At 61.9% G+C, this 88,379-nt stretch carries 87 protein-coding genes (1 of these 87 cut by a window edge); 31 read left to right on the plus strand and 56 right to left on the minus strand.

Translation table 11 applies throughout. The features are described from left to right. The 17 genes from AA309_RS13610 to AA309_RS13690 form a co-directional block, all read right to left on the minus strand. Window positions 1-1,512 carry the 5' portion of a bifunctional [glutamine synthetase] adenylyltransferase/[glutamine synthetase]-adenylyl-L-tyrosine phosphorylase gene (locus tag AA309_RS13610; RefSeq protein ID WP_047189637.1) on the minus strand. Its footprint begins 1,473 nt before the window's first position, so the window shows 1,512 of its 2,985 coding nt (coding positions 1-1,512); the start codon lies at window positions 1,510-1,512; the stop codon falls past the left edge of the window. Between the two features lie 91 nt (window positions 1,513-1,603). Further along, on the minus strand, window positions 1,604-3,025 hold the full coding sequence (locus AA309_RS13615) for a HAMP domain-containing sensor histidine kinase (RefSeq protein WP_047189520.1): 1,422 nt from the start codon (window positions 3,023-3,025) through the stop codon (window positions 1,604-1,606). 10 nt (window positions 3,026-3,035) lie between these two features. Next, window positions 3,036-3,737: a winged helix-turn-helix domain-containing protein gene (locus AA309_RS13620; RefSeq protein WP_047189521.1), complete on the minus strand. Its 702-nt coding sequence runs from the start codon at window positions 3,735-3,737 to the stop codon at window positions 3,036-3,038. 139 nt (window positions 3,738-3,876) lie between these two features. Beyond that, window positions 3,877-5,094, minus strand: a complete 1,218-nt coding sequence (locus AA309_RS13625; protein WP_047189522.1) for a S1C family serine protease — start codon at window positions 5,092-5,094, stop codon at window positions 3,877-3,879. A 108-nt stretch (window positions 5,095-5,202) separates the two neighbouring features. Beyond that, window positions 5,203-5,664 carry a cytochrome c-type biogenesis protein gene (locus AA309_RS13630; RefSeq protein WP_047189523.1) on the minus strand — a complete coding sequence of 154 codons (462 nt, stop codon included), beginning with the start codon at window positions 5,662-5,664 and terminating at the stop codon, window positions 5,203-5,205. 3 nt (window positions 5,665-5,667) lie between these two features. Continuing rightward, a complete protein-coding gene (locus AA309_RS13635; protein ID WP_047189524.1) occupies window positions 5,668-7,650 on the minus strand; it encodes a heme lyase CcmF/NrfE family subunit in 1,983 nt (660 codons plus the stop codon). A gap of 20 nt (window positions 7,651-7,670) precedes the next feature. Then, window positions 7,671-8,129, minus strand: a complete 459-nt coding sequence (ccmE, locus tag AA309_RS13640; RefSeq protein ID WP_047189525.1) for a cytochrome c maturation protein CcmE — start codon at window positions 8,127-8,129, stop codon at window positions 7,671-7,673. After that, complete coding sequence (gene ccmI, locus AA309_RS13645) at window positions 8,126-9,232, minus strand: c-type cytochrome biogenesis protein CcmI (RefSeq protein WP_047189526.1); 1,107 nt, start codon at window positions 9,230-9,232, stop codon at window positions 8,126-8,128. Before ccmI ends, ccmE begins: the two co-directional genes overlap by 4 nt. 71 nt (window positions 9,233-9,303) lie before the next feature. Further along, window positions 9,304-10,701 carry an ATP-binding protein gene (locus AA309_RS13650; RefSeq protein ID WP_200901986.1) on the minus strand — a complete coding sequence of 466 codons (1,398 nt, stop codon included), beginning with the start codon at window positions 10,699-10,701 and terminating at the stop codon, window positions 9,304-9,306. Beyond that, the gene (locus AA309_RS13655; protein ID WP_047189527.1) at window positions 10,698-11,375 is read right to left on the minus strand and encodes a response regulator transcription factor; all 678 of its coding nucleotides are present in this window, start codon (window positions 11,373-11,375) and stop codon (window positions 10,698-10,700) included. The genes AA309_RS13650 and AA309_RS13655 overlap by 4 nt, the downstream gene beginning before the upstream one ends. A 16-nt stretch (window positions 11,376-11,391) precedes the next feature. Continuing rightward, window positions 11,392-11,706, minus strand: coding sequence for a PepSY domain-containing protein (locus tag AA309_RS13660; protein ID WP_047189528.1), 315 nt, complete (start codon window positions 11,704-11,706; stop codon window positions 11,392-11,394). 47 nt (window positions 11,707-11,753) lie between these two features. After that, window positions 11,754-12,512, minus strand: coding sequence for a glycoside hydrolase family 108 protein (locus tag AA309_RS13665; protein WP_084731219.1), 759 nt, complete (start codon window positions 12,510-12,512; stop codon window positions 11,754-11,756). Between the two features lie 8 nt (window positions 12,513-12,520). Continuing rightward, window positions 12,521-14,059 (minus strand): DUF2793 domain-containing protein, encoded by a 1,539-nt coding sequence (locus tag AA309_RS32015; protein ID WP_052954707.1) that lies wholly within the window; start codon window positions 14,057-14,059, stop codon window positions 12,521-12,523. A 39-nt stretch (window positions 14,060-14,098) separates the two neighbouring features. Next, a complete protein-coding gene (locus AA309_RS13675; RefSeq protein ID WP_047189529.1) occupies window positions 14,099-17,959 on the minus strand; it encodes a baseplate multidomain protein megatron in 3,861 nt (1,286 codons plus the stop codon). Between the two features lie 2 nt (window positions 17,960-17,961). Further along, window positions 17,962-18,393 carry an NlpC/P60 family protein gene (locus AA309_RS13680; RefSeq protein WP_047189530.1) on the minus strand — a complete coding sequence of 144 codons (432 nt, stop codon included), beginning with the start codon at window positions 18,391-18,393 and terminating at the stop codon, window positions 17,962-17,964. Continuing rightward, window positions 18,390-19,280: a DUF2163 domain-containing protein gene (locus AA309_RS13685; RefSeq protein WP_047189531.1), complete on the minus strand. Its 891-nt coding sequence runs from the start codon at window positions 19,278-19,280 to the stop codon at window positions 18,390-18,392. The genes AA309_RS13680 and AA309_RS13685 overlap by 4 nt, the downstream gene beginning before the upstream one ends. Window positions 19,281-19,292: 12 nt before the next feature. Continuing rightward, entirely contained in the window at window positions 19,293-19,931 is a 639-nt protein-coding gene (locus AA309_RS13690) for a DUF2460 domain-containing protein (RefSeq protein WP_047189532.1), read from the minus strand. A gap of 85 nt (window positions 19,932-20,016) precedes the next feature. On the opposite strand from AA309_RS13690, the gene AA309_RS13695 reads away from it, so the two are divergent. Beyond that, complete coding sequence (locus AA309_RS13695; protein WP_047189533.1) at window positions 20,017-20,262, plus strand: HP1242/YdcH family protein; 246 nt, start codon at window positions 20,017-20,019, stop codon at window positions 20,260-20,262. A 13-nt stretch (window positions 20,263-20,275) separates the two neighbouring features. On the opposite strand, the gene AA309_RS13700 is transcribed toward AA309_RS13695, so the two are convergent. The 7 genes from AA309_RS13700 to AA309_RS13725 form a co-directional block, all read right to left on the minus strand. Continuing rightward, on the minus strand, window positions 20,276-21,028 hold the full coding sequence (locus AA309_RS13700) for a phage tail tape measure protein (RefSeq protein WP_425286875.1): 753 nt from the start codon (window positions 21,026-21,028) through the stop codon (window positions 20,276-20,278). Window positions 21,029-21,542: 514 nt separating this feature from the next. Continuing rightward, complete coding sequence (locus tag AA309_RS33090; protein ID WP_280136902.1) at window positions 21,543-21,749, minus strand: phage tail assembly chaperone; 207 nt, start codon at window positions 21,747-21,749, stop codon at window positions 21,543-21,545. After that, a complete protein-coding gene (locus tag AA309_RS13705) occupies window positions 21,746-22,093 on the minus strand; it encodes a gene transfer agent family protein (RefSeq protein WP_047189534.1) in 348 nt (115 codons plus the stop codon). The genes AA309_RS33090 and AA309_RS13705 overlap by 4 nt, the downstream gene beginning before the upstream one ends. Window positions 22,094-22,104: 11 nt before the next feature. Continuing rightward, entirely contained in the window at window positions 22,105-22,515 is a 411-nt protein-coding gene (locus AA309_RS13710) for a phage major tail protein, TP901-1 family (protein ID WP_047189535.1), read from the minus strand. Window positions 22,516-22,741: 226 nt separating this feature from the next. Continuing rightward, the gene (locus AA309_RS13715) at window positions 22,742-23,152 is read right to left on the minus strand and encodes a DUF3168 domain-containing protein (protein ID WP_047189536.1); all 411 of its coding nucleotides are present in this window, start codon (window positions 23,150-23,152) and stop codon (window positions 22,742-22,744) included. Then, window positions 23,149-23,484, minus strand: coding sequence for a phage head closure protein (locus AA309_RS13720; protein WP_047189537.1), 336 nt, complete (start codon window positions 23,482-23,484; stop codon window positions 23,149-23,151). The genes AA309_RS13715 and AA309_RS13720 overlap by 4 nt, the downstream gene beginning before the upstream one ends. Window positions 23,485-23,504: 20 nt before the next feature. Next, window positions 23,505-24,065, minus strand: coding sequence for a head-tail connector protein (locus AA309_RS13725; RefSeq protein WP_047189538.1), 561 nt, complete (start codon window positions 24,063-24,065; stop codon window positions 23,505-23,507). Window positions 24,066-24,083: 18 nt separating this feature from the next. Here AA309_RS13725 and AA309_RS13730 point away from each other — a divergent pair, with 18 nt between their 5' ends. Further along, window positions 24,084-24,827 carry a S1 family peptidase gene (locus tag AA309_RS13730; RefSeq protein ID WP_425286876.1) on the plus strand — a complete coding sequence of 248 codons (744 nt, stop codon included), beginning with the start codon at window positions 24,084-24,086 and terminating at the stop codon, window positions 24,825-24,827. Between the two features lie 86 nt (window positions 24,828-24,913). After that, window positions 24,914-25,711, plus strand: coding sequence for a S1 family peptidase (locus AA309_RS13735; protein WP_047189539.1), 798 nt, complete (start codon window positions 24,914-24,916; stop codon window positions 25,709-25,711). Window positions 25,712-25,863: 152 nt separating this feature from the next. On the opposite strand, the gene AA309_RS13740 is transcribed toward AA309_RS13735, so the two are convergent. From AA309_RS13740 to AA309_RS13780, 10 genes are all read right to left on the minus strand, one after another. Then, window positions 25,864-27,102, minus strand: coding sequence for a phage major capsid protein (locus tag AA309_RS13740; RefSeq protein ID WP_047189540.1), 1,239 nt, complete (start codon window positions 27,100-27,102; stop codon window positions 25,864-25,866). A gap of 87 nt (window positions 27,103-27,189) precedes the next feature. Then, window positions 27,190-27,393 (minus strand): hypothetical protein, encoded by a 204-nt coding sequence (locus AA309_RS13745; RefSeq protein ID WP_047189541.1) that lies wholly within the window; start codon window positions 27,391-27,393, stop codon window positions 27,190-27,192. A gap of 96 nt (window positions 27,394-27,489) precedes the next feature. Further along, on the minus strand, window positions 27,490-28,029 hold the full coding sequence (locus tag AA309_RS13750) for an HK97 family phage prohead protease (protein WP_084731222.1): 540 nt from the start codon (window positions 28,027-28,029) through the stop codon (window positions 27,490-27,492). Continuing rightward, window positions 28,026-28,175: a hypothetical protein gene (locus AA309_RS35205; protein ID WP_160310463.1), complete on the minus strand. Its 150-nt coding sequence runs from the start codon at window positions 28,173-28,175 to the stop codon at window positions 28,026-28,028. Before AA309_RS35205 ends, AA309_RS13750 begins: the two co-directional genes overlap by 4 nt. Beyond that, window positions 28,172-28,375: a hypothetical protein gene (locus AA309_RS13755; protein WP_425286877.1), complete on the minus strand. Its 204-nt coding sequence runs from the start codon at window positions 28,373-28,375 to the stop codon at window positions 28,172-28,174. Before AA309_RS13755 ends, AA309_RS35205 begins: the two co-directional genes overlap by 4 nt. Before the next feature lie 102 nt (window positions 28,376-28,477). Further along, the gene (locus AA309_RS13760) at window positions 28,478-29,668 is read right to left on the minus strand and encodes a phage portal protein (RefSeq protein WP_047189542.1); all 1,191 of its coding nucleotides are present in this window, start codon (window positions 29,666-29,668) and stop codon (window positions 28,478-28,480) included. Between the two features lie 311 nt (window positions 29,669-29,979). Further along, window positions 29,980-30,294 (minus strand): putative quinol monooxygenase, encoded by a 315-nt coding sequence (locus tag AA309_RS13765; protein WP_047189543.1) that lies wholly within the window; start codon window positions 30,292-30,294, stop codon window positions 29,980-29,982. A gap of 145 nt (window positions 30,295-30,439) precedes the next feature. Continuing rightward, window positions 30,440-31,786: a DNA-packaging protein gene (locus AA309_RS13770; protein ID WP_425286878.1), complete on the minus strand. Its 1,347-nt coding sequence runs from the start codon at window positions 31,784-31,786 to the stop codon at window positions 30,440-30,442. Beyond that, window positions 31,701-32,249 carry a hypothetical protein gene (locus AA309_RS13775; RefSeq protein ID WP_047189544.1) on the minus strand — a complete coding sequence of 183 codons (549 nt, stop codon included), beginning with the start codon at window positions 32,247-32,249 and terminating at the stop codon, window positions 31,701-31,703. The genes AA309_RS13770 and AA309_RS13775 overlap by 86 nt, the downstream gene beginning before the upstream one ends. A 254-nt stretch (window positions 32,250-32,503) precedes the next feature. After that, complete coding sequence (locus tag AA309_RS13780; protein ID WP_150117548.1) at window positions 32,504-33,343, minus strand: endonuclease/exonuclease/phosphatase family protein; 840 nt, start codon at window positions 33,341-33,343, stop codon at window positions 32,504-32,506. A 450-nt stretch (window positions 33,344-33,793) separates the two neighbouring features. Between AA309_RS13780 and AA309_RS35210 the strand changes: the two genes are divergently transcribed. The 4 genes from AA309_RS35210 (at window position 33,794) to AA309_RS13795 (ending at window position 37,601) form a co-directional block, all read left to right on the plus strand. Then, window positions 33,794-33,952: a hypothetical protein gene (locus AA309_RS35210; protein WP_160310464.1), complete on the plus strand. Its 159-nt coding sequence runs from the start codon at window positions 33,794-33,796 to the stop codon at window positions 33,950-33,952. Between the two features lie 357 nt (window positions 33,953-34,309). Continuing rightward, entirely contained in the window at window positions 34,310-35,398 is a 1,089-nt protein-coding gene (locus tag AA309_RS13785) for a TRAP transporter substrate-binding protein (protein WP_047189546.1), read from the plus strand. Between the two features lie 154 nt (window positions 35,399-35,552). Then, the gene (locus AA309_RS13790; RefSeq protein ID WP_047189547.1) at window positions 35,553-36,137 is read left to right on the plus strand and encodes a DUF2939 domain-containing protein; all 585 of its coding nucleotides are present in this window, start codon (window positions 35,553-35,555) and stop codon (window positions 36,135-36,137) included. 387 nt (window positions 36,138-36,524) lie between these two features. Next, window positions 36,525-37,601: an AI-2E family transporter gene (locus AA309_RS13795; RefSeq protein ID WP_052954709.1), complete on the plus strand. Its 1,077-nt coding sequence runs from the start codon at window positions 36,525-36,527 to the stop codon at window positions 37,599-37,601. A 105-nt stretch (window positions 37,602-37,706) separates the two neighbouring features. Here AA309_RS13795 and AA309_RS13800 read toward each other — a convergent pair whose 3' ends face one another. After that, window positions 37,707-38,240, minus strand: coding sequence for a YcgN family cysteine cluster protein (locus tag AA309_RS13800; RefSeq protein ID WP_047189548.1), 534 nt, complete (start codon window positions 38,238-38,240; stop codon window positions 37,707-37,709). A 217-nt stretch (window positions 38,241-38,457) separates the two neighbouring features. Here AA309_RS13800 and AA309_RS13805 point away from each other — a divergent pair, with 217 nt between their 5' ends. The 4 genes from AA309_RS13805 to AA309_RS13820 are packed head-to-tail and all read left to right on the plus strand — an operon-like array spanning window position 38,458 to window position 42,415. Further along, a complete protein-coding gene (locus AA309_RS13805; RefSeq protein ID WP_047189549.1) occupies window positions 38,458-40,668 on the plus strand; it encodes a transglycosylase domain-containing protein in 2,211 nt (736 codons plus the stop codon). Between the two features lie 47 nt (window positions 40,669-40,715). Next, window positions 40,716-41,339: a DUF1214 domain-containing protein gene (locus AA309_RS13810; RefSeq protein WP_047189647.1), complete on the plus strand. Its 624-nt coding sequence runs from the start codon at window positions 40,716-40,718 to the stop codon at window positions 41,337-41,339. Further along, entirely contained in the window at window positions 41,336-41,899 is a 564-nt protein-coding gene (locus AA309_RS13815) for a DUF1254 domain-containing protein (RefSeq protein WP_047189550.1), read from the plus strand. Before AA309_RS13810 ends, AA309_RS13815 begins: the two co-directional genes overlap by 4 nt. Before the next feature lie 12 nt (window positions 41,900-41,911). Continuing rightward, window positions 41,912-42,415 carry a GNAT family N-acetyltransferase gene (locus tag AA309_RS13820; RefSeq protein WP_047189551.1) on the plus strand — a complete coding sequence of 168 codons (504 nt, stop codon included), beginning with the start codon at window positions 41,912-41,914 and terminating at the stop codon, window positions 42,413-42,415. Window positions 42,416-42,454: 39 nt separating this feature from the next. Here the strand turns inward: AA309_RS13820 and AA309_RS13825 are convergent, their stop codons facing one another. Further along, the gene (locus AA309_RS13825) at window positions 42,455-42,658 is read right to left on the minus strand and encodes a hypothetical protein (RefSeq protein ID WP_047189552.1); all 204 of its coding nucleotides are present in this window, start codon (window positions 42,656-42,658) and stop codon (window positions 42,455-42,457) included. 408 nt (window positions 42,659-43,066) lie between these two features. Between AA309_RS13825 and AA309_RS13835 the strand changes: the two genes are divergently transcribed. Further along, entirely contained in the window at window positions 43,067-44,071 is a 1,005-nt protein-coding gene (locus AA309_RS13835) for a hypothetical protein (RefSeq protein ID WP_150117549.1), read from the plus strand. Here AA309_RS13835 and AA309_RS13840 read toward each other — a convergent pair. Continuing rightward, on the minus strand, window positions 44,068-44,409 hold the full coding sequence (locus AA309_RS13840) for a DUF1491 family protein (protein WP_047189555.1): 342 nt from the start codon (window positions 44,407-44,409) through the stop codon (window positions 44,068-44,070). The genes AA309_RS13835 and AA309_RS13840 overlap by 4 nt on opposite strands. Beyond that, window positions 44,409-45,266 carry a peptidoglycan-binding domain-containing protein gene (locus AA309_RS13845; protein ID WP_160310465.1) on the minus strand — a complete coding sequence of 286 codons (858 nt, stop codon included), beginning with the start codon at window positions 45,264-45,266 and terminating at the stop codon, window positions 44,409-44,411. Before AA309_RS13845 ends, AA309_RS13840 begins: the two co-directional genes overlap by 1 nt. A 412-nt stretch (window positions 45,267-45,678) precedes the next feature. Here AA309_RS13845 and AA309_RS13850 point away from each other — a divergent pair, with 412 nt between their 5' ends. Both AA309_RS13850 and AA309_RS13855 read left to right on the plus strand, forming a co-directional pair. Further along, the gene (locus tag AA309_RS13850; protein WP_047189556.1) at window positions 45,679-46,008 is read left to right on the plus strand and encodes a hypothetical protein; all 330 of its coding nucleotides are present in this window, start codon (window positions 45,679-45,681) and stop codon (window positions 46,006-46,008) included. Between the two features lie 68 nt (window positions 46,009-46,076). Next, window positions 46,077-46,505 (plus strand): SufE family protein, encoded by a 429-nt coding sequence (locus AA309_RS13855; RefSeq protein WP_047189557.1) that lies wholly within the window; start codon window positions 46,077-46,079, stop codon window positions 46,503-46,505. A 9-nt stretch (window positions 46,506-46,514) separates the two neighbouring features. Here AA309_RS13855 and AA309_RS13860 read toward each other — a convergent pair whose 3' ends face one another. Next, window positions 46,515-47,360, minus strand: a complete 846-nt coding sequence (locus AA309_RS13860) for a DUF6456 domain-containing protein (protein WP_047189558.1) — start codon at window positions 47,358-47,360, stop codon at window positions 46,515-46,517. 352 nt (window positions 47,361-47,712) lie between these two features. Next, entirely contained in the window at window positions 47,713-48,141 is a 429-nt protein-coding gene (locus tag AA309_RS13865; protein ID WP_047189559.1) for a Ros/MucR family transcriptional regulator, read from the minus strand. Between the two features lie 430 nt (window positions 48,142-48,571). Here AA309_RS13865 and AA309_RS13870 point away from each other — a divergent pair, with 430 nt between their 5' ends. The 3 genes from AA309_RS13870 to AA309_RS13880 all read left to right on the plus strand — a co-directional run bounded on the left by AA309_RS13870 (window position 48,572) and on the right by AA309_RS13880 (window position 53,863). After that, window positions 48,572-50,683, plus strand: a complete 2,112-nt coding sequence (locus AA309_RS13870; protein WP_047189560.1) for a S9 family peptidase — start codon at window positions 48,572-48,574, stop codon at window positions 50,681-50,683. 49 nt (window positions 50,684-50,732) lie between these two features. Further along, entirely contained in the window at window positions 50,733-53,123 is a 2,391-nt protein-coding gene (locus AA309_RS32020; protein WP_052954712.1) for a PAS domain-containing protein, read from the plus strand. Between the two features lie 185 nt (window positions 53,124-53,308). Continuing rightward, window positions 53,309-53,863 (plus strand): hydrolase, encoded by a 555-nt coding sequence (locus AA309_RS13880; RefSeq protein WP_047189561.1) that lies wholly within the window; start codon window positions 53,309-53,311, stop codon window positions 53,861-53,863. Here the strand turns inward: AA309_RS13880 and AA309_RS13885 are convergent. Next, window positions 53,856-54,818: a hypothetical protein gene (locus AA309_RS13885; protein WP_047189562.1), complete on the minus strand. Its 963-nt coding sequence runs from the start codon at window positions 54,816-54,818 to the stop codon at window positions 53,856-53,858. The two genes, AA309_RS13880 and AA309_RS13885, sit on opposite strands and share 8 nt — an antisense overlap. 175 nt (window positions 54,819-54,993) lie before the next feature. On the opposite strand from AA309_RS13885, the gene AA309_RS13890 reads away from it, so the two are divergent. Then, entirely contained in the window at window positions 54,994-55,593 is a 600-nt protein-coding gene (locus tag AA309_RS13890; RefSeq protein WP_047189563.1) for a superoxide dismutase, read from the plus strand. A 55-nt stretch (window positions 55,594-55,648) separates the two neighbouring features. On the opposite strand, the gene AA309_RS32025 is transcribed toward AA309_RS13890, so the two are convergent. Together AA309_RS32025 and AA309_RS13900 are read right to left on the minus strand one after the other, a co-directional pair. Continuing rightward, a complete protein-coding gene (locus AA309_RS32025) occupies window positions 55,649-56,914 on the minus strand; it encodes an adenylate/guanylate cyclase domain-containing protein (protein ID WP_052954713.1) in 1,266 nt (421 codons plus the stop codon). Window positions 56,915-57,021: 107 nt separating this feature from the next. Beyond that, window positions 57,022-57,867: a ChbG/HpnK family deacetylase gene (locus AA309_RS13900; protein WP_047189564.1), complete on the minus strand. Its 846-nt coding sequence runs from the start codon at window positions 57,865-57,867 to the stop codon at window positions 57,022-57,024. A gap of 214 nt (window positions 57,868-58,081) precedes the next feature. Between AA309_RS13900 and AA309_RS13905 the strand changes: the two genes are divergently transcribed. Both AA309_RS13905 and murJ read left to right on the plus strand, forming a co-directional pair. Beyond that, window positions 58,082-59,068 carry a glycosyltransferase family 2 protein gene (locus tag AA309_RS13905; protein WP_047189565.1) on the plus strand — a complete coding sequence of 329 codons (987 nt, stop codon included), beginning with the start codon at window positions 58,082-58,084 and terminating at the stop codon, window positions 59,066-59,068. Between the two features lie 3 nt (window positions 59,069-59,071). Next, on the plus strand, window positions 59,072-60,598 hold the full coding sequence (murJ, locus tag AA309_RS13910; RefSeq protein ID WP_047189566.1) for a murein biosynthesis integral membrane protein MurJ: 1,527 nt from the start codon (window positions 59,072-59,074) through the stop codon (window positions 60,596-60,598). Here murJ and AA309_RS13915 read toward each other — a convergent pair. The 3 genes from AA309_RS13915 to AA309_RS13925 all read right to left on the minus strand — a co-directional run bounded on the left by AA309_RS13915 (window position 60,570) and on the right by AA309_RS13925 (window position 63,603). Further along, window positions 60,570-61,754 (minus strand): adenylate/guanylate cyclase domain-containing protein, encoded by a 1,185-nt coding sequence (locus tag AA309_RS13915; protein ID WP_052954714.1) that lies wholly within the window; start codon window positions 61,752-61,754, stop codon window positions 60,570-60,572. The two genes, murJ and AA309_RS13915, sit on opposite strands and share 29 nt — an antisense overlap. A 54-nt stretch (window positions 61,755-61,808) precedes the next feature. Continuing rightward, window positions 61,809-62,528: a DUF1194 domain-containing protein gene (locus AA309_RS13920; protein WP_047189567.1), complete on the minus strand. Its 720-nt coding sequence runs from the start codon at window positions 62,526-62,528 to the stop codon at window positions 61,809-61,811. Window positions 62,529-62,727: 199 nt separating this feature from the next. Then, on the minus strand, window positions 62,728-63,603 hold the full coding sequence (locus tag AA309_RS13925) for a branched-chain amino acid aminotransferase (RefSeq protein WP_047189568.1): 876 nt from the start codon (window positions 63,601-63,603) through the stop codon (window positions 62,728-62,730). A 164-nt stretch (window positions 63,604-63,767) separates the two neighbouring features. Here AA309_RS13925 and AA309_RS13930 point away from each other — a divergent pair, with 164 nt between their 5' ends. Continuing rightward, window positions 63,768-64,445 carry a haloacid dehalogenase type II gene (locus AA309_RS13930; protein WP_047189569.1) on the plus strand — a complete coding sequence of 226 codons (678 nt, stop codon included), beginning with the start codon at window positions 63,768-63,770 and terminating at the stop codon, window positions 64,443-64,445. Between the two features lie 128 nt (window positions 64,446-64,573). Here the strand turns inward: AA309_RS13930 and AA309_RS13935 are convergent, their stop codons facing one another. Together AA309_RS13935 and AA309_RS13940 are read right to left on the minus strand one after the other, a co-directional pair. After that, window positions 64,574-65,956: a M20/M25/M40 family metallo-hydrolase gene (locus AA309_RS13935; protein WP_047189570.1), complete on the minus strand. Its 1,383-nt coding sequence runs from the start codon at window positions 65,954-65,956 to the stop codon at window positions 64,574-64,576. Between the two features lie 236 nt (window positions 65,957-66,192). Continuing rightward, on the minus strand, window positions 66,193-67,734 hold the full coding sequence (locus AA309_RS13940) for a helicase HerA-like domain-containing protein (protein ID WP_047189571.1): 1,542 nt from the start codon (window positions 67,732-67,734) through the stop codon (window positions 66,193-66,195). Between the two features lie 136 nt (window positions 67,735-67,870). On the opposite strand from AA309_RS13940, the gene AA309_RS13945 reads away from it, so the two are divergent. Then, the gene (locus AA309_RS13945; RefSeq protein ID WP_047189572.1) at window positions 67,871-68,251 is read left to right on the plus strand and encodes a DUF2267 domain-containing protein; all 381 of its coding nucleotides are present in this window, start codon (window positions 67,871-67,873) and stop codon (window positions 68,249-68,251) included. Between the two features lie 114 nt (window positions 68,252-68,365). On the opposite strand, the gene AA309_RS13950 is transcribed toward AA309_RS13945, so the two are convergent. Beyond that, window positions 68,366-68,959, minus strand: a complete 594-nt coding sequence (locus tag AA309_RS13950) for a dioxygenase family protein (protein ID WP_047189652.1) — start codon at window positions 68,957-68,959, stop codon at window positions 68,366-68,368. A gap of 187 nt (window positions 68,960-69,146) precedes the next feature. On the opposite strand from AA309_RS13950, the gene AA309_RS13955 reads away from it, so the two are divergent. The 4 genes from AA309_RS13955 to scpA all read left to right on the plus strand — a co-directional run bounded on the left by AA309_RS13955 (window position 69,147) and on the right by scpA (window position 74,216). Beyond that, window positions 69,147-71,006 carry a methylmalonyl-CoA mutase family protein gene (locus AA309_RS13955; protein WP_047189573.1) on the plus strand — a complete coding sequence of 620 codons (1,860 nt, stop codon included), beginning with the start codon at window positions 69,147-69,149 and terminating at the stop codon, window positions 71,004-71,006. Between the two features lie 46 nt (window positions 71,007-71,052). Continuing rightward, complete coding sequence (locus AA309_RS13960; RefSeq protein WP_052954715.1) at window positions 71,053-71,436, plus strand: hypothetical protein; 384 nt, start codon at window positions 71,053-71,055, stop codon at window positions 71,434-71,436. Window positions 71,437-71,580: 144 nt separating this feature from the next. Then, window positions 71,581-71,949, plus strand: coding sequence for a hypothetical protein (locus tag AA309_RS13965; RefSeq protein WP_047189654.1), 369 nt, complete (start codon window positions 71,581-71,583; stop codon window positions 71,947-71,949). 98 nt (window positions 71,950-72,047) lie between these two features. Further along, window positions 72,048-74,216 (plus strand): methylmalonyl-CoA mutase, encoded by a 2,169-nt coding sequence (gene scpA, locus AA309_RS13970; protein WP_047189574.1) that lies wholly within the window; start codon window positions 72,048-72,050, stop codon window positions 74,214-74,216. 6 nt (window positions 74,217-74,222) lie between these two features. On the opposite strand, the gene AA309_RS13975 is transcribed toward scpA, so the two are convergent. The 3 genes from AA309_RS13975 to AA309_RS13985 form a co-directional block, all read right to left on the minus strand. Beyond that, window positions 74,223-75,812, minus strand: a complete 1,590-nt coding sequence (locus tag AA309_RS13975; protein WP_150117550.1) for an adenylate/guanylate cyclase domain-containing protein — start codon at window positions 75,810-75,812, stop codon at window positions 74,223-74,225. 135 nt (window positions 75,813-75,947) lie between these two features. Continuing rightward, window positions 75,948-76,934 carry a Bug family tripartite tricarboxylate transporter substrate binding protein gene (locus AA309_RS13980; protein ID WP_047189575.1) on the minus strand — a complete coding sequence of 329 codons (987 nt, stop codon included), beginning with the start codon at window positions 76,932-76,934 and terminating at the stop codon, window positions 75,948-75,950. A gap of 103 nt (window positions 76,935-77,037) precedes the next feature. Next, window positions 77,038-78,015, minus strand: coding sequence for an alpha/beta hydrolase (locus AA309_RS13985; protein WP_047189576.1), 978 nt, complete (start codon window positions 78,013-78,015; stop codon window positions 77,038-77,040). A gap of 141 nt (window positions 78,016-78,156) precedes the next feature. On the opposite strand from AA309_RS13985, the gene AA309_RS13990 reads away from it, so the two are divergent. Beyond that, entirely contained in the window at window positions 78,157-78,945 is a 789-nt protein-coding gene (locus tag AA309_RS13990; protein ID WP_244470349.1) for a DUF3750 domain-containing protein, read from the plus strand. Between the two features lie 32 nt (window positions 78,946-78,977). Beyond that, a complete protein-coding gene (gene meaB, locus AA309_RS13995) occupies window positions 78,978-79,964 on the plus strand; it encodes a methylmalonyl Co-A mutase-associated GTPase MeaB (RefSeq protein ID WP_047189577.1) in 987 nt (328 codons plus the stop codon). 157 nt (window positions 79,965-80,121) lie between these two features. Here meaB and AA309_RS14000 read toward each other — a convergent pair whose 3' ends face one another. After that, complete coding sequence (locus tag AA309_RS14000) at window positions 80,122-81,129, minus strand: asparaginase (protein WP_047189578.1); 1,008 nt, start codon at window positions 81,127-81,129, stop codon at window positions 80,122-80,124. Between the two features lie 159 nt (window positions 81,130-81,288). On the opposite strand from AA309_RS14000, the gene AA309_RS14005 reads away from it, so the two are divergent. Together AA309_RS14005 and AA309_RS14010 are read left to right on the plus strand one after the other, a co-directional pair. Beyond that, window positions 81,289-82,593 carry a UDP-glucose dehydrogenase family protein gene (locus AA309_RS14005; protein ID WP_047189579.1) on the plus strand — a complete coding sequence of 435 codons (1,305 nt, stop codon included), beginning with the start codon at window positions 81,289-81,291 and terminating at the stop codon, window positions 82,591-82,593. A gap of 95 nt (window positions 82,594-82,688) precedes the next feature. Then, window positions 82,689-82,925 (plus strand): Lrp/AsnC ligand binding domain-containing protein, encoded by a 237-nt coding sequence (locus AA309_RS14010; protein ID WP_047189580.1) that lies wholly within the window; start codon window positions 82,689-82,691, stop codon window positions 82,923-82,925. Here the strand turns inward: AA309_RS14010 and AA309_RS32030 are convergent, their stop codons facing one another. The 3 genes from AA309_RS32030 to AA309_RS14025 all read right to left on the minus strand — a co-directional run bounded on the left by AA309_RS32030 (window position 82,926) and on the right by AA309_RS14025 (window position 87,213). Next, the gene (locus tag AA309_RS32030; RefSeq protein ID WP_150117551.1) at window positions 82,926-84,002 is read right to left on the minus strand and encodes a transglycosylase SLT domain-containing protein; all 1,077 of its coding nucleotides are present in this window, start codon (window positions 84,000-84,002) and stop codon (window positions 82,926-82,928) included. It lies immediately after the preceding gene. A gap of 173 nt (window positions 84,003-84,175) precedes the next feature. Beyond that, window positions 84,176-84,622, minus strand: a complete 447-nt coding sequence (locus AA309_RS14020; protein ID WP_047189581.1) for a Crp/Fnr family transcriptional regulator — start codon at window positions 84,620-84,622, stop codon at window positions 84,176-84,178. Continuing rightward, the gene (locus tag AA309_RS14025) at window positions 84,619-87,213 is read right to left on the minus strand and encodes an ABC transporter ATP-binding protein (protein WP_244470350.1); all 2,595 of its coding nucleotides are present in this window, start codon (window positions 87,211-87,213) and stop codon (window positions 84,619-84,621) included. The genes AA309_RS14020 and AA309_RS14025 overlap by 4 nt, the downstream gene beginning before the upstream one ends. Before the next feature lie 268 nt (window positions 87,214-87,481). On the opposite strand from AA309_RS14025, the gene AA309_RS14030 reads away from it, so the two are divergent. Continuing rightward, window positions 87,482-88,379: glycosyltransferase family protein (locus AA309_RS14030; RefSeq protein WP_047189583.1), on the plus strand; the 898-nt coding region annotated here is incomplete at its 3' end.

Below are 88,379 nucleotides of genomic sequence, written 5' to 3' on the forward strand. Positions count from 1 at the left end.
CTCGGGCTCACGGAAGCCCATGCGTTGTAGCGTGGCAAGCGTCTCGGGATCGTCGGCCGTACCCGTAAAGACGAGGCTTCCCACTTCGGAGGCGAGCTCAGGTCCTTCCTCGAAGAGCAGTGCATAATGGCCCTGCACGATCTTCGCCTGATCCGTCAGGGCTTTTGAGAAGGCTTTGAGATTGGGATAGCCGCAGAATTTCGCAAAGCGCTTGAGCTCTTCTTCATCCGAGGGCAAACGCTGCGTCTGCTCATCCGCCACCATCTGCAGCCGGTGCTCGATGGTGCGCAGGAAACGATAGGCATGGGAAAGTTCATCGCGCGCCTGCGCCGTGATCCAGCCTTCATTGTGCAACTCGAGGAGCATGTCGAGAGTCCGTCGTCCACGAAGAGCGGGACGCCTGCCTCCGAAGACGAGTTGCTGTGTCTGAACGAAGAACTCGATTTCGCGAATTCCGCCGCGCCCGAGCTTGATGTCGTGACCGGCCACCGCGATCTCATCGTGCCCGCGCACGGCGTGGATCTGCCGCTTCATGGCATGCACGTCAGCGATGGAGGCGAAGTCGAAATACTTGCGCCAGATGAAGGGACGCAGCTCCTTGAGGAAAGTCTCGCCAAGTGTCAGATCGCCCGCCACAGGGCGCGCCTTGATGAAGGCCGCACGCTCCCAGTTCTGACCGAGAGTCTCGTAATAGACATAGGCCGACGACAGCGACATGGCGGTGGGCGTGGAGCCGGGATCAGGACGCAGGCGATAATCGACGCGATGCACATAACCGTCAGGCGTGCGCTCCTGCAGAAGGCGGGAAAGCTGCTGGGCGATGCGGGTATAGATGGTGGTGGCCTCGGCGCCTTCCTTCAGCGCCGGCGTCTCGGGATCGAAGAAGATGACAAGGTCGATATCGCTGGAGTAGTTGAGCTCGCCTGCCCCATGCTTGCCGAGCGCCAGCACCGTAACGCCCGAGCCCTCGCCCGGCGTATCGGGATCGGGGAGTGTGATGCGACCCAGATCGGCTGTTTCGGTAAGGATCAGGTTCAGACCGCCGGCGACGGAAGCATCTGCGAAATCGGACAGAGCCTGCGTGATTTGCTCCGTACTCCAAAGCCCGCCGATATCGGCCAAGGCCACGAGAAGTGCATGGGAGTTCCGATTCCGGCGGAAGGCGCTCACAGCCTCATCGCGGGTCATCCCGCCCGAGCGCACGCGGCGGAACAGATTGGCCTGATCATGGATGATGGAGGGATGGACCACCTCCGGCTCCTCCAGCGCAAGCCGTGCCATACGCACGGGATCATTCGCCACGAGCTGCCAGAGGAAGGGAGAGTAGTCGGCAAGCGCCAGAAGGAGGTCGCGGAACAGCCCCTCCTCAAGGTGCGGCAGAAGCGCGGCGGCTTCCGGCTCCTCACGGACGCGCTCGATCAACTCCGCCAGTTGTACCTTCGCCCTCTTGAGGTCGGAAACGGGTGGAGCCTGCGTCAGGCGGCTGATGAGAGAGCGGTTCTGGTTCGGCACGGCCAATCACCCATGGTCTAGATGAGGTGAGTGTTCATGCCACGGAGCAAGAGGCAACCGAAAATTGCCCCTCCTACCTTCGACTTCTGGCTCAGGCCGCAGATGGCAGAGCGGTCTGCGGAACCGGAACGTCCTTCAAGGGCAGGATCAACACGACGCGCAGGCCTGGTGCATTGTCTTCCAGCATGAGGCTTCCCCCATGGAGCCGGGCCACGGCGGCAGCAAGGCTCAATCCCAGCCCGAAGCCCGGGCGCGAGCGCGCCGTTTCCAGCCGCACGAAGCGCTCCAGGACATGATGGCGCTCCTCTTCCGGGATGCCGGGGCCATGGTCCGCCACGACAATCCTCACCTCCTGGCCGATGCGCTGGGCCGACACGAAAATTGTCTGTCGACTTCCATCAGGAGCTGCGCCGTATTTCAGGGCATTGTCGAGGAGGTTGGCCATGGCTTGGCCCAGCAATTCACGATTGCCGTGGATCGGCAACCCATTCTCAATGGAAACGTCGAGAGAAACACCGGCTTCCTCGGCTAAAGCCTCATAAAGCTCCGCTACATCCCGGACGGCTTCTGCGGCGTCGAAGTCGGACAGAGCCTCACGGGCATTGCCGGCCTCAAGCCGCGCGATCATGAGAAGCGCATTGAAGATGCGAATGAGATTGTCGCTCTCCTCGATCGTGGCTTCGAGCGCTGCTTTCAGCTCGTCGGGCGTCTTGGCCGTCCGCAGCGCTTCATCAGCCTTGTTGCGCAGGCGCGTCAAAGGCGTCTTCAGGTCATGGGCGATATTGTCGGAGACCTCGCGCATGCCGCGCATCAGCTCGCCGATGCGGTCGAGCATGTCGTTGAGGTTCTGCGCGAGACGGTCGAGCTCATCTCCCGTTCCGGCAACCTTCAAGCGTCCGTCGAGATCGCCCGCCATGATATCGCGCGTAATATCCGTCATATCGTCGACCCGCTTGAGGACGCGCCGTGCGATGAACCAGCTGCCCAGGCAGCCCAGAACCCCGATGAACAACAACGAGTAGCCGAAGGCCCGGTGGATGATGTCGCGCAAGCGGATGCGCTCTTCGATGTCGCGGCCGACCAGCAGGCGGAAATCGCCTGGCAGGAGATAGACGCGAACAAGAGCAACGTTCGGCTTCGTATCCGTCTCGTCGGTGCGATTGTAGAGCGTCTCGAACTGTCCGACGCGGTCAATCACACCGGGAGGCAGGGCTCCGACATTGCCGGCGATCCGCTCACCGACACTGGTGGTGACGAGATAAAGAGAAGCGCCAGGCGCGCGAGAGCGCCGATCAACAGAGTTCACAAGACGACGAAGGCCGCCGATCCTGTATTGCTCGGACAAACCATTGATCTCTGCTTCGATAGCAGCAACGAACTGATCGGTCAGCAGTCTCTGCGCGCTCCAGGCCACATAGCCGAGCGTCACGAAGGCAAAAAGCGTGAAGACGAGAAGATAAGCGAAGGACAGCTTGAACGCGGTGGTCCGGAAGAGCTTGCCGAGGGCCGTCATGAGAATACACTCATTCCTCGCCCTCCTCCGCCGAGCCTACACGGACCATGTAGCCTGCGCCTCGGATGGTATGGATGAGCGGCTTGTCGAAGCCCTTGTCGATCTTGGAGCGCAGGCGTGACACGTGAACGTCGATCACGTTGGTCTGCGGATCGAAGTGATAATCCCACACATGCTCGAGCAGCATGGTGCGCGTGACCACCTGGTTGGCGTTCTTCATAAGATACTCGAGCAACCTGAACTCGCGCGGTTGCAGCATGATCTCCTGACCGGAGCGCGTGACACGGTGGGACAGGCGGTCGAGTTCGAGATCGGCGATGCGATAGGCCGTCGGCTCGCCGCTGGGGGCAGATGTTCTGCGGCGCGCGAGAACCTCAACGCGGGCGAGCAACTCGGAGAAGGCATAAGGCTTGGGAAGATAATCGTCGCCACCGGCCCGCAGGCCCTTCACGCGATCGTCGACTTGGCCAAGGGCGGAGAGAATGAGAACCGGCGTCTCGACCTTCTGCTCGCGCAAGGAGCGGATGAGGGAGAGGCCGTCGAGTTTCGGCAACATGCGATCGACCACGAGTACGTCGTAATCTCCCGCCTCGGCCATGGCGTAGCCATCGAGGCCGTCGGCAGCATGGTCCGCCACATGGCCCGATTCCCGAAATGCCTTCACAAGGTAGGAGGCCGCCTCTTTGTCGTCCTCGATGATGAGAATCCGCATAGCCTATCTGTAACGCGATGTGAGCCCAGCGGCAGGCCGGCCCTGGAGGGAGAAGGCCAACCTGCCGCGGGCAGAAGACACCAGGTGTCGGGGGCAATCAACACCTAAGGTCCTGGTGTCCCTACTCATGTCCCAAGGATCAGACGCCCTTCGGCTGGCTTGCGACCTCCAGGGTCACCGTCCGTTCCTTGCCCTCACGCCAGAGGGTGAGAGACAAGGTCTTGCCGGGCGCGACCTGGGCGACTTTGCGGGAGAGGTCCTTCGCCTCGTTGATCGGCTGACCGTCCACAGCGATGATGGTATCGCCCGTGCGGACACCAGCCTTTGCGGCAGGACCGTCCTTGATCGCCTCGGCCACGAGGGCGCCCTTAGGCTCCTTGAGGCCGATCGCTTCCGCGATTTCCTTGGTCACCGGCTGCATCTGCACGCCGATGAAGCCGCGGGTCACGGAGCCCTTCTCCTTGAGCGCCGTAACGACCTGGTCGACCGTGCTCGCGGGGATCGCGAAGGCAATGCCGACATTGCCGCCGGACGGCGAGAAGATCGCCGTGTTCACGCCCACAACCTCGCCCGAGAGGTTGAAGGTCGGGCCGCCGGAATTGCCCTTGTTCACCGAGGCGTCGATCTGGATGAAGTCATCGTAAGGGCCGGCGCCAATGTCACGATGCTGGGCCGAGACAATACCCGCCGTCACCGTGCCGCCGAGGCCGAACGGGTTGCCGATGGCGACCACCCAATCGCCGATGCGGGCTTTCTGGCCAGCGAGACGCACATAGGGGAAGTCATTGCCCTCGACCTTAAGCAGGGCAAGGTCGGTCTTGGAGTCGGTTCCGATGACCTTGGCATCGAGTGTCCTGCCGTCATCCATGGTCACCTGCACCTCGGAGGCATTGTCGACGACGTGGTTGTTGGTCACGACATAGCCGTCAGCCGAGATGAAGAAGCCTGAACCCAGAGCCTGGCCGAACTGACGGGGACGCTCCTGACGGGGACCACGGCCACCACGCTCACCGGGGAACTGATCGCGAAACTGGCGGAAGAAGCGCTCCATCGGATGGCCGGGCGGCAGATCGGGCGGCGAGAATTGCGGCCCATCCTCGTCGTCATTGTCCCTGTCGGCCACGTTCTGCACCTTGACCTTCACGGCGACGACGGCAGGCTTCACTTGCTCGATCACGTCAGCGAAGGACGGCACGTTCTGGATCGGCTGCGACATGGAGCGCAGCTCGGCATGGGCTGGATTGGGGACAACGAGGCCGCTCTCAACCGCGCCACCGGCAATCAAGGCTGCAACGGCCGCGGCACCGAGCCACTTCGCGCTACGTTTACGAAAGGAAGTGGAAACCTTGTCCAACATGTCTTCTCTCTCCTGAAAGAACCTTTTTCGGTTCGTATTGAGAGGAAGATGGGGGTTGGCGCCTTACGGTACCCTCACCCCAAGATGAAATGTTGGTAAGGTTCTCGATCAGGAGGCGGATTGGTCCCGTCTGAGCAGCGCCTCAAGGGCTTTCCGTTCCTCCTCGTTGAGTGTTTCAGGAGCCTGCGGACGCCGGCGGAGAACCGCATAGGCTCCGATCCCTCCTAGAACCAGCACGAGCACCGGGGTCAGCCACAGCAGCATATTGTGGCGGCTGAAAGTGGGCTTGAGCAGCACGAACTCGCCGTAGCGCTGCACCAGAAAGTCGCGGACCTGCTGGTCCGTATCGCCCGCCATGAGCCGTTCGCGGACGAGAAGGCGCAGATCCTTGGCGAGCTGCGCATCGGAATCGTCGATGGACTGGTTCTGGCAGACCAGACAGCGCAGGCCTGCGGAGATCTCGCGAGCCCGCTTCTCCAGAGCGGAATCGTTTAGCACCTCGTCCGGCTGAACGGCGAAAGCCGAGACGCTGAGAACGAGGGAAGCCAAGAGAGCAAGAACAAACCGCATGGCTCACTCCGCGGGTACAGGCGCGGCCGGGCTCACCTTGGCCCGCGCCGGAGCGCCGATGCGCAGGCGCCGGTCCGTCAGAGAGACGCCGCCGCCCAAAGCCATGACGAGCGCGCCGATCCAGATCAACAGCACGAGAGGCTTGTGATAGAGCCGCACCCCCACAGAACCATCAGCCTCAACCTCGCCAAGGCTGACATAGACTTGGCCGAGGCCGACGGTCATGATGCCAGCCTCAGTCGTCGGCATGCCACGGGTGACGTAAAGACGCTTCATGCTCTCCAGCGTCCCGAGCACCTGGCCCTGCCGGAGGATTGTGAACACCGCCACGTCCTCACGGTAATTGGCTTCCACACGAGGAATGACGCGCTCGAGTCTGGCTTCGTAATCGCCAGCCTTGAGGCGCTCGCCGAGTTTGAGTGTTGCCAGTCCTTCAACACCCCAAGCCGTGGCAGCGATGCCGATGACTGTCAGACCTACGCCTGCATGGGCCAGCACCGTGCCCCAGGTAGAGCGCGGCAGATTGGCGGCTTTACGCCACGCGACAGCCAGAGGCGTGCCCCTCGACCAGGAACGTGTCACGATCTCGTTCAGAGAGCCGAGAACCAGATAGACGCCAAGACCGATACCGAGAGGCGCAGCAGCAGGCCCACCGTATTCGAACGCGAACATCGCCATAGCAGCGAGAAGCGACAGACCGAACACGGCGTAAAGACGCTGAGCTGTGCCCAGGAAGTTACCGCGCTTCCAGGCGAGGGTCTGGCCGAGCGGCAACAGCAGCAGGAGCGGAACGATCAGCGGCAGGAAGGTGAAGTTGAAGAACGGCGCGCCGACGGAAATCTTCTCGCCCGTCAGAACCTCCAACGCCAGCGGATAGAGCGTCCCGATCAGAACCGTCGCGCAGGCGGTGGCCAGGAACAGGTTGTTCAGCACGAGAGCGCCTTCGCGTGAGACAGGCGCGAACAGCCCACCCTGCTTGAGCATGGGCGCGCGCCAGGCGAACAGCGCGAGAGAGCCGCCGATGAAGAAGATGAGAATGCCGAGGATGAAGCTGCCGCGCTCCGGATCGACAGCGAAGGAGTGCACCGACGTCAGCACGCCCGAGCGCACAAGGAACGTGCCGAGCAAAGAGAGCGAGAACGTGAGAATGGCGAGAAGGACCGTCCAGACTTTCAGCGCATCGCGCTTTTCCATGACGACCGTGGAATGCAGCAGCGCCGTACCGGCAAGCCAAGGCATGAGCGAGGCGTTCTCGACCGGATCCCAGAACCACCAGCCGCCCCAGCCGAGTTCGTAATAGGCCCAGTAAGAGCCCATCGCGATGCCGAGCGTGAGGAAAGCCCAGGCGCCGAGCGTCCAGGGACGAACGATGCGCGCCCAAACAGCATCGATGCGACCATCGATCAGCGCAGCGATGGCAAAGGCGAACGAGATCGAGAAGCCGACATAGCCGATGTAGAGAAGCGGCGGATGGATCGCGAGGCCCGGATCCTGCAGCAGTGGGTTCAAATCCTGTCCCTCGGCGGGAGCCGGAATGACGCGCGTGAAAGGATTCGACGTGATCAGGATGAACAGCAGAAAGGCGATGGTAATCGCTGCCTGCACTGCCAGCGTATTGGCCTGCAGCCGCTGTGGAATGCTGTTCTTCGCAAGTGCCACCACAGCTCCGAAGAGGGCCAGGATGAGGATCCACAGGAGCATGGAGCCCTCATGGTTACCCCACACACCGGAGAGCTTGTAGATGAGAGGCTTTGCCGAGTGCGAGTTCTCGACCACGTTCATGACCGAGAAATCGGACGTCACATAGGCTATGGTCAACGCCAGAAAGGCGAAGCTGATACAGGTGAAAACGGCCATGCCCGTGACAGGCCCGACCGACATCAGCACGGGATCGTTGGCGCGCGCACCCCAGAGCGGCACGACGAACTGGATCAGGGACAACCCAAGCGCCAGGGTCAGCGCAAAATGTCCGGCCTCGACCAACACGAGGGCTCTCCTTACTTAACTTACTGCGTCTTCGGCGCGGCGTTCGCCTCGCCCTGCCAATGCCCCTGCTTCTTCAGGGTATCGGCGACTTCACGCGGCATATAGTTTTCATCGTGCTTGGCGAGAACGGAATCTGCGCGGAACACCGTCGCGCTTTCAAGGACGCCCTCAGCCACGACGCCCTGCCCTTCGCGGAACAGGTCGGGCAACAGGCCCCTGTAGCGCACCTGGATTGCGCCATGAGCATCCATTACCTCGAAGGTGATCTGCTGGTCGGTGCCGCGCTGCACCGTCCCCTCCTTCACGAGTCCGCCAAGACGAAGACGCGTGCCGGGCCGCACGTTCTTGGCCTGAATATCCGCCGGCGAGTTGAAGAACACGATCGTGTCGTTCATGGCGTAAAGCACAAGACCAAGCGCAATCGCGAGGATGCCTCCTGCAATACCGATCAAGGTCAGGCGTCTTTGTTTTCTGGTCATGGTGCGGCGTCAGTCAGTTTCAGTTCGCGTGCCATCGCATCGATGGTTTTCAACCCAGCGTCGTTCTGCGCCAGGGCTTGCCGGGCACGCTCGGCAGCAGCCACGGCTTTGTCGCGCTGCCCGAGAACCGCATAGGACCGGATCAGGCGCGCCCATTCTTCAGGAGATCCGCCCTGGGTCTCAAGGCGCTCGGCCAAGCCGGACACCATGCGGGCAATGTCTGCAGCCCCAATCTGGGGAGCATCCTCCTGCCCTGCAACGGGCTGCTCGCCCCCAAGGCTTGCTAGGCGCTGCCTGACGACGTCGCCCCACGGAGCCCCTTCCGGCGACGAGGAGAGAAGCTCGCCGTAGGCCTGCTTGGCCTTCTCGATCTGCCCATCCTGCTCGGCGGCGACGGCAAGATAGTAGCGAGCCTTCGGCGAGGCCTTGTTCAACTGCACCGCTTGCTCGAAAACCTTTTGAGCTTCCGAGGAAACGAGGCCGTCCTTGGCAAGGACCATGACCTCACCGTAATTCGCTAACCGGTCCGCGCTGGCACCGAGATAACGCACGGCAGACTCGTAGGCCTTCACCGCATCGTCGATGCGGCCCATGCGGATATACACCGGAGCCACCACCTCCCAGCCGCGACCATCCTGCGGGTTCTGGGCCAAATGCGCCTCGATCTGCGAGACGGCGGCCATCAGATCCATCTTGTCACCCGATGCCTGAGCCTGCTGCTCCGGCGGATGGGTCAGGAGATGCGGCGAGCCGTAAGCTCCGTAGAGTGCGAGAGCAATAATCGGGATCACGGACAGAGCCAGTGTCGAAGCGGCTCTGCGGCGGCGCAGGGCCGGCTCTCCCACAGCAGCGAAAGCATCGGCCGCTGTCGCGCCGGTGGCACGCAGAAGGCGGCGCCCGGCCTCGGCCTTGGCCGCCTCGGCCTCGCTCGGGAGCAGCACTCCGCGCTCACGGTCACGCTCGATCTCAGAGATTTGTTCGCGATAGAACTGGGTATCGGGGTCCACCTGCTGCGCTGCGAGCGCACGGTGGCGCGACAGCGGCCAAAGCACCGCCATCACGGCTGCCGCCGTCATCAGCAAGAGTATGATCCAGATCACCATAAAATCCTAATTACCCCGAGTCCCCGTCAAGCACGACGGTGGCACGGTGTCACGCGTAAAAATACATAGGATTAGCCTCTATCCCCCGGCAGCTCGAGCACGGCGCGCAAACCGCCGAGAGGAGCGGCTTCGAGCCTGAGCGATCCACGATAGAGGGTTGCAAGATCGCTGACGATGGAAAGCCCCAGGCCCGAGCCAGGCTTGGTCTCGTCGAGACGGCGGCCACGCTTGAGAACCTCGGCTCTCGCCGCTTCCGGGAGACCTGGACCGTCATCGTCGATGAGCAGGCGGAACCGGGGGCGATCATCATCCTCGCGAATGACCTCGACGGAGATCTCGACCTTGCCCGTAGCCCATTTGGCTGCGTTGTCGATCAGATTGCCCGCCATCTCCTCCAGGTCCTGCTTTTCGCCCCTGAAACGCAGGTCCCGCGGAATTGCGAGCTCAACCGCAAGATCCTTGTCGCGGTAAATCTTGGCGAACGTGCGGGCGAGGCCCGCAATCACCGGCTCCACATCCGTCAGTGTCCCCAGCGTTCCGGCGAGAGCCGCCGCGCGGGCACGGTCGAGATAATAGTTCACTTGATCCCGCATAAGAGTTGCCTGCTCACGCACCCGAACCGCCACCTCGTCGGGAGCATTCTCTGCTTCATTCATGATGATGCTGAGAGGTGTCTTCAGGGCATGGGCCAGATTGCCGACCTGCGTGCGAGCGCGCTCCAGAATCTCCCGGTTCGTATCGAGCAGAAGGTTCAACTCGCTCGCGAGCGGGGAAATGTCGCGCGGGTATTCTCCGACGATCCTCTCCGCCTCTCCGCGCCGGATCGCGCTAAGGGCACTGCGAAGATTGGCCAGGGGTCGCAAACCAAAGCGGATTTGGAGAAGAGTGGAAAAGCCGAGCGCGAGCCCAAGCAGCGCGAAGGTGATGGTCAGGGCGAAGAGAAAGTCGCGCACGCCCACGTCGATTTCATCGGCTGGACCCGCCACGCGAATGACGTAACGGCCGTCTTCGCCGAGATCGATGTCGCGCTCGATGATGCGAAGATTCCGCTCGTCCGGCGCCTTGCCGTAGCCACGGCGAATTTGCCCGAACCGGTTATCGCTGGACACCGCAAGGCTTGGCACCTGTCCACCGAAGAGGGATTTGGAGGAGCGGATTTCGTCCGGCTTGGCATTGGGCCGCGCCACCTGCCAGTACCAGCCGGACAGAGGCAACTCGAACCGGGGATCGCCAATGGGACCGAGATCGCGATCCGGATCGCCTGGGGCTACAAGGTTCGAGGCCAGGGTGTTGGCATAGACGAGAAGGCGCTGGTCGAAGGCCCTCTCCGTATTGTCGCGATAGAGCGTCAGCAGGATCAACCCGGCAACGAGCAGAATCGCGAAGCTCCAGAAGACGGAGGAGACCGCAAGCCGGACGGCAATGGGCCGGCCGGCGAGACTCTTCAGGATCGGACGGAAGCCGCTCACGACTTCGTTTGAGTCTGGCTCGCGTCGAGGAGGTAACCCAGGCCGCGAACGGTCTGGATGATGTCCACGCCGAGTTTCTTGCGCAGGCGGCCAATGAAGACCTCGATCGTATTCGAGTCACGGTCGAAGTCCTGGTCGTAGAGGTGCTCCGTCAGTTCGCCTCGGGAAACGATGCGGCCCGTATGGTGCATGAGGTAGGAGAGGAGCCGGTACTCATGGGAGGTGAGCTTGACCGGGTTTCCGTCCACCGCCACACGGCCCGAACGGGTGTCGAGCTTCACGGGACCGCAGGCGATCTCGCTCGTGGCATGGCCCGTGGCCCGGCGCAGCAAGGCGCGGACGCGGGCCAGAAGCTCCTCCATATGGAAGGGCTTGGTCACATAGTCGTCGGCCCCGGCATCGAAGCCCTGGACCTTGTCGCTCCAGCGGTCGCGAGCGGTCAGGATGATCACGGGCGTCTTCCTGCCCTCGCGGCGCCAGGCGGTGAGGACGGACACGCCGTCCACCTTCGGCAGGCCGAGATCGAGGATGATGGCGTCATAGGGCTCAGTATCCCCGAGGAACTGCCCCTCCTCGCCATCGAAAGCCGTATCAACCGCGTAGCCCGCCTGCTCAAGGGCGGTCACGATCTGCTTATTGAGGGTCTTGTCATCCTCGACAACGAGAAGGCGCACGTTTCGAGCTTTCTTTTCAGTGAACCGATTTCACACGTCCGGTAGAGCCGTCGATCATCACTTGCACGATACGACCATCCTTTTGCAAGGCCATGATGACATAAACCAGCGTATCGCTGCTGCGGCAAAGATTGGCCCGCACCACATCCGCATTGGGAACCTGGCGACGGGCCGTCATAACGGCCATGGCCGGCGCGACGACGCCCTTGGAGGCCACCGCCTCCTGCATTTCCCGGGGCGGCAGGCAATTCTGGAGAGCCGCCGTCGCGCTTTGCGCGGACGCAGCCCCCATCATTCCCCACATCGCTATGACCAGCCAAACCAGACGCATGCCCGCCTTATGCCTTTGCAGCACTGAACGAAGCCTGAATGTCCAATCTAGGTCGCAATCTGCTTGGTGGCCAGGATCCGGAAAACGGTGGAGGCGATGAAGCTGGCCGCCGCAATAAACTGAACCAGGGCCTCCTGCAAGGCTCCGGCATTCAGAGCCGAGGCCTCGAAGCCGAACAGGCCAAGGATCAGGGCGGCAAAGCCGATCAGGTTGGCCCAGACGGTCCGGCTGGCAAGAAGGGTTTTGGTGTCTATCATGATATGTCCTCCTTGGAAGGGTTGAGATGAAGATGCGAGCAGGATCGCCTCCCGCTCAATGTCGAGAACCCGCCTGCGCCACCCCCGCCCGAAGACGGGCCAGTTGGCGAGACGGGACAGAAAGCCGAGACGCTCGCGCGTCAGGCGGTGAATAGCTTCGATGACATCGGTGTTTTGGGCAGCCTCGAGCGTGGCGGGGCCGATCAGCCCATCCACCGCCACACCGAGAACCTTCTGCAGCAGCATGACCGCGCGGTCCGGACCCGAGTTGACGGCAAGATCGAAGAGCGCGAGATCAAGTCCGCGGGGGACTTCATCGGCGCGGACAGCATCCCAATACAAACGACGGTAAATCGCGGCCGCCTCCTCGAGCGTGAGATGACGGACTTCATCGATGGAAGCTGCATATCCTCTCACCCGGGACAGTGTTTGGACAGTGATCCCGAAATTCGTCGCACCTCCCGGATCCCGAGGGTGCTGGATGAAACCGCCTTCATGCCGCAGGACAAGCACCAGGGCTTGCTCGAAAGGTGATGAAGAAGCTGCCACGGCCTTGCTCAGAGTTCTGCATCCAGGGCTATGAAGGCGGAGCTTCCGAAATAGAGGCTGCCGACGCCGCCCGGTGATCCGGTGAACATCGAGCTGGACTGAAATCTCAAGACCAATGAGGAGGGGTTGGCAGGCAGCGCTGTCGTCACAGTGAACGTGCCGGCGAGTGTCACCCACGCCGTATTGGTGTTGCTGTAGAAACCGATCTGATTCCCGACAGGTGAGGTGTTCACCCACACGGCGCCGCTCGTCACCAAGGTCGGAGCGCCCCGCATCGGTGTGGGCAGGCTCAATGGGATATCGATGAGATTGCCTGCAACCCTTTGCCCAAGGGCTCCCAGGATCTTCGGGGAAGCGCCACTGACGGGCAGAGGCTGGTAATAGCGACGGCAGAGAAACTCTTCTATGTCGCGCGCCTCGCCGACCCAAGGCGTCGCGTAAGATCCAATTTCCAGCTTCACGTGCCTGAAGGAACACGCGCTCGGGGGATTCAATCTGACAACAACGTGCCCGGCTTCCGTTTCATCGAGCGTGACCGACACGGCACGGCGTCCAGAGCCGGCCGGGATCGTTGCCGTTTTCGTTCCGATCACCACCGGCAACGGCTCGGATGGTTCTTCCACCGAGAGAGTCAGGGTCGATCCGCCGAGTGTCGCACGTCCACTTAATGCAAAGACATGCTCTATGTCGATCACCTGATCGAGAGCTCCAATCAGCGTGATGGTTCCGTCATCTGCGCGGCTGACTGAGCACCCTCCGGGGCCTCCCTTCCAGCGGTCGAAGCCGTAGACTCCTTCACCTAATGCACCACCGACAAATCCTCTCTGATTGACGTAGAAAGGGGAGTTGATGAGCAGATTGGCGCGCGGCAGGTTCGACAATCCTTGCGGGAAAACGCCGACCCCTGTCGCTCCGTCGAGGAAGAGCGCGTCGATCCATTGTGCACCATCAGGCGAGACGCGGATGCTGAAATGATCGTTGCCGATGAGTCCCGTTTCCGCCCGTCCGCTGAAACCACGCTGATACAGCTGTGAGAGACTATTATCGACCCCTGCCTTGTTGAGAATGAAGCGAAGGTCTCCGGTTCCTCCCTCCTCCGCGCTCAAGGCTGCGAACAGGGCTGCATTGAGCTTCGCCGAGAAACGGTTCAGTTCATCGGGAGCCGTTCCGAGGCCAAAGCGATCCAAGTTGTCAATGACGCTGCAGAAGTGACCGATGTCATGCCACTCCGCACCGTCGAAAACGACGATGGCGCTCTCCGCCTCGATATAAATCCTCCAGCCGGCACGAGGTGAGAAGAAGCGCCACATGCCGAGATCGAAGAGAGCGATCTTCGCCTCCTGACCGGAGAATGCGCCGGTCGCACCCGTTCCGACGAGGTAACGATCTCCTTCGTCAGGAGCGGCAGGAGGGGCAGCGCGTCCGCGCTCCTTCACGGCCAGATGAACGAGAGCATCCAAGGATGTGAGCGCTTCGTTATGCGTGACATGCTTTTGTGCCTGCGCAGCAGCGAGCAGCGGCAGAGCCAGATGAGGCGTTGAGGTCATTGAAGATTTGCCGTGAAATGAAGGGGTGAAAAGTTTTTCTCAAGAAACGGAAAGGACGACGCTTCTCTCAAAACCTCTTCCTGCGACAGCGCTGACTTGCGCGATGCGAAGGCGAAGCATGGTTTGAGGAGCGCCGAAATCGAAGACTTCTTGAGAAGCGGGATACAGAATGGAGGTTTGGCTGCTCGTCAGCGTGCGAACAACGCTTCCTGCCTTCAGGATATCGATCTCATACCGCTCGGCATCCTCTGCCAGCGGCACATCGACAGCCTCCCACCCATCTCCACCGCGCCGCGTCCTTCGGACCCACGCGATGCGCACTCCGTCTGCATCACGCCGAAGGCTCACGTGAACCGGGCTCAGAGGCTTGAAGGCTTCACGCTCCACAATCGCCACGATTTCAGTCATGGCCGGATCGGCATGATCGCGCCCTGCAGGACCGACCCGGTAGCGCCAGGTCAGGCCGAGATCGGCCAAGTCGCTCGAGAGAGGAGCAATCGCTTCGTCGAGGCGAACGATGAAAGCCCCCTCCGGTACGGAGCGACTGGCCTCCGGCTCCGTTCCCGCCAGCCCACGCACGAAACGCGACAGACGGTAGGTGCGCTCACCGACCATCTCGGCCCGGGCAGCAGAAAGGATCTCCCAGCGCCCATCCGTGCCCTTTACCGCAAACAGATTGCCGCCGGCCAGCGTCGTCTCGTCATCGAGGGAACTGATCGCGCCGGAGGAAATCTCGATATCGAGAACAGCCTGCGAATCCCATCGCCAGAGGGGACCTGGAGGCAACGCCATCTTCGTTCGCCCGATCATGGCTGGAAGGTCGATGATCCGATGCGGCTTGAAACTGGTACCGCCCCCCGAGCGCCAGACGGTCACTGCGCCCGGCCAGGGGTCTGCCGCAACCGCGATGTATTGCAAAGGAGTAGGATCGTTGAGAGCGGCAGGCAAATCGAGAATGACAACATCCGGCTTGCCAGGAACAGGCGGCGGTCGGCGAACAGGCTTCGAAATCGAGGACCCGGGCCTTTCAAAAACGGCAGGCTCTACGGCCCGCGTGCTGACCTTGCGCGCGGGGCCATCCGTGATCCGCACCACGCGGTGAAGTTTAAGGCCCGCATCGGTGGGAAGTGAGATGACGTCTCCGGGTTCAAGATCAACGCGTCGGGAGGGTAGCTCGAACTCCGCTCCTTCCCGTCCCGCCCAGAGATCCTGCAGCCAGGCATCGGCCAGGCGCTGCGCTTCGGCACGGCGGGTAATCATGGCGCAATCGGTCCGGGTTTCTCGCCGGCTCGACCCTGACAGGCGACGAGAGGCCACGGCGGCGCGGCGATAATCCAGCTCGCTTTCCGTGTAGCCGATCTCCACCTGCTGAGGCAGTTCGGTTTCCTGAGAGCGCGTGAGCTTGAGTGAGGGTTCACCCGCGTTCATCACCAGGTCGTCCTTCGTCAAAGCGATGACTGCTCGGCCGCCTCGACCTTTCCAGGTGATCCTGCCGCCACTGGCAACCGCCTCGACACCAAACAACCCCATGAGAGGCTCAAGCGCTCCACGAAGAGACATGGGCCTGTCGATGACATAGCCATCCATGAAGCCGTCGACAGGGAGCGCTCCCGGATCGCTCAAACCGAAATCCCTGAGAATGGCCGTGATCAGCCGGTCAAGCGGTGCGCCTTCGATCCGCCCCGTGATCCAATGGCCGGTTTCCCAATTGGGCCCATCGCTCCAGACCGTATCGAAATCGGGGAAAGCGGGAAACGGCCGCGCGTCCCAAGCCCAGACGAAGATACCGGCAGGATCGACCATGCGTCCATCATAGACGGACGAGACCGGATTGTAGGCCGAGGAGAATCCTCGTTGCGCGGGATCGAACCGGGACAGAATCGCTTCCAAGGCACGCGCCTGCACAAGATCGTCACGCACGCCGCGAGAGAAAGGTGGATAAGCGGATTCTGATGATTTCGGATCGGGAAACACATTTGGCCCATTGGGGCCCTTGTCCACGGCCGGGATGCCGATTTCGGTCAGCCAGATGGGCTTCGATTGAGGCTTCCAAGCCGTCACACTGGTCTCAATGCCACCAACACGCTCCACGTGCCGGTTCGTCCACCAGGAGACGAGATCCTTCGCACGAAACACCCATGGCTTGTCATAGGCATCGTCGGCAATCGGCCGACGGTTCTGCGCCGCGCGATCGGAAGCGTTGGCATAATACCAATCGAAGGCTTCTCCGCTGCCTAACCTGCTGCGCAGATAATTCACGTCGTAGATGCTGCGCGCATCGGCCAGATCCGCATGATCGGAGCTGTCGCGCCAGTCGGAAACCGGCGGGTAGTAATCGATGCCTACAGCATCGATCTCCGCATGGCTGAAGAGCGGATCAAGCGGAAAGCGGATCTCGCCGCCCCCACTCAGAACATGGGCGCCGTATTCGGTCCAATCTGCAGCGTAGATGATTTTCGTGTTGCTCCCCAGGATGGGGCGGATCTGCCCGAGCAGCGAAATCAGATTGCTGACAGCAGGGTAGATTCCGGGGGCTTGGCGCACCCGTGTGAGCCCCACGAGCTCGCTGCCGATGATGAAGCCGTGAACGCCGCCTGCATCCTGGGCGAGCTGCGCGTAATGGCGGATGAACCTGTTGTATCCGTCAGCACGGGTGAACCATTGATTGACCTGGGCCGCCGCAGCACTCGTCCCATCGGGCGTGCCTGATCGTCCCGGTGCGGGATGGCACGTGATGCGCCCACGCCAGGGATAGGGCGGCTGGCCAGTGCCGCCATAGGGATCGGGCAAGGCGTTTCCGGATGGAATGTCCATCATGACGAAGGGATAAAGAACGACTTCGTATCCCCTCTCCTTCAAATTTCGGATGAGACGAATGACGGTTTCATCCGAAGGCGTGCCGCCATAGGCAGGCGATCCATCGAACAGGGAAACGGCTTTGGCCTCACCGCGCGTGAAGCCGGCCACCGACCAAGTCGCACCATCCGTTGTCTTGGTTTTGGTATCGACCCTCGGCTCGATCAGGCATGAGCCTGTTCTGAGATCGTTGCCGAACCAGCTGACCACGAGAGAGACGCGCTTGATATTGGGACAAAGCGCCTCCAGCGCATCGAGGGAGGCCATCGCATCGCTGGTGTTGCGCAATTGATGGCGGTTCTCAGGCTTGGTCTTTCCGAGATCGAGAACCTGCATCACGGGCTGCGTGTCATACCCGAACTCGCTCGCGCCGGGGATCAGGCAGACGGCGCGGATCATCTTGTTGAGGCCGTCCACCGGCCGCACCACCTCGAAGGAAAACTGAGGAATGCGATTTCCGTAATCCTCCAGCGGCAATCGCTCGAACACCACGTAGGCCAATCCGCGATAGGCAGGCGCATGCCCGACACCCTCCTTCGCCACGATGAGAGGATCGGCAGCTTGCGTTTCCGATCCACGGTGAACGCGCATGGTGATGCCGGCGAGGTCGATCTCGCGTCCATCCGCCCAGACGCGGCGAATGAAGGCGATCGGCCCTTCACAGAGGCCGACGGCGAGATTGGCAAAATACGAGTAGGTGGTGGCGACCGTCTTCGGTCCGCTCATGCCCTTGCCGCCCTGGGTGCCAGACCGCTCCACCTTGGTGTTCACCACCTCCTCCAGGCGCGTTGCCCAGATGAGCTGCCCACCGATCCGCGCACGCCCATAGACCCGCGGGATGGCAGCGCCTTCCGTCGAGGTGAGACCGTCGATCTCCTTGAGGCGGGGCCCTTCGACATACTTCGTATCGCCGCCGCCGAAGAGCGCATTGTCGATGGCAGCGCCCGCAAGACCACCCAGAGCACGGCCTGCCATCGCGCCCAGAGGTCCCGCGACCATGCCGCCCACGACGGAGCCGACGGTTTGAAGAACGAGTGTGGCCATGGTCAGTGTTCCGGAAAGCGAAAGGCATAAGCGAGATGACGCCGCCACCAGGGCGCGAAGGCGACCTCGGCGACCGAGGCTCCGTCATGGGCATGGATCATGGTGTCGGCCAAGGTTGCGATGGCGCAGTGCTTGGCCGGAAGAGTGTCGCGCCAGCGAAAGAGCAGAACGTCTCCCGGCTCGAACGCCGCCACATCGATCCCGATGAGATGACGGCGTGCGGCAGCAACGAGCGTATCGGCGCCGGCCTCCGCCCAATCGGGCGAGTAAGGCGGCGGCCGCTCCGGCTCCGTGCCCAGAACGCCTCGCCAGACGCCGCGTAAAAGGCCCAGGCAATCGCAGCCCATCCCTTTCAGGGACGCTTGGTGGCGGTAAGGTGTCCCGATCCACGAGCGCGCCTCGGCAACGACCCGCGAAGAGAGAGCTTCGCTCATTTGAACAGGCTCCCACCATCGAGCCCCGGTTCGCCCTGCTGCGGCATGCGAATGATGAAATCGTTGCCGGGCATATGGGGAAAGCCGCGGAAGTTCGCGACGTTGCCAAACTTCCTGCGGCAGGTGGCATGGGTCTTGTCGCAACCTGCCGTCACGCGGAATGTATCGCCGACCTTGATCGCCTGCGGTGCGCGCTGCCAAAGATCGAATTCATCAGCCCCGCTGATGGCCCGATGCACCTTGATCTCGACGGACAGGCCTGCATTGGCGCCGCTTGTCCAGGTGAACTTACCTCCCGTGCACCATCCGTCCGCGAAGCCGATGCCGGAGGCGGCGACGCCGAGAAAGCCATCCGTACGCGTGACGGTGCCCGTGTCGGAATAGGTGGATGACGAGAGATTCACGCCGCACCTGGCATCGCCCATATCGGCCGAACAGGTGGCGCGGAACAGGCGTCCCCGCTCCTCGTCATAGCGGTGCATGAGCCCACGCACCTCCGCGACGAAGCTGCCGTCGGCGCGGCGGATCTCGCCGATGGAGCCGACATCGAGAAGCAGACGCTGCGCGACATCGCTCCAGTTCACGAGCCAGGTTTCCACGCTCGCATCGTCGTACAGGCCGGAAGAGATGTCGTCTTCGTTAAGCCCCGCGGACATGAGCGCGCCGGAGACCTCGCCGCCACCGACGACGAATCCGAGTTCGGCCGTGGCCTCTGCCGCTTCCAGGCCGGACCGCGCGGCAAAGACGGTTCCGCCGAAGGTGAGATCACGGTCATGGTCGGTGAAGCCGAAGCTCCTGCCGTCGCGCCGGATGAGCTTCCAGCAATGACAAAGGTTCGTAGCCCCGTCCGCCATATGAGCGGCGAGGTTCGAAGGAATGGTGCGCATGTTTGTGAGGCCTTAAGGCACGATCTCGATCAGCGGGATCTGCGGAATGCCGCCCGCCTCAAAGGTCGAGAGATCGATGTCGAGTTCATCCGTGTCGAAGCGCACGGGCACGTCGAAGGCAAAGCCCGCCGTGATCGCAGCTCCAGCGGGCGGAGTCTCGGTGAAGGTCACGAGCCCGGTGGTCGGATCGCAGTTGTAGGCGGCGCCCACCTCCTGCTCGACACCATCGATGGCCACCGCCACCGAGCCTCCCACGGGCTTCGTGATGGTGCGGACATAGGGCGCGAAGGACGAGCCATAGGTCTTGACGAGTCGGAAACTCTTCGTCGTGCCATCTCCGGTGCCGATCCGCTGGTCGACGGGCGTCGGCTCCTTCGAGGGCTGGCCCGAGCGCCAGTCTGTCCGGTCGCGGAAGCGGAAACCGTAGAGCTTGCCGCGCCGCTCCTCGAAGAAGACGATCACGGCGTGGAGCGCATCGATGGTTCTCACCCCCAGGCCCGCATCGTAGCGGCGGCGGGAGGAGGCCCAGCGGCTGTTGCGTTGCTCGCGGCCGGAGGCCAGCGTGACGATATCGGTCCGCCGCACGGGCCCTCCCCGGCTGCCCAAGCTGACATCGAGGGGAAAGCGAACCTCATGGAAATCGGATGCCATGATCCATCCTTCGTGAACATGAAACGAAAAAAGCCGGGGTGGCGTTGATGTCCCGGCAGGACATTCAGCAAGGAGACGCCAAGCGATGAGCAACGCTCCCAACGACCTCACCGAGGACTTCCCGGACAAGGCCGATCGGATTCATCAGTTGAAGACGAGCAACAATCGTTTCGCGCGGCTCTATGACGAGTACAACGAGCTGAACCGCACCATTCATCGCGTCGAGACCCGGGTGGAACCCAAGCCCGAAGAGGTCGAGGAAGAGCTCAAGCGCCGCCGCCTGCAGATCAAGGACGAGATCAGGGCGATGCTCGACAACGAGAACGCCTGATTCGTCTTGAAACTTACATCCCCCGCTGCCCGCGGGCGACGGCCCGGGCCAGCGCGGCGGACACCTGCGCCTCGGACCGCCGGAAGCTCTCCGCGTCGGGTGTCGAGATATTGACCGTGATGGAGGTGGAGCGCCCTCCTCCGCCGGCACGCACGCCGAGCTTGCCGTCAGGCCCCCGAGCAAGCGGCATCACGGCCTCGGCTCCCCTCTCGCCCATGACGCCAAGCCCGCGACCTAACGGAAAGTAGGTCGGCGCCCCCACCACGCCGCCCTGTGCAAACGGCATCACCATCCCGCGCGAAAACACGCCGCCTTTGGCAAAGGGGGCGGCGGGGGCAGCGCCTCCGCCACCGAAGAGAGAGCTGAAGATCGAGCCTATTCCCTTGAAGAGACCGCCAAACAGGTCTCCACCATTCATGGGGAGGGAACCTTGCAGGGGCTCGGCGGTCAAACTTTTCAGGCTCTGGCTCAAAGCGATCTGCAGGGGCCCCAGCGCAAGACGTAACCCTGTTTCCACAAGAGACTCGCGCACCTTCTTCAAAACATCATCAAATTTCTTGCCCTCGGCGATATTCTTCGCGAAAGCATTGGACAAAGAGTCACCGAATTTTTCGGAGAGGCTGATGAGTGTACCGAGCTGGCGCTTGCGATCTTCAGTGACAGCATCGGTACCGATGCTGTCAGGAGCCTTTCCTCCATCTGCCATAAAACTCTCCTTTTTTGTTATATACTCGATATGCAGCACAGTTTTTTTAAGTGCCTGCATGCCACGGAAGGCCTCCGTCGATATCTTTGAGAGGCCGGGCATAAGCGATTCTCAATTCGAGCGTATGCGGCTTGAATGTAACTACGAAGCCCGCAAAGCAGTCGCCTCTCAAGAGCCTGGGCCGGTTCGTCACCTTGAATGGCGGGAAATCTATTTAAGCTGCCTCGAACTCAAGGGAGCAAAATACATCAGAACAGAAGAGAAGGCCTCCTAATCAAGGCTAATTGGATCAGGCATGCGCATCTCTCCTTCAAAATTATTTCCAGTCCTATTACTATTTCTTACGGCATGTGTGTCAGAGCCGCCGTAGCACGTTTTCGACACCGGCAATCTTTCTGAGAAAGAGTGGGCTCGCATGCGCCAGGAATGCGATTACGAAGCAGAGAAAGCGACTGCCTCTGCGCCGGTCAATATTGCTTATTACAGATGGGAGAGTCTCTACATCAGCTGCATCGAACTCAGAGGCGTCAAGTTTCGCGGCATGAGCAACCAGCTCTCTCGCAAGAGCTGATGATCACTCCGGAGAATCCGGAAACGCCTCCATCATCCGTCTCAGATCACGGCTCACCGCAGGCTCCATCCGTCGCCCACCGCTCAACCCCTCCCAAGCGGCAAACAATTCGAGCGGCGTTGCACGCCAGAACTGGTCGGGGCTCCACCGCAGAACGCTTAAAGCCAGCATCATCGCGTCTTCCCATGGAAAGACCTGCGGCTCACTCAAGCGCCCTGCGGATGCGGAGGGTTTAAGGAGCGCGTCTCTGCGCCGAAGGTAACGACGAGAAGATCCGCGATGGCCGATGCCACGGGTTCGATGCCGCCGGAGAGCGGCAGATTCGCAACCTCCGCATCGCTCACCTCATGACCGCCGCCGCGCAGGGCGACGCCCAGCAGCCTCAGGAGATCCCGGCTCGACAGGCGGCCCGTGCCGAAGCGTTCGGCAAGAGCCATGAGATCCTCGACGCCGAACGCTTCCTCCAGTTCGGCGAGGGCTCCAAGCGTGAGGCACAAGGTGTAGCGCTTGTCGCCGAATTGCAGCGCGACTTCGCCGCGTCTTTTGTTGGCCATGGCGCCATTCCTCACAGGGCTACGAAGGTCAGGGCACCGGCGGATTCGAAAGCCATTTCGAACGTGACCTCGCCCGCATGATCGCCGCGATACTCGAGGCTCGTAATCTGGAACGGCCCCTCGATGCGCCCGAAATCAGGAACGATGATCTGATAGGTCAGAATATCGCCGTCGAAAAACACCTGGCGCATGCGCGCATCCGAGGCTTCATCCTTGAACACGCCGGAACCGGTGATGCCGGCGCGGCGCACGCCGACGCCTGCCAGCAATTCTCGCCAGCGCCCGGCGGATTCCGCGCTGGTGACATCGACGGTCTCGGCATTGAAAGAGATCTGGCGGGTGCGAAGACCGGCCACGGTCACGAAGCCCGTACCGCCATCGCTGATCTTGATGAGCAGGTCCTTGCCCTTCTGAGCAGGCATGAAGAAGTCCTTTCGAAAACAGAAGAAAACTTATGGTGCCGCGCCAGATCTCCGCACGTCATCACCGGCCTTGTGCCGGTGATCCCGACTGCGGGAGAACGGTGCTTTTCCGTATCGGGATGGCCGGGACGAGCCCGGCCCTGACGAAGGGGGCAGCGCCTTCATTTGAATGTCTCATCCGGTCGTCCCCACCCCTTCTCGCGGGGGAGAGAATGCACAGATCAAGTCACCCACGTTCGGTGACGGCGCGAAGATGAAGGGTGACGCGGGCAAGCTGCGTATCCTTGTCCCGCGCGGAGGCGATCTCTGCCACGCGCAGATTCACGAGCCGATGACCGACGAGGATGAGCGGCGCATCGTCGAGGAGGGCGGCAAAGCGCTCGGCTGCCGAGAGACCCGTGCAGGCGCTGCCGCGCACCGACCACACCACGATGGTGAGATCCTGCTCGTGGCCGCGATCCGTATCGGTGGACCAATCCTGGGCCGTCACATCGCCAAACAGGGCATAGACGGGCTCCGCATTCCGAGGCGGTTCGTCGTACAGACGCAGGGTTCCGCCCATGAGGGCTATCAGCTCCGCGTCCCCAGCGGCCGCCTCCAGAATGGCGCGGCGGAGCGCGAGAATGGGGCTCGTCATGCCTTGATCTCCTCGACCAGACAGACGAGATCACGCCTCGAGCCGTCCGGATCGGAGGCTGTGCGAATGGCGAAGCGGCGAAGGCCCGAGGTCAGGCGCATGGCGCCCGTCACGCCCTCGCGATAGCGCAGGGTGATCTTGTGGGTGAGGCTCTGCTCGGGCCGATCCGCGCGCGCGCGCTCGGAACCGGATAGCAACTCCATCGCGCCCCAGACCTGGGGGCCTGGCCTGTAGGAGCGGATCATGCCGCCGAACCCATCGGGGCTTTCGAGAGGCACTTCGAGAACGAACCGGCGCGCCCGCGCGCCGACGGGCAATGACTTGGATTTCATCGGGAAACTCAGGGAAAGAATTAGAGGCGTGCGCGCTGGAACGGAGCCACGAGCGCTATCGCTTCCGGCGGCAGGATCTGCTCACCCACCACATCGCCCTGGTTCTCGTACCAATGGGCGACGAGAATCCTGATTGCGAGCTTCAAGGTGGTGGGCACCGCATCGGGCGAAGCGCCGTAGCCGGCGCGCAGCGCGATCTCGATGCCGTTTCTCAGCCTCCCGGGCACCGGCGCATTCGTGATCAGGATGCAGGGAGGATCGCTTGCTGGATCGGCCTCGATGGAACCGGCCGGGACTTCCGTGGCAATGCCTGCAGCGTCAATGACCTTGATGCCGTCAACCGTGAGCAGAGGCGAAATCGGCAGCAACACCTTCCCGTCCTGCGGCCAGCGATCCATCACCAGGCGCCAGCGCTGTTCGATCAGGATGCGTCGGGAGGCGGATTCCACCATGAGGCGCGCGGCCCTGATGAGCCCGGAGATCAGATCGTCCTCCGCCTCGCCATCGACGCGCAGATAGGCCTTCATCTCAAGTAGCGTTACGGGCTCGACGGCGGGGCCATCAACGAATATCGGGATCATCGCAACAGGAATCCTTCCATGATGAATCGTCTGATCACGCTCTCCCTCGCCCTGTCGCTTGCTGCGACCGGAGCAGAAGCCATCGTCGGCGGTGCGGAGGACCAAGGTCCCCTCGCCCGTCAGAGCGTGATGGTGTTGAGTTCGAATGGCGGCGTCTGCAGCGCCGTCGTGGTGGCGCGCGACGTGGTCCTCACCGCAGCCCATTGCGTGACGGGCGCGGACGAGCACCGGGTGCATTTTCGGGACGAGACGGGCGAGCCGGTACTGATCAAGCCCTCCGCGAAGGCGGTTCATCCCGGCTACAACGCGAAAGCCATCCAGACCCGTCAGCGCTCCATCGATCTGGCGCTCGTGCGCATCCCCGAGGCGCTGCCGGAGCGTTTCGAGCGGGCGACGCTCACCGGCATCAAGCCGGCTAAGGATGAATCCATCATCGTCGGCGGCTATGGACTGGCACGCGAAGGGGATGCCAAGACGACGGGAACCTTCCGCACCGCGTCTCTGACGGTGACGGAGCCCTATGGCCCGAGCAAGATCCTGCTCTGGTCACAAGGTTCCGGGGCCGCGGGAGCCTGCCAGGGCGATTCCGGAGGGCCGATGACCTCGGGAACAGCCATTGCCGCCATCACATCCTGGTCATCCCCATCACGCGGGCAGAGCTGCGGGGGAGCAACACAAGGCATTCTCCTTGGCCCGCAAAGGGAATGGATCGACCGTACTCTCGAAGCCTGGAACCGTGCGGCGTTGTGGAACGGCAACTAAAGCTGGAAAAATCAAGCGGGGCGGAACTATCCTACCTTGATAACCCTTGCTCTACGTAACGATTCTTTCCTCACCTCATAGTTCCGATGCGCGCCCTTTCATTGATTGCTTTTCTCGCACTCACCCTTTTTTCGGGTTCCGCGCAGGCCGTTCTGCTGGGCGCGACGTCGCGGGATCCCGACGGATTGCGACGATCGGTCGTTTCCATCGAAAATTCCGCAGGCGAGCTTTGCTCCGGTGCTCTCATCGGCGCGGACCTGGTGCTGACCGCAGCCCATTGCGTGACCGATGCGGCCGCTTATCGCGTCGTCGCCGTCAACCGGGCCTTCAAGCCGCAGCGGATCAGGGTCCTTGCTCTGGCCGTGCATCCCTCCTTCGTGACGGGTACGACTCCTCGCACGCAGCCCGGTGTCGATCTCGCGATCCTGCGCCTTGAACGTCCGCTTGGTCCGGAGTTCCGGCCGCTCGATCCAACGCTCGCCGGCGCGATCGATGTCGGCGACGAGGTGACCATTGCAGGTTTCGGCGTGTTGGCCGAGCGGCGCAAGCAGACCGCGCGCATTCTGCGCCAGGCCAATCTCGTTTCGCTCGGCCCCATTCAGGTGGCCAACCGCGTGCTGATCGTGGTCGATCGCCAGCGTTTGGCGGAAACGAGCGGCGCCGGCGCCTGCCGGGGCGATTCCGGCGGGCCGATCCTCGCCGCAACCCAGGGCAGCTATCTGCTCTCTGGCATCGTCAGCTGGTCGAGCGGCGCCATGCGCACGCGCGAGCCCAGCGCCTGCGGAGGCCTGACCGCCGTGACACCCATCGTCGAGCATCTCGGCTGGATCAGGCAGGCCCTCCGCAGCCTCGCCACCTCCGAAGGTTCGTGGGCGAGACGCTAAAGCATCGGACGTGAAAAGTGGAATCCGCTTTTGGGATCCATCCGATGCTTCTCTTTAACTCGCGCATCCATGGTCGCGGAAAACCGGATCCACTTTTCGCTGACGCGGACCTCCGGTTCCGCACGATGCGCCAGGCTCACCCATTGTTTCACTTAAGCGGCAAACTTCAGCAGCTTGATTGCCGCATAATCCTGCACGCCACCACCCACGCGCTTGGTGGTGTAGAACAGCACGTAGGGCTTTGCGGAATAAGGATCGCGCAGCACGCGCATGCCGGCCCGGTCGACGATCAGATAACCGCGCTTGAAATCGCCAAAGGCAAGGGCGCAGGAACCGGCCGCAAAGTCAGGCATGTCCTCGGCCTCCACCACGGGGAAACCCATGAGGGTCGCGGACTGGCCGAGGCTCGCGGGCGGAGCCCAGAGGTACTGGCCGTTCGAGTCCTTGAACTTACGGATCGCGCTCTGCGTCTTGCGGTTCATGACGAAGGAGGCGTTCTGGCGATAGCCCGCCTTGAGGGCATAGACCAGCTCCACCAGCACATCCGACGGGTTGGTGGACGGGAATGCCGCGCCGCCCGTATGGATGGCACCGAGCTTGCCCCAGCTCCAGGTCTCGTCCTTGACGATGTCCGACGCGAGGAAGCCTTTCGGCTTGCTGACGCCGTCGCCATTCACGAAGGCCGCGCTCTCCTGCTCGGCGAAGGCTGCTTCGACCTCTTCCGCGATCCAGCGGTCGATATCGACCACCGCATCGTCGAGAAGGGTCTGGGTGGCCGCCGGCATGGCATAGAGTTCCATGGCAGGGAAGCTGAGTTCCGAGAGCGTCGGACCAGCGGTCTGAGGACGCGCCGCCGTCTCGCCGACCGAGCCGGTGGCCGGGCCCGTGGTGGAGAAGGCGCGCTTGTATTGGCCGCCGGAGATCACGCGCACCGACGAGATCGCACGGATCGGCGAAATGGCGGTGAGACGGCGCAACACTTCGGTTTCGATCGTATCGGGCACGAGATAGCCGCCATCCGGACCGGAACCGGAGGAAAGCGCCTTTTCCTCCAGGCGTTTCAGTCCTGTGGCCTCGCCGGAGCGCATATAGGCGTGGAAGGCCGTCTTGTGCTCGGCCTGCACCGGGTCGCGCGGATGCTCCGCGCCGCGGCCCAGCGGCGGGCGGGAACGGTCGAGAGCCAGGCGATCGAGACGGCGCTTGGCATCGTCGAGCGCGGCGTCGATGCGGGTGAGCTTTTCTTCCATGACAACGTCGCTCGTCAGGCGCGTCTCGATCTCGGACAGGCGCGTATCGTTCGTGTCCTTGAAGGCCTCGAAGGTGCGGGCGAAATCCTCGAAAGCCGACGCGACGTCGTCGGACACCGATTTGGTTTCAACAACAGGAATCATATCAATCCAAAGGTTTTGAAAAGGGGTAAGGCTTCAACAAAAAGGCCCGCCGGAGGCGGGCCCATGACTTCCCGGTCAGGGGAATGCTTAGTAGCGGCGGGCTGCGCGGCGGGTTGTCCTTGCGACGGTCGGTCCGGTCGCAGCACCGACGGCTCCGCCGACGAGCGCACCAGGCGGTCCTGCAATAGCGCCGACGCCGGCACCGACAGCTGCGCCGCCGACACGCTCTTCCGTAGTGGTGCAGGCTGCGGCCGCGAGGCCGAGAAGGGCGACAAGAGCGAGCTTCTTCATAGAAAACCTCCCGAGAAAGCGGACGGCATCACGGGCAGCGCCCGCAGCGTCCGCAACTCTGCGGGCTTGCGGGTAACGCGCCTGCTCAGCCAAGGTTCAGGAAAATAATCGAGCAGTGGTGGCGCGAATGGAGGAGGCGAGTTTCGGCGGAGCGTGTTTGACGGTTTCCACGCGCGCGCCCGGCAGCATCGGGAAGGTCACGACGGAAATCTCCCACAGATCGAGCTTTTCGAGGCGGCGCAGGCCGGTGGGCCGCTCGGCCCTCGCCCGCTCCACCCGAAAGCCGATGGAGAGTCCATCGACGGCACCCTCGCGCATCAGCGCATGAATATCCCGCGCCCGCTCGACGGCGAGGTTGAGCTTGCCGCGAACGCGAAGCCCGCGCCGGTCCTCCTCGATGGAGAGCCAGCGGCCGATGGGCGTGGCGGGATCGTGCTGCCAGAGCAGCCGAACCGCACTCGCCTCGCGTTTCCTCAAACTGTCCGTGAAGGCTCCCGGCATGACCACGTCCTTGCCGAGATCGGCGACGCCGAACAGGCTGGCATAGCCCTCGAAGACGCCGCCACCATCGACGGCGTTCAGAGGCTGGCTAAGAAACTTCATCTCCTGCGTGGTGGGAATGACAGCCTGCTTCATGCACGCGCTCCACGCTGAGGCTTTTCCGGCTTCGCATCGAGCTTCTCAAGCTGGCGCACGAAGTCGCGGAACACGAGCGAGGCGCGGCTCTGCCCATTCCGCACGGCTTTCGGCTTCCGGGCAGGACGGGGCAAGGTTCGGTTCATGAAGGATCTCCCGTGTGACGGCGGTTGAAGAGGGACAGCTCGCGCACGAACTCGTCGAACCGGCGGTTGGCCGCGAACAGATCGCGCAGAGTCATGGCAAGCAAAGCGGAGGCCCCACTCGCCCAAACGAAGAGGGCGAGATGGGCAAGATCGCCGCGGCTGATGACGGTTTCGGCGACCTTTTCGGCAATGTTCATCATTTGTTCTCACAAAAAACCTCTGCGGTCACTCGCATGGCGGCGCGTCGGACCACGCAAGAGGAGGAAACACCCCCATCAGGTTCGAGAGATCATCCGCAGGTCTCAGGCCTGCTTTCGATTTGTCTTGAGCGAGCCTGCTGCAGGTTTGCGTCCATAGCCCACGGCTTCTCGCTTCTCGTCGTCGGAGAGGAACGAAGCAGAGGATACGCGGCGCCAGAGGCTTTCACGCTCGTCCGCCAGCGCCTCGATGGCATCGAGGTCGGGTTCGAGCTGCAGCACCTCGCCAAAGCCGGGCGAGAGCCATTGCGCGAAAGCCTCCATCGTGCGCTTCACGAGGGGAATCACGGTCTGACGATAGAAGGCGCGATTGGCTTCTGCGTAATTGGCGTGCGTGTTGTCACCCGGAAGACCCAGCAACAATGGCGGAACGCCGAAAGCGAGTGCGATCTCTCGCGCGGCAGCAGCTTTCGCTTCGACAAAGTCCATATCCTTCGGCGACAACGACAGAGGTTTCCAATCGAGGCCGCCTTCGAGAAGCAGGGGGCGCCCTGCGTTCGAGGCGCCCTGGTAATTTGCCTCGAGTTCGTTCTTCAACCGCTCGAACTGCGCATCGGTCAGCGTCGCTCCGCCAACGACGAGCGCGCCGGAGGGGCGCGCCGCGTTGTCGAGGAGCGCCTTGTTCCAGGCGCCCGCAGCGTTGTGAATATCGAGGGCAGTCGCCGCTGCTTCCATCGGTGAGAGGCCATAATGATCGTCCGCCGGATGGAAGAGCGTCAGGTGCAGGATCGGCGGAATCGCCTCCCCCTGCCCCATCGAGAAGCGCACCGTCTCCGTTCCGACCGTGTATTCATAGGCGGCAGGCCATCCGTCGGAGCCTGGCACCACACGCATGCGATCCGGCCGCAGGGCGTAGAGTTCCGCAGGCACTCCATCGACGCCGACAGCCTCCACATAGGCATTGCCCGACACCATGAGGTGTCCATAGACGCTTTCCAGAAAGCGCTGCCCGCCCTCACGTGCGTTCGGGCGTGCGAACAGAGTCAACAGCGGATGGGCCGCGAGGTCGCGCCCCTCCTGCTTCAGCGTCAGAGGCAGTGACGCCGCCGCCTCGGCCACGAGCCGCACCGCACGGTGGACGATGGCGTTCTTCTGGAAGCCCTCGCGAGCGAGCGCTGTGTAGTCGCGCGGCGTCCACACGGCGCGTCCATCGAAGTAGAACGCCACAGCCGAATGCGCGCGCGAAGCCTTGGCTTCAGGCGGAGCCTGAAACCACCGGGTCAATTTGGTCAGCATGAAAAGCTCCTGCCCTTAGGCATGAGGACAATGGCTGGAGCATCGGACGAGAAAAGTGGACTTGCACTTTTGGGATCCATCCGATGCTCAGTCTCTAGAGGAGCGCATCGTTGAAGCGGAACCGGAGGTTCGCGTCAGCGAAAACCGGGTCCACTTTTCGCTAGCGCGGCCCTTCGGCTCCGCACGATGCGCTAGTGCGCGCGACGTCCATGGAGGTCGCACGTCCGGTTGCAGAACGGCCGAGCGGGTTTGCGCCGGAACAGGCTTCGAAGACAGCTTGGCCTTCCCCTGCCCGGAGAACTCCGGAAAGGTCAGATCATGGGGGCTCCCGGCGTAGTCGCGAAGTTTTTCGTGGCCATAACGTCGAGAAATCTTGCCGTCGGCGTACCTTGGAGCATGGACGCCATCTGCTCCCACAGAGCCCAGACATGCTGCATGGAATCAAGGGCAGCCTGCTCATTGTCGAAGACGGAAAGAACGAAGACTTCCCCCTCCTCATCCATGAGCCCGATCCATTGCCGGAGGCCCGGTTGGGCATAGATCGCCGCCTCGTTCTCCTCACGCCAGCGGAGCAGGTCTTCCATCTTATCGGGCTTTACGCGAAACGTCGTTAGTCGTGCATACATGGTGACCTCCTCAGGGAGGTTGATGTGACTGGCATCAGGCCAGCACTGCACTGAACGGGACGCAGCGAGTCTAAACCCTCTCGGAGAGCTTGGAAAATGGAAAGCATCCCGTGCAAGGCTCTGACGGCGGCATTGCGACCGCAAGCTACAGCATCCGCACCCGCGGCTCCTTCCTGTCTCGCAGCATCAATTCGGTGAGCGCCCAGACGAGCGCGTCCATGCGGTCGGGCGAGCGGCCTGACGTGAGTCCACCGGGCCCGAAATCGCAGAGTTCATCCTCAAGCTCCGGAAATGCTCGGACATGGCGCACCCGGCCTTGCGCGTAGAGAACCGAAACGGGCTCTGCGCGCAGATACTTTCCACGCGTGGCGCGAACGCTCATCACCGGCACGGACGGATCGACCTCGCGGATCACGCTGGTCGCCATCTCGCCGCCCTGGTTCGTCTCGACGATCAGGGCGTCGGCCTGGAGACGACGATAGAGCGCCACGGCCTTGGTCGCCCATTCCGGCGGTTTGAGGCCGGATGCGGTAGCGTCCTCCAGCACATAGGCCGTGCCACCTTCATCGAGCCCCGCCGCCACGATACCGCAGGCATCGGCGCGCTTCGATGAAGACGCAGGCGGATCGACGGCAACGACGATGCGCATGAGCGGTGGCACGCCATCGACCCGGCTCGCCTCGATCATGTCGCGGGTCCAGAGCGCATCGGGGCGATCCTCGATGATGTCGCCATCAAGCTCCTGCCGCCCGAGCCGCGTGCCGGCATAACGCCCGACAACCGCCTCAAGAAAGGCGGGCGCGAGGTTGGCCGCATTGTCCGATGTCCGGGCGCGGGAGACCGCCACTGAAGGATCGGCGAGAAAGCGCTTCAGCAATGGAATGGGCCTTGGCGTGGTCGTCACCATCTGGCGAGGATGCGCGCCGAGGCGCAATCCGAATTGCAGCATGTCCCAGACTTCCTCCACGTGCTTCCACTTGGCGAGTTCGTCCGCCCAAGCGGCCTCGAATTGAGGACCGCGGAGAGAGTCCGGATCCTCGGCTGAGAACACATGGGCCACAGCGCCATTGGGCCATTCGAGCTTGCGCAGGGACGGCGACCAAGTCGGCCGTTCGCGACGGGCATGGACGGCAAGAATGCCAGCCGGTCCCTCCACCATCACGTTGCGAACATCCGAAAATGTTTCTCCGATCAGTGCGATGCGCCGCATCGGAGCGTCGGTGAAATCCGGCTCCCCAAGAGCGATCCCACGTATCCATTCGGAGCCGGTTCGGGTCTTTCCCGCCCCTCGCCCGCCCAGCATGAGCCAGAGCGTCCAGGGATCATGATGGCGGCTCAAGCCCGGCAGACGCTGCTCGGGACGGCAGCGGACCGGCCAGTAGCGAAGAAGCTGTTCGAGTTCGGTTTCAGATAAGGAGGCCGTCGCTTCCGCGAGCCTCCTCCTCCGCGATAACCCGCTCAAGATGGCGAGCAAGCTCGTCGCGGAGTTCATGGAGGCTGCGGGGTGTCTCGTCTTGATGCTCGGTTTCATCGAGCCTTGAACCTTCCTGCTCCAGGAGCGCCCGCGCTGTCGTCAACGTCTTCGCATAGGAGGCCAGCGTCCGGGCGGTCCGGTCGTGATCCTCGACGCACCCGCTGCGTTGCTGCTCCATCAGAGCGTTGATCTGCGACCGGGTGGCCCGCGCCAGGGATTGCGCCGCTTTGCGAAGTGACGTTGCCGCTGCCGTTCTCCCGGCAGGAACATCGGTCGGATCCTTCGCGGCCTTGCTCAACTCGTTCTGAGCGAGCGCCGCATGACGCGGCGGCCAGGCCCAACGCTGTCTCAGGCGAACGAAGGTGCTCATGCTCACGCCCAGATAGGCTGCGATGTCGTTCAGAGTGAGCTTCGGATGACCGGCGTAATAGAGATAGGCCTGCTGCCGCTTCTCGTCGGCAACCTCGATTCTGGGATACATGGCGCATCATGCGAAAAGGAGGCCCGGCTTTTCAATGACGCGGACCTTCGATGTGCGACGGACGATGCGCCGCTGGAACAGGGAGCATCGGGCCCAACAAAAAACCGCCCAAGCGGCGCTTGGACGGCGGAGGTCTTGTTTCACTCAAATGAAGCCGGGCGGGGTTTCATTCACACTTCGTCAGTGTTCATGTTTTGTACCCTATCAGCGTTGCGCTGTCAAGCGGGATTCTGAGGGATGGTTCGAACGGGTCTTCAGAACACGAGATCCACGGCGATCATTTCGTGATCGGAAATCGCTTTTCCTTGGGAATCCAGGGCGGGAACGATCTGCGGGTTTTCTGCCGCGATACCCCGCACGAAGAACCAATCGAGTTTGCCGAAAGGCCGCGGATGCTTCTTCGACGGCCCGTCGCGCTGAGTCGGGAGTGCGAGATTCGCATCGGTCCAGGAGAATCCTGCCTCGCGAAGATCCGCGAAGAGCGGCTCGTGACGCTCCGGTTTTTCAAGAAGCAGGGGCCGCTCCCGCTCGCCCCTCGGAAGCGCCTTCGTGTTGAAATCGCCGCCTATGATGCAAGCCTCGTCCGGCGCCAGCTGCTCAAGAGCGGACAAGAGGTTCCGGATCTGCATCCGGCGATCCGCAGGATCCGTCTTGCTTTCGAGATGCAGGCTCACGATCCACAAGGGACGCGGTGCATCGGCCAGGCGTGCGGCGAGCGCGATTCGTCCCCCAATCCGCCTTTGAGCGCCGTCAAACCCGGCGAACCAGCGGCCATTCTCCTCGAGCGGAATCACGTGCGGGCGCTCAAAGCCCAAACCGCTGACAATGGCATTGCCATGGAGGCCGCAAGCATTGTGCTCGCCCGCATGGCGGCGCATTTCCTCGGCGTCGCCGAGATCGAGTTCCACGAATTCGACACCATAGAGATAGCCCCACCCGGGGGAGCCGGTGAGTTCGCGAATCGTGTGGCTATTGCCGGAGCGCGCCATTCCCACATCCACTTCGCTCAAGAGCGAGATGTGAGCGCCTGTCTTCCCGATCAGGTGCCTGACCGCTTCGGGGCGTGTCAGTCGCTCGGCATTCAAGGCAGTCACGCACAATCGCCTTGGGGTTGCCTGCTCTTGTCTCTGAGGCTGGACTTCGATGACGTGAAAGGCTTCGATACGATCGATGAATTCGTGGTGAGCCGTCCTGTCCTGCGTCAACTGCCTCGCCTGCTGCAGAAGAGGCTCTTCCGGACAGGGAAGTTTTTGCACGCTCCGGTCGATCAAGGGACGCAAGGCTCCTGCCCTCCGCTATTGCCTCCGACACCTAGCGCATCGTTGATGCGGAAAAGTGGATCCGATTTTTCCGCATCAACGATGCGCTGATGAAAGGAATGGAGCATCAGATTGATCCCAAAAGTGGTTTCCACTTCTGGGTCCGATGCTCTAACGCAATCGGGTCCACCATGGGTCATGAGGGAAAAATTTTCGAGGCAATCAGGAACTTCTTTGTCTATTTCGAGTTAGTGGAGCGCACAAGAATATGCCGGGAGAAGGCCCATGCTCGCTTGGGCTACTATCATCGCGCTCGCAACGGGCGTGCTTTTTTATGTCCTCGATCCATCAGCCGTCATCGTGAACGTCGCGGAATTGGCAGGCGTGATTGCCCTATTCACCCTGGTGTGCGCGGCGGAGGCTTTCAGTGAACCCAGAAGCTGAAGCCGCTCGATCCGGTTCCGCAACCCCTTCGGGAAAGGGTTGCGGACGATCCTCCTCATTTTCTTGGAACTTGGGGTCGGTTCAAGGATTGCACCCGATAGTAACGCAATCACACTGCATTCAGGATGGGCTGGCTCGGGAGTTGAATGGCGTCGTCCCCCTTCACTACGAGCCGACAGGAGTCATCTGCGTGATGGACGTGCCTCTTCCTTAAGCATTTTCAACGATCTATTCACAATTCATCTAGACCATTGGTCGATAGTGCGACGAAACCTTCTTGCGATCTCCGCTCGATTTGGTGTCAATTGGGCGCAAGTGACGAAGTCACGGTCACGATCCAGGGAGGAGATAAAAGACATGAAGCGTCGTCAGTTTCTTCAGGCCGCCACGGTCGGTGCCGCCTCGACGGCGGTTGCCGCTCCCGCCATCGCTCAGTCGATGCCGGAGCTGAAGTGGCGCCTGCAATCCGGTTTCCCGAAGTCCCTCGACACGATCTACGGCGCAGCCGAAGTGATCGCGAAGTACGTTTCGGAAGCAACCGACGGCAAGTTCCAGATCCAGCCCTTCGCGGCTGGTGAAATCGTCGGCACGCCGCAGGTGGCCGATGCCGTGGGCAACGGCACCATCGAGATGGGCCATACCTGCTCCTACTACTATTTCGGCAAGGATCCGACCTTCGCCATCGGTACGGCCCTGCCCTTCGGCCTCAACGCCCGCCAGCAGAACGCCTGGCTCTATCACGGCGGCGGCAACGACCTGCTGAACGAATTCTACGCCAAGCACAATATGTACGGCATGCCTGCCGGCAACACCGGCGTCCAGATGGGCGGCTGGTTCCGCAAGGAGATCAAGACCGTTCAGGACATGCAGGGCCTGAAGATGCGCATCGCAGGCCTCGCCGGTCAGGTCATGGCCAAGCTCGGCGCCGTGCCGCAGCAGATCCCGGGCGGCGACATCTATCCGTCGCTCGAGCGCGGCACCATCGATGCCGCCGAATGGGTCGGCCCCTACGATGACGAGAAGCTCGGCTTCTCGAAAGTCGCCCCTTACTACTATTATCCGGGCTTCTGGGAAGGCGGCCCCTCCATCCACCTCTTCATCAACAATGCGAAGTGGAAAGAGCTGCCGAAGGCCTATCAGGCGATCCTGACCACGGCTGCGAGCTACGCCAACAACGACATGCTGGCGAAGTACGACGCCCGCAACCCGGCCGCCCTGCGCCGTCTGCTCGGCGCCGGCACGCAGCTGCGTCCGTTTGCTCCGGAGATCCTGGAAGCGGCTTACAAGGCCGCCAACGAGGTCTATGACGAAGTTTCGGCCAAGAACGCCGACTTCAAGAAGATTTACGAGAGTGTCCGCGGCTTCCGCAACGAAGAGTACCTCTGGTTCCAAGTGGCCGAGTACGCTTACGACACCTTCATGATCCGCGCCCGCGCTCGCGGCTAAGCGGATCTTTCATCCGATCCTGAAAAGGGCGGCCATTGGGTCGCCCTTTTTTACGGCTCCAGTGCTCCCCACATCGGGTCCTTCCCCGACCGCCTCTCTGATCAATGCTTACGGCAGTAGCGGTCGGCTGTGCAGTGAAGGAATTACAGAGCATATGCGCTGGACAATACGGATCAGCTTTCTCCTGTTTCTGGCCTGGGCGATCTTCATGGTCTCGCCCTTCGTGGCCCTCTACGATCTCGGCAAGGCGGTCGAGGCCAAGGACATCGACCGGATTACGGAGCGCGTGAATTTCAATGCCGTGAGAAACTCCCTCTCCCGCCAAATTCTTGGCGAGTACATGAAGGACCAAGATCTCGAAGGAGCCGAGCGAGATCTTGCGACCGAGGCGGGAACCGCGATTCTCAATCCGGTCGTGGAGCAGCTCGTGACACCCCAGGCCCTCATCGACTTGCTTGAGGACGGATTGCCTGAGGAGGCCACGGGAGGCATGGCCGGAACGGCCGTTCCCTTGCGCTTCGCCATGGGTTCGCTCAAGCAGGCTTGGAGTACTTTCATTTTTTCGGAGTCCCAGGGCTTTCGAAGCGTGACCATTCCCGTTCCGGTGGATGAAGCCAAGGAGAAACAGTTCAGGATCACCATGCGCCTGAAGGGCACCACGTGGCGGTTGAGCGGGATTGAGCTGCCGGTAGCGTTGCGTGAAGAACTGATCAAGCGGGCGGCCGTCGCCTCGCGGTAGATTCTGATGGCGCTCACGGCACTAAAAAACCCGCCATGAAATGAGGCGGGTTTTTTAGTGCCCTGGCGCAGAGAAATGCTTCATTCGCCGCTCTCACCTTCAAGAGGATATTTTCGGCGTTAATGAGAAATCATCCATCCGACGGTCGCCAGAGGAAACACCGTGCCAAGCAAAAAGCAGATGATATTCGAGGTCATTACATGAACCCTCCTTCTGCCACGTCAACTGTTTTTGCAGTTTTACGTTCCTGAAAGCCAACAGGGCCACGAATACAAAATAACAACAGCCAAGCATGAACAAAATCCTCTCTCAGGATATGTGTAAGTCTTTCGAGGGAACCGAGCTTCGCCGTTTCGATTGTCCCGGTGACGAGGCAAGGACGGATCGATGGACGATAATGGCTATTCCTTTCGCAGGATCATGGGTGACGCCGAATTCGTGCGCAAAACCCTGATCATTCTTGGGCTGGTTCTGCTCGCGCTCCTGCTCTGGAAGCTCACGGACGTCCTTCTCCTCGCCTTCGGCGCTATTCTCGTCGCTCTCATCCTCCACGCTTCGGCTGATGTGCTGGTCCGCTACCTTCATGTGCCTGAGCGCTGGGCTCTGTGGGTTGCAAGCATCATCATCTTCGGTATTGTCCTGGGTTTGATCACTCTTTTTGGTACGCAGATGCGGGCGCAGTTCTCCAACGTGGTGGAGCGCCTTCCTTTCGTCATCGATAATTTCAGCAAGAATCTCGGCTTCGGTGCCGTGTCCGACGATCTGTCCGAGATAATGAACAACATGCCCGGCGGCGGCCTCGCGACGCGTATCGCCGGCATCGGCGGAGCGGTTCTCAGTGGGTTAGGGGATTTCCTTCTAGTGGTGATCGCCGGCCTTTACATCGCGGCCTCACCGGAGCTCTACAAGCAGGGTTTCATCAAGCTCTTCCCCATGCGCCACCACGAGCGCGTCGAGAGCTCACTCGATGCTTCGGGCCAAGCTCTGAGGCTTTGGCTCATGTCGCAGCTGATCGCCATGGCCTGCGTCGCAGTCCTGTCCTCTCTGGCCTTCTGGCTCATCGGACTCCCGTCGCCCTATGCACTGGGCATGATCGCTGGCCTGGCCGACTTCATCCCCTTCCTCGGCCCCATCCTCGGCGCGCTTCCGGCAGTCCTTTTTGCTTTCAGCATCAGCGGCGAGACCGCACTCTGGACAGTACTCGCAGTCGTGGCGATCCAGCAGATCGAAGGCAACGTGATCTTCCCTCTCGTGGCGAGAAGCGTGGTCAGCATCCCGCCCGCTCTCGCCCTCTTCGCGATCCTGGTCGGAAGCATACTCTTCGGCAGTTTGGGCTTGATCTTCGGCTTTCCGCTTGCCGTGGTGGCTTATGTGCTGGTGAAAAAACTCTATGTCCGTGAGACGCTCGGCGAGCAGACGACTGTTCCCGGAGAAGCCGAAGCCAAAGAGAGAGGCGGCGTTTAAGCCGGCTCGTTAGCGCATCGTGCGGACCCGAAGGGCCGCGTCAGCGAAAAGCGGATCCGGTTTTCTGCTCTAGACGATGCGCTACTCTTGAGAATGAGCATCGGATCAAATCCCGAAAATGGACTCCACTTTTGGGTCCGATGCTTTAGCCTCCACGTCTTCCATCGGCCAATCGGTGATGCGCTCCAGAAGCTCGGCGAGGCTGAACTCCTCCTCGGGACCGGCAACCCGGTCGCGCACGGAAACACCGGCGGCATGCACCGTCTCCGGATCGCCGGAGACCAGTGGATGCCACCAGGGGAGATCCCGCCCCTCGGATACGAGCCGATAGGCGCATGTCTGCGGCAGCCAGGAGAGGCTGCGCACGGCCTCGGGCGTCAGACGCACGCAATCGGAGACCTTGGCTTGGCGGTTCGGGTAGTCCCGGCAACGGCAGGTTTCTTCATCGAGAAGGGTGCAGCCCACATCCGTGTAGAGAACCTCGGCCGTATCCTCGTCCTCAAGCTTGACCAAGCAACAGCGCCCGCAGCCATCGCACAGGCTCTCCCATTCGTCGAGGCTCAAAGCCTCGAGCGTCTTCACGCGCCAGAAGGGCTGCTCCTCCGGCCTGGGGCGAATGCTGGGTGCTCTTTGGGACATGCGGGCTCTGTGAACTCTCTTTGCGGCGGTTTGAAGGAAGGTGCGATGCCGCACATCTACAAACCTTTCTCCCGGACGGGGTAGACCTATTTGAACCGGGACAGCTGTTTGTGAGTTGTTGATAACACATGTCGCAGCGTGCAAGCGTTGCCGTTAGGGAAATCAACGATCATAAACAGGGCATATCAGGCCTCCTGACCTGCTCCGAAGGACCACCGTGCGCCAGCATCCCTCCACCCCCCTCTCGACACGGATCAAGCGTGCCGCGCTCTGGCTGGACGCATGGCTCAACTCGTTTCTGTTTCAGAGCGGGCGCGGGCTGGCTTCAGCATACGAGTCCTACTCCGAGAAGATGAAATGCCTGCGGTTTCGGGGCCCTTTACGCGCTCTTCTCGACCTGACCAGCGAGGCCACGACCCTGGGCGCTGCCGGTGGCATCGTGATGCTCGCCCTGGCGCTCCCGGCCTTCCGCGAGACGGAGGATGACTGGCTGAAGACCCAGGACCTCGCCGTCACCTTCCTCGACCGCTACGGGCAGGAGGTTGGTCGCCGCGGCCTGCATCTCGACGATTCCTACAAGCTCGAGGACTTCCCGGATTACATGATCAAGGCAGCGCTGGCGACAGAAGACCGGCGCTTCTACGATCACTGGGGCATCGACCCTATCGGCACCTTCCGCGCGCTCCTGGTCAATGCCCAGGGCGGCGGCGTAGTGCAGGGCGGCTCCTCCATCACCCAGCAGCTGGCGAAAAACCTCTTTCTCACGAATGAGCGCTCGCTCGAGCGCAAGATCAAGGAAGCATTCCTGGCGATCTGGCTCGAATTCCACCTGACCAAGGACGAGATCCTCAAGCTCTATCTCGACCGCGCCTATATGGGCGGCGGCGCTCACGGCGTCGTGGCGGCTGCCGATTACTACTTCGGCAAACCTGCCAAGGATCTGACGCTCGCTGAAGCCGCCATGCTGGCAGGCCTCTTCAAGGCTCCGACGAAATATGCCCCCCACGTGAATCTGCCGGCGGCCCGCGCCCGCGCCAACGAGGTGTTGCGCAACATGGTCGAGGCGGGCTTCCTCACCGAAGGTCAGATCCAGACTGCCCGCCGCAATCCGGCAACCCCGGTGAACCGTGAGCGCGAGACCACCCCCGATTTCTATCTCGATTGGGCCTTTGAGCAGGTTCAGGCTCTGGCTGCCGAGAAGAAGTTAGGCAGCGAACGCGTTCTCATCATCAAGACGCCCCTCGACACCGCTCTTCAGCGCCATGCGGAAGAGGTTCTGGAAAACGAGCTGCGCCAGAACGGCCGCCAGTACAAGGCTGGCCAGGGCGCAATCGTCGTCATGGACGTGGACGGGGCCGTGAGAGCCATCGTCGGCGGCCGCGATTACGGTCAGAGCCAGTTCAACCGCGCCACCAACGGCCTGCGGCAGCCGGGTTCTTCCTTCAAGCCCTTCGTCTACGCCGCCGCACTCACCACCAACCCGAAGCTGAATCCCAATTCGAAGGTGGTGGACGCCCCCATCTGCCTCGGCAATTGGTGCCCGCAGAACTATGGCCGCTCCTTCTCCGGTGCGATGCCCTTGGCGTCGGCCTTGGCGCGTTCGATCAACTCCATCCCGGTGCGCATGTCCCTGGAGATCGGCAAGGGCAATGCGAAGGCGGGTCGCGCCATCATCATCGACACCGCCAAGCGCATGGGCCTGACTCATCCCCTGGCGAACGAGAGCCCGCTGCCCATCGGAGCCGCCGAGGTGACAGTCATCGACATGGCTTCGTCCTATGCGGTCTTCGCCAATGGCGGTAAGCGGGCTGCGCCCTATGCGGCCTGGGAAGTACGCAACTCGTCCGGCGAGGTGATCTATCGCCACGACCGGGACACGCCTCCCAAGCAGGTGCTTGAGCCGCGGGTCGTCACCGACATGAACTTCATGCTGAACAAGGTGGTGACCGAAGGCACCGGCAAGCGCGCGGCGCTCGAGGGCATCCCGGTTGCGGGCAAGACCGGCACCACCAACGGCTACAAGGATGCCTGGTTCGTGGGCTACACGGGCAATCTCGTCGCTGCCGTCTGGTACGGCAACGACGATTCCAAGCCCATGAACAACATGACCGGCGGCACCCTTCCGGCCATCACCTGGCATGAGGTGATGAACTACGCGCACCAGAACCTCGAGATCCGCCCGATCCCGGGCGTCGACTCGGCGGCTTTCGCCCGGGTTGCAACTTCGGGCCGCCCGGCAGCGGACCAGGCACAGGGACCCTCGCAGGCCTTCCTGGCGGGTACCCTCTCCCGCAAGTCCTATGAGGTTCTGGGCAATATCGGCTCCCTGTTCCAGGCAGCGGAACGCGCAGTGACGACCGTGAAAGAGAGCACCGCCCCGCGCGTGACAGGGTCCGTGGAAGCCTCCCGCCAAGTGGCCATGCCGTAACAATGAGTAGCCAAGCCATATTGACGAATGCCGCTGGGGCCGCTTCGATGCACGCCCTTATGCCTGTATCGAAGCCCGTGACCACCCGCATTGTCCCCACTGCTGTCCTGATCGTCTATGCGCTCCTCCTCGCGCTGGGGCTGGGATTGGGCTCGACCTACTTGATCCTCAACGGCGATCCCCCCTTCGGCAGACTGCGTATCGGTCCCTGGACAGCATGGCCCGCCCTCGGCTCGGCCGATGCCGACCCGTACATGCGCGCCATTCTCGCCCAGCGCGGCGCAGTGCCCCTAGCCATCGGCGAAGGTCTCGGTTTCACGGCCGTCACCGACAGCGAAGGCAGGCCGCTCGATTCCGCCTGCACCTACCGCGTCGGCTCCGTCGCCCCGACGGCGCGCTTGTGGACGTTCTCCATCTACGACCAAAACGGCCAACTCCCGAAAACCGAACTGGGGCGCAGCAGCTTCACCTCGGCCGAGATTTTGCGGGACCAGCAGGATCAATTCACCATTGCCCTCTCGCGAAGCCTGCAGGACGGCAACTGGCTTCAACTCCCAGGCTCGGGCAATTTCAGCATCGTGCTCAGGCTCTACGATACTCCTGGAGCCGCAGGCACCGGTCTGAACGAAAGCGTCTTCCCCGCCATCCGGCGTGTGGAGTGCGGGGCATGAGAGAGTTCGGCCGTTTTTTGATCGCCACGCTCTGTGGCCTCGTGCTGGCCGTGGGCGTTCACATCGCTTCCATTCTCGCCACGCCGCATCTCGCCGAGCATGACGCCTTCGCGAAGATTGCGCCGACGCTGACGGCCGAAAAGGCGCAGATCATCAGCGCACCGGGTGGGGAGGACACCTGGATGCCGTTGCCCGATCCAGCCATCGCTGTTGCTGCCTGCGCCTATGATCTGCGCGATGGACCCATGCGCGTCTCGACGAGAACGGGGTCGAACCTGCTGTCATTTGCCTTTCACAAGCAATCGGGCGGTGTCTTCTTCGCCGTGACGGATCGCGCCGCCGTGCGCGGCGAACTTGAAATCGTCGCCATGACGGCGCGCCAGCTCGACGAGGCGCGGGCGGCGGAGGACGAGAACGAACCCTCCCGCGACGTAAGGATCGTCGCCCCCGAGCAGCAGGGCTTCGTCATCGTGCGGGTGGCCGCGCCCACCGTCAGTCAACGCTTTCAGGCGGAAGAGGCGGCCAAGGCCGTCTCCTGCATCACCGAGCAGGAAGATTAAGGCTTCAAGACCATGCCCTGGCGTCCCATGACTGCGCAGGATCTCGCGCAGGCGCAGATCCTGGCCGACACGATTCATGTCGATCACCCGGAGGAGGCAGAGGTCTTTGCCGAGCGCCTGCGCCTTTATCCGCAAGGCTGTCTGGCGCTCGAAGGCGACGGACGCCTGATCGGCTACGCCCTCACCCATCCCTGGCACTTCGGCAAGCCGCCCGCACTGAATTCGCTGCTTGGCGAAATTCCGCACGACGCGACGACCTACTACGTGCACGACGTGGCGCTGCTGCCGGAGGCACGCGGCAGGGGCTATGCCGCGCAGATAGCCGAAAAGCTGGCTTGCCACGCGAAGGCAACGGGCTTCGGAAATCTGTCCCTGGTGGCCGTCAACAACTCCCAGGGATATTGGGAGCGGCTGGGTTTTCATACGAGAAGTGTTCCCGGTCTGGAAGAAAAACTCCTCTCATATGGACCGGATGCGGTATTGATGGTGCGCGAACTCGCACAGGCACTCAGCTGACGCAAAAAGCGTCTCGAATAAAAATAAACTCAAAAAGACTTACGAGCGGCGACGGCCAGGGCGGCTATTGGCATAGGGACGGGAGGGACCAGGGCTCGGCTCGGGACGCTCGTAGCGCACACCCGTGAACAGAAGGATCTCGCCTCTCGGCTCTCCAACATTGATGTGCGGACGTTGCGGCCGGTCCGCGGCATCGGGAAAAGCGATCACCACTCCAGGCGATCTCGCCCACGCATCCTGCATTGCAGCCTCCTCTATGGCTTCAAAATCAACAATTGTAACTCGCTCACCCAAAAAGCCTTATGGTTAACAGACCGTTTTCAGCACGCCGAGCTTGCTCGAAAATTGCGGAGCCTGGCATGAAAACAACATTCCCCGCCGCGCTTCAGTTCCGGAATGCTCACGTTGATTTGTGCCATACCGCACAGCTGGAGGGCGCAGCTTTCTTGCGGGTTAAAGATGCGCTAACCCACCGTCTCTAGGGTTCGAGCGGGGCTGCGCTAAAGCACCGGACCCAAAAGTGGGATCCACTTTTGGGGCCAATCCGATGCTCTCCTATTAACGAGCGCATCGTTGATGCGGAACCGGAGGTCCGCGTCAGCAAAAACCGGGGCTACTTTTCCGCACGATGCGCTGGAGAATGAGTTGAGTATGGCATCCTCTGCGAACCCAGACCTCTGGTCTGACTTGTCCGACTTAAGCGGCGCGGACGCATGCGCCGCGCTGTTGAAGGTCAATGCGGACATGTTCGTGGCCGCTCCCGCGCGCGACCGCGAAAGCATCGAGACTTTCGAAGCCCTGGCGCTGGGGTTTCTGCCGAAGGCGGACCGCACAACCCTTCTCGAGATCGCACGCATTCTCGCCCCCTGCCCGGACACGCCGCCTTCCGTTCTCGATTATCTGCTCCAGCATACCCCCGAGGCACGCAGCATCATTCCGCGCCACCAACCACCGCCGGCGTCCTTACCTGATGCAATGTATCTCGCAACACCGGCCGGCCGGGTTCATCTTGCCTCGCAGCCTCATCTCGACATCGTGACCATCGAGCGGATTCTCGTGCTTCGGGAAGAAGCGAGCGAGGACATTCTTGCCGCCAATCCTGCCTTCCCATCGTCCAGACCGGCTTTCCGCCAACTGGTGAGGAGCGCCATCGAGCGCCCTGCCCTCGCGCGTATCCTGCTTCAGCGCACCGATCTCACCGCGACACACGAGGCATGCCTCTACCTCGCAGCAGATCGCAAGCGGCGCAGGCTCATCCGAGAGCGTGTCGCGCAGACCGTCGCACAGGGAGCATCTCTCTCCTTCCGCCTGACTGAGCACGATATGGCGGCATTCCTTGCCGCCGCGAAGGATGGCGATATCGCACGCTTCGAGCGCTTGCTGTCGGAAGCCTTCGGCTTTCCCGTCTCGGCGGAGTGGCGCATTCTGCAGATCGGACGCCACCTGCTTCTCGCGCTGGCTTTGAAAGCGCTCGGCTTTTCAGACAAGGACGCGGCACGCATTTTCCTGACCCTTCATCCGGCCCTGTCCTATCCGCTTTCCGCAATCCGCGAGTTGGTGCGTGAGACGCGGGGGAGTTCCGGCGCCGTTGCACTCGTCATCATCGAAATGATCCTGGGCGTGAAGGCGTTCTCGGGAGAGAGCAGAGCGATTTAAGTGTCAGGCGCGAGATCGAGGAAGTGGCGGCCCTCACGATCGTCCACTTCCACGAGCCAGAGATCGGAATCGAAGCGAAGCTCGCGCGCCATTCTCTCCTCCACATCGAGAGGCGTGACGCCCTGAAGGATCGGAGCGAAGAGGCGCTCGTCGCTGTCTTCGAGGAAGAGCTGCGGAGCAGGTCCATAGAGGCTCGCCGTGCCGTCGAGATGATCGACCTTTATGAAAATCGCCCCGGCCTCGGCAGCACCGCGCTTGCGCAACACGGCATCCACGCCTTCCACACCGCAGCGGCGAAAGTAGGCGGAAACCCAGAAATCGGAGCGAAGGCGAGCCATTACTGGACGGCAATGCCCGACAGCGCGGAGAGTTCACGCACTGTGCGCGGGCTGAACGTTCCGGTCACCGGCAGGCGCCTGTCCTGCTCGAAGCGCTGGATCGCCTGGCGCGTTCCAGGCCCCATCTCGCCATCGACCTTCACGCCGTATCCTAAGCGCGCGAGCGCGCGTTGGCCGAAGAGCACGGTCTCACCGCCATCGGACCGCCCCACGTTGGCAGGAGGAGTGGGCACCGGACCACCAAGGCGGATCATTTCCGCGATCGGATCGCGCACCGTCGATGCCCGCGCGGGAGCCGGAGCAGGAGCCTGAACTGCAGCCTGCTGCGTGCGTGCGGGTTGCTGCTGAGGCGCGGCACTGGGCACGCCGTTGTTGCGGATCAGATCGGAGATGGCACTGCGCGATACCGCTCGAGGCGGAGGAGCTGCTTGAGCCGGAGCAGCTTCAACAGCGGCCGGAGCCTGTACGGCAGGCTCCTCGTCGGCAGCCATGTCTTTCGCCTCGGGAACCTCGGCGCCTGGCCGCGCCGGAGGCAAGGGCTGTGCGGACGCAGGCAGCGGCGCAGGAGCGACGGCAACCGCCGGATCGCGATGGGTGAAAAGCGGCGCAGGATGCCGGACATTCTGCAGCAGCAGCGCGTTCCACGCGATCGCGCCGGCACAGCCCGTGAGGAAAACGGCAGCCACCACGCGACCGGGATGGTTCAGTGCCTGCGTGACCAGGCGCTCGCCCAAGCCGATCTTGCGCGGTGGCTGCTTCGCTGCGCGCTTTTGCTGCGAACGCGGCGGAGCCTTCCGCCGCACAACGGCGGGCAGATCGAAATCGTCATCGGACTCGGCAGCGAAAGCGTCACGCACAAGCATCATCCTGTTGTCGAAGGAGCAGCATGATGGTTGGGCGCATCCTCTCCGTGACAAGCCCCGGGCCAATGCCGGAAGTCACGGACGAGAGCATCCAAGGCCGCTCCTCCCTCTTCTTGTCGAAAGCGTGGCAGACGCCCCTTAAGCGAACACTAAAACCATGGTCCCTTCCTTCTCTAAACCATGGCTGCTGACGGGCAAATGAACGTGACCGCAGCCTCAAGCAGAACACGCACCTGATCTTTTCTCTTGAAATTCAAAGACCTTAACAACCTCGTCGCCGGCCGCCGGGTCTTTAACGGTTGATTCATCCTGTTCGCAGGTTGTCAGGCCTTCACCTACGCGCGGCCAGTCCGGCACGTTATGATGCATCACTCTTCGACCCGTTCAGGCAACCAGCAGCCGCCATATGTTTTCGATTCTGCGTTTCGTCGTCATCGTTGGTGTCATTTTTTACTACTCGCCCGTTCGCCAGCGTGGCGAGCGACCGGATCCGCTGCAGGAGTTCTTCGCCCCGAAGACGGTCGCGCAGGCGACCCAAACAACGACGACCTCGCCTGCAGCCGAGGGAACGCCGGGACATTTGGAAACCGTGTGGCAGGCCCTGCCCGGCGGCGCCAAGCAGGCTGTGGTCGACAAGATCCTGACCTCCTCTGGCCTCACGCCCGCCTCCTCGAAGCCCTCCGACACGCTGCAGCCGGGAGACCGTGCGCCCCCGGGACAAAAACCCCGCGGCTGATTCTCAGCCGGCCCGTCGCCAAACGCTTCGACAATGATTATATGAGCGGCAGACAAAGCAGGGATGCCATGCTGCCGACCATTGACGAGATCGTCTCCAATTTCGAGCTGCTCGACGACTGGGAAGAGCGCTATCGCTATGTGATCGAGCTGGGGCGGATGATGGAGCCGCTGCCGGAGGAGGCCCATACCGAGGCGAACAAGGTGAAGGGCTGCGCGAGCCAGGTCTGGCTCGAGACGCGCCTCGACCAATCCAATGGTAGGCCTGTGCTTAACCTCATCGGGGACAGCGACGCCCATATCGTACGCGGCCTCGTGGCGCTCATGATCGCGCTCTACAATGGCAAGACGCCCGAGGAAGCCCTCTCCACCGATGCGCTTGGCCTGTTCAAGGAGCTTGGCCTTGCAGAACATCTGACGCCGCAGCGGTCGAACGGCGTCAGATCCATGGTCGAGCGCATCCGCCGCGATGCGCAGGTCGCCCAAGCGGCTCTCTAAGCTCCGCCTTTAGGCGCGCCCGCCCTCGATCACGACGGCCCGCCAGCTCTTGATCCCGCGCGAAGCCGCAGGTCCCCGTGCGGCGGCTTCGATGCCGTAATGCTCGGCGAGCCTTGCCAAGGCGAGGCGCACCACGATCTTGGCGGAGCGCTGCGGCCATCCCCGCTCGCGTTCGATCTGCTCCAAGCCCTTCAGGAAGCCGCACAGGTCCATGAGCAGATCGCTGAAGTCGGAACCGACTGCATCGAAAGCATGCCGGATGCGCTGGCGCGCAGCGATCATGCGATCGGTCGCCTCCGACGGGGAGACGAAGCCACCTCCTGTGGGCATGGCGTCCCACCGCGCCGTCACCCCCGGCAAGAGGCCAGCCAACGTGATGTCCGTGCGCAGCCGCTCGCCGGCCTGATAGGCGGCCTCGTCGATCATCGGCACCCCATTGCGATCCCTGCGGCGGCGCAGCCAATCGAGAGGGCTCTCTTCCGCATCCATCCGCACCCGTGTCAAACCGACCTTGGTCTGGATCGTGGCGGTAACGGTTTCCCGGTGCTGGTGCAGAAAGGCTGCCTCCGGCACATCCGCGGACGCGCGGCGCAGATAAGAGCGGCCCGCCTCGCTCAGAACCAGCGTCCTTTGTGCCGCTTCGCCATGCTGCCAGCGGGCAAGATCCTGCCGAACGAGCATTTCCGCATCGGCGATTCCGAAACGCCCGGCGCCGACCGATATGCCTGCGCGCTTCCTATGGACGATGACGCTCCCATCATCGGTGGGATCGACCATGACGCGAGTTCCGGCGACGTCGAGCACAGCCAGAAGTCGTCCCGCTTCTCGCCGAAGGGATTCGGACCGTGCCGCCATGGGAACAGGACCGCCTGTTCCCCTTACCCGGTTGACACGACTGTGCTTTTTCGCCTTCCGGCGCGCGGGAACACCTGCAGGAGCAATTGTTTGTTGAACTCGCTCGTTCTCATTTTTGTTCATGTTTTGTTCCTATAAATAAAGAAAGAAAGGACTCGCCCTCCACCACTGATACTGGGCGCTTATTCCTAGCTGTCAATGAGATTCAAATCTGTTGATAAGAGTGAGGATAAGTCAGGCAACACCCCTCTTAGGCCAAGAAACGCCATGAAGACCGCGGTATCCCCGTCGTATCCGAGAACAAAAAAGCCGCCCCGAAGGGCGGCTTCAAAAGGCGTATATCTTACCCGGCTCAGCCGCGCGAGGAGCGGCGCTTCCGGCGCTGCTGGCCGAGACCCATTTCCTTGGCGAGCTCGGAACGAGCCTTGGCGTAGTTCGGGGCGACCATCGGATAATCCACCGGCAGAGCCCACTTCTCGCGGTACTGCTCGGGGGTCATGTTGTACTGAGTGCGCAGGTGGCGCTTCAGCGACTTGAACTTCTTACCGTCCTCGAGGCAGACGATGTAGTCGGGAGTGACGGACTTCTTCACGGGGATGGCAGGCTTCGGAGCCTCGGCCGGGGCTTCGACGGTGCCGCCACCGACTCGCATGAGAGCCGAGTGGACATCGTTGATCAGCGCAGGCAGCTCGCCCGACGGAACAGAATTGTTGCTCACATAGGCCGAGACGATATCCGCAGCCAGCTCAATGTAGTTCGATGCAGCGATATTGTCGCTCATTTTGATTTTCTTCCTTTCCGGCCCACAAGAACAGCTCAAATGCCTTCCGGCCTGATTTTTGAGCAGTCATCGCGCAAGCAATGCTTGCTTCATTCTTGAACCGCACTGTACACGCACAGAAATCGTGCCTGCCCGTTCAGGTATGGCAAATTCGCTCTGAAAACAAGATCATTAAAAGGAAAACTTTGGAAAACTTGGGGTCAACTTTCAAATTGAAATAAACTCAGGTTTAACTAATGCGAAAAGCGGAATCGGCCTTAAGTGGCAGAATATTGAATTCGCGCCCTTTCAGCCAGAAGAAGTAGCTAAAAAGACGGTTACCAAATGGGGTGATCGAATGTCCCAGCGTAACCGGCGGCGGACCCTGCATGGGAAATTCGAGTTATGTATGCATAATCGATCCCGCCTTAGACCCGATCCGGATAGTTTCATGAAACGCGAGCGCCTTCCGTCCCGCCCCCTGCCCCCTGCGCCGATTATCCCCGCAAAACCTTACAGTTCCGAGGTGCATGGGGTCAGGATCCACGACGATTACGCGTGGCTGAAGGCCGAGAATTGGAAGGAGGTGCTCAAGAACCCTGCCGCTCTCGATTCGTCCATCCGTCATAGCCTCGAGCAGGAGAACGCCTATACGGCCGCCGCCTTTGCCGGCACGGAGGATTTCCAGGCTCAGCTCGTGGCCGAAATGCGCGCGCGCATCAAAGAGGACGATTCCTCTGTTCCCGAGCCTGACGGCCCCTTTGCCTATTTCACCCGCTATCGGGAGGGAGGCCAGCACCCCCTCGTCTGCCGACAACCTCGGGACGGCGGCGATGAGACGATCATGCTCGATGGCGATAGCGAGGCCGAGGGTCATGCCTTCTTCGACTTGGGCGGTGCAGACCATTCCCCAAACCATCGGCTTCTGGCCTGGGGCTCGGACGTGAAGGGCTCCGAATACTTCACGATCCGCATCCGGGATCTCGAAAACGGCAAGGACCTTTCCGACGAGGTGCCTCATACCTCGGGCGGCGTCGTGTGGCTCAACGACAGTTCTGGCTTCTATTATGTGGAGCTCGACGAGAATCACAGGCCCGTCAGAGTCAGGCGTCACCTGATCGGCACCGATCCGGCTCGGGATGAGGCGATCTATGAGGAAAAGGACCCGGGCTTCTTCGTGAAGCTCGGAGTGACCCAATCTGATGCTTTCGTGCTGATCGAGGCGAGCGACCATGAAACCTCGGAGGTTTGGCTCCTCGACCGGTCCGATGCCGCCGCCACGCCGCGCCTCGTCGAGGCCCGTACACCCCAGCTGCAATATGACGTGGAGCACCACGGGGATAGCCTGATCATCCTCACCAATGCGGACGGCGCAGAGGACTTCAAGATCGTGACCGCTCCGGTCGCAACGCCAGGGCGCGCCTTTTGGAACGATCTCGTTCCCTACCGGCCGGGCATCATGATCCTCTCCGTCGTGGCGCTCGCCCGCTATCTCGTGCGCCTGGAGCGGGAGAATGCGAGCCCGCGGATCGTGCTGCGTGAGATCGCAACAGGACGGGAGGAGACGATTGCCTTCGCTGAGGAGGCCTATTCCCTCGGCTTCACGCCCGGCTACGAGTTCGACACGGACGTGATCCGCTACCACTACTCGTCGCTCACCACGCCAAACGAGGTGACGGATTACAATCTGCGCACGGGCGGGCGTACCTTGCGCAAACGGCAGGAGGTGCCGAGCGGCCACAACCCCGCCGATTATGTCACGCGCCGTCTGTTCGCCACTGCTCCCGATGGGGAGAAGATACCCATCTCAATCCTGCACCGGCGGGAAATCGCCCTCGACGGCTCGGCTCCCTGCCTGCTCTACGGCTATGGCTCTTACGGCATGTCCATGCCGGCGAGCTTCCGCACGAGTATCCTGTCCCTCGTTGACCGGGGCTTCGTCTATGCCATCGCCCATATCAGGGGCGGCACGGAAAAGGGCTGGCGCTGGTATCTCGACGGCAAGCGCGAGAAGAAGCCGAACACCTTCAAGGACTTCATCGCCAGCGGCGAGGCATTGGTTCAGGCGGGCTATACCTCACGCGGGCGGATCGTGGCCCATGGCGGCAGTGCGGGCGGCATGCTGATGGGAGCGGTCGCCAACATGGCGCCGGACCTCTTCGCGGGCATCATCGCCGAAGTACCTTTCGTTGACGTGCTCAATACCATGCTGGACGCGGAACTTCCCCTCACCCCACCCGAATGGCCGGAATGGGGCAATCCGGCCGCCGACGAAGCCGCTTTCCGGACCATCCTGTCCTATTCGCCTTATGACAATGTGAAACCCCAGGCCTACCCGGCGATCCTGTCGCTCGCGGGCCTCACAGACCCGCGCGTAACCTATTGGGAACCAGCGAAATGGGTGGCCCGTCTCAGAGCCACGATGACGGGAGGCGGCCCGGTCCTACTCAAGCTCAACATGGATGCAGGACATGGCGGAGCCTCCGGGCGCTTCGACCGCCTGGAAGAGGTCGCCCTTGCGTATGTTTTTGCCATCAAATGCATTGAGGGATTTCAGGCCTGATATAACTTATCACTATGGTAAGGTGCAGCCCTGTCGAGAGTGAGCGTACATGAGCAAGCGCGGTAGTTTACCGGCCCCCGATAAAGAGGCTCCTCTCCAGAAGGACCACAAGCAGAGAATTGCGGAGCTTGAACAGCAACTCCGTGAGACGGAGTTGGCCCTGCGCCTGAGCAACGGCAAGCTGCGCATGGCGCTCGACATTGGGAAGTTCGGCTCCTGGGAACACAACCTCGAGACGGGCGAGGTCACGGGCACAGCCGCCTTCAAAGGCTGTCTGGGTCTCAAGCCGGACGCAAAGCTCACGCATGCCGAGTTCCAGGCCATGTTCCATCCGGCCGACTTCGAGCGCATCGAGCAAGCCGTTTCCTATGCGCTTCGCACCAGGACGGATTTCAACATCGAGCACCGTATCCTGAAGGCTGACGGAAACATCGGCCATGTTCATGTGCGCGGTGGTGTGATCTATGAAGGCGACAAGCCTATACGCTTCGTCGGCGTGATGCAGGACATCAAGGAGCGGCAGAAAATCAGAGAGGAAATGGACCAGGCTCAGCGCCGCCAGGAATTCCTCCTCAAGCTCAACGATCAGCTCAGCAATATCGATGACCAGTACGAGATCATGGAGATCGCCGCACGCAATGTGAGCGAGTTTCTGAAGGTCGACACCGCAGGCTACGGCGAAGTCTATGAGGATCGCGGCGTCATCATCGTTGAGCGCGAGTGGTCAAGGGGCCTCATCAGCAATCAAGGCAAGGTTGAAAAGATTGACCAGCATGCCAGCCCGATCCTCGCGGCCTTGAAGCGCGGACAACCTGCCATCATCAACGATGTGAGAACCGATCCTCGCCTGAGTGATCCGGCTCTTCAGACCTCCTACACCACCATCAACGTGCGTTCGGGTTTTGCCGTTCCTCTTCACAAGAATGGACGCTTCATCGCCGAATTCTACGTCTATTCATCGGTGCCTCGGGATTGGACGAGCGATGAGATCGCCCTTGTCGAAGATGTGGCGGAACGCACCTGGTTGGCGATAGAGAAGGTCCGGGCAGAGGCAAAACTTCGCGAAACCGAAGCGCGATTCAATCTCATCGCGGAGTCGCTCCCCGCCCTCGTGTGGATTGTTAAGCCTAACCTGGAATTGACCTACACGAACGAACGATGGGTGACTTACTCGGGCCTGCCCCCTGAAGAGGCTCTCGGACATAGCTGGACAGCTGCCATTCACCCAGACGATTGGGAGAGAATGACCGAGGAGTTGAAACCTGTCATGGCCAATGCAACTCCTTATACGACGGAGGTTCGCTACCGCTCGGCGGAAGGGGAGTATCGTTGGCATATCATCCGGGCGGCACCTGTGCACAACGCCGCCACGGGAGAGTTCAATGGATGGGTCGGCACGAGCGTCGACATCCATGATCTGAAGCTGACGGAAGCAGCGCTGCGTATCAGCGAGGAACGTCTGTCGCTCGCGCAGAGCGCTGCCGGAATTGGCGTGTTCGACTGGGACGTTCCTTCCGGTAAGGTGACATGGACAGCCGAGCAGGAGCGCCTGTTCGGCCTGGAGAAGGGCACGTTCGGGGAAGATTTCTCCAGCTGGGAGGCGAGAGTGCTTCCGGAGGATCTGGAGCCCGCCAACAGGGCCATAACAGAGGCGTTGGCCCGCCATGACCCCGAGATCAACTTGGCCTATCGGATTCAGCGCCCTGACGGAAACATCCGCACGATCGATACAATCGCGGTGTTCTTTTATGACGAAAAAGGCGCTCCGCTGCGCATGGTCGGAGTCAATATCGACATCACACGCTACAAAGAGGCGGAGAATCGCCAAAATCTTCTCATTCGCGAACTCCACCATCGCGTGAAGAACACTTTGGCGACCGTGCAAGCCATCGTGGGCTCGACTGCGCGCACCGCATCCAGCATCGACGAGTTCTATCAAGGATTCGTGGGCCGCATCGTCTCGCTCGCGCGCACCCACAACCTGCTCACCGAAGACCTGTGGCAGAGAGCCGACCTAAAGGAATTGGTGGAGACGGAACTCGGCCCGTACGAAGATGAAACCCGCAATCGCATCCTCATTGACGGCCCGCATGTCGAGCTCCCCTCGGAAGCGGCGGTACCCATTGGCATGGCGATTCACGAGCTCACGACCAACGCTGCCAAGCACGGCGCTTTATCGACCTTCGGCGGACAGGTTGAGGTCCATTGGCATATCGAGCGTAGCGAGGAGCGTCCGACGTTGCAGTTCAGATGGACGGAGCATGGCGGCCCCCGTGTCACAAGCCCAGCTCGCCAAGGCTTCGGCTCACGCCTGCTGCAACGGGTCCTGTCCGCACAGCTGCAAGCTCAGGTGAACATGGACTTCCGGGAAGAGGGGCTCCACTTCACGATGAGCATGCCCATTCCGGGCGAGCCACCCCTTTTCAACCCCGATAAGTAGCACCGCACATTCCCATCGCAGACGGCGAACGCCGCCCTTCGCCGCTGGCATTGGCTTCAGGCTGTTCCAAATGGCGGGAGAGCACACATTTAAAGCTTGGCACGGCATCGGCATTCACACGTCCGGCCTGGTTTAAAAGATCAGAAGGAATCCGCCCATCCGTCCGACGGGGTTGAGGAGACATCATGTTGTTGACCGCAAAACGATCACATCTTCTCGTGGTGGATGTGCAATCCAGGCTCATGCCGGCCATTCACGAGGGCGGCTCCACGCTCAGGAACATCGGCGTGCTGCTGCAGGCGGCCTCTCGGCTCCGCGTTCCCGTAACGGTTACGGAGCAGTACCCGAAGGGACTTGGCCCGACGGTCGGCTCCGTGGCGGACAATCTTCCGGCTGCGGCATCCGTGCTTCCGAAGACGAGCTTCTCCGCGGCCGGAGATCCCACAATGGCGGAGCGCGTCGCCGGGCTTCGCGGCGAGGGGCGCGACCAAATCGTGATCTGCGGGGTCGAGGCGCATATCTGCGTGCTCCAGAGCGCGCTCGGCCTCAAGGATATGGGGCTCGACGTCTTCGTCGTTGCTGATGCGGTTTCGAGCCGCTCACCTCACAGCGTCAATGCTGCTTGTGCCCGTCTGCTTCATGCGGGCTGTCATTGGGTGACCACGGAAATGGTAGCGTTCGAGTGGCTGGAGAGGGCCGCGACTGACGACTTCCGGGCCCTCTCTCCCCTGTTCAAGTAGCGACGGCTCCACCCTCACCGCCCGAGGCGATGAAGGCCTTCAGCTCGTCGAGGGACTGGAAGCGGAACACACCGCCAGGAGTCTGCGCCTCAATGGAGCCATCGGAGAACATCACGTAGGTGTTGTCGCCGGAATTGTAGGTGCCGATGATCGTAGCGCCGGAGCGCGGCTCTTCGGCAGCCTCCTCCTCGCGCGCCGGTTCTTCTGGAGCGGCAGTCTCTTCTTCGGCGAGGACAGGTTCTGGCTCCCGCTCGGTCTCTGGCTCTGGAGCGGAGACAGGCTCGGGCAGCGGCTCGGGAGTACCATCGCTATCAAAGGCGCTCTGCGGCTCCTCCGGCTCCTCCAGCTTGGGCTCGTCGGCAAAGAGCGACGTGTCGTCGTCTGAGCTACGGGCTTCGCTGTAAGTTTCATTGCGCCGCTCGGCCAGGAGGAAATCCGGGACCTTGATTTCGATTTCCTCCTCGGCGCGGTTTCCAACGCTCTCCGTTCTTTCCCTAGGGGGGAAGAGTGGGAAAGGCTCGACTTTGGAGATCTCGTCCTCATCCCGGGTCTCACGAGCCTCGGCGGCTGCCCCCGGCTTATCGCTGTCGGCGAGAAGAGGCAGGTCCGCTTGGCTTTCGTCCCGATCCTTGCTCTCGCCACGGCCGAGAAGCTTGCCCCCCAGGAGGCCGCCCGCAAGGGCAGCCATGGATACACCTGTCGAGGACGATGGCGCCTCCTCCCGCATCTCTTCGTCGATGCGGATCTGCAGGCGGGCAAGTTCAGCCTGAATCTGGGTGAGTCTGGACACAGCCGCCGTGATGCCGAGGAGTAGCGCGCCGCAGGCCGCGCTGAAGCTGCCGGCGATCACCATCACCCAGCCACGTTCTATCAGAACGATGTCCCATCCGAAGAAAGCAGCCAGTAATCCACCCAAGATCATCGCAAAAGCGAGGGCCAGAAGAGCGATGATCATGCCGTCTCCATCATACGCAAACCAAGGTTTTCAAGGGCAAAGCTATGCCTCTATAGGCCAAAGGCAACCTATCGGTAAAGATTGACCAGAAAAAAGTCCGCGTACCAACCGTTGCTCTTGAGCCAGGGGAGCTTTAACTAACGCACACAGGTCGCTCAATCCAAAGGAGACGCCGATGTCGTTCACTCTGCCCGAACTGCCCTACGCCTATGATGCCCTGCAGCCCTACATGTCGCGGGAAACCCTGGAGTTTCACCATGACAAGCACCACGCTGCTTACGTCAACACCGGCAACAATCTGCTGAAAGGCACGGAATTCGAAGGTAAGAGCGTCGAGGAAGTCGTGAAGGGCTCCTACGGCAAGAACCAGGCCCTCTTCAACAATGCCGGCCAGCACTACAATCACATCCACTTCTGGATGTGGATGAAGCCCAATGGCGGCGGCGCGCTTCCCGGCAAGCTCGAGAAAAAGATCGTCGAGGATCTCGGCTCCGTCGACAAGATGAAGGAAGACTTCATCCAGGCCGGCGTCAGCCAGTTCGGTTCCGGCTGGGCCTGGCTTGCCGTGAAGGACGGCAAGATCACGGTCATGAAGACCCCCAACGGCGAGAACCCGCTGGTCCACGGCGCTCAGCCGATCCTCGGCTGCGACGTGTGGGAGCACTCCTACTACATCGATTACCGCAACCGGCGTCCCGACTACATCAAGGCTTTCCTCGACAACCTGGTGAACTGGGAGCATGTCGAGGAGATGTTCGAATCCGCGACGAAGTAAGCGGACATCTCGGTATGTCAGGCGGGCCTCTTCGGAGGCCCGTTTTGTTTTGGTACTACCCGGTTCCGCTTGCCCGCCAGAACTCCGGGCCGGGAATGCACCCTTCCGCCTCAGCGCTGAACTCTGGCCGGATGCGGTTGAGGAAATACATGTCGATCGCGCCGATATGTTTGACGCTCACCGAACCCCGCGCCTCAGCCTCGAACAGGCGCGAGACGTGATGAAACGTACTGGCCGAGATGTTGATGCGCCCCGGCTCGCACGCCTCCTCGAGCCGCTGCGCAACATTCACCGCATTGCCCCAGATGTCATACGTGAAGCGGCGATGCCCAACGATGCCCGCAATCGCAGGACCTGAGTTGATGCCGATGCGCAGTTCCCAAGGTGCAAGACGCAGCCTCTCGCGCTGCCGGTTGGCGCTCCGGATATAGGCCTGCATCTGCAAGGCCGCGAGGCAGGCATCAATGGGATGGGTGCGGTTAGGCATCGGTAACCCACCCGCGCACAGATAAGCATCGCCGATCGTCTTAATCGTCTCCAGCCGATTGCCCGCCGCGATCTCATCGAAGCGTCCGAAATTCTGGTCGAGCTGATTGAGCAGGCGCGCCGGATCGAGCGTTTCGGTGAGTAGCGTGAACTTCTTGAAGTCAGCAAAGAGAATCGTGGTGGCCTCGTGAAAGCGAGGCTCGACCTTGCCGTATTGCTGCAACTCATCAGCTACCGGCTCCGGCAGGATGATGTGCAAAAGCCGATCCGATTGGTCCCTCGCCTCCTCCGCTAAAGCTTTGGCTTGGGCGAGCTCATTCAACAGGGCATTGCGTTCCAGAAGCTGACGCCGCAGTTCCAGAAGAGCCATGGCCTGTTGTGCCAGCCGGCGGACCGCCTCGCGCTGAGACGGCCGCAGCTCCCGCGGCTCGAAGGCCACCACGCACAAAGTGCCGAGAGCATACCCCTCCCGATTGATCAGCGGCATTCCACAATAGAAGCGCAGATGCGGTTCCTGCGTAACAACGGGTAGATCCCTGTAGCGCTCGTGAGCCGTCAGATCGGGAACATAGATGAGATCGTTCGAGCAGACCGTGTGGCTGCAGACCGTGATCTCGCGTGGGCATTCGGTGAAATCGGCGGGCAATCCGTATTTAGACTTCATCCATTGCCGATGCTCATCCACGAGGCTGATCAGGGCGACAGGACAACCGCAAATCTCGGCGGCAAGTTCGGTGACGGCATCGAAGGCGAACTCGGGAGGGGTATCGAGCACCTGATAGAGGGCAAGCGCCGCCAGCCGCTCAGTTTCGTTGCCGGAGGATGCCTCTTGCATCGACCTGCTCCTTAGGCCCCCTCAGCCCCCCGGGTACGCCTGCGCTGCAGCGCCTACCTACTATACTCGTTTTTTGCTGAATTTCAGGGAAAATCCAGGCCTTTGGTTCAAGCGAGGCCGGGGGCGAGCTTTAGTCCCCGCTCCTGCAGCAGGGCGATGAAGGCATCGGACTTGAGATAATCCAGCTCTGCGACACGGCTTTCGACGGCGGGATCGAGGGCCCGCAGTTCGTCATCCGCATAGCCTGGATGGCACATGACGAGCGGCATGGATCCCAAATGGGAGAAAGCCGTCTCGAAAATGCGGTTGGCCGGCGCCGAAAGATCGAAAGGGGCAAAGCCCGAAAAGCCCTGGTTCATGGAAAAGCCGGCAGCCTGCGCCTCCTGGGCAAAGCCTCGCGCAAAGGCTTTGACGATGAGAGCCTTCCCTCGCCCGACAGGACGGCGCAGGATCGAGGCCATTCGGTCAGCGGGATCACGCAGCCAGACGCGACCGGGATAGCCGCGCACCTTCAGCACCTCAAGCAGAGGCTCTCTCACCCCAGGCAGCACATGCACGTGCTGATGCCCGTCAATGAAGGATGGGGTCTCCCCATGGGCCTCTTCGAAGGCATCGAGCTGGCGCGCGATTTCTCCCGCGATCTCGGCCTCATCCAGCTGCCCCTTGAAGGCCTTGGCCAGAATGTCCTTGAGGACCGGAAACCGGCCTTTAGGGGCCAGGCACGGCATCGCCCCTAAAGGAACCCCGGTCGTCAGATTGAGATGTAGGCCGGCCCCGATCCGTCCCTTCAAGGATTTGAGTTCAGGCGCAGCGCGCCGCCAGCCGGGCATATTGGTCATGGCCCCCGTGGCCGAGAGACGGCCCATCTCCGCCAGCTCCGCGATGCCCCCGCTCACGCCATCGCTGAGGCCATAATCGTCGGCGCAGAGAATGACGTTGCGGAAGAATGGCATGGATACCCCTGAAATCGGCTTTGCCGCACCCTAAGCATGATCCGGAACCAGCGGTCCGCGCCAGCGAAAAGTGGGAACCGGGTTTCCGGTGAGATCATGCGGCAATAAGAGGCCCGTCCAACACGCCACATTCTAACATCAAACTGCATATAGGCACTTGAGCAAAGCCGCAAACTCGGCTCTTGATGCGGCCGAACATGAAGGGTCTACAGCCGTGGCGTCGCCAAAGCTCAGCGTCATCATTCCCGTCCATAACGAGAGCGCCAATGTCAGGCCGCTCTGCGAACGCCTGTTTCCGGTTCTGAACCGGATCGGCCTCGCCTGGGAGGTGGTGTTCGTCGATGACGGCAGCCGGGACGATACCCTCGACGTCATCCGCTCCATCAGCACGACAGAGCCCCAGATCGGGGCTGTCTCCTTCAGCCGCAACTTCGGCAAGGAAATCGCCATCGCGGCCGGCCTCGACCATGCCCGAGGCGATGCGGTGGTGATCATGGATGCAGACCTCCAGCACCCGCCGGAGATGATCGAAGCCTTTGTGGAGCGCTGGCAGCAAGGCTACGACATGGTCTATGGCCAGCGCACCGACCGCTCGGACGAGACCCGGGTCAAGCGCGGCTTCGCGCATTTGTTCTATCGCCTCTTCTCGCGCTTTGGTGAAATCAGCTTGCCGGAGGGGGCGGGCGATTTCAGGCTCATCGACCGCAAAGGCGTCGATGTTCTGCGCACCCTGGGCGAGAAAGCGCGTTTCTCGAAAGGGCTTTATGCCTGGATCGGCTTCAAGGATGCTGGCGTTCCCTTCGTGGTGGAGGAGCGCCGCTTCGGAACGTCGAAGTGGAGTTTCCGGAAGCTCTTCCGCTTCGCCTTCGACGGCATCGCAGCCTTCTCCACGGTGCCACTGAGGATCTGGACCTATCTCGGCTTCCTGATCTCGTTCCTGTCGATTGCCGCCGCCCTCTTCTTCTTTGTCAGGACCCTTCTCTTCGGCACCGACCTCCCGGGCTTCCCGAGCCTGATCGTGTCGATCATGTTCTTCTCCGGCATTCAGCTGATGTCGCTCGGCATCATCGGCGAATATGTGGGCCGCATCTTCGCGGAGGTGAAGCGCCGTCCGCTCTACGTGGTGGCTGAGCGGATCGGCGCGACGGCGGAAGTCTCGAATAGCCTCGTTCCCGACAATTACCTGCTGCGTCAGGCCTGACCGATGTTCAAGAAGCTTCTCTCCGTCGGCGGCTGGACGCTTGTCTCTCGCATTACCGGTTTCGTCCGCGACGTAGTGATTGCGGCCGTGATGGGTGTCGGGCCCGTGGCGGACGCATTTTTCGTCGCCTTCCGCATCCCCAATCACTTTCGCGCCATTTTCGGTGAAGGAGCATTCAACAACGCCTTTCTTCCCACCTATGCGCAGGTGCTCGAAACAGAGGGCAAGGCGCGCGCCACGTCGTTCGCTAGTCGCATCACGACCCTGATGCTGATCGTGCAGATCGCACTGCTGCTCGTGGCGTTCTTCGCGATGCCTTTCGTCGTGTCGCTTCTGGCTCCGGGCTTCTCGAACGATCCCGCAAAGTTCGACCTCGCCGTCACGCTGACGCGGATCACCTTTCCCTATCTGCTGCTGATCACCATCGTCACGATCTATTCCGGCATCCTGAACGCCCATGACCGGTTCGCGGCAGCCGCCGCTGCGCCAGTCCTCCTCAATATCTTGATGATCGTGGCGCTGGCGGCGGTGTTTCTGTTTCCGAATGCAGGATATGCAGCGGCCTGGGGCGTCACCGCCGCAGGCGTCTTTGAATTGCTGCTGGTCTGGATGTCGGCGCGTCGGATCGAAGTTTCTCCCGGCCTGGAAAAGCCGCGCATCGACGTCGCCATGAAGCGTTTCTTCAAGGCTCTCGGCCCTGCCGTAATCGGCTCCGCCGGCGTGCAGCTCGCAATCTTTGCCGACACCATCATCGCATCGTTCCTGCCCACAGGCGCGGTCTCGTCGCTCTATTACGCCGACCGTCTCTATCAACTTCCCCTCGGCGTGATCGGCATTGCTGCGGGCACCGTGCTGCTGCCCGAGATGAGCCGCCGCATCGCGGCCGGTGATGAAGCAAGCGCCTATGCCGCGCAGAACCGCACGGTGGGTCTCACGCTGGCTCTGGCCGCTCCATTCCTCGTCGCCTTCCTGGTGATGCCAGACCTCATCATGTCCGCCCTCTTCCAGCGCGGCGCCTTCGATGCCGAGGCAGCACAGCGCGCGGGCGCTGTCCTGGCAGCCTATGGCCTCGGCCTTCCCGCCGCCGTACTGATCCGCTCCGCGGTGTCCAGCTTCTATGCCCGCTCCGACACCACGACGCCGCTGGTCGCCTCGCTCACGGCGGTGGCCGTGAACATCCTCGTGAAGGTCCTGCTGATGGACACTTACGGCGTGGTGGGACTTGCCCTTGGCACAGCCATCGGCGTGTGGACCAATCTGATCCTGCTCTTCATGCTCGCCTATCGGCGCGGCTGGACAGCGCCGAGTCGCCCGTTGGCCAAGACCTGCCTGGCCATCGCAGCGGCAAGCGTTCTCCTTGCCGCCTTCGCCTGGTTTGCACCCGCACCTCTGGAGCGCTGGGCCGCTCTCCTCCCCCTGTGGCGAAACGAAACGCTGCTGGGTGCGCTTGGGCTCATCGGCGCACTGATTTACGGCGGTGTCCTGCTCGCCGGAATGAAAGTCATGGGCGTGAAACTCGCGCGCCGCTGAAGGACAAGGTGAACAACTCCCGCTCCGCGGCGACCCCGCGCAGCCGATGGCGACCAAGAGGCTGGACAGGAACCGGGCTGACCGATGCCACGCTCTCTGACATGATGACGGAGCACCCGAGCGGCTGGCAGAGAGCCTCCATGCGGCTCGCCTCGTTCACGGCAGGCCCAATCACGGTGAAATCGAGCCGACCTGCAGCGCCGATATTGCCGTAGAAAACGTCTCCACAATGGAGGGCAACGTCGAGATCGAGCGAGGTTTCAGCGGCCCGAAGGCGATTGACGGCGGCATTCCGCTCAAGTGCTGACTGTGCCGCACGGATGGCAGAAGCGCAGGCCTCCTCCCGCGTGCGCTCTGCCGTGATGGGGAAAGCGGCAAGAACGCCATCACCCATAAATTTGAGCACCTCGCCACCCTGCTCCGCCACAGGCTCCACCATGGCCTCGAGATGTTGGTCGAGCCGGGCGATCAGGTCCATTCCGGCCGTGTCGGCGAGGGTCGTGAACCCCCGCAGATCGGCAAAGAGCAAGGCTGCCGTGAGTGTCGTTCCAGAGCCGCGCCGGATTTCTCCGCTGAGCACCCGACGCCCGGCTGAGAGGCCGACATAGGTATCGAGCATATCGACTGTCAAATTGAGCAGGGTGATGCGATAAGCCGCCAATCCCAACAGAGGCAGAACGGCATCGATGCGGGCGATTTCATCCGGCAGGAAACCGCCTGCGCGATCACTGGAAAACGAGACTGCGATACCTCGAAGGTCGGGAGCCGTCGTGTTCTCGAAGCTGATCAGGCGTGCAAGGTAATCCGTGCCCCCGTCGCGCCTCACATCATCAAAAACCTCGAAGGGCTGTGTCTCGAGATCCTCAAGCCGCCAATGCTGCTCCATCAATCCGGTGCGCAGCATGTACCCGAAGGGGCTGATTTCGAAAGCACCATCATTGCGCTCATGTGACACGCCTTCGACCAGGATGCCTGACATGCGGGTCCAGACATGATTGTAGACGCGAAAGGTCGGGTTGACCGTCGGCAGGGCCATGTAAGCCCTGAGCAAGGGAATGCCCTCCCCGACCAACCGCTCGGCACAGCCCGACAGAAGCGCGCCGACGGTGGAGCCCTTGAAGCCCTGTTCGATGATCCAGCTTTCGAGATTCGACATGCGTGCAGCTTATAGCATCTCTTGCGAGATGCCTCCCCTGCCGACGCGATGAATTCAGCGGCTGGCGTGGCGGGTCACGCCCAAGGTGCCCGCAATCTCCGTCAGCAGCTTGCGCCTCGCGGCCAATGCAAAGGGTTGCGTCTCGTCCGCGATTTCCACGAACGAACCCGGCCCTCCAATCACGTTCTGTGCATAGTAATCCTCAAGCGGCATGCCGCCGGGGCCGCCAGGACGTCCGCTGCCGGGGCGGCGGATCGCAAGTGCGTTGATGGTAAACCCTTTTGCGAGTGCATCGGCCCGCGCGCTCTCAATCGAGCGTCCACCCATGTTCGGTCCATCGCCAGATACATCGATGACTTTCCGCGTGCCCTCGTGCGAATTCTGTTCCACGAGGCGCACGGAGAAATCGATGGCGTTGGAGATGGAATTGTAACCGGTGGCACCACGCGGCGCACTCATGAGCTTGTCGGCGAAGATCCTCGCACTCGGTTCATCCCGGATCACATGCCAGTCGACGATCAACACCTGCGAGCTCGGCCCGCCCCATTCCATATAAGACACGGCAATGGCGCCGGCAGGCCCATCCTTAATGCCGGCCAATACCTCGGGACTCGTGAGCGCATCGGCCCAGCCCTTTCGCTGCAGGCGAAGCTCATCATTATCGATGGACCCGGAGCCGTCGGCGGCGAAGACGAGTTCGAGATCCACGGGCTCCGCAAATACCGGTATCGTCAGAAGGCCAAGGACAAAGAGGCTGTTCAGGATCAGGCGCATCGCAGGCTCCAGGAGAGGGCACGATGCTGGAGCCACTTAGGGCGCAAGCGAGATAGAACCGCTAGGAGAAGTTCACAACTCCGTCATGGCCGCACTTGGTTTACGGCAACCACGTCTTGAAATCGCTGCGTCTGAAGACGCGGATGCCCGGGACTGATCCCCGGATCAAGTCCGGGGACGGGCACGACGGGAGGATGTATCAAGCCGCCTTGCTGACGGGCTGGGAATGAGCGTAGGCCCAGTAGAGCTCACGGGCGCGGCGGTAGAACGGGCCAGGCTGGAGATCGCGGTTGTCGATGCGCAGCACCGGCATTACCTTGGAATAATTGCCCGAGATGAAGATCTCGTCCGCCGCGGCGAAATCCTCGTAGCGCAGCGTGGCCTCGACCACGGTCACGCCATCGTCGCGCAGGAGCCGAATCACACGCTGGCGGGTGATGCCATTGAGGAAAGTGCCATTCGGATATGGCGTATAGACCACGCCCTCCTTCGCCATAAACACGTTGGAGGTGCCGGTCTCGGCCACGTTGCCCAAAGCGTCACAGACGAGCGCGTTGTCGAAGCCCTTCTCCTTCGCCTCGCGGATCACGCGGGCATTGTTAGGATAAAGGGCACCCGCCTTCGAGTCGGTAGGCATGGATTCCAGCGTCGGGCGGCGGAAGCTCGACTTCATGACCGACATTCCACCCGGCACCGGCATGGGTGCCTCGAAGAGCGACAGGCAGAACTGGGTCGATTCCGGATCGGGCGCGATGGTGGCCAAGCCCTCGACCTCACCCCAATACATGGGCTTCACGTAGAGTGCCGTGCCGGGAGCGAACTTTTTCACGCCCTCTCGCACCAGCTCGACGATCACCTTGGGATCCATGGTGGGCTTGAGACCGATCGTGGTGGCCGAGCGGTTCACGCGGGCGCAGTGCAGGTCCATGTCGGGCATGACGCCCTCGAACACGCGCGCACCGTCGAATACGGACGAACCAAGCCAGGATGCATGGGAACGTGGCCCGATGAGAGGCGGGTTGCCCTCCTGCCATGCGCCGTTGAACCAGTTCCAGGTCTGCGAATACCAAGCCACGTTCTCGATCCTTTGGGTCAGAATACCTGCCTATCGAATCCTTTTGGGTAGCATACGTCAATCGTTTGGCAGGCTTTAGGGAGATAAAGTCTTGTGATGAAATGCATGAAAGAGGATGATTATTCCCGTTAAATTGGCCCTGCCCTCGTTCCCGGACCGCAAACATGTCGCCGCTTTCCATCATCCCAGCCGATACGAAAGCCGTCGTGTTCGATGCCTATGGAACATTGTTCGATGTTCACTCGGCCGTCGCCCGCCATGCAGCGCAAGTCGGTGGGGAAGCTGGGCGCCTTTCCGAAATCTGGCGCGCCAAGCAACTCGAATATTCCTGGGTGCTGTCGCTGTCCGAACGGTATGTGCCTTTCTGGTCCCTCACGGAGCAGGCGCTCGATTACGCCTTCACCCGTTGCCCGACCGTGGATCTCTCCTTGCGTCCCCTGCTGCTTGATGCCTATCGCAGCCTCGCTGCCTATCCGGACGTGAAGACGACCCTCAGCGCCCTGCGCGCACGGGGCCTGCGCACGGGAATTCTCTCGAACGGTGATCCAGCCATGCTGAGCACCGCGGTTGCCTCAGCCGGTCTCACCGGCGAGTTCGACACCGTTCTATCCGTCGAAACGGCGAAGGTCTTCAAGACGAGCCCCGACGCCTACCATGTCGCGCTCGAAGCTTTATCCCTGAATGCGGACGAAATCGTCTTCGTCTCATCCAACCGCTGGGACATTGCGGGAGCCTCCGCTTTCGGCCTCATTCCCATCTGGGTGAACCGGCTCAACATGCCGGATGAATATCCGGAATTCCCTCCCCGTGCGGTCATCGACTCGCTTGAAGGGCTGTTGTGATGCCCGTCATGGCCGTCCCCGGACTTGATCCGGGGATCTGTCCCGGCCATCCACGCCTTGAACGGGTAAACACGTGGATGCCCGCGACAAGTGCGGGCATGGCGCAAGTAATTTGCTGATGAACGGACTTACTTCGCGAGAGCTGCGAGGATGCGTGCCCAGGAGCGCGTGCCTTTGTGGAAGCTCTTGAGATCGTATTTCTCATTCGGCGAATGGATGCGGTCGTCGTCGAGACCGAAGCCGACGAAGAGCGTGTCGAGGCCGAGCGTGCGTTTGAAGTCGCCGCCGACCGGGATCGAGCCGCCCATGCCGATGACGATGGGCTCCTTCTTCCACTCGTCATGGAGTGCTGCCTTCGCGACGGTGAGCGCCCGGAAGTCGTGCGGCAACGCGAGAGCGCGCGAGCCCTTGTGCCTGATGAATTCCACCGAGCAGTCGGCGGGAATGCGCGCGCGCACGAAGGCCTGGAAGTTGTTCGAGATCTTCGCGGGATCCTGATCGCCGACGAGGCGAAAGGAAATCTTGCAGCGGGCTTCCGCCGCAATCACGGTCTTCGTGCCCTCGCCCGTATAGCCGCCGATGATGCCGTTCACGTCGCAGGTGGGACGCGACTGAATCTGCTCGATGAGCATGCGGCCCTTCTCGCCCGCCGAGTGCTTCAGGCCGACCTGACCAAGGAAATCCTCCTCCGTGAGGTTCAGGCCCTTCCACTGCTCCAATATTTGCGTGGGGATCTCGGGCACGCCCTCGTAGAAGTCTGGAATCGTGATGCGGCCGTTCTCGTCGTGGATGTCGGCGATGATCTTCGACAGCACATGGATCGGGTTGCGCGCGGCGCCGCCGAACTGACCGGAGTGCAGATCGCGATCAGCACAGCGCACGATCACTTCCTCGTACACCATGCCGCGCAAGGACGAGGTGATGGCGGGCGTGTCCTGGTCCCACATGCCGGTATCGCACACGAGTGCCACATCGGCCGTCAGCTCATCCTTGTTGGCTTCGATGAATTCGGGGAGGAACTTGGAGCCGTCCTCCTCCGCACCTTCGATGAGGAAGGTGATGTTGATCGGGAGCGTTCCCGTCACCGTCTTCCACGCGCGGCAGGCCTCGACGAAGGTCATCACCTGTCCCTTGTCATCCGAAGAGCCGCGGGCGCTGATGGCCTTGCGGCCGTCCGGCAGGGTAATGATGCGGGGCTCAAAGGGCGGCGTGTCCCACAGCTCCAGCGGATCGACCGGCTGAACGTCGTAGTGCCCGTAGAAGAGCACATGCGGCTTCGCCTCGCCCTTGGCATGAGCCACCACGGCTGGATGCCCGCCCGTCTCGCGAAGCGAGGCCTCGATGCCGATTCCCTTCAGTTCGTCCACGAGCCACTCGCCGGCGATGCGGCAATGGTCTTTGTAGTCAGGGTCGGTCGAGATCGAAGGCACCTTCAGCCACTGGAACAGACGCTCCAGGGAGGCATCGAGAGCGGCGTCGATCTTGGAAAGAACTTGGTCGAGCTGGGACATGGCGGTCCTTGTCAGTTGAAGAATCTGTCCGGTTGCGCGGCAAAGTGCGCCTAAGACGAGCGGGCCGCAAGGGGGCAGGCTCGAAGTCGCATCGCGCAGTGTTGCGGCGCCCTCATCTGCACGTCATGGCCGGGCTTGTCCCGGCCATCCCGATTTCAAGAAGAGCCTCGCCTCACCAAGCCGGGATCACCGGCACAAGGCCGGTGATGACGAGGAGGGCCCGTGGGGGGAATGCCCTACCGCCTCAACAACCCACCCAAGGTCCCCCGCACGATGGCCCGTCCAATGGAGCTGCCCTGGCGTCCGCCGATCGACTTGCCGATCTCGGCGGCGATGTTGCCCACCGTCTGGTTGACCACGGTGCGGGTGACCTCGCGCACGACTTTCTGGCCCACCGTCATCGTGCCCTTCCGCTGCGGGCCGTTGGTGCCGAAGATGTTGCCGAGCATGTCGAGAATGCCCCCGCCGCCTTCCGCCGCCCTGGCATCGGCGGCCGCCTGCTCGGCCCGTTTCGCCAGCATCTCGTAAGCCGATTCCACATCGACCGCCTGATCGTACTTCCCCCTCATGGGGCTCGCGTTCAGGATCTGCTGGCGCTCGGACAATTCGATGGGGCCGACCTGGGCCATCGGCGGTGCGATCAGCGTGCGCTCCACCATGGAGGGCGCGCCCTTGCCTTCGAGCGTCGAGACCAGCGCCTCGCCGACGCCGAGTTCCGTGATCGCCTTTTCGGTATCGAATGCCGGGTTCTGCCGGAAGGTTTGCGCGGCGACGCGAACGGCCTTCTGCTCGCGAGGCGTATAGGCGCGCAACGCATGCTGCACGCGGTTGCCGAGCTGCGCGAGTACGGTCTCGGGCACGTCGACCGGATTTTGCGTGATGAAATAGACGCCCACACCCTTCGAGCGGATGAGGCGCACGACGCGCTCCACCGTCTCGACGAGAGCCTTCGGCGCATCGTTGAAGAGAAGATGCGCCTCGTCGAAGAAGAAGACGAGTTTCGGCTGATCGAGATCGCCCACCTCCGGCAGTTCCTCGAACAGTTCCGACATGAGCCAGAGCAGGAACGTCGAATAGAGACGCGGATTGCTCATGAGCTTGTCCGCCGCCAGGATGTTGACGACGCCGCGTCCGTCGCGATCAGTGCGCATCAGATCTTTGATGTCGAGCGCCGGCTCGCCGAGGAACTCGTCACCCTGTTGGTTTTCGAGCACGAGCAACTGACGCTGGATCGTGCCGATGGTCGCTTTTGATACGTTACCGTAAGTGGTGGTGAGCTCGCTCGCATTGTCGGAGATGAGCTGCAGCAGCGCGCGCAGATCCTTCAGATCGAGCAGCAGCAATCCCTGCTCGTCGGCGACGCGGAAGGCGATGTTGAGCACGCCTTCCTGCGTCTCGTTGAGATCGAGAAGGCGCGAGAGAAGCAGCGGTCCCATCTCGGAGATCGTCGCGCGGACACGATGCCCCTGCTCGCCGAAGATGTCCCAGAACACGACCGGGAACTGGTCCGGCTTGTATTCGATGCCGATGTCCTGCGCGCGCTTGACCAAGGGCTCCTTGCCGCTGCCGGGAGCCGCCAGGCCTGAGAGATCGCCTTTGATGTCGGCAGCGAAGACCGGAACGCCCGCATTGGAAAAACCTTCCGCCAGCACCTGCAGCGAAACCGTCTTGCCGGTACCCGTCGCGCCCGTGATGAGGCCGTGGCGATTTGCGAGCCTCAAGTCCAGGTATTCCGGCTTGGTGCTTTTGCCGATGAAGATCTTGCCGTCTTCGAGCATCGTGTCTCTCCCGAATCCATCAACGGATCTTAGAAGCCCTGTCGCCAGTTTCCACTCTGAGATTTTTCGATTGAGGTTTCTCGACTAAATAGTTTAGAGCTAAACCATCATACCCGAGCAGCACCAGGAGAATCATATGGACGAGCTCATCGCCCGCGTGACGCAGAAGACCGGCCTCGATCAGGCCACCGCCCGCAAGGCCATCGGCCTCATCCTCGGCTACCTTCAGAAGGAGGGCCCGCAGACCGAGGTGAACCAGCTGATCGCCGCCCTCCCGGGCGCTCAGGACGCCATCGAGCAGTCCAAGACCGGCGCCAGCGGCGGCATGATGGGCATGATCGGCTCCATGGGCGGCGGCGTGATGGCGCTCGGTGGCCAGCTCATGGGCATCGGCGTCTCCATGGGCCAGATGCAGCCGCTTGGAAAGGAACTCTTTGCCTATGGCCGTGAGAAGGCCGGCGAGGATACGATGGGCACCATCATGGGCGCGATCCCCGGCCTGTCGCAGTTCGTTTAAGTCCTTTCCGTTTAAGTCCTTTCTTTGCAACGATCCCGGACAGCGCAAGCCGATCCGGGATCGTCGTCGGACAGATTCGCAAATGCGTCGATGCTTCTTTCGACGTGCGGCGAACTAAGCGATTACGAAATCATACCGCCCGAGACGTTCGGAACCGGCGCTCTCGATATCGAACAGAAGCTGGGTCCTGAAGAGGCGATCCCGCTCATTTCCTGGCTCGCCGGGGAAGAAGAGCTGCGTCGTGAGGATCGGTCCACCGGCACGCTGAACCTTGAAATGGATGTGGCGTGTACGGCCCGGGTACTGGCCCGGTAGGACCGTCGTGAACGACCAGCGTCCCTGTGCATCGGTTCTCTGATAGCCGCGCAGGCGATGTCCAACGTTGTCGTACTGACCGTTCCCGTCAGCCTGCCACAGTTCGACGATGGCGTTGGCGATGGGGCGGCAGGACCGATCAACCACATGACCGCCGATCCTCAGGCGCGTTCCACTCACCTCCCCAGCCGTCAGATCGCTGCGCAAGGGACTCTTGGGCTTGTAGAACGGCCCTTCGGTCATCGATGGCGTGACCGCGTGCTCGTCGGCACAGGCGGGCGTGAGAGGCAGCGGGAACGGGGCATTCTGCGCAACGGCATGGCGCCCTGAGAGAAAGGCCAGAGCAGGCGTAGCAAAGAGTCCTGAGACAAGATCACGTCGGGTAACGCTCATGTGACGCTCCTTCTGAAGATCCATCGTCCTAGAGGAGTAAGGTGTCACATCCCGCGTGGATTGAAAGATGTAAGTTCTGCACCTGGACAATTCCTCGTCCTTTAAGGGCATTCCCACGCTCCCTCCGACCCGGTATCTTCCGGCGCAATTTTTCAAGCTGCTCTCCTCCGGACGAGGATACCTATCCATGGACGATCTCTCTCTCGCTGCCGATTTCCCTCAAGCTACCCGCGAGCAATGGCTCAAGCTGGTAGAGGGGGTGTTGAAGGGAGCCGACTTCACCAAGAAGCTCGTCGGCCGCACCCATGACGGCATCGAGATCCAGCCGCTCTATCCAAAGGCGGAGGGAGCAGCCCGGATCGCACGCGAGCAGGCCGGGCGCTGGCGCGTATCCCAGCGGATGGATCACCCCGATCCGGCCAAGGCCAATGAACTCGCCCTCATCGATCTCGAAAACGGCGCCGATGCGCTGACCCTCGTCACCCGCAAAGCCCCCGCCGCGCGCGGCTTCGGCGTCAAGATTGAAAGGGTTGAGGATCTCGACAAGGCGCTCTCCGGCGTGATGCTGGACCTCATCCATCTGCGCCTCGATGCGGGCGGCAAGGGCCGCCCCACGGCGGAGCTTCTCATCGCACTCGCCGAAAAGCGCGGCCACAAGCTGTCGGACCTCTCGCTCGATCTCGGCATGGACCCCATCGGCGGTCTAGCCTCCATCGGCAGCCTTGCGGTCGAGTGGAACGAAGTCTCGACCCGCATGGGCGCGATGCTGAAGAGCCTGACCAAAAAAGGCTTCAACGGCCGCGCCTTCACGGCGGATGGACGCCCCTATCACGAGGCGGGCGCAAGCGAAGCGCAGGAATTGGCGGCTGTTCTTGCCACGGGCGTCAGCTATCTGCGGGCGCTTGAGTCCCAAGGCCATTCCCTCGATGCCGCCCGCAAGGCCTTGTCCTTCCTGCTGGTGGCGGATGCGGACGAGTTTCTCACGGTCGCGAAGTTCCGGGCGCTGCGCCGCCTCTGGGCGCAAGTGGAGCAGGCCTGCGGACTGGAGCCGAAGTCCGTTCGCCTGCATGCGGAAACCGCCTGGCGCATGACAACCAAGCGCGATCCGTGGGTGAACATGCTCCGTACGACGGTTGCCACCTTCTCCGCCGGCATCGGCGGGACGGATGCGATCACGGTTCTGCCCTTCACGGCGGCTCTCGGCCTGCCCGATGCCTTTGCTCGCCGCGTGGCGCGCAACACCCAGCTGGTCCTGCTGGAGGAGTCGAACCTCTGGCGCGTGGCCGATCCTGCGGCAGGCGCCGGCGGCTTCGAGGCGCTCACCGATGCGCTCTGCGAGAGAGCCTGGGGTCTCTTTCAGGAGATCGAGCGCGAGGGTGGCATCATCGACAGCCTCAAGCAGGGGGCTCTCCAGACCCGCATCGCCACCGTTCGCGCGCAGCGGGAGAAGGCGGTTGCCACCCGCAAGGAGCCGATCACCGGCACGAGTGAATTCCCGAACATCCACGAGGCGGATGTCACGGTGCTGATGCCGGCCGCTCCTGCGGCGAAGCAAGAGACTGACCAAGCTGCCGTGTCGGTCACGCCCCTGCCCTCCGTCCGTACGGCGGAGGCCTTCGAGCGCCTGCGCGACCTGTCGGACGCCTACCTCGCCAAGACTGGCGCGCGCCCGAAAGTGTTCCTTGCCAATCTCGGCCCGATCTCCGCCTTCACGGCACGCGCGACTTTCGCCAAGAATTTCTTCGAGGCAGGCGGAATAGAAGCCGTGATGAACGACGGCTTTTCCGATACGGAAAAGCTTAAGCAGACCTTCCTTAAAAGCAAAGCCAAGCTTTCATGCATCTGCTCGTCAGATGAAATTTACGAAAATCATGCGATCGAGGCCATCAAGACCTTGCGCGAGGCAGGATTGGCACCCATCTACCTGGCAGGGCGCCCGGGAGAACGCGAAGAACAGCTGACCGGCGCCGGCATCACCACTTTCATCTATGCTGGGTGCGACACCCTCAAGGTCCTGAGCGAGGCTTTGGAGAAGGCCTGCTCATAAGCCCTTGAGCCGTCCTCCCGGCCTTTTAAACCGGGAGGATCACGGTTTGACGAGTCTTGCGAAGCGAACGGCTGTGGCCCTGGGCCTCGGCTTGACGATGATCGGCGGCGCGCTTGCCGCCCCTGGCGCCAAGCATGACGGGATCTGGAGCGTTCAGTTGGCGACGGATTCCGGCACTTGCGACAGCAGCGCCAGCTATTCCATCGCCGTTGAGAACGGCAGCGTTCGTTACATTCCCAGCCCCGGATCCTCCCCGGCGACCGTATCGGGCCGGATTGGTCCGGACGGGACGGTCGATCTCGACATCCGCCGCAGCATCGCCAAAGCCGATGCAAGCGGCCGCCTGAACGGCAAGTCGGGCTCCGGCACTTGGCAGCTTGCCATGCTTGGGTGCTCTGGCCGCTGGACGGCTCAGAAGCGCCCGGCTTAAAGCGAACAAGATCAAAGCATTCTCAGCCGCCGCATTGTTCGATGTGGCGGTTTTTTGTTGCCCGTGTCTCCCTTTTCCCGGGAGGAACCCCGTTCGGGACCTCACGTTATTCCAGCCTATCCCATGGTGGGCATGGAGTTTTCGATGCGAATGATGTCCTGGCTCGGCGCAGCGGTCCTAGGGATCTCCCTCGTTGCGCCCGCAGCCCAAGCACAAACCAATAAATTCGACGGCACCTGGAGCGTCGAGGTTGTCACCGAGCAGGGCGGCTGCGATCGTGCCTATCGCTATTCGGTGATCGTTCAGAACGGGCGCGCGCGCTACGGCGGCCCGGAACAGTTCGACGTGAACGGTCAAGTCCGTTCCAACGGCTCCGTTTCCGCCAGCATTTCGCGGGGACAGGACAGAGCCAACGTCTCCGGCAGGCTCGTGGGCAGAACCGGCCGCGGCACCTGGACCACGTCCGGCGGGCGCTCCTGCTCGGGCTACTGGAACGCCGAGAAGCGGAGCTGACCCTAGACGATGCTCCGATAGCCTCATGGTTTTGGATGTCCTAGAATGGACGAGATTCAACACCTCTCCAGTTCGACGAGGGCATCCGTTTCAAGGTCATGACACGTATCCCAGATTTCTCGACCCTCGGTTGGCCTAGCCTTTCCCAAGCCTCGCCCGCGGCGCAGGTTCAACCGGAGCCTTGGCTCACGCCGGAAGGCATTGCCGTCAAAGAGGCCTACGGCCCCGAGGACCGAGCTGGGATCGACTTTCTCGATACGTTCCCGGGCGTCGCGCCCTATCTCCGCGGCCCCTACCCTACCATGTATGTGAATCAGCCCTGGACCGTGCGCCAATATGCAGGCTTCTCCACGGCTGAGGATTCAAACGCCTTCTATCGGCGCAATCTCGCCGCCGGTCAGAAAGGCCTCTCCGTCGCCTTCGACCTCGCGACCCATCGCGGCTATGACTCGGATCATCCACGCGTAGCGGGCGATGTGGGCATGGCGGGTGTCGCCATCGATTCCATCTACGACATGCGCACGCTGTTTGCCGGCATCCCGCTCGATCAGATGAGCGTGTCGATGACCATGAACGGCGCGGTGCTGCCCATTCTCGCACTCTATATCGTGGCTGCCGAAGAACAAGGCGTTCCGGCCTCGAAGCTCTCGGGCACGATCCAGAACGACATTCTCAAAGAGTTCATGGTGCGCAACACCTACATCTACCCGCCCAAAGGGTCGATGCGCATCATTTCGGACATCTTCGCCTACACCTCGGCGAACATGCCGAAGTTCAACTCCATCTCGATCTCCGGCTACCACATGCAGGAAGCCGGTGCGACGCAGGATCTGGAGCTCGCCTACACGCTCGCCGACGGCGTGGAATATATCCGCGCCGGCATCCAGGCGGGCCTTACCATCGATCAATTCGCACCGCGCCTCTCCTTCTTCTGGGCGATCGGCATGAACTTCTTCATGGAAGTTGCCAAGATGCGCGCCGCGCGCCTGCTCTGGGCGAAGCTCGTGAAGGGCTTCAACCCGCAGAGCGAGAAGTCGCTTCCCTTGCGCACGCACTCGCAGACATCCGGCTGGTCGCTCACCGCGCAGGACGTGTTCAACAACGTGGTTCGCACCTGCGTCGAAGCCATGGCGGCAACCCAAGGCCACACGCAATCGCTGCACACCAACGCGCTCGACGAGGCGCTGGCGCTGCCCACCGATTTCTCGGCACGCATCGCCCGCAATACGCAGCTCTTCTTAGCCCAGGAAAGCGGCACCACGCGCATCATCGATCCGTGGGGCGGCTCGTATTATGTCGAGCGCCTGACGAAGGAGCTCGCGGAGAAAGCCTGGAGCCACATTCAGGAGGTGGAAGCACTCGGCGGCATGGCGAAGGCCATCGAGGCCGGCATTCCGAAGCTGAAGATCGAGGAAGCAGCGGCCCGCACGCAGGCACGCATCGACTCAGGCAACCAGAAGATCATCGGCGTGAACGCCTTCAAGCCCACGGGCGAAGCCTCCATCGACATTCTGAGGGTCGACAACGCGGCGGTACGCGCGCAGCAGATCGAGAAGCTCAAAAAGCTGCGCGCCGAGCGCAACCAGGCCGATGTTGATGCCGCGCTCGACGCGCTCTCGAAGGGTGCTTCGACGGGCCAGGGCAACCTGCTCGATCTTGCGGTCAAAGCTGCTCGCGCGAAGGCGACGGTGGGCGAAATTTCCGACGCGCTCGAAAAGGTCTGGGGCCGTCACCGCGCCGAGATCAAAGCAATCTCGGGCGTCTACAAGCGGGAGGTCGGCATGGCTTCACCTGCCGTTGAGAAGGTCCGTCATCTGGTGGAGCAGTTCGAGCATGACGATGGCCGCCGTCCGCGCATTCTCGTCGCCAAGATGGGCCAGGATGGTCACGACCGCGGCCAGAAGGTGATCGCCTCGGCCTTTGCCGATCTCGGCTTCGACGTCGACATCGGCCCCCTCTTCGCGACGCCTGCGGAAGCAGCCCGTCAGGCCATCGAGAACGACGTGCACATCATCGGCGTCTCGTCGCTCGCAGCAGGCCACCTGACGCTCGTGCCGGAGCTGAAAGCGGAGCTCGCCAAGTTCAGCCGCGAGGACATCATGATCGTCGTCGGCGGCGTGATCCCGCCGCAGGATTTCGACGCGCTTTACAAGGCCGGCGCCTCGGCGATCTTCCCGCCCGGCACGGTGATTGCGGATGCGGCAGTCAATCTGATCGAAGAGCTGAACCGCAGACTGGGCTATGGACCCAAGCAAGCGGCGGAATAAGCTGCCTCAACTCGCCTGCGCAGTCAGACGGGATTTCTCCAAAGCCGCCAGAGCCTCGGAGAGACGCCGCCTCGCGCGTTCGACCTCGCCTTGCTTGATGGCATCGAGATCAAGGAACAGGTCGAGACCGGTCACGTGCTCGATGATGACTTGCGGCCTTTGCGCGAGCTCGCCCAGGAGCCCCTCTACGGCATAGGGCACGACCTCGCGCTTGATGCCCTTCATGACGATGGGCTCAAGCGGCCTTGCCCGCACCATGTCGCGCACAAGCGCATAGGTCTCATAGCTCAGGCAGATCCCACCTGGTTCCGCAATGGCCTGCAGGCGGGCGGCGAGATTCGCCTCCGCACCGATGATCGTGTAGGCCATCCGGTCGTTGCTGCCGAAATTGCCCACGTTGCAGAATCCCGTGTTGATGCCCATGCGGACGCACATGGGCGTTTCGATGCCGCGCTTGCGCCAGATCGCGTTCAGATGCTCCATGTGCTGCTGCATGTCGACGGCCATACGCAGGCATGCTCTCGCATCCTCCTCGACGCCCTTGGTGTCCGGATCGCCGAAGAAGATGAGGATGGCATCGCCGAAGAACTTGTCGATAGTCGCTCCGTGCCGGAGAGCGATAGCGGACATCTCGGTAAAGTAGTCGTTCAAAAGCTCCGTGAGATCCTCCGGCTGCAGCCGGTCAGAGATGGCGGTGAAGTCCTTGATGTCGGAGAAGAATATCGTGAGCTTCTTGCGTTCGGTGGCAATCGCCACATCCTTCTGTCCACTGAAGATGCTCTTGTAGACCTGAGGCGACAGATACTTTGCGAGCTTCATCGAGATCCCGGCCAGGAAATCGTTGGCCTCGGTCAGTTCCTGATTCATCCCGCGGATCAGCTTTTCCTGTCGGCGCTGCAAGAAAATGCAAGCAAGCCCCGCCATTGAAGCCAGGGACAGATAAATCAGGGAATATTTGAACGAGGAAACATTCGCGAAGATTGGTTGATTGACGGAAATCTCCTGGATGCCGCGCACATCGCCGACCTTCCAATCCGTCTTCGGGCTGTCGGGATGGGTATTGTGGCAGCTCACGCAGACCGGCCCCATGGTGACAGGAGCTGCCGTGCGGACGATCTTGTCCAAGATGGTTCCCGAAACCTCCACGATAGTCTGCTGAGGATTGGCCCTGAGCCTGGCAATGGCGTCCTTCTCGAAGTCGTCTAGCCGGTGAGGCTCCCGCCCCTTGAATGGCATGTCGGAAACGAAATGGTACTTCACCGAGCCGTCATGGGCACTGATGCGTTTCCCGAGTTCGATGGAGAGGGTGGCTGGGATGGGAATGGCTCCGGGCACGTCGTGATAATTGTGGGTGACCGTCACTTGACCGGGGGACTGGAGCACCCGTCCGACCACATCGCTGCCGTAGTAGCTACGCATGTCGTCGATGATGCGGCTGGCTTCGCTCGCCTGCATGCGCAGGACGCGCTCCGAAAGGAGCCGCAGGTCGAGCCAGACGGCGACAGGCAGGCCCAGAACGCCAAGGATCACTGTTACAATCAGCAACGGCCCCATGACGCGTTGCTGATAGGAAGCCCGTTCATCCAGTCCAGCCATACCAGCCTCACTGTAGAACTCCTGTCAGTGAGGTCGATCATTTGCTCTTGAGGCTGGCCTTGCAACCTTTAATTCGTAAGCGCCGGAAGGTTTCGTTCGTGCTCGAAACAGTATCCATCTCAAGGAGGGCCTTCTTTATTCGAGCTTGATGTTCGCGGTCTTGATCACCTTCTCCCACTTCTCACCCTCGGCTCGCATATAGGCCGACATCTCTTCGGGTGTGCTTTGCAGCACCTCGATGCCAGCGCCCATGAGCTTGTCGCGGATCTCCGGCTGGCTCACGGCACGGCGATAGGCCTCGTTGAGCTTTGCGACGATCTCGGGCGGCGTACCGGCGGGCGCCACGATTCCCTGCCAGGCCCAGGCCTCGAAGCCGGGGAAATCCGCGGCGACAGGCGGCACGCCAGGAAGTCCTGCGAACGGATCGGGCGACGCGACCGCAATGGCTTTGATGGGGCCCGACAGTTGTGAGCGCGCCGTCGCGAAATCGATGAACATCATGCCGATGTTGCCCGCCACCAGATCCTGCACAGCCGGAGCCGCTCCTCGATACGGCACATGGGTCAGCTTGATCCCGGCACCCTGCGCAAGGAGTTCTGTCGCGAGATGGAACGGGCTTCCCAAGCCGGGCGTGCCATAGGTGATGCCGCCTGGATTCTGCTTGGCGACAGCAACAAGCTCCTGAACCGATTTGACGTTGAGCTTGTTCGTGTTGACCAGCAGCACGAGGGCGAAACGGCCGCTCAAGGAGATCGGGCTGAAATCCTTGTAAGGATCGAACGCGAGCTTGCTATAGAGCGTGCGATTGGTGGCGTAGGTCGCGGTGTCGCCGAGGAGAAGCGTATAGCCATCGGGCTCGGCCTTGGCGACAGCCTCGGCGCCGAGATTGGTACCGGCACCGGCCTTGTTCTCGATGACGAATTGCTGACCGAGCTGCTTGCCGATTTCGGCAAAGACCAAGCGTGCGAAAAAGTCCGTTCCGCCACCCGCCGCATAAGGCACGACGACCCGGACAGGCCTTCCAGGATAATCGGTCTGCGAGAAGGCGCCCCAGTTCGAGAACATCGAGGCTGCGGATGCAACAGCCATGCCGACAAGAATGTTGCGGCGGGTCCAGATCATCGCTTCCTCCAAAGTTGGTATCCTTGAAGGAAGAACTAATCCTGGACTGCTTGCGGGCAAGCTGAGTGCCCAGCAACCGCGCGAGCTGCCCGGATGGACGGGATTATTTCTCCCGCTCGATCGACCGCTTCACCACCTGCTGCACTTCCCTGTTCGAGAGGAAGAGATCGTGGTTGATGATGCCGCCGCCGAACTCAGAGGCGTCGGCCACGCGGACGCCCAGAGCTTCCAGCCGTTCGCGATCCGCCGCACCCGCGCGGATGATACCGCCCGCAAGACGGCTCGACATGGCAAGCGCGCGATCGTTCGTGGAGCTGATCACGGTGATCTTCTTCGCATCCGGTCCCAGTCGCTCCAAGCCTCGCGCGAACAGATCGATGTCGATATCGGGAGCCGCCAGCACCACCGCGCCGATGCGCTCCATGGCGCTCTCGCCAGCGGAAGCGCGCAGCATGCGCAGGGTCTCGAGCGTAAGCAGCGTACCCATGCTGTGCGCCACGATATGAATGCGCCCGCCGCTCGGCGTCCTGGCGATGGCGGTGAGCAGATCCTCCAGTGCATCGCGCGACCACATCGCGGCCTCGCGGTCGGCCACGTAGCTCAAGGTGGAGGCGGCGGAAGGCCAAGTGAAGAGGCCTGTGGCGCCTGGGAACTTGATGCCCTCCGACAGATCGATCGTGGAAGCAGCCGCCGTCTCGAAGCTCTCGCGATAGCCGTGAACATAGAGCAGCAGGTCACGCCCGAACGCTGCCTGCGCAAAGGCCTGAGCCGCATTGTTGCGATTCAGGGAATCGACCTTCGAGATCGTCCATTCCGAACGGCCGATGAGTGAGCCGGAAGGCGGTGTCAGGCGTGCTTCCGCATAGACGAGATCCGGCGAGCGCTCGCTGCTGAACCAGGGCTTCTTCGGCGGATCGCCGACCGGCAGACGCGTGGTGGCGACCAGCAGCTTCGGGTCCTTTTCCAGACCCGGAAGCGGCGAGGAGAGCGGGCTCATCAGGGCATTGTCGTCCCCGATGCACCCGGAGAGGGTGATGGCGGTCAGGCAGACGACGGCAAGGCGAGAGATGGACAGCAACATGAGGCCGGAGGATCAAAGAGGAGGGTTGATGCTGTGTTGCCCCCGATCATGGCATGCGCAAGGCAAAGCCGGGAAATGCCCCCATTCCTTGCTCCCCAAGGTAAAGCATTGGTGAACGGCATAAGGCGACCCTGCGCCTTGATGGCTGGCGAGGCTCCCCATACCATCGGCATGATGGTTGTCCTCTCCCGCATTCTTCTCGTCATCATCGGTCTCTTCATTCTGCCCTTAAGCACCCACGCCCTCTGGTGGACCCTGCGCGAGGATGTCGCGCCCAATTGGCGCGCTGCGGATTGGTCGAGTGCAAAATTGCTTCCGTCAGTCTCGCAAGCGCCGCAGGCCATCGTTGCGGTCTATGCAGCACGGGTGGGTCGCTGGCGCGGCATCTTCGCCCACCACACCTGGATCGTGGTGAAGGAGGCAGGTGCCAGCCAATATACCCGCTACGATAAGGTCGGCTGGGGCAGCCCCGTGCGGACCAACGGGTGGGCGCCGGACGGGCGCTGGTTCGGCAATGCGCCGCATCCCGTGGCTTTGATCGAGGGAGAGGATGCACAACGGCTGATCCCGCAGATCCGCGAGGCAGTCACGACCTATCCTTATGCCGCTTACGGGTCCTACAACGCCTGGCCGGGTCCCAATTCGAATACCTTCGTGGCTCATGTGTTGCGCTCGGTGCCGGAGCTGAATGCCGCCCTGCCCCCAACGGCCCTGGGCAAGGATTGGCGACCCTTACAGGATCTCGTCGGGCTTACTCCAAGCCGCACCGGGGTCCAAATCTCGCTCGCCGGTTACGCAGGCCTGGCACTCGGCTGGGTCGAGGGCATCGAGCTTGATTTCATGGGACTGGTCGCCGGAATCGACATCCGCCGCCCTGCCCTCAAGATTCCTGCCTGGGGACGGATCGGAATGGACCCGATCACTTGGTGAAAGCCGAAGCCGAATCCGGTAAGGCTAATCCTATGAGCGGGGGTTCTCACAGGAAAGCGGATGTAACGGCCGAGGCCGTGGCGCGGGGCGACCGCGCGGCGCTCGCGCGTGCCATCACGCTCATGGAATCCCGCCGTCCCGATCACCGGGAGGCCGCACGCGCCCTCCTCCAGGAGTTGATGCCCCGCACGGGCAAGGCCGTGCGCATCGGCATCACCGGTGTGCCAGGGGTGGGCAAATCCACCACCATCGACTCGCTCGGCACCATGCTGACCGAGAAGGGCCACAAGGTCGCCGTGCTCGCAGTGGATCCCAGCTCCACCCGCACGGGCGGCGCGATCCTCGGCGACAAGACGCGTATGGCGCGGCTCTCTGCCGACCCGAACGCCTTCATCCGCCCCTCCCCCTCATCGGGCACGCTCGGCGGCGTTGCCGCCAAGACCCGAGAAACGATGCTGCTCTGCGAGGCCGCAGGCTTCGACGTGATCCTGGTGGAGACTGTCGGCGTCGGACAGTCGGAAACGGCAGTGGCCGATCTAACGGACTTTTTCCTCGTTCTCATGCTCCCCGGCGCAGGCGACGAGCTGCAGGGCATCAAGAAGGGCATTCTGGAGCTTGCCGACCTGATCGCCGTCAACAAGGCGGACGATGCGGGCGCGAAGGCGAAAGCGGCAGCCGCCGAATACAAGGCCGCCCTCCACATCCTGGCCCCGGCCTCCCCTGCCTGGACACCGCCGGTGCTGACGATCTCGGGGTTCACCGGCCAGGGCCTCGACGAGCTGTGGATGAAGGTGCTGGATCACCGCAAACGCTTTGAGGCGACCGGCGAACTCGCCGCCAAACGGCGGGCTCAGGACACGAAGTGGATGTGGGCCCTGGTCGAAGAGCGCATGCATGAGCGACTCACGCAGGACCCCGCTTTGAAAAAACGCGTACCAGAGATCGAGAAAGCCATTGCCGAGGGCAGCCTCTCCCCCAATGCCGGCGCAAGCGAGATCGTGTCGCTGCTCGGTCTTTAGCCTTTAACCCCCTCGGCACTTTGAACCGACGCAAAATTCAAGCTGCCTCGCACCCGCCTATGCCGACTTCTGCCTTGTTTAAGGAGACTGTCCACTTCCAAACGAAAGGCCGGAGAAATGATCTCCGGCCTTTTGTCTTTCGTCGTTTGGAGGCGGCTTATCCCAACAGTGCCGGAGTCAGGCGAATGCCGCCGACCTCGATGCCGTTCCAGTTCTTGAACACCGGTTGCGCCAATGCCTCGACGGCGGCTCGCTCCTGATCGTTCAGGGGCAGGAAACGCAGAACCAGGCCGGCCATCATGGCCTCCGCCGCCCGCACGTGACCGTCGTCGACCTTCAGGGCGATGCCGTAGCCGAGTTCCGGGAACGTGGCACAATAGATGCCCTCGGCACCGACCTTCACGAAGGCGCGTTCCCTCAAGATCTCCATGAGCTTGGTGTCGAAGCGTCCTGTACCAGCCACCATGAAGGGATGAGCGGCAACAGCCTTGCGGATGCGCTCTGCCGCTGCCCTGGCCTCGCCTGAGAGCCCGGCGCCCGTGCCGAACTTGGCAAAACCGAAGGCGAGCGAAGGCAGCCGGATTGCATAAGTCGGAATCGAGCAGCCGTCGGTGCCGCTCTTTTCCATCGAGTGGCAGGCGCCCGTCACATCCTCCAGGGTCTCGCGCACCATGCGCTGCACCGGATGGTCCGCGCCCACATAGCCCTTCGGGTCGTTGCCTGTCCCGCAGGCCAAGCAGATGAAGCCTGCATGCTTGCCGGAGCAGTTGTTGTGGAGGGCATTCGGGGTTTTGCCCTCTGCCGCCAGCGCTCGGCTCGCCGACTCACCCATAGGCCAATGCGTTCCGCATTCGAGGCAGCCCACGTCCCGTCCGGCCTTGGCCAGCATGGTCCCGGCCACCCGCACATGCTCCGACTCACCGGAATGGGAGGCGCAGGCCAGCGCGATCTCTTCGTCCGTCAAATCGAATTTATCAGCAATACCGCGCTCGAGCAGCGGCAGGGCCTGGAGGGCCTTGACCGCAGAGCGCGGAAACACGCGCCGGTCCACGTCACCGATCGACAGAACGGTCGCACCGTCCGCATCGACCACGGAAATGCTGCCCCGGTGGCGCGATTCGACCAGCTGCCCGCGGGTGACCTCGACAAGGAAAGGGTTATCCATGAATGCCCCGTTTTGGAAACGGCGGTCTTTTGGGCGTGCTTTGTCCAGATGTCAAAGGGGGTATTGTTTCAAAAGAGTTTTGCCCCTTTCGAAGCCCCGGCTTGCGGCCAAGCCTCAAGCGCCCTAAACCCTCGCTCTCAAGACAAAGGAGGGATCCTGATGCGCATTGCGATGATCGGGTCAGGCTATGTGGGGCTGGTGTCCGGGGCCTGCTTTGCGGATTTCGGCCATGAAGTGTGCTGCGTGGACAAGGACCCGAGCAAGATCGAGGCCCTCAATCGCGGTGAGATCCCGATCTTCGAGCCTGGCTTGGACGATCTCGTCGCCAACAATGTGCGCGAAGGGCGCCTGACCTTCACCACCAGCCTGTCCGAGGCCGTCAAGAGTGCCGAGGCGGTGTTCATCGCGGTGGGCACTCCCTCCCGCCGCGGCGACGGCCATGCCGACCTTTCTTATGTCTACCAGGCCGCCCGCGATATTGCGTCTGCTATGAACGGCTATACGGTGGTGGTCACCAAATCCACCGTACCCGTGGGCACCGGCGACGAGGTCGAGCGCATTATTCGCGAAACCCGGCCCGACGCGGAGTTCGCGGTGGTCTCCAACCCGGAGTTCCTGCGCGAAGGCGCAGCCATCGCCGATTTCAAGCGCCCGGATCGCATCGTCATCGGCACCGACGATCCCCGCGCCAAGGGGGTGATGAGCGAGGTCTATCGGCCGCTCTATCTCAACCAGTCCCCGGTGCTGGCCATGTCCCGGCGCACGGCGGAACTCACGAAGTATGCGGCCAACGCGTTCCTAGCCACGAAAATCACCTTCATCAATGAGATTGCAGATCTGTGCGAGCAGGTCGGCGCGAATGTGCAGGACGTCGCTCGCGGCATCGGCCTGGACAACCGCATCGGCTCCAAGTTCCTGCATGCAGGCCCCGGCTATGGCGGCTCGTGCTTCCCGAAGGACACACTGGCCCTGATCAAGACGGCGCAGGACTTCGCTGCGCCCATTCGCATCGTGGAGACGGTGGCGGCGGTCAACAGCCAGCGCAAGCGCGCCATGGGGCGGAAAGTCATCGCAGCCTGCGGCGGCTCCGTGCGCGGCAAGACGATCGCGATGCTGGGCCTGACCTTCAAGCCCAATACCGACGATATGCGCGAAGCCCCTTCCCTCGACATCATCACGGCGCTGCAGGATGCAGGTGCCCGGGTGCGGGCCTATGATCCGGAAGGCATGCAGGCAGCGAGCGCCATGCTGACGGACGTGGAATATGCCCGAGACGCCTATGGTTGCGCTCAAGGAGCGGATGCGCTGGTGATCGTCACCGAATGGGACATGTTCCGGGCGCTCGACCTCAAGCGGCTGAAGGCAGCCCTCACCGAGCCCGTGGTGGTGGACCTGCGCAACGTCTACCGCCCCGAAGAGATGCGCAAGAACGGCTTCACCTACTTCAGCATCGGGCGAGTCTGACATCGGGCGGGAGAGATGTTCACCCGGACGCCGTCCCGTGTCATACCTCCCCTTACATCATCGTTGCTTGAAGCCGACGCCTTTTGGAGCGCCCCATGCAGACCTTCTTCGTCGAGATCAAATGCAAGCTCGGCAAGACCTACGCGGTTGCCAACGCCCTCGCCGACCGGGAGATCGCGTCCGAGATCTACTCGACGGCCGGCAATTACGACATCCTCGCCAAGTTCCACGTGGATGACGGCGTCGATATCGGCCATTTCATTGCCGAGAACGTGCAATCCATCCCCGAGATCGCCGACACGCACACGATCATTACCTTCAAGGCGTTCTGATCACTGCGTGACGGCGCTGGTCTCCGTCACGTCAACGGCCGGACGCGTGACCTCGGCGAGATAGGGGCCGATGCCGTCGTAGCGGTCGAGACGGCGGACGATCTTCGAGTCGATCTTGTTGTAGAGCTCGGCGACCGTGACCGAGCGACGCTTGCGGCCCTTGCCCTCCATGAACAGGCCAGTATTGGCCTTGGCGGCTTTCGGGAAGAGCTTGGAAGCCCTCATGTTCGGGTCCTGGTCCAGAACCTCAAGGAAGCGCACGGCGCTCTTCGCGCCCAGGAAGTGAGCAAGGTAGAGCTCGGCTTCTGCGAGTTCGCGCTCTCCTTGAGCGATAAGGGCGCGCTCCACGTCCTTGATCAGTTCGCCCGCCATCAGCGCCGAGAAGTAGGGATCGGTGCGCAGATTCATGATCCACTCCCGATCCTTGTCGCTCACCGTCGGCTCGCCATTGACCATACGGATGGCCTCGGCTGCGGCAGTGAAGCCGTAATCGGCGGCGTGCATGGCAACGATCTCGAGCCAGGTGCGGTCGATGAACTGGAACAGGCCCTCGGCAGAGGAGGTCGGAGCCTTGGCCTCGGGCGAGAGGCTCGATTCCACGTCGGCCAGCGTCATCATGTAGACCGGGTCCACGCCCGTCACATGGGCCGCCTTGAGGATGGAGTGAACCAGCCAGCGCGGGATATTGCGCCCGTTGAAGGGGATGATCTCGTCCGGATTGCCGAAGGCCTCCGGGAGAAGCTCCTGCCGTTCCGGCTTTGCCTTGCGCTTCTTAAGCGAGAACGCACCGTCGATAATGGCTTGGAAGAGGCCCGGCTGCTTGCCGAGCTCCGGCGTAAAGGCCACTGAAGCGGTCACAGGATCGGCCGCCACCAGCGGCTTCACCGGGGGATTGTACTCCGCCAGGGCGGTGGGCAGGGTGGCGACGGCGGCAGGACCCGCCGTCACCCCCTGGAATCCAACCATCAGGCCCAGAGCAAGGGCCACACGAACCGTTCGGCGGCGGCGGCCGCCTTGGCGCGGATCCGCAACAGGTTGCGGCACAGCGCATAGCAGCGTTCTTGCATTACTCGGCATCACACTTGTTCCCGCAAGGTTCGGTGTTGGGTCCGAACCACCCCTTGTGTCATTCTGGGACAAGAGTTGACGGGTAGATGTGTCGAGAATCGGACAGCTTGGCCGTAAGAAGCCAATCTCACAGGCCTAAAAAGCGTCTTTTCCCCTGGAAAGGATCCCTAAATCCGAGGATTTTATGAGGAAGACTGAGCCACGAGCTGCGCATTCGTGCGCTCGAGGCGCTGTGCCAATTCGCGCATGACGGCCAGTGACATCTGGGGGAATTGGGCCAGAAGTTCGAGGAAAACGCGCTTATCGATGCGAAGCGCCGTGGTCGGCTCGGCGGCCATGATCGTTGCGGAACGAGGCGTGTCGGACAAAATGCCCATCTCGCCGACAAGCGCATTGCTTGAAAGCTCAGCGACCTGGATTTCTCCATTAGGGGTATTGAGGAGCACGCTCGCACGCCCATCAAGGAGCACATAAGCGGCATCGGACGGGTCGCCCTGCGAGAAGAATCGCTGGCCGGTGGCAAATTGCACCCGCTCGCTGGTGAAGGCGAGAAGCTTGAGCCTTGCCGGGTCAATGTCCCGGAACATCGGCACCTGTCTCAGGGACTGAACCTCGGTTTCAAGGGTCATGCCACCTCTCCTGCTACGCTCTGGGCGGCCTCCGCTCCGGGCTTGGGAGCCCTTCCCTGCGGACCAGCCGTCTTCTCCGTGACAATACGTCCGTCGCTCACCCGTATCTGAACATCGAAAGCCGCCGCCTGTCGATCATTGGGCAGCACCATGAACAGGCTTTGTTGATCAAGATAGTCGAAGAGCGCCTGAAGAATTCTCTCGGCACGTTCCTCGTCAAAGGGAGCGAGCGCCCCATCGATGATCATGATATCGGGGCGCTTCACCAGACAGCGCACCAGATTGACGCTGGCGCGCTCCTGCGGCGACAGAAGTCTGCCTGCCGTGCCGACCTCGTGGTCGAGACCGATGCGCTCCACATCCTCCAGGAGGTCGAACTCCCGGATGACCGCCGCTATCGCTTCGGCCACCCGATGTCGAGCGTCGGCCACCTGGTAATTGACCCGGCCGAACAGAAGGTTGTCTCGCAAGGGCGCCGCCGAGCAGATCCTCTCGGGATCGTAGAACTCGACGCCGGTTGCAAATCCCTTTTCAAGGGTTTCCCGGACAAGGCTGCGCGTCTCGACGATCCGCTTCTTAAGGTCGTCGTCCAGAAGTCCCAGGCGATGGCGGGCCTCGATATAGGCCAGGGGCAATGCGAGGAGTCGCGTGCGCGCCTCCTGTTTCAGATCGGTCGCGCCCCTTGCTCGCCGCCGAAGAATGGCCTGGAACTCCGGCAGTTCATCCGCGCCGATAAAAGAAAACTGCGCGAAGAGGGGATGCCCCGGCGGCAGTCCCTGGAAGATTTCCGTCATGGTCTCGGCAATCTGCAGACCCATGGTCGTGAGATCGTCGGTCAGCTCCGCCTTGTCGATGGCGCTACGGAACTGCGGGTTCAGGGCCAAATTGCGCCCCATGAATTCGCCCGAGACCGGAACGCCGAACAAAAGGTTCTCGGCGACCGTGGATTGATCGTTATAGCGGTCGAGATCGAAGGGCTCGACGAGATCGGCCATGCCATTCGAACGGAAATTCTCCCGCAGGCGGCTCCTTGCTTCGACAAGCCGTTCTGCAAGGGCAGTATGGCGCTCGGGATCAATCCGGCCCACGAGACCGAACAGGTAGATCGCCTCGCCCATCTCGACCCTTTCCAGGAGGCTCACCAACACCCGGTCAAGCTCCTGCTCGTCCTTTACGCCAACCCGTCGATAATCGACCCACTGATCGGAGATGCTCTCAAAAGGGTTCCCGCTTCGCGCGGCCTCGGCCAGGCGGCGGGCCGCTTCTCGTCTGTCCTCCTCGGATTGACCCATGGGCTTGGTGCGCAAGCCATAGATGAGGTTGTCGCGAATGCTGCCGGGGAAGAGGATGGGATCCACACCCGCATAGGCAATCCTGCGGCCGGCCACGGAAGCGGGAAGTTGCGCGAGATCCCGATCACCGAAGCAAATACGGCCGCTGAAATTTGGAATTCGGCGGGCCAGGACGCGAGCCATCATGCTTGCGGCGGGGCTGCCATTGGAAATCAGCGCGACCTTCGCTGGCAAACCCAGCGAGAAGGAGGCGTTGTCGATGATCGTGTCCCCATGAGATCCGCTGAGGCAGAGATTTTCGGCCGTGAGAGAGCCGACCAGCGGCGCGTCCTCTTCCTCCTCTTTGGGCTCGATCATCGGGCCCAGCCGTTCTTCCGCGAAATGCTGGGTGACCTGATCGTATTTCACCTGCACGTCGAGACGCTGCTGGTCCCAGTCGATCAGCTCCTTCAGGGGCGGCGGCAATTCGCGATAGGCGCTGATAACGGCGACCAGCTGACCAATATCGAGCGTACCGCGCAGGGCGAAATAACCACCCACTGCGTAGAACAAGAATGGCGTGACCTGCGACAGGAAGTTATTGAGGAATTTGACCGCAAATTTGCGATTGTAAATCTTCAGACGGATATTGAAGAGCCCGAAGAGGCGATTGCCAATTTCCGCCCTCTCCCAGGCATAGGCATTATGCACGTGCACGACCTCGATGCCGTCGAGCACCTCGCCGATGCGCCCTGCGAGTTCACGAGACGCGAGCTGGCGCTGCTTGCCCAGACGCAGAAGCTCGCGCCGCAACCGGGGAATGATGGTGAACTGCAAGGCAATAACCCCTAGCGCCATGAGGCCGAGCCAGACGTTTTGCACCATGATGAAGAAGAGCGCCGTCGAGGCCTGAAGCCCCAGCAAGACGGGCGTGATGAAGGCATCCCCGATGAAGCCGCCAATAGGCTCGACCTCGTCCTTGATGATGGTGGCGGTCTCGGACGACTTGACGGTGCGCAGCGCCTCCGGCGTGAAGCGCAGCACCATCGCGAACAGATCGAAGCGCATGCGCCTGAGCATCCGCTCTCCAAGCACGCCCTTGGAGACGTTGACCCAATATTTGAAGCCGTTGTTCACGACGACGAAGAACAGGAAGAGGCAGGAGAGCCCAATCAGCAGGCCTATTCTGCCCACCTGGAAACCCTCGAAGATCTGCACGGACCCGCCGCCCAACCATTGCGGCCAATCGAAGCCCAGCTCCAGGAAGGGTGCCGTGACATTCCCATCCTTGAAGGCCTCACCCTGGATAGCCTGGTTCACGATCTGGCGAGGGAGGTCCAGTGAAATGAAATAAAAAGGCTGGGACAGAAGCACAACGAAGCAAATGAAGAGCTGGTCGCGCTTTGAGTGAGTCCATATATATCGAAAGAGGCTCTTTTCCATTGATGTAAAGTTATACCACTTAGACTCTGGAATGAACCTCTTCCCGATCTTGATCACTGCTTTATCTGATCGGGTGGGGCTTTAGAAGAGGTAGAGACGGAGGATGCGTCGTCAACCGATGCACCTCCTACCAGGGGGTACCCGCATGGCGGATTTGGCAACCAGCGTGAACAAGGACTCCGATCCGCGCTCGGCCAGATCCGAAGGAACCAGGGGCCCCCGGGTTCTAATCTACAGCCACGACACCTTCGGACTTGGTCACCTGCGCCGTTCGCGTGCCATTGCCAACGCCATCGTCGGAGACAGGCCAGACGCTTCGGTGGTGATCATCTCGGGCTCGCCCGTCATCGGCAATTTCGAGTTCGGCAGCGGTGTCGACTACATCCGTATTCCCGGCGTGACCAAGCTCCCGGATGGAGACTACCGCAGCCTCAACCTCAATGTGAGCATCGATGAGGCCGTCGGCCTGCGTCAGGCGCTCATCATGCAGACTGCGAAGGCGTTCCAGCCGGACGTATTCATCGTCGACAAGGAGCCTACCGGCTTTCGCGGCGAGGTGATGCCAGCCCTCGACTATCTTCAGGCGAGCGGCTGCCACCTCGTGCTCGGCATCCGGGACGTGATGGACGAACCCGCCCTCCTCGTTCCCGAGTGGGAGCGGAAAGGCGCGAAGGAAGCTCTCCGCTACTACGACGAGATCTGGGTCTATGGCCTCAAGGATGTCTATCAGCCCCTCAAGGCGTTCGACCTGCCCGCAAGCGTGAAAAAGCGCATCACCTATACCGGCTATCTGCGCCGGGAGGTGCCGCCCACCCCATCGCTGACCAAATACCCGAAGATCACGAAGCAGCCTTTCATTCTGGTCACCACCGGCGGTGGCGGGGACGGTGACGACCTCGTCGACTGGGTGATCTCGGCCTATGAGGCCGACCCGACGCTGGAGCAACCTGCCCTGATCGTCTTTGGGCCCTTCATCGACCGCGATCAGCGCCGCGCCTTCGTGGAACGCATCGCCCAGCAGCCGAAGCTCGACGCCATAGCCT

Origin of the sequence: Microvirga vignae, assembly GCF_001017175.1 — a bacterium.
In the GTDB taxonomy this organism is placed as follows: Bacteria; Pseudomonadota; Alphaproteobacteria; order Rhizobiales; family Beijerinckiaceae; genus Microvirga; species Microvirga vignae.

What these genes read in the sequence shown, in the direction of transcription:
- AA309_RS13820 (WP_047189551.1), top strand. Translation starts at nt 41,912, where the DNA reads ATGCCCTGGCGTCCCATGACTGCGCAGGATCTCGCGCAGGCGCAGATC.
- AA309_RS13675 (WP_047189529.1), bottom strand. Translation starts at nt 17,959, where the DNA reads ATGGCCACACTCGTTCTTCAAACCGTCGGCTCCGTCGTGGGCGGCATG.
- AA309_RS32025 (WP_052954713.1), bottom strand. Translation starts at nt 56,914, where the DNA reads ATGCAAGAGGCATCCTCCGGCAACGAAACTGAGCGGCTGGCGGCGCTT.
- AA309_RS13930 (WP_047189569.1), top strand. Translation starts at nt 63,768, where the DNA reads ATGTCGCCGCTTTCCATCATCCCAGCCGATACGAAAGCCGTCGTGTTC.
- AA309_RS35210 (WP_160310464.1), top strand. Translation starts at nt 33,794, where the DNA reads ATGCTCGCTTGGGCTACTATCATCGCGCTCGCAACGGGCGTGCTTTTT.
- AA309_RS13915 (WP_052954714.1), bottom strand. Translation starts at nt 61,754, where the DNA reads ATGTCGAATCTCGAAAGCTGGATCATCGAACAGGGCTTCAAGGGCTCC.
- AA309_RS13835 (WP_150117549.1), top strand. Translation starts at nt 43,067, where the DNA reads ATGGCATCCTCTGCGAACCCAGACCTCTGGTCTGACTTGTCCGACTTA.
- AA309_RS13620 (WP_047189521.1), bottom strand. Translation starts at nt 3,737, where the DNA reads ATGCGGATTCTCATCATCGAGGACGACAAAGAGGCGGCCTCCTACCTT.
- AA309_RS13815 (WP_047189550.1), top strand. Translation starts at nt 41,336, where the DNA reads ATGAGAGAGTTCGGCCGTTTTTTGATCGCCACGCTCTGTGGCCTCGTG.
- AA309_RS13825 (WP_047189552.1), bottom strand. Translation starts at nt 42,658, where the DNA reads ATGCAGGATGCGTGGGCGAGATCGCCTGGAGTGGTGATCGCTTTTCCC.
- AA309_RS13975 (WP_150117550.1), bottom strand. Translation starts at nt 75,812, where the DNA reads ATGGCTGGACTGGATGAACGGGCTTCCTATCAGCAACGCGTCATGGGG.
- AA309_RS13800 (WP_047189548.1), bottom strand. Translation starts at nt 38,240, where the DNA reads ATGTCCCAAAGAGCACCCAGCATTCGCCCCAGGCCGGAGGAGCAGCCC.
- AA309_RS13740 (WP_047189540.1), bottom strand. Translation starts at nt 27,102, where the DNA reads ATGATTCCTGTTGTTGAAACCAAATCGGTGTCCGACGACGTCGCGTCG.
- AA309_RS13625 (WP_047189522.1), bottom strand. Translation starts at nt 5,094, where the DNA reads ATGTTGGACAAGGTTTCCACTTCCTTTCGTAAACGTAGCGCGAAGTGG.
- murJ (WP_047189566.1), top strand. Translation starts at nt 59,072, where the DNA reads ATGTTCAAGAAGCTTCTCTCCGTCGGCGGCTGGACGCTTGTCTCTCGC.
- AA309_RS13690 (WP_047189532.1), bottom strand. Translation starts at nt 19,931, where the DNA reads ATGGCATCCGATTTCCATGAGGTTCGCTTTCCCCTCGATGTCAGCTTG.
- AA309_RS13750 (WP_084731222.1), bottom strand. Translation starts at nt 28,029, where the DNA reads ATGAAGCAGGCTGTCATTCCCACCACGCAGGAGATGAAGTTTCTTAGC.
- AA309_RS13705 (WP_047189534.1), bottom strand. Translation starts at nt 22,093, where the DNA reads ATGGCCAACAAAAGACGCGGCGAAGTCGCGCTGCAATTCGGCGACAAG.
- AA309_RS13870 (WP_047189560.1), top strand. Translation starts at nt 48,572, where the DNA reads ATGAAACGCGAGCGCCTTCCGTCCCGCCCCCTGCCCCCTGCGCCGATT.
- AA309_RS13770 (WP_425286878.1), bottom strand. Translation starts at nt 31,786, where the DNA reads ATGAACTCCGCGACGAGCTTGCTCGCCATCTTGAGCGGGTTATCGCGG.
- scpA (WP_047189574.1), top strand. Translation starts at nt 72,048, where the DNA reads ATGACACGTATCCCAGATTTCTCGACCCTCGGTTGGCCTAGCCTTTCC.
- AA309_RS13695 (WP_047189533.1), top strand. Translation starts at nt 20,017, where the DNA reads ATGAGCAACGCTCCCAACGACCTCACCGAGGACTTCCCGGACAAGGCC.
- AA309_RS13735 (WP_047189539.1), top strand. Translation starts at nt 24,914, where the DNA reads ATGCGCGCCCTTTCATTGATTGCTTTTCTCGCACTCACCCTTTTTTCG.
- ccmE (WP_047189525.1), bottom strand. Translation starts at nt 8,129, where the DNA reads ATGACCAGAAAACAAAGACGCCTGACCTTGATCGGTATTGCAGGAGGC.
- AA309_RS13760 (WP_047189542.1), bottom strand. Translation starts at nt 29,668, where the DNA reads ATGCTGACCAAATTGACCCGGTGGTTTCAGGCTCCGCCTGAAGCCAAG.
- AA309_RS14020 (WP_047189581.1), bottom strand. Translation starts at nt 84,622, where the DNA reads ATGACCCTTGAAACCGAGGTTCAGTCCCTGAGACAGGTGCCGATGTTC.
- AA309_RS14000 (WP_047189578.1), bottom strand. Translation starts at nt 81,129, where the DNA reads ATGGATAACCCTTTCCTTGTCGAGGTCACCCGCGGGCAGCTGGTCGAA.
- AA309_RS13810 (WP_047189647.1), top strand. Translation starts at nt 40,716, where the DNA reads ATGCACGCCCTTATGCCTGTATCGAAGCCCGTGACCACCCGCATTGTC.
- AA309_RS13935 (WP_047189570.1), bottom strand. Translation starts at nt 65,956, where the DNA reads ATGTCCCAGCTCGACCAAGTTCTTTCCAAGATCGACGCCGCTCTCGAT.
- AA309_RS13980 (WP_047189575.1), bottom strand. Translation starts at nt 76,934, where the DNA reads ATGATCTGGACCCGCCGCAACATTCTTGTCGGCATGGCTGTTGCATCC.
- AA309_RS13785 (WP_047189546.1), top strand. Translation starts at nt 34,310, where the DNA reads ATGAAGCGTCGTCAGTTTCTTCAGGCCGCCACGGTCGGTGCCGCCTCG.
- AA309_RS13890 (WP_047189563.1), top strand. Translation starts at nt 54,994, where the DNA reads ATGTCGTTCACTCTGCCCGAACTGCCCTACGCCTATGATGCCCTGCAG.
- AA309_RS13865 (WP_047189559.1), bottom strand. Translation starts at nt 48,141, where the DNA reads ATGAGCGACAATATCGCTGCATCGAACTACATTGAGCTGGCTGCGGAT.
- AA309_RS13745 (WP_047189541.1), bottom strand. Translation starts at nt 27,393, where the DNA reads ATGAAGAAGCTCGCTCTTGTCGCCCTTCTCGGCCTCGCGGCCGCAGCC.
- AA309_RS32015 (WP_052954707.1), bottom strand. Translation starts at nt 14,059, where the DNA reads ATGACCTCAACGCCTCATCTGGCTCTGCCGCTGCTCGCTGCTGCGCAG.
- AA309_RS13945 (WP_047189572.1), top strand. Translation starts at nt 67,871, where the DNA reads ATGGACGAGCTCATCGCCCGCGTGACGCAGAAGACCGGCCTCGATCAG.
- AA309_RS32030 (WP_150117551.1), bottom strand. Translation starts at nt 84,002, where the DNA reads ATGCCGAGTAATGCAAGAACGCTGCTATGCGCTGTGCCGCAACCTGTT.
- AA309_RS13940 (WP_047189571.1), bottom strand. Translation starts at nt 67,734, where the DNA reads ATGCTCGAAGACGGCAAGATCTTCATCGGCAAAAGCACCAAGCCGGAA.
- AA309_RS13885 (WP_047189562.1), bottom strand. Translation starts at nt 54,818, where the DNA reads ATGATCATCGCTCTTCTGGCCCTCGCTTTTGCGATGATCTTGGGTGGA.
- AA309_RS32020 (WP_052954712.1), top strand. Translation starts at nt 50,733, where the DNA reads ATGAGCAAGCGCGGTAGTTTACCGGCCCCCGATAAAGAGGCTCCTCTC.
- AA309_RS13660 (WP_047189528.1), bottom strand. Translation starts at nt 11,706, where the DNA reads ATGCGTCTGGTTTGGCTGGTCATAGCGATGTGGGGAATGATGGGGGCT.
- AA309_RS13985 (WP_047189576.1), bottom strand. Translation starts at nt 78,015, where the DNA reads ATGTTGCTGTCCATCTCTCGCCTTGCCGTCGTCTGCCTGACCGCCATC.
- AA309_RS13880 (WP_047189561.1), top strand. Translation starts at nt 53,309, where the DNA reads ATGTTGTTGACCGCAAAACGATCACATCTTCTCGTGGTGGATGTGCAA.
- meaB (WP_047189577.1), top strand. Translation starts at nt 78,978, where the DNA reads ATGAGCGGGGGTTCTCACAGGAAAGCGGATGTAACGGCCGAGGCCGTG.
- AA309_RS13630 (WP_047189523.1), bottom strand. Translation starts at nt 5,664, where the DNA reads ATGCGGTTTGTTCTTGCTCTCTTGGCTTCCCTCGTTCTCAGCGTCTCG.
- AA309_RS13685 (WP_047189531.1), bottom strand. Translation starts at nt 19,280, where the DNA reads ATGCGCACCATTCCTTCGAACCTCGCCGCTCATATGGCGGACGGGGCT.
- AA309_RS14005 (WP_047189579.1), top strand. Translation starts at nt 81,289, where the DNA reads ATGCGCATTGCGATGATCGGGTCAGGCTATGTGGGGCTGGTGTCCGGG.
- AA309_RS13990 (WP_244470349.1), top strand. Translation starts at nt 78,157, where the DNA reads ATGGCTGGCGAGGCTCCCCATACCATCGGCATGATGGTTGTCCTCTCC.
- AA309_RS13710 (WP_047189535.1), bottom strand. Translation starts at nt 22,515, where the DNA reads ATGCCTGCTCAGAAGGGCAAGGACCTGCTCATCAAGATCAGCGATGGC.
- AA309_RS13720 (WP_047189537.1), bottom strand. Translation starts at nt 23,484, where the DNA reads ATGAAATCCAAGTCATTGCCCGTCGGCGCGCGGGCGCGCCGGTTCGTT.
- AA309_RS13700 (WP_425286875.1), bottom strand. Translation starts at nt 21,028, where the DNA reads ATGCAGGCACTTAAAAAAACTGTGCTGCATATCGAGTATATAACAAAA.
- AA309_RS13725 (WP_047189538.1), bottom strand. Translation starts at nt 24,065, where the DNA reads ATGATCCCGATATTCGTTGATGGCCCCGCCGTCGAGCCCGTAACGCTA.
- AA309_RS13965 (WP_047189654.1), top strand. Translation starts at nt 71,581, where the DNA reads ATGCGAATGATGTCCTGGCTCGGCGCAGCGGTCCTAGGGATCTCCCTC.
- AA309_RS13755 (WP_425286877.1), bottom strand. Translation starts at nt 28,375, where the DNA reads ATGATGAACATTGCCGAAAAGGTCGCCGAAACCGTCATCAGCCGCGGC.
- AA309_RS13615 (WP_047189520.1), bottom strand. Translation starts at nt 3,025, where the DNA reads ATGACGGCCCTCGGCAAGCTCTTCCGGACCACCGCGTTCAAGCTGTCC.
- AA309_RS13855 (WP_047189557.1), top strand. Translation starts at nt 46,077, where the DNA reads ATGCTGCCGACCATTGACGAGATCGTCTCCAATTTCGAGCTGCTCGAC.
- AA309_RS13840 (WP_047189555.1), bottom strand. Translation starts at nt 44,409, where the DNA reads ATGGCTCGCCTTCGCTCCGATTTCTGGGTTTCCGCCTACTTTCGCCGC.
- AA309_RS13715 (WP_047189536.1), bottom strand. Translation starts at nt 23,152, where the DNA reads ATGACGAGCCCCATTCTCGCGCTCCGCCGCGCCATTCTGGAGGCGGCC.
- AA309_RS13850 (WP_047189556.1), top strand. Translation starts at nt 45,679, where the DNA reads ATGTTTTCGATTCTGCGTTTCGTCGTCATCGTTGGTGTCATTTTTTAC.
- AA309_RS13900 (WP_047189564.1), bottom strand. Translation starts at nt 57,867, where the DNA reads ATGCCATTCTTCCGCAACGTCATTCTCTGCGCCGACGATTATGGCCTC.
- AA309_RS13775 (WP_047189544.1), bottom strand. Translation starts at nt 32,249, where the DNA reads ATGTATCCCAGAATCGAGGTTGCCGACGAGAAGCGGCAGCAGGCCTAT.
- ccmI (WP_047189526.1), bottom strand. Translation starts at nt 9,232, where the DNA reads ATGGTGATCTGGATCATACTCTTGCTGATGACGGCGGCAGCCGTGATG.
- AA309_RS13795 (WP_052954709.1), top strand. Translation starts at nt 36,525, where the DNA reads ATGGACGATAATGGCTATTCCTTTCGCAGGATCATGGGTGACGCCGAA.
- AA309_RS13680 (WP_047189530.1), bottom strand. Translation starts at nt 18,393, where the DNA reads ATGAGCGAAGCTCTCTCTTCGCGGGTCGTTGCCGAGGCGCGCTCGTGG.
- AA309_RS13950 (WP_047189652.1), bottom strand. Translation starts at nt 68,959, where the DNA reads ATGAGCGTTACCCGACGTGATCTTGTCTCAGGACTCTTTGCTACGCCT.
- AA309_RS13860 (WP_047189558.1), bottom strand. Translation starts at nt 47,360, where the DNA reads ATGGCGGCACGGTCCGAATCCCTTCGGCGAGAAGCGGGACGACTTCTG.
- AA309_RS13955 (WP_047189573.1), top strand. Translation starts at nt 69,147, where the DNA reads ATGGACGATCTCTCTCTCGCTGCCGATTTCCCTCAAGCTACCCGCGAG.
- AA309_RS14010 (WP_047189580.1), top strand. Translation starts at nt 82,689, where the DNA reads ATGCAGACCTTCTTCGTCGAGATCAAATGCAAGCTCGGCAAGACCTAC.
- AA309_RS13765 (WP_047189543.1), bottom strand. Translation starts at nt 30,294, where the DNA reads ATGTATGCACGACTAACGACGTTTCGCGTAAAGCCCGATAAGATGGAA.
- AA309_RS13790 (WP_047189547.1), top strand. Translation starts at nt 35,553, where the DNA reads ATGCGCTGGACAATACGGATCAGCTTTCTCCTGTTTCTGGCCTGGGCG.
- AA309_RS35205 (WP_160310463.1), bottom strand. Translation starts at nt 28,175, where the DNA reads ATGAACCGAACCTTGCCCCGTCCTGCCCGGAAGCCGAAAGCCGTGCGG.
- AA309_RS13920 (WP_047189567.1), bottom strand. Translation starts at nt 62,528, where the DNA reads ATGCGCCTGATCCTGAACAGCCTCTTTGTCCTTGGCCTTCTGACGATA.
- AA309_RS13730 (WP_425286876.1), top strand. Translation starts at nt 24,084, where the DNA reads ATGATGAATCGTCTGATCACGCTCTCCCTCGCCCTGTCGCTTGCTGCG.